This is a genomic window from Marinomonas sp. ATLA20 (genome assembly GCF_057180105.1).
In genome coordinates this window covers 1-115343 of the sequence record NZ_JBXUKU010000005.1, presented here as the reverse complement: position 1 = coordinate 115343, position 115343 = coordinate 1, and the positions used below count along the sequence as shown (strand labels likewise).

The window sequence follows — 115343 nt, the reverse complement described above, 5'->3', positions numbered from 1 at the left end:
CAACTGATAAACCCCTTCACAACCTTGATCAAACATAAGATTTTCCGATGTTTCAACAAAGTCTAAATATCGATGAAAGTCTTTAAACAAGGTCGGAAAAATTAGCAAAGTTGTTTCTGTCTCAGGATGTTCGTCCAACCACTGAATTTCCGCCATTAACTCTTCTAACGCCACATCTATTTTTTTTGATCGCAACACCACGCAGCGCACACTGTCATTTTCCACTTCACGTTTAGCAAAAGGACAAACATTTAACGCCACAATAAACTCTTTTACCCATGTCATTGTTTGGGTGGTGACTAACTCATCTGATAGCAGCATAACGTGTCTTCTTATAAATATTTGATGGTATTTTAGAGCAAAGCGTACAAAGGGTCTAACTTATCCAATTATCATCTGAGGTTTAGATTTCGAATCCTCAGAAAACAAGGTATCATGACTCATATTACAGTCCATTATAGTGGTCATACGCCCAAATTCATTATGATTATCATAGTTAATTTATGACATTCATAGTTGGCCGTGCCACTTATCCCGCTACAGAGAGTTTACATGTCATTTGCTGAATTAGATTTGGATTTCACCATAGAACAAGCCATTAGTGATATTGGCTTTGAAACCCCGACAGAAATCCAAGAACAAGCTATACCAATCGCCTTAGAGGGTTCTGACCTACTTGCAACTGCCCCGACTGGTACGGGCAAAACCATCGCTTTTTGTGCGCCAGCTATTCAGCATATACTTGACCGTGATGAACAATCTACTACCGCTCCAAAGGTGCTAATTTTAGCACCTAGTCGCGAGCTAGCACGCCAGATTTTTAATGTTGTAGAGCAATTAACGCAACATACACGCATTCAATCTCATCTTATTATTGGTGGCACGCCTTACGGTATGCAGCAGCAGCAACTAAGTGAGCCTTGCGATATTTTGGTTGCCACACCCGGCCGCCTTGTCGAATTAGACGATAAACAATGGCTAGACCTAACAGATGTCTCTTACTTTGTTATTGACGAAGCTGATCGCATGCTGGATATGGGTTTTGTTAACGCGATTAACCGCATTGCCAAAGAACTGCCAAAAGAACACCAAACATTGATGTTCTCCGCCACGTTAGAAGGCGAGAAAATGGGCCGTTTTGCCAGCGCACTATTAAACAGCGAAACTCAACAGATTCGCCTTGGTGAATCTTCTCGCACAGTGCCAAGCCAAATTCGCCAAATTGCCTACCGCGTCGATAGCGAAGAACACAAAGAAGCCGTACTAAAGCATTTGTTAACACAAGAGCGCGTTCAACAAGCGGTTTTGTTTGTTTCCAATCGAGAGCATGTTGACGTATGGGTTCAACGCATCCGTAAAATGGGCTTAATGTGTGACGGCTTGCACGGCGAAATGAAGCAAGGTGATCGTAGTGAGCATATGAAACAGATGAAACGCGGCCGCCTACAAGTGTTAGTCGCAACCGATGTGGCCTCTCGCGGTATCGACCTTCCTGAAATCAACACCGTCATTAACCTTCGCTTGCCTCGCAAAGCCGATTCCTATATTCACCGAGCGGGACGCGCTTCACGAGAAGGCGCACCGGGCGACTGCATTTCATTAATCGACATCAACGACTTGCCGATGATTGAAAAAATTCAACGTTTCATGCAAGCCAACATTAAATTCGGCCGAATTGAAGGGCTAGAAGCGAAAACAAAAGCTCGCTCGCCAAGTAATAAGAAAAAAAGCAAAAAGAAAGCGACACCCAGTAAAAAATAAAGCCGTTTTACAGAATCATTAAAACATCAAAAGCGCCGCCATTTAAGCGGCGCTTTTTTATATTAACAACCAACTACAGAAGTCGCGCGGACGACAAACTGTTTAGCAGGGCAAGCGACTGAACTTGGTACTTGTGTAGTGTCACCAAAACAGCTTCCCGCATTCATATTGACATGATTCCTAAGCACACCACGGTGTGCCACAGGCGCAGAAGATGAACATTGCACGGTGAAATTTACATTCACACAAGACACCAACTCAGGCCTTATGATTGGCAATTTCCCGAACACATGCTTCTCTCCAAAACAATTCAAACCTCCCATACTCGCTCCGGACTGAAGCTTGCTTAAATATAGCTGCTTGTTTCTGGCTTCCTCCTCTTTGGCTCTTTGCTGCGCCAATACACGAGCCTCTCTTTCCTGTCGACGCTTTTCTTCTGCTAAACGATGTGCTTCATCTCGCTCACGACGCGCTTCTTCTGCTTGTCGTCTCTGCTCCGCTTGATGCCGTGCCTGCTCTTGTTGTTGCTGTAAATTTACCATAGCTTGTTGCTGCTGTTGTTGCACGCGACGTTGTTGAGCCTGCTGCTCGCGCTTTTGCTGCTCTTTTGCTTCACGTTGCGCCTGGATCGCCTGCATTTGGCGATTAAAATCCGCCTGTTGACGTGCCAGATCCGCTTGCAATTGATTATTCAACTGGGTCAATGCGGAACTCAATGCCGCCATGGTGCCGCCTGAACCAGACGAACCACCTGAGTGATAGCTTGGCCCCTCGTCACGGCAGTCCCAAGCATCCAAACCCCCTGCAACACACTGAGAATACTCTCGAGCAACGGGGCAACGGTTAGCGCAACGCGTTTCCAATTTACGTTGAGCAACAAGGCGCTGCTTTTCTTTGTAATATTTTTCTTGATCCTTCCGATATGCAATTAACTCATTAAGACGCTGTTTTGCGTCTTGATCAAACACTAAGGGACGCGCTTTCTTGATCTCTTTATCTACACAAGCAAAGTTTTCATCGTCCGCACAGCGATAGCCTGCATCAATGGCCTGATCGAACTCCATTTGATCCAACCGATCCAATTGATCTAACTGATCAAGCATTTTCACCATATCCTGTTGCGAGGTTTCTGCCAACGCTGTCGTGGTTGCTGAGCTTAGCATAAAACAGATCATGCCAACGGTTAATATGAGCTTCTTCATTAGAACAACGCCTCCAGGGTCTCAATATTATCGAGCGTTTGCACCAACTCTTGCTCTAGTACCTTTAGCTCTTTCATCTGCTGATGATCGTCTGGTACAGACGAAGCCATCATATTGAATATTTTCCGCTGCGCTTGTGGCGAGCCACATTGCCAATCTTTATCGGACTGAAAAACCTCTAACTCCCCAATATTAGGGATGCCATCAAAACGCGGCACCAACATGTGCATTTGCATTAACGGCTGCACATAACAATGCTGTAAAAGCTGCTTATCCAAACTGTCCGAAACAGCCTGAAGTTTCTCCTCCATAACATCTAGTAGCTGTAACTCAATTACAATGTCGATCAACTTTCGGAACAGATCAAATCGCAAATACACCAATTGCCTCTCTTCAAGTAGCAACTGCGCATCCAACAAATAATCGTTATTAGCCAAGGTCGAATACACAGAATCGGACACCAGTAAGTCATACATTCGCTGAACAGCACGAGTTTGATCGTATTGTTTCAAGCTCGCATATGGGTACGAATCGATCACATCCACCAATGTAAATAACGCTTGTTGATAATAGATGCGATTGCGAGAAAAAAAGTAACCTTGCGATTCTGCCTCTTCCAAAGAAGCCAACACCTCACCGCGGGCGAATGGACTATTTTTCAATTTTTTGAAAAGTCTATCAGGGCGAAGGAAGCTCAATTCTTCATCCGAGTGGCCTTCCAACTGCAACGCTTTATTCAATAAATCCTGCAACAGTGTGGCGCAATTGGCCGTAATAAAACGATAATTGCCTCGATAGCTCCAATGAATTTCTGACAAATCTCTCACAACTTGCTCAACCTGCTGAGCGGATAAATTTAATGGTAAAGAATACAAATCACGGTTGGCTAATAGGGTATTAGCACGAAAGACTTCACGGAAAGTCGAACCAAATAAATGCGCATCATAACCACCGAAAAAACCCTTCAGCAAATTCATGGTAAAGCCATCAATTCGAGCGACATAGCCCAAAAACACATGATTAAATAGATTTCGACGACAGGCTTCAAGACTCGAAGAAGCCTCAGGACAAACCAATAAACGCACAGAAACATGCCCAAAAGAAGACGCGACACCCTCACCTTCTGACGCAAACACCAGATGAACTTCTCGCACCTGTTTTGGATCAATTGATACCAATTGTCCCCCTTGGTTGGAATCAAACAAATAAAAGGGTACGGGTTCATTGCAGTCTTCATAACTCACGTTTGTTTCATAACGAAGAGCGAAATATGAGGCATAAATCGGATGACGGCAGGCAAAGTCATTCTCTATTAGATATTCGCGTAGAATCAACGTATAAACGGCTTCATGTGACTGATACCGATCTTTAATAAGTTCGCGAGCATTCTGAAAACGCTCATCGGCTTGTAAGTGAGGAGAAGACTGTTCAAACGAACGCTGATCAGGAGAAAATGATTCAGATTTAGCTTGTGCATTTTGTACATGGATTAATTGAGACAGCTGGGCACATAACAAGGCGTCTTGCTGTGCAGCCCTCAATAAAGCGGGGGCTTTATCAGATAGCAGCAAAATCATCGCCTCATCACATTGATTGCCTAATTTACTTGCCGTAGGTGTTACCGTGCACCCTTGTAATAATAAAAGAATGCTAAACAGTGTACTTATTAATATCCGGCTCATCATTATTCTACCGAGAAGCTTTCGCCACCATAGAATCCGGTTTCGCCCAACGCACCGCATGCCCTTCAATGGTATCAAGTCGCTCTTCTATTTCTTTTCGAGTAAAATAAACGGATGGTGACGAGGTTAAATCCGCGATGGTATAAAAAGGCAGACCTGTAATTAGAGTTGAACTTTCAGAACCATTCGAGTTTTGTATTGCTCTGGGAAACAACCCCAACCAATAAAAGTATGGGTTGTTATCTAACTCACTCTCTAGCTGAGCAATCTTTTTGTGACGCTCCTTTTCCGCTTTCAACGTAGCGTACTTCTGACGCCAGTAATCCACTTTAAGCGGGCTCTTCTCCAAGCCTTCACCATTTTCATAACGCGTAATAACACTCTGTATGGCTTCCAAGTCGCCTCCTTCCGCTTGTGCCAAATCCGTCTGTACCGCTTCCTTCGCAAGACGCTCTTTCTCAAGAGCCAATTTTTGCGCGGCTTCGGCTTCTCTTTGTTCTTTCATCGCCAAACCATAGGCCGTTAAACTAGTTTCTTGTGGCATGGAGACGCGAACCCGCTGGGGGCGGTCAGAAGTCGCATCCACTTGCTGGAAAAACACTTTCTCTTGCTCTTTATTAATCTGTTGCACCGCTTTTATTTGATAAGAACCTTCTTGTAACACCATGGCCTCACGGGCAAAACCCGAACATTCAAATTTCAATTCGTCATTAACATACACTTTGGCACCATTAGTGTTTTCCTGACAATAAATTCCGATTAATGCATTGTCAGCCATCGCGACTGATGACACTACAGCAAGTAAAATAAGAGATGTTTTTTTCATAGCTGACTCCATTACCGCGTAAATTTGTGACAGTAATTTTTCAATCTACCTAGTTTTTCTGTCAGGTATCAGTCAAGACTACTCAAAAAAATACACAGAGTCCAAATTATAAAGACACAAAAAAGCCCCTTTCGGGGCTTCGGCAACAAAATTTAACATTTTCACCAAGACGTATTAATCAAATTTCAAAGTGTGTAACTTGCGCTTCGCTTTGGTTTCAAGATAGGAACGGTTATGTTGATTCACATGCACCTTAGTCGGAACCAATTCGGCAACATCAATACCGTGTTCTATAAGCTGTTGGGCTTTATCTGGGTTGTTTGTTAACAAGCGCACCTTAGAGACCCCAAGAGCTTGCAACATCTCCGCAGCAATACCAAAATCTCGACCATCATCAGGCAAATGCAACATTTCATTGGCTTGATAAGTATCATAACCTTGATCCTGCAAAGCGTAGGCTTCTAATTTTGCATACAAACCAATGCCACGACCTTCTTGACGCAAATAAAGAATATAACCACCTTCTTCATTTATACGATCTATCGCTTCATCAAGCTGCTCGCCGCAATCACAACGACCAGAACCAAATACATCGCCAGTTAAACACTCTGAATGCAGGCGAACCAATGGAATGCTGTCGTCGCCCTTTTCCTGTGTACCCTCGAAAAATATCCCTATATGTTCTTTGCCCGAGTCATCGCCATTAAAGGAAATGAATTCAGCCATTACGTCGCCCGCCCTGACGGGAATCATCACTCGACGTTTAATTGTCAAATCACTCATACTACTTCTCTACTAGGGATTTTCTTAACTTTACGTATTTATGTAAGTATAACGCGCATTAATTTGGTCAAAAGCAAAAATATCAATGCTAAATAAGGAAATAACGCTTTAAATCAAATGATCTAGGGGTAAAGAAGTACTCTCTTTCACACTGCGCAACAAAAAGCTTGATTGCACACCAGTCACACCAGGTATACGCGTTAACTTACCTAATAAGAAATCATGGTATTTTTCCATGTCTTCTACCACGACTTCTAGTAAGTAATCACAGTTTTGTCCGGTCACTAAATTACAATTTCTTACTTCAGGGAAATCGTCTATCTCATCTTCAAACACACTAAAACGATCTGGCGTGTGTCGGTCCATACTGATCTGCAAAAATGCCGTTAATTTTAACCCCAAACTCGACTTTTTCAGAATAGTGACTTTACGATCTATCACTCCGATTTCTTCAAGCGCTTTCACTCGACGCAAACAAGGTGATGCAGAAAGGCCAACCCGATCCGCCAACTCCTGGTTGGTTAAGCTAGAATCTTGCTGTAACTCACGCAAAATATTCAAGTCGATTTTATCAAACCCCATATCACCAGCTCCAAATCACTAATTTAATCAGCCATCACGCAATATAATGCCACACAAATTGAATTTTACATAAAAAACGCAATCTTTTACTCATATTTTTTGGTTACACTATAAAAACTGAAGAAACAAAGAAACATTTAAAAACTAAGCGTCTACTCGAAACGCTCTAATAACAACGGGGTTTACCGACCCCTTATTAATAAGGACAAAATCATGTCGTCTTTTGACCATACGAAATACTCGCCATTCAAACCCGTCGCCATTACAAATCGTACCTGGCCTGACAACGCAATCACTAAAGCCCCTATCTGGTCTAGTGTCGACCTGCGTGATGGCAACCAAGCATTGGTAGAGCCAATGACTGTGGAACAAAAGAAACAATTTTTTGCTCTACTTGTTGATGTTGGTTTTAAAGAAATAGAAGTTGGCTTTCCTGCGGCCTCGCAATTGGATTTTGACTTTGTTCGCTGGTTGATCGAAGAAGACCAAGTGCCAGACGATGTATACATCCAAGTATTAACTCAAGCACGCCCAGAATTGATTGAGCGCACTTATGAGTCACTAAAAGGTGCAAAGAAAGCCATTGTCCACGTTTACAACTCAACATCTACAACACAGCGTGAGCAAGTGTTCCGTATGGACATGGAAGGCATTAAGCAAATCGCAGTTAATGGCGCAAAATGCGTAAAAGAACACGCAGCTAAACACCCAGAAACAGAATGGGTATTTCAGTACTCTCCTGAAAGCTTCACTGGCACAGAAATCGACTACGCTGTAGAAGTCGTAGATGCCGTTGCTGAGGTTTGGCAGCCAACACCAGACAACAAAATTATTATTAACTTGCCTGCTACGGTAGAAGTATCCACTCCTAACCGCTACGCAGACCAAATTGAGTATTTCTGCCGTAATGTTAAACAGCGCGACAGCATGATTGTCAGCTTGCACACACACAACGATCGTGGTTGTGGTGTTGCTGCAGCAGAATTAGGCGTAATGGCTGGCGCAGACCGTATTGAAGGCACATTGCTAGGTAACGGTGAGCGCACAGGCAACATGGACATCGTTACTATGGCGATGAACATTTACAGCCAAGGCATTGATCCAGAGTTGGCGTTAGGCGATATGGACCGCATCATAAGTGTGGTTCAAGCTTGCACCTTGCTACAAGTTCATCCGCGTCACCCATACGCAGGCGAATTGGTGTTCACCGCTTTCTCTGGCTCTCATCAAGATGCGATTAAGAAATGTTTGGCCAATCAAACAGATGACAAACCTTGGGACGTGGCTTACTTGCCAATCGATCCTCGCGATGTAGGTCGTAGCTACCAAGAAGTTATTCGTGTGAACAGCCAATCAGGTAAAGGCGGTGTTGCTTATACTCTTGAACAAGAATACGGTTTGGCTTTGCCTCGCTGGTTGCAAGTAGAATTCAGCCCAATTGTTCAGCAGTTTGCTGAAAAAGACGGCGGTGTTGTCAACGCAGAATCCATGAAAGAGCTATTTGAAAGCCACTTCATGACAGGATCAACGCCTTATAAATTGGGTAAATATGATCTAGCAAAAGACGATGTAGATACCGTTCACGCCGAACTTATTGGCAACAACACCAGCGTTAAAATCACTGGTGATGGCAACGGAGCCTTATCTGCTTTCAGCGAAGCTCTAGGCAAACACTTCAATATGCGTGTGGACATTATCCAATACCAAGAGCATGCATTGACTGTGGGCAGTAACTCTCAAGCCATTGCTTATGTTCAAGCCAATATTGATGGCGATCGCTTTAATGGTGTTGCTATAGATAACGATATTGTATCCGCATCTATTCAAGCTCTGTTGGCAACTATAAACCAGAAAGTCGCTCAGACAGAAGATTCTGCGGTTGCTTAATTTAGTCGTTAGTTAAAAAAGGCCGAAAAATCTAATGATTTTTCGGCCTTTTTTATGAAGACATTTAGCTGGCGACAAACAAGCCACTAGGAATGAATAACCACTTTGTTTCGCCCCGCCTCTTTCGCCTCGTATAGAGATTCGTCTGCGCGCTTTAATAAAGCAGCCTTCCCCTCCAGTTTACCAGTGTACATAACTACACCAACACTCATCGTGATGGGGATTTCAATGCCTTCATAGCTTACTGGCTGTTCTGCAATGATCTTCCTATAACGATCAAATACTTTAAAAACATCATCTTCTTTAACATTATGCAGAATAATACCGAACTCTTCTCCACCCAATCGACCGATGATATCACTGTCTCTTAGGGCTATTTTAATTCGCTTTGACACTTCAACTAAAACAGCATCACCAGCCTCATGTCCATGGGTATCATTAACGTCTTTAAATTTATCAAGGTCAAACATCGCCAATGCCATGTGCACACCATAACGGCGAGTGAAAGAGATTTCTCGATCTAGAACAAGCTCAAAAGCACGACGATTGGAAACACCTGTTAAGTGATCTGTTGATGCTAAATGCTCAAGGGCGAGATTAGTTTCAACAAGTCGACGCCTCATATCGGCAATACGCTGCATTGCTAACATTTTTGCCGACAACACTTTTTGGCTAATAGGCTTCATTAGGTAATCATCGCCACCAGCTAAAATAGCCCCTTCTATATCATCGTCTTCGGCGCTGGCGCTTAAAAAAATGACTGGCAACCACTCTTGCTTCTGCTGTTCTTGTATTTTACGAATCGACCTAACCGCATCAAAGCCATTCATGTGAGGCATTTGGACATCCATTAGGATCAAATCCAAATCGTCAGAATTTGCCACAAACTGATCAATAGCTTCTTGACCATTACTGGCTTCTATTGTTCCATAGCCTAGCTTTGACATGTGAAGCTTCAGCAACAATCGATCCGTGTTGGTATCATCAACAATTAACACTTTCATTGGCATTAAAGCATAGCCTGTAGTTTATTTTTCACATTCTGATACATTGCTAGAATCTCTCGCAGTTTAACATCTAGCTCCGGAACATCACTCTGACGACCTTCCTGCTCAAGTTGAGCCGCCATTGAAGACATCGTCATAGCACCAACATTTTGACTCACTGATTTTAAGCTATGAGCTAATCGCGCAATGGAACTGCAATCTGCCTCACCTTCATGATTCAAGATTTCATCAAAAGAATTAGTAATGCTATCTGCGTCTTCGTAAAAAGCATCAATTAATAATACAAAATCTTCTCCAAGCAATGTCTTTAATTCGTTAAGTACCGATTCATCAATAATGTCATCTGATGGCTGAATAGCGAAAACAGAGCCGTTCGACAACTCGTTATTATCGGAAGAACTCTCTTGTGATTCATTATTGTTCGGCATCCATTCATTCAACATATCTATAATCTCCTTCTGCTTAAAAGGCTTCGGAACTAAGCCATCACCACCAGCACGTAACACTTCCGACAAGGTTTCCGGCATAACATCCGCGGATAATGCTATGATAGGGACCCGATTGTTATGGCTATTTTTTTCAGCTTGCCTAATACGGCGCATAGCTGACAGTCCGTCCATAATAGGCATATGTAAATCCATAAAGATTAGATCGGGCTTATGTAATTCATACATTTCTATGCCAATAGCGCCATTTTCGGCACCAATGACATCATACCCCATTCTATTAAGAATACCTTGCGCAACAGCCATATTAGCCTTCATATCCTCAACAACTAAGATAAGACCTTTTTTATTATCAACAAGATGTCGAGTTTCGTCATCATGGCTCTCTGAATAAGCAACCTGGCGCCCTAACATATTTTCTGACAACGCTGCCACCATGCATTGCTTCAAGGCCAAAGCATCCACGGGTTTAGCAATGCATATATTGATACCTGCAACAGACAACTCGTGCTGTGTTAGCGAACCAGCTGATGACATCATAAGAATGATAGGCTGGTATAAAGAACCGCTCATTTCCCGAATCGCTTTCGAAAGCATCAAGCCATCTATTTCTGGCATCATGTAATCGATAATAACCAATTGATAAGGCTCACCTTGATCAATCGATTGCTTAATCAGTCCTAAGCCTTCAATAGGACTGAGTTCAGTGTCCGCATAAATATCACAAGATTTCAGCTGATTTTTGAGTATAGCTAAGTTGGTCGAATTGTCATCGATAACTAGGGTTTTCTTTCCAAGTAATAAGCGCTCATCAACTATAGTCTCAATATGCGACATGGCATGACTTTCGGGTAATGAAAGCGCTACTTCAAAAACAGACCCTACGCCCAACTCGCTTGACAAAGAAATACTACCATTCATCAATCCAATTAATTGTTTCGTAATAGCAAGCCCTAACCCAGTGCCACCAAACTTACGCGTTGTTGAACTATCTGCTTGAACAAACGCACTAAACAACTGTGGTTGAATATGCTTTGCAATGCCAACACCAGTATCCGCTACACCAATAGTAATGCTAGCCACACCCTGCTGATCAACCTCACCTTTAACGGATACCAATACATGGCCAGAACCAGTAAACTTGATCGCGTTACTAATCAAATTAATCAAAATCTGCTTAACTCGATACGCATCCCCCACAAGAAAACGTGGGCACGATTCATCGTACTCTACCAATAAATCAATACTTTTCTCTTCCGCCTTAGGCAGCAGTAAACGCACCACGCTATAAATAACTTTTTCTAAATCGAAATCAACCCGCTCAATAGAAAGGTGACCTGCCTCTATTTTAGAAAAATCCAGCAAATCATTAATTAGGCCCATAAGCCCTTCGCCAGACTCTTTGAGTATGCCTAACTGCGTTTTTTGCTCCGAATTCAAGCTGCTACCAGAAAGCAGCTCAGCCATACCTAGCACACCATTCAAAGGTGTTCTAATTTCATGACTCATAGTCGCAAAGAAATCACTTTTTGCTTTACTCGCGGCAACAGCTTGATCACTTGCCTTTCGTAGAACCACTTCTGTTTCTTTTCGAGAAGTAATGTCCATATTCACACCCACAAGATGTGATGCATGGCCTTTTTTATCGAATACTATGGCTCCATTGGACTTTAAATAACGCACTTGACCATCATTGCGCATGATTTTGAAATCAAAGTCTAACTCCTCAGAAATATGCGATGCATTTTCTTTGCTCGTAAAATACGCACCACTGTCTTCTAATCCAGCAAACACACTTCTTAATCTGGCTTTATCTTCTGAGTAAACGCAATCGTCCCAAACCTGCTGCGGCGGCTCTCGCGAACCAGCTACAAAGCCATAAAGTCGATACATCCAGTCATCCCAATGCAGGGTATTTTCTCGCAAATTAAATTCCCAGACCCCAATGCCAGCCGCATCGGCCGCGATAGACAAACGTAAGTTGGTGTCTATCATTTTTTGCTCAACTTCCAAACGCTCTGTTACATCACGAATATGTGCAATATACCCACCTAGACTGCCGTCAGGGTTACGAATCATGCTGCCAATCGTTTCGGTATGAAAAATTTTACCCTGTTTGCTTTTGTAGCTAACGCGATAGCGGTTCAAAACATCTTCGACATTATCCTTGTAGGCTCTAGCTTGCAGAATAAAATCACTTTCATCAGCGTACAGAACTTGAGTCGACTTCCCTTTTAGATCATCAAGGCTATAGCCAAAAAGATCAGTGAATGCAGGGTTAAGCATTTTGATATCGCGATCTCGACCAACTAGGACGATTGCTTCTGGCGCATGTTCAAAAAGGGACTCAAAGAATATTTTTTGCTCACGCAGCTCACTCTCATATTGAACTTGTACATTTCTATCGTAGGAAAGCGTCATCTCATTACCAACCCATTGGGCAAGCAACTTCATTACCTCATAATCGTCTTCGCCAAAAGGCTGACTTTTAGGTTCTGGACTCGAAAAATTTAGTGTCCCCCAACGCTCTCCATTAACATAAAGCACAACACCAATATAAGCCTCTAATCCAAACCCCTTATAACAAGGGTGTTCTTTAATATCGCTAAGCGCCGTATGAAAATAGGAAGTTGGTAAATCACTGTTAAGAGTATGTACACAATAGGTGTTACCTAACTCAAACACGGCGCCAGGCAACACCTCTCCGTTTGGAGTATGGCTGTACTCAACTTGATAAACATCGCCCTTAATCGAACTAATAAGCCCTATAGGTAAAGCAAAGTGTTCGACACCAACTTGCAGAATTCTTTGTAGCTTATCATCCAAGGACAAATCAGAATTAGCCGTCACGTCATGCAAATGCTTCAACGTCTGCAACATTCGTTTTTGTGCGATCGCTTCATAACCCATTGACATAGATTTGCTTTTAGAAAGTAACGAAGAGGATAACTGGTCTTCAGACGAAATCACTAACGTTGAAAATAAATCGACTAGAGTAGTCACATGTTCTTCACGCAAACGTTCTTCCATTACACAAGGAGCGTCACTTAACAAACACAATCGAACCTCATCAGTAGACACTGTCTCTATGATGCAGCTAGACAGGCATGGAAAATCAGAGAATAACAAAGATAACGAAGGCGTTTTTTTTATATCAAGATATCGAGAGGAAGGTAATTCACTAAAGCGAGAAATACCATCAATCAGGTCATCATGAGAAAGTGTACCAAGCTCGCCAGATAACACCACTCTCCCATCACTAAAAAGCAATCCTGCACAAGGCATCCCCAAAAGAGACCTGGCTACTTTTAAGGCCGCCTCAAATTGACTCATTCATTTCCCCTTGGTTCGCCATATTATAAAAGCCATAGGCAACACTGATAAATGTATTACCCTGTCTTATAAAACATAACAGAAAATGAAAAATCTACTAGACAAAATTTTTCTGTGAATTATGGAAGTAATTTGTCAATCAAAACACAGTCTTTGGTGTCATTACGACTTGCTTTTACTTTGTCTAAAATCTTTTGCGCGACCTCTTTTTGACGATCTGAAATGTATTTGGAATCGACTGTTTTTTGAACATTACCTAAATAAGCATTTAACTTAGGTGTGCAATAATCATCAAATGCCAAGGCGCTAGTAGAAGCAAAAAGTGCCACTGTGCTAACTAAAGCAAGGGGAAGTGAGGTCTTGAACAACATATAACTTTCCTGAACAGGCTATTTAATTAAAAAATTAGACCATAGACTGAATCAAAGTGAAACCTAAAGCAGTCTTCTAACTAAGCATTTACATGTTTAAATCATGAAGCCGCAGTATGAAAACACCCTGTTACGAACATTGAACGGAAAGCACCGTATTATATAGCGATCAGTTCAATGCAGTAACAAGGTATATAGACTGTTAAATACGAATCACCTGATGACAGGTTTTCTGCACCAATGCCGCATCATGGCTAACCAATAACACCGCACAATTTGCCTCACTGGCCAATTCCACCAATAAAGCAGTCACCTCTTTTGCTGTAATCGGATCAAGGCGAGACGTTGGCTCATCAGCAAACAAAAACACAGGATCCAATAACAAGGCTCGCAGAATCGCAAAACGCTGTAGTTCACCACCAGACACCGCCAGACAATTACGCACTAGAATGCCTTCCGGTAAATTCAACCGCTGCATTAACGGGGCAATCCGTGCTTTATCAATACCATGTAAATTCACCACATCATCAAGCAGCTGACCCAGTGTAACGCTAGCTGAAAACGCCGAGGGCGGATCTTGATAGAGTTTCAGCCACTGATGTGGCTTAGCGGTTTTATTAGAACGAGTCAGCTTGCCCGAAGAAATAGGCAGCAAGTTAAGCAAGGCGTCACCAAGAGACGATTTACCACAACCACTATCACCAACAATACCAACTACTTCGCCCTGCTTGATAGAGAAAGACAAGCCATCAAATAAAGTCCTACCACCTCGCTCTAATCGCAAGCTGTCAGCCACTAACATATCGTCAGCGTCACTCTTACGAATCGTTGGCGCCATATCTGACCAAGCACTGGGCTCGGCAGCGATCAACTCTCGTGTGTAATCGTCTTTTGGATAATCAAGCACTTGAGTGGCTTCGCCTTGCTCGACTAAACGACCCTCTTTCATTACCAGTAGCAAACCACCCAACTGACGGGCTACCGACACATCGTGAGTAATAGTCAGCAAACTGCCTAGATTCGAACGAGCCTGCAGCAGCTGCACAATGCCATCACGACGAGATATATCCAGCCCTTTGGTTGGCTCATCAGCCAAAATCACATGCGCACCACCCGCAGTAGCCGCTGTAATAGCAAGACGTTGCGCCATACCGCCAGACAATTCATCAGCGCGTTTATGGCCATTATCCGCCAAACCAACATGGCGTAAATCCTCTTCGGCCATCGCTAGCGCTTCCTGCGGGTCTTTCTCACGCACGAATTGATATACCTCTTTGACTTGATCAATGCCCTTCATTAACGGATCAAGAGAATGCCAAGGCTCTTGCGGTAACATGACCATTTCACGTCCCCACAAAGCTTGACGCTCTTCAATCGTCATCGCCTTACCAAATACCTCTATGCCTCCAGAGACACTCAAATCAGTAGGCAATAGTCCCATGATAGCTTGCGCTAACAAGCTTTTACCTGACCCCGTTTGACCCAGTATCGTTAACGGTTGACCTTGCTTTAACTCCAAAGAAATTGGCTCTAACAAACAAGAGTCGCCCACATAAACCGCTACATTGGTTAATTTCAGCAATACACTCATGTTCGCTTCCCTGCCAATAAATGAAATGAAAACACCATCAAAGCGACAACAACCAAAGGCTGCGCTAATAACCAGGGCGCTTCGCTGTAATACGGAAACAATTCAACTGTCATTAGTCCCAATTCAGCCAACGGTGGCTGAATGCCTACGTAGACAAAACCAAGCGACGCCATAGTTAAAATCGCATTCGCGCCACCAAAGGCCGCCAAAGTGAACACAGAAGGTGAGATAGCAGGCCAAATATGGCGTTTAAATTGATACCATCGGCCAAAGCCCATCATCTGGGAAGACTGTCTTGCAGGACTTTGAATGACGCCCTGAGTCACAGCTCGAACCACGCGGAAATATTCGACCCATTGCACTAAAGAAATCGCCAAATACAAGACCAAAAAAGACCCCGGCGCAATAGCAGCAAACAACAAAACAACCACCAAGCCTGGCAAGGCGAGCAAAATATTAACGACCACACCCATGGCATGATCGATCTTTTTGCCACCCCAAACAGCCCACACACCAAACGCAGTACCGACCAAAGAAGACGTCAGTACACACAACACACTCAAGGCAAAAGATAAACCAATCGCATGCGCCATACGTGTCATCATACTGCGACCAAAATGATCTGTACCGAGCCAATGTGCCGCAGAAGGCGGCTCCATAATGGCATTTAAATCTTGCTGAGAGATGCTATAAGGCGAAAATACCATGCCCAACAACGAGAACGCCAATAAGGCCAATAAAATAAACAGGCCAACCCATTGGGATTTATTCATTTTCATAATGTTTTCGCCCCTCTTGGATCAATCCATAAACAGATAACATCCACCAAGGTATTTAACAAAACGAACAGAACCCCCATCACCAAAGCCGCGCCTTGTATAACTGGAATATCACGGGCAAAAATCGCATGAGCCAAACCATGCCCAATTCCTGGCCATGAAAACAATGACTCAATCATCACAATCCCTTCAATCATGCTCACTAACTGGATGCCAAAAAACGCCACCACTGGCACCGCAATATTGCGCACACCATGCTGTCTAAATGTCTGCCAAGCAGACAATCCTTTCACTTTCGAGAATTGATAAAACGCCGCAGCAAAGGTTCGTTTGGCAGAATCTCGAACCACACGATTGGACACCGCAGCCAAGCTCAACGCCAAGGTAAAAGCGGGCAAAACCAAATGCGCTGGCGTACCAAATCCAGCCACAGGAAACCAATTCCAATTAAGAGCAAACAACAAAATGAACAATACGCCTAAAACAAACACCGGCATGGCTCGAATCACACTGGATAAACTCATTAGAATCGAATCAAAAGGGTTTCCTCGCCATGCACTCAGCAATCCCAACGGCACAGCTATCAAAACCGACACCATCAAACCAGCAAACGCCAACATCAAAGAGTGCCCTAACATATGCTGAACCGTGTCCATCACGGGCAAACCACTGACTAATGAATCGCCTAATTTAAATTGCAGAAGATCCGCTAACCAATGCCAATAAGCCGTCAAAGCACCTTGATCCAAATTCAACTCTGCGCGCACCAAAGCCGCCGCGTTAGAATCGACATTGTCTTGTCCATAGCGACTGGCGGCAATTCGATATGCCATGTCACCGGGTAGAGAGCGCATCAAAATAAAGGTTAGGGTTCCCACACCCCAAACCACAGTGATCAATTGAAGCGCCCTTTTTAAAAGCATGGCTTTCATTATTTTACAAACTCCATTTCATTTAAATAAAAGCTGCGCTCAAAAGGATCAAAGCGAAAACCTTTAACACGCTTATTCACCGATGTTTGCTGAACATAAGATGACACCGGAATCATTGGACGCTCATCAAAAATAATCTGTGCACTACGCTGTGCAATGTTTTTGTAGGTCGCAGGATCAGACGTTTCTTCTAGCGCCATCAAATCCGCACTTAACGCCTTGTTATTCCAGTTCATCGCGCCCCAATCACCGCCGCCATTAGAGCCAAAATCCGACAACATCACACCAAGCGGGTCGGCGATAAAGCCATAGTTACGCGCGATCAAGGCAACTTCTAACGAACCATCTTGATGACCCATTGGAATGGCGCTGGAATTGGTCACCTCAACCTTTGTATCGATACCAATCGCTTGCCACTGAGCCTGAATCGCCGTCGCAACCATGGTCAGTTCTGGTCGATCTGCATAGGTAATAATGGTCAGTTGGAATGCTTCACCGTCTCTTTCAAGCATACCGTTTGAATTCTTCTCCCACCCCAAAGACGCCAATAAAGGCTCGGGCGTGCCTGCTTCAGCTTCCGTTTTGCTGGTGACATGACTTAAGTGCCAGTTAGACATAGATGCCGGCAACAGTTGCTCTGTTTCTGAACCTGGAATTCGTAAAATACCGTTTGCGATACCTTGGCGATTGATCGCTAAGCTCAACGCTTTACGTGCTTTAACATCTTTCATAAAACGATGACCACTGTTTAGCTTCAATACAATGGTTCTTGGGATCGGGTTAGAGTGAACTTCCAAGCTAGGCAAACGCTTTAATGAAGGTAAACTGGCAGGATCCAGGCCAAAAACGATATCTGCTTGACCACTTTTCGCCTGCAGGACACGGCTTTCAGCGCGATGACCAGTTAGATAGCTAGCAAAAGGGATGCTGGCTTTCTTTCCCCAGTAATCCTCAAACTTCTCTACCACCAACTTATGCGGAGGCGAAAATTGATACAACTGATAAGGACCAGTCGCCGACAACGCCAACACATCACCGTCTTTGCCATAAGCATCAGGAGACAAAATACCATTCGCATAATTCGCCAACACAGCTCCCAGTAAGGTATAGGGGCTAGACAAGGTAATTTTCACCTTATTACTACCCTCTGCACGAATACTATCAATTGGCGCCTTCTTTAAAGCGCCATGTTTAGATTGTGCAATCGTCAAACTGTTCACCACCGCATCGGCATCCATTAAGCTGCCGTCGTGAAAATGTACGTTACCACGTAGCTCAAATGTCCAAGTTTTAGCATCATCACTCACCTGCCAATTTTTCGCCAAGGCTGGAAGCAATAAACCGTTTTCATCTACATCGACCAAGGTTTCTAAAATCTGCATACGGCTATAAACAAAACCATTTTTAGATGGGTCTAAACTCGTGAACTCAAATGCAGCACTGACTGATAAGGTGTTGGTTTGTGTTGGTTGTGCAACCGCCACATTAGTAGAAACGACTGCTGACAGAAGCAATAACTGCGTCACTCTACGTAGAGGTTGGAAAAAGGTTTTCATAAAACTCGATCCTTAATTTTTAAACAATGAGGACGTTCACGGCAAGGTGACGTCCACAAGACAAGAAACACTACTCGAAATAATATTGTTATGATATAACATAATTAGTTTTGTAGGCAAGCCTCAACTCTTCTATAAACAACAACTTACGTGGGTTTTCCTATCGCGAGTAAAGCCAAAACATGAGATTTAAAAACATGGGACTTAAAAAAAGCGCATTAAGCCAATCGGCCTTACATAGACTTGTATTAACCAGTTTTTTAGTTTTCGCCCTTTGGATGCTTATTATCTGGGCGGTAGCTTTACCATGAGCACATTAATTCTGGATGACGTGTGTATTTCCTATGGCAGAGTACATGCCGTTTGCCATTTAACGGGGCAATTTGAAACTGGCAGCCTAACCGCTATTGCAGGCGCCAATGGAGCTGGAAAATCCACCTTAGTGAAAGCCATCATGGGAGAGCTACCCTTAACCAATGGCAGCATCAATAGAGGAGAGTTTGCACCACAAGATATTGCCTACCTGCCGCAAACCGCCGAGATAGACCGCCACTTCCCCTTAAACCTTGAAGACTTAGTGAGCTTAGGTTCATGGCGAAAAAATGGTGCATTTCGAGGTTTATCAAACGCTTGTTTAGAAGAAGCAAAAGACGCCTTACGACAAGTAGGCTTGGCTGGTATGGAAAAGCGTCAAATAGGCTCTCTTTCCTCAGGACAATTCCAGCGCGCCTTATTCGCAAGACTGCTTTTACAAGATGCCCGAGTGGTCATTTTAGATGAACCTTTCAATGCGGTAGACGAGCAAACAACTAGCGATCTACTCACTTTAATTCTCCAGTGGAACAAAGAAGGTCGTACCGTTCTCGCCATTCTTCATGACTTAGAACAAATTGAACAACACTTTCCAAATACCTTATTACTGGCACGCGAAGCCGTTTATTGGGGAGACACTCAACAAGCCCTATCAGCACAAAACAAACAACGGGCAAAAAGCTTAATTCACTATTGGGACAACCCACACCGCCAAATTCCATCTCAACTTAAGGAGTCAGCATGACCCTTTACGAACTCGCCATTGCCCCTTTTAACGATTATGGCTTTATGCGCCGCGCTTTGATTGCATCCGTGGCACTGGGTTTAAGCTCTGGACCGATTGGCGTCTTGCTCATGTTACGACGCATGAGCCTGATTGGTGACGCGATGAGTCATGCAGTACTGCCCGGTGCCGCCATTGGATTTATGATCGCAGGAACGCTTTCTTTACCCATTATGGGCTTAGGCGCCTTGGTTGCAGGACTCACAGTGGCGATATTGTCTGGCATCGTCAGTCGCAACACCAACCTAAAAGAAGACGCTTCATTTGCCAGCTTCTACCTTGCTTCCTTAGCATTAGGCGTTTTACTGATTTCCATTAAAGGCTCCAACATTGATCTATTGCATGTACTGTTTGGCTCTATTTTGGCCATCGACGCCGAGGCGCTGTACCTCATCGGTGGCATCGCCAGCTTCTCATTAATTCTGCTGACCTTAATCTATCGCCCCTTAGTGGTCGAATGCTTTGATCCAAGATTTTTACGTTCCGTTGGCGGTAAAGGCGTCCTCTACCATGGGATTTTCTTACTGATGGTTGTGCTCAACTTAGTCGCGGGATTTCAAACCCTTGGCACCTTAATGGCCGTCGGCATGATGATGCTGCCTGCGGTTATCTCCCAACTATGGGCAAAAACCCTACCGAAAATGATCGTCATTGCCACCTTATCTGCAGCGACATCAGGCTATTTGGGTTTGATCATTTCCTTTCATCTTAATTTTGCTTCTGGACCAGCCATCATACTAACAGCAACAAGCCTTTACGTCTTGTCCTTGCTGTTCGCCCCTGCTGGTATTTTCTACAAGCATTTACGTCTAAAAACTCACTCAACTCCTATGGAGAATCAGCAATGAAAAAAATACCTTTCACGATAACATTACTGTCTGCTTTGACATTAGGGACGACACTGGCACATGCATCAGTTGAAAAGCCTGTTCCCGTTGTGGCTAGCTTTAGCATTCTTGCCGATGTGGTAAAACAAGTTGGCGGTAATCTTGTCGATGTCACTAGCCTAATACCTGCAAATGGCGACCCACATGAGTTCTCACCCTCTCCAAAAGATGCAAAAGCCATCAAAAACGCTTCTGCAACTTTTATTAGCGGCGAAGGCTTAGAATCTTGGTTTACTAAAATGGTCAAAGCGTCAGGTTCTAACAAGCCAGCGACGGTTGTATCGGAAGGAATCAACACGCATACCTTCGTAGAAGACGGGGAAGAAGTGACCGATCCGCACGTATGGAACAGCATTCCAAACGTTATTGTATGGGTAAACAATATCGAGAAAACACTAGAAAACATTGACCCAGAATATGCGACAACTTACCAAGCCAATGCTGAAAAATACACTCAGCAACTCACTCAATTAAATAAGAAAATCCACGCTGAAATTGACACCATTCCGGTTAGTAAACGCCAAGTATTAACCAGCCACGATGCCTTTGGTTATTATGCAAAAGAATACAAGGTTAAATTCCTAGCGCCGCTTGGCTTGTCGACTGAAACAGAAGCAACCGCCGCGGATGTCGCCAGCCTTATCGACCAGATCAAACAAGAACAGATCAAAACCTACTTCATTGAAAATTCAAATGATGCACGCCTAGTCAAACAAATTGCTAACGCAACAGGCGCAAAACCGGGTGGCGAGTTATATCCTGAATCACTTTCCGATGCCAATGGCCCTGCCACAAGCTACCTGCAACTGATGAATTACAATACTCAAAAAATTGTCTCTGCACTGAAACAATAATCTAAATTTCTAAACACTAAACGAGCAATAAAAAAGCCAGTTCAACTTATGCTGAACTGGCTGTTCTTTGCGTTAAAGATAGTTTTTACGCCTTTAAAAAATGATCAAATGCTTACTTAAAAACGCGTTTTCTAACGCCTTCCAATCGTTTCAAAATTGCATCAAGACGCTCAGGTTTTACCATGAACTCTTGGAACCCCTTCATGCCTTCCTGCGCCATACTTGGATCGGTATCACGGTCATAGAATTGAGCTGTTCCAGAAGCATTGTTTAACATTTTAACCCCTTTATTTAGGAAGAAGTCATCTGGAGCATGTGCTTTCTTATGTGGTGGAATTTGCAATAGAGCCGCATTAACCAAAGTTTGGTTATCAGGACGAGCCATGAACTCTAGAAATCTGCGCGCATCTTTCTTATTCGCTGCTTTTGCTGGAATATGAATAGTATCCATCGGCGCATCTTCTGCCATTCCCACTTTGCTATTTATTTGCGGGAACTGGAAGAAGCCCATTTTACGATCAAGCTCTTTAGGGAAGTTTGGCACAATAAAGTTACCAATTAGGTACATCGCTGCTTTACCGTTGTACATAAATGGCTGAGCTTCTTGCCACGAATAAGACGCATGATTCTCTAAGAAGTAGCCTTTATCAACCAATTCTTTCCAATGTTCAAAGGTTTTACGAACGCGAGGATCAGTATAAGGAATTTTGCCATCCATCAAATCAATGTGGAAATCCAAACCGTTAGTTCGCATATTCAAGTAATCAAACCAGCCAGCTGCAGTCCAAAGGTATTTGGTACCAATGGCGATCGGAGCAATATCATTGGCTTTTAGCTTTGCGTTTATCGCTAAAAATTCATCCCAAGTTTTAGGCTCTGAAAGCCCTAACTTATCAAAAATATCTTTGCGGTAATAAATACCCCATTGATAATAAGTATAAGGCACGCCCCATTGTTTGCCTTTAATCGTCATCGCTGGTGCAGCGGATGGCATATTGGCTTTAAGGTCTTGTTTCTTCCAAATGTCGCTCACGTCTTCAAATAAGCCGCGATCAACAAAGGCTTTCATTCTGTTACCCGCGTACCAGAAAACAATGTCAGGGGGTGATGTAGACAGCCAATTACGAATGGCGGTTTTATAACCTTCTTTGTCATACAAATTGTACTTTACTGTCACGTCAGGGTTTTCACTCTCAAACTTCTGCACGATTTCAGTAAACGCTTTCTTTGGAGCTGGGTCGGCCTGATCGGAATTGATCACCAAGGTGCCGGCGTTAGCAATAGAGACGGCACCCAGCGCCATTGCCCCTACCAATAAGGATTGAATTTTTTTCATTTAACTAAGCCCTCTTTTTCTTTTTATTAATTGGAACCGAGTTTCAGTATTGATCAATAAAGGTAAAAAATCAACAAACGAAACCAAGTTCCACTTTATTATTTGCTGATTTTATTTACTTTTTCTTCCAGATCGCCACATCAGCGGCTTCTAAAGTTTTATTGCCCAAAATCAACTCCGCATTTTCAGGCTCAAACACCACCGAGTGTGAAGCATAATTAAAGACAAATACCACATTACCACGCTCACGAACTCGTACACCTTCTGGCAAATAACAAGTCGATAAAGACGCAATATCAGCTAGCTTCGCCAAGCTTGTTTTTAACAAGTTATTATCTACGCAAGACCCCAGATAAAAGTGTCGACCAGCCCCCATCAACACAGGGTTACCACCATTGTCTTTTAACAAACAAGGCAGTGCCGTTTTAATTTGTTCATGCCAATGCTTCAAGTTGCCGGCCCCCCAGCGCCCAGAAACGGCTGGCTGAGTATGTTCAGGCAAAGCATCGACACGTTCTACGGTTAGTGGCAATAAACTCGCCAACGGGCCCGGTGCAAGATTTTCAGGTATTTGATAACTGTCTGTTTTGCTGCCGGTTCTAGGACCTGCTAATAACACACCCTGATAAGCATTGAGCCTCTCTTGCAACGACGCCGTGATATGCGCTTGCGCTGGAAGCACTAGAAGCTGGTAAGCATCCAATGGTGCATCACTTGGAATAATATCAACTGAAAGACCTATTTCACGCAGAGCTTCATAAACACGATAGCACCAAAATAAATAACGATAAGCTCGGGATTGAGGCTGAATATCCAATGACCAACAGGCGTCGTAATCAAACATCAAAGCGACTTTTCCTGCACTAGGTAAAGACATTAATTCTTCTGCATCCAAGCCAAGAGATTGAGCTAATTCTTTAACTTCAGCCGCGACTAAGGTTGCCTCTTTTGCCGCTTCGGCTTCTTGTGCATCCGGACGTAGCAAGCCCGCGTGCATTTGCTCTTGACCGAATGGTGCTTGACGCCAGCGGAAGTACGACACCAATTCTGCGCCATGAGAAAACGCCTCCCATGTCCATAAGCGCACAGCGCCATAGGCAGGCGTTGGGTTATGTGGTGCCCAGTTCACCGGACCTGGCTGTTGCTCCATGATCCATAAACGGCCCTTGCCGCAACCACGGTATAAATCATGGTGAAAAGCACCAAAATCAGGATGACCAACACGTAGATACTTGTGTTTTTCTTCTTGGGTATAAATGGCCTCTTGATCCAAAAAGCCTAATGGATAGGTATCCCAACTTGCCACATCAAGGTCTTGACCGACCTTATGATGATCAAACGCCGTAAAAAAGCCCATGTAGTTATGCACTAAATCACGACCCGCGGAATACTCGCGCAAAATATCAACTTGTAGCTTATTGAAGGCAACCACTTGATCTGAGCAGCAACGCTGAAAATCCAAACGATGAGATGGATTGGCTTCGGTTACTGTAAGATTTGGCAATTCAATTTCATCGAAAGAGCGATAATCCATGCTCCAAAATACGTTACCCCATGCTTTATTTAACACGTCAATCGTGCCGTATTTTTCTGCTAACCAAATACGAAAAGCCGCAAGATCGGCTTCGGCATAACTTAGAATCGTGTCATGACAGCCGAACTCGTTATCAGTTTGCCAAGAAGCCACCGCTGGATGCTGACCATAACGTTCCGCCATCATAGTAACCATGCGTCGGCATTCTTCACGATATTCAAGACTGGCAAAAGTGTAATGACGGCGCGAACCAAAATGACGTACTCGTCCTTGCTCATCTTTAGCCAACATAGAAGGATAACGATCCACCAACCACTTTGGCGGCGTTGCAGTTGGCGTTCCTAAAATCACTTTCAACCCATGAGAATGCAGAATATATAAGGATTCATCCAACCATTCCCAATGCAATTCGCCCGGAGTGGGTTCAATTGTACTCCAGCTAAATTCTCCAATTCGCACGTATTCAATACCAATACGCTGCATATGCTGAGCATCTTCAATCCAACGGCTTTTTGGCCAATGCTCAGGATAATAACAAACACCTAATTTCATATTCTACGCTCCAGCAAATGACTGACTTGGCTTACCAGTAACATCTAGATCCATTGTATTTTTCAAATCAATGGCGATGACATGACCTGAAAGCGGCTGTGTGGCCAACTGTTCATCAGTTGTTGCCACGCTTGCTGATGTAATAAACAAGGTATTGCCATTAGGACCACCGAACACACAGCTTGTTGGCTTGGAGAAAGGTAATTCTATCGTCTGCAGTACTTCGCCATCTGGGTTGTAACGCACAACACGGCCACCGTCCCAATTGGCATTCCAAATACAGCCTTCTGAATCAATACAAGAGCCATCCGCCCCAATGCCTTCTTTCACTTCAAAAAAGGGTTTTTGGCTGCGCAGGTCATAAAACTCTGGATAAGGAAAAGCGTGAACTTTACGAGTCATAGAGTCGCCAAAATAAAAACGTCCGCGGGACTCATCCCATGCCAAGGTATTGGCAATACCAACCCCCTCAAGCATCAGCGTCTTTTTGCCTTCTGCGGTGATTTTCCACAAACGACCCGATGCGTTTTCTTCAGCATCGTCCATGGTACCAAGCCACAGCACACCATTTGGATCACATTTAGCATCGTTACTGCGATTGCCAGCAATATCGGTATCCAAATCACACAAATACTCTAATTCACCGGTCGCTTTATCCAAATAGGCAACAGAATCCGCCAGAGCAACCAACAATCGATCACTTTGTGTCGTAAAAACGGCGGATACTTTTTTCGGCAAAGTCCAATGTTGGTATTCATTAGACTCTTGATGCCAGCGCCATACTTGGCAGGCGGGAATATCAACCCAATACAAAGCCTGTTCTGACTGACTCCAAAATGGTCCTTCAGCTAATTGATGACGCTGCGTACTAATTTGCTTCATTGTTTTTATTCTCCAACTTGTCTTGTCTGCTTTAAAGAAAGCTATTGCTGATAGGTCTTCCAAGCCGTCATAAAGGCTTCTGCATTGTCTTTTGTGATCTCGACCGATTGACCTTTTTTATACAAAGCCGAACCTAGACCAAAACCACGAGCACCAACATTCAAATAGTCAGCAACATTCGTCGGTGTGACACCGCCCACCGGACACAACCAAGTCTCGGCAGGAATCACCGCGCCCAAGGCTTTCACTACATTGATTGTAGGCAAGGCTTCCGCAGGGAAAAGCTTCACCGCATCAGCGCCAGCATGCAGTGCCGCAAAAGCCTCACTTGCTGTAAAAAAGCCTGGCATAGCGTATAAACCGGCGACTTTCGCGGATTTAATCAATTCAACATCGGTATGCGGACAAACCATTAATTTTGCCCCCGTATCGACCAGCTCAGTCAATTGTGACATGGTCAAAACTGTTCCCGCACCAATCAACACCTGATCACCAAATTTTTCTTGCAATGTATGAATACTGGTAAAAGCATCAGGGGAATTGAGCGGCACTTCGATCAGGCGAAAACCAGCGTCAATCAAAACTTGAGCATGTTCAACCACTTCGTCTGGCGTTATGCCACGAAGAATCGCGACCATGGGGAACTCGTGCATCAATGCATCAAAAGAATGTTTCATATCATTACGCTCCTGTTGTCGGATTATGTTCCGACCTAGCCTGACGATTCGCCAAGCGTTTTAAACCTCGAATACTGGCTTCATTAGCCGCTAAAAATTCAGAGGTGAGATTTATCAGGGACAAAGCCAAGGCATAACGTGCGCTTAGCCCATGACTGCCAATAATCAACACAGGGCTCGTTGGCATAGTCAATGCCGATAAAATATCGTTCACATCATGACCAACCACCACACCAGACAAATAATCTCGCACTTCGTCAGCGGCTAACTCGCCACAGACAAAACGACTACGTGCACTAAACAAATGATGCAAAATACCGCCTGTTTGTTGGCTCGCCAAGACGCCTTTTTTAAAGGCCTCTTCATTTAGCTGATCGGATTTAGGTAAGCCTTTTACCAAACTGGATTCATCGTTCAAACGCGCAAACAGCTCCCCCGTAATAGACGTAGAAAAATGCGTTACTTTACCTTCGGTGATTTGTGCCCACTTACAATGCGTACCCGGCAAGCAAAACACGGGAGATTCATCGGTACGCCCTTGCTCTTCTAGCCAATCAAGCGCACCCAGTAATTGTGTTTCTTCTCCGCGCATTACATCAGTAAGCCCAGAAACACCTTCACCACGTAAACCTGGCACAATGGCTACTTTGTTTGGCAAAGATGTCGTCAACCAAAAAAGATGTTCAGATAAATCGTCTAACTTGATAGGACAGTGTTGATAAGGTACTTCTTGCCAACCACCGCGACTTCCCACCATGCCTGCCATATAAATCGGCAAATCAGGCGTTAGCCAATCCCCCAGCAAATCAGATAAGACGCTTTCAAATTCAGCTGCACCAAGCTTTAACATGCCTCGATCACTGTCGCGTTGAGCTTGAATATGACCGTCCTGATTCATCAAAAAGGCGCGTAAATTGGTAGTTCCCCAATCAATAGCAATAAAGCTCGCTTGGCCACCAGCAGGTTGTGAAACAGGATTTAATGAGGTCATTACAAGCGCCCTCCGTCCACAACCAAGCTTTGCCCAGAAATCATACGACTGTCATCAGCGCTTAAAAACAGCACCAAATCCGCCACATCTTCTGGCTCAATTTTTTCTTTCAGGGCTTGCTGAGTCATTAATTCAGCTTCTGCTTCTGGCGTTAACCACAAACGTTTTTGTTTTTCCGTCATCACCCAACCGGGTAATACAGTATTAACACGAATTTTTTGTCCACCAAGCTCACGTGCCAAGCCTTTTGTTAAGCCTGAAATTCCCGCTTTTGCCGTTACATAACCCGGATAACCGGCAAGCCCCAACATCCATGAGTTGGAACTCATATTAATAATGCTTCCGCCACCCGCTGCGGCCATCGCGGGTGCGACGGTTTGAGCGGCAAAGAAATGATGTTTTAAATTGACCGACATGCATTGATCAAACGCCTCTGACGTCATATCTTGTAACGTATGGCGATGATCGTTGGCCGCGTTATTCACCAGAATACGAATCGCGCCCCATTCGGCCATGCGCTCAGTAATAACTTTTTGAAGCATGTCTATTTCGGTTAAATCAACTAAATTAAAGTGCGCTTTCAAGCCTTGCTCGTTTAACGCCTTTGCAAGTGCATCTCCGGCCGCTTGATCGATATCGAAAAAACTAACCAAACAACCTTGCTGAGCCAAGGCTCGTACCAAGGCTTCACCAATTCCAGATGCACCACCACTCACCAGAGCATGACGTCCATTTAAACTAGAAAAGACAGTTTTATTTTTATTATTTGTCATTAATGAGACTCCCTACTCACTTTTGATCCACTGTTACCAACAAGGAAATCCAAGTCAGCCCCTTGATCTGCTTGCATTACATGATCAATATATAACTTGGCATAACCACGATGATAATCACTTTCTTCTGGCTGCCATGCGGCTTTACGAGTTGCCATTTCTTCATCAGAAATATGCAAATGCAAACCACGCCCTTCTACATCAAGGGTGATTTCATCACCATTTTGCACTAAGGCTAACGGCCCTCCGACTGTCGATTCTGGCGCCACATGCAATACAACCGTACCAAATGCCGTACCGCTCATGCGTGCATCACTAATGCGAACCATGTCGGTAATGCCTTGCTCTAATAACTTACTTGGCAACGCCATGTTGCCGACTTCTGGCATGCCTGGATAACCTTTTGGACCGCAGCCTTTCAGTACCAAAATAGAGTCTTTGTCTACTTCAAGTTCCGGCGTATCAATACGAGCTTTGTAGTCTTCAATGTTTTCAAACACCACAGCTTTACCTGTGTGTTGCAGCAACGCCGGTGTGGCCGCGCTTGGTTTAATAATCGCACCTAGTGGCGACAAATTACCGCGTAACACAGCAATGCCCGCTTTCGCACGCAAAGGTTTATCAATAGGACGTATAACCTCTTCATTGAAACACTCAGCGCCTTCGGTAATCTCACCCAAGCTTGCACCACAAACCGTATTGGCAGTCATATCAAAGAGATGACTCAAACGCTGAATTAACGCTGGGAAACCGCCCGCGTAATGGAAGTCTTCCATCAAGAATCGACCGGAAGGCATCAAGTCGACAAGACAAGGAATTTCCGCACCAATGCGGTCCCAATCCTCTAGGGTTAAATCCACACCCACTCGACCCGCAATTGCCAATAAATGCACGACCGCATTGGTTGATCCACCAATGGCGGCATTGGCACGAATGGCATTTTCAAAAGCTGTCTTGGTCAAAATATCAGACGGTTTTAGATCTTCTTTCACCATCTCAACAATACGAGCGCCCGTCATATGAGCCAACGCCTGACGTCGAGCATCGACCGCTGGCAAGGTGCCGTTTTCTGGTAAAGACATACCCAAAGCTTCCACCAAACAAGACATGGTCGATGCTGTGCCCATGGTCATACAAGTTCCACGGGAACGAGACATACCAGACTCTGCACGCATAAAAGCATCAAGGCTCATTTTACCGCCGCGTACCGCTTCACTAAATTTCCAAACGTCTGTACCTGAACCTATATCTTTACCGCGATATTTACCGTTTAGCATTGGACCAGATGACACAACAATCGTCGGTAAATCCACCGAACACGCGCCCATCAATTGGGCTGGCGTGGTTTTGTCACAACCGCCCAATAACACAACACCGTCCATTCCGTAAGCACGCATGGATTCTTCTACATCCATGCTCATCAAATTACGAAATAACATGGCCGTCGGCTTCATTTGGGTTTCACCCAACGACATCACTGGAAACTCTAGTGGCACACCACCCGCTTCCCAAACGCCGCGTTTTACGTATTCGGCTAATTCACGAAGATGCGAATTACAAGGAGTTAATTCGCTCCATGAGTTACAAATACCAATAATTGGTCGGCCATCAAAGCTGTGATCTGGCAAACCTTGGTTTTTCATCCAGCTACGGTGAATAAAGCCGTCTTTGTCTAATTTGCCGTACCATTGCTGACTGCGTAATGGTTTTTTATCTTTGTTATTTTTGTCACTCATTCAATAATTCTCCGTTTCAGGTACGGCTTTAATTGCTATCAACACTAGAGATTCAGGGTCAAAAATAGGCAATGTCAGCCCAATTTGACTCAAGCTCGCACCGTTTAATATAAGGTCTTTTTTCCACCACACAGGTAAGGCTTTCATAAGATGTCCAGGCAGTGGGCTGTGTTCCAGAACGTTTATTTGATAGAGCTGATCTGGCAATAAGTTTGGTAAACGAATCGGCAAGGTTTGAGCTTGCTTGGGCATTGCTAATTGACTGTAAATCGCCAACCCTTGCATTTGGTCTTGGCTCAATGCCCATTGGGTTTGCGCTCGTTCATCGGCACTTGGCAAGCGCCAGTTATTACCTTCATGCAAAACGCTTCGATACTGTTTGTAATGAGAAAGCCAATTAGCAATGGTGGCTTTCTGCTCTGCATTGGCGTCCAACAAGTTCCATTCAATACCTAAATGCCCAAGCATGGCGGTTCCCGCGCGGAACGCCACATCATGAATACGGCTCGTGGTATGGCTTTTATCTGGGCCAATGTGAGAACCCATCACTTCAGGCGGCAAGAAATAGCTAAAACCACGCTGAATAGCTTGTCGCTCTAAAGCATCGTTACAATCAGATGCCCAAAAACGCTTAGTAAAATTCAAGATACCGAAGTCCACGCGCGCACCGCCAGAAGAACAGCTTTCGATCTCCATAGCTGGAAATACTTGATTGAGCTCGCTCAATAATCGGTACAAAGCGTCTACTTGGGCGTGGGCTTGTGGCGCAATATCACCACTTGGCTGAGTGTAATCTCGGTTCATATCCCATTTCACATAATCAATAGGATATTCGGTAAACAGAGCAAACAAACGCTCGCGGATGTATTGGTAAGCTTCTGGCTTAGCCAAGTTCAACACTAACTGATTGCGCGCCAAAGCAGGCTCGTACTGGGGTAATTGCAATGCCCAATCAGGGTGAGCGCGAAATAAATCAGAATCTGGGTTGACCATTTCAGGCTCAAACCACAAACCAAACTCCATGCCTAAATCGTCTTTCACATAACGGATTAATGGCATTAAACCATCAGGGTATTTGCTTTCATCAACGAACCAGTCACCCAGCGCGGCTTTATCATTATCACGACCCCGGAACCAACCATCATCGAGGATATAACGTTCAACGCCCACATCGGCGGCGGCTTTCGCCAGCGCCTTGAGTTTGGTCATATCATGATCAAAATAAAACGCCTCCCATGTATTGAGATGCACAGGACGCGGCTTGGTTAATCTCAAGCGGTGACGCGCTTCTTGGTGAAATTGTTGGCTCATGGCGTTCAAACCAGAAACACTGTGTGCAGCTAAAAATTCTGGTGTTGTGATGGATTCATTAGCAGCCAAGATGATTTCACCCGGCAAATACAAGACTTCAGCTTGTAAATAACGGTGACCTTCCGCTGTGTAATCGGCTTTTAATCTGTGATTACCGCTCCACGCCAAATGCGCACCGACCAGCTCACCTTGCTGCTCACCAAAACCCTGTTCGCCAACAATCACTGCAGGAAAGTTCGCCTGAGAATTGCGACCATTGCGATTTTCTTGCAACCAAGTGGCTTGCCAATCACTGCGCTCTTGCTGAAACTCTTGACACCAGCGACCATAAAATCCCATTCGTTCAGTAAACTGTGTAACAACGGGCAAGGTGCAAGCCAAACGCTGTACGGTCACATTCGATTCACCTTGATTAGTCAATGTTAACTGCTGGCGTAATACACCAGACGACAACAAACCAATTTCCAGCGTAACCGATAATTGTGCAACCTTGTCTTCCAAACGAATCACACAGTCATTTTGTCGCTCGTCCACTGCAACCAAAGTCCAACATGTCGCCCATGCGGGACGATCTTCAGCACTGGCCTCCACCGCTGGCGTTTGTAACCACCCGCGACCCGCTTCCGGTATGAGCGACATTGGCGTTGGCTTATCCATCATGCCTTGCGGTATCGCCGCTTGCTGGGACAAATACACACTGACTAAATCTGTCGCTTCGGGCAAAGCATCGCCAAAATACAACAATTCTGGAGCACCTTGCGCTGGGCAAGCCATCACCAAGGTTTTACCTTGCTGTTGATTTCCTGATACGTCTTGGCGATAAAAGGACACTTTCTTCATTTCTGACATAATCCATTACCCTTTTGTAGCGCCCAAAGTTAAGCCTGCAATAAAGTGCTTCTGCATAGCGAAAAACAAAATGACAGGAGGTAATGCGGCAATGACGGAACCTGCAGCAATTAACTGCCAAGATGCCATCCACTGACCTTTCAATGCACTAATACCAGCCGTAATCGGACGCACTTCATCACTTTGTACCAATACCAAAGCCCAGAAATAGTCATTCCAAATGAAGGTAAAAACCAGCACGGACAAAGCAGCCAATGCAGGACGCACCAAAGGCAACACCACATGCCAGAAGATTTGCCATTCGCTCACCCCTTCAACACGCGCCGCTTCAATTAATTCATCGGGTAAACCGACGATAAAGTTACGCATAAACAAAGTACAAAAGCCGGTCTGAAAAGCGATATGGAAAAGGATCAACCCCGATGCTGTATCATACAATCCCATGCTAATAGTTAAATCGCGCACTGGAATCATGAGGATTTGAAACGGTACGAAGTTACCTGCAATAAACGCCGCAAAAAGCGCCACATTGCCACGAAACTTGTATTTTGCTAAGGCATAACCCGCCAGCGTAGACAGGGCAACAGCACCAAATACCGCAGGTAAAGTAATAATCAGTGAATTAATTAAATACCGCAGCATGGGCGTTTGAGTAAACACCATGGTGTAGTTTTCAAAAAGCATCCACTCACTTGGAATGCCCCAATAGTTACCGCTATTAATATCTGCCATGGAGCGAGCCGATGTCATCATAACGGCGATTAGAGGCAACAGCCAAAGCAACAAAGCAATCCAAACCGCAACGCGATAGCTTAAATTAAAAGGTAACGATCTTTTTTCTATAGGAGTTGGAAACATTAGGCTTTCTCACTCTTCAGCATACGCCACAAGAAGTAGGCGATATAAATATCCATAATCAAGAACAACACAGTTGCAATCGCCGCACCGTAACCAGCACGGTAGTTAAAGATAGATTGCTCGTACATGAAGTAAGCCAGTACGCTCGATGAACCAAATGGGCCACCACTGGTCATGGTTGCAATAAGATCGAAACTACGTAATGCACCAATCACAGTCACCACTACAGCGATAAAAGTAGCGGGACGTAATTGCGGCAAGATTACGTGACGCAACATTTTCCAGCCGTGAGCACCATCTAAACGCGCCGCCTCTATTTGATCTGGATTAAGATTATTTAAGCCTGTGAGATACAAGATCATGCAGTAAGCAATTTGCGGCCAAAGTCCAGCAACGATAATACCGAAAGTCACCCAGTTCTCATCAGATAAGATAGCAACGGGCTCTAAGCCAAATAAGCCAATCGCCTTGTTAAACAGACCGAATGAAGGGTCGTAAAACCAAGAGAAGACTAAACCGACAACCACCTGAGAAATAACAAAAGGAAAGAAAAACATAGACTTAACTAAACGTATGCCCATGATTTTTTGATTAAGAAATAACGCAATCCCCAAACCGATTGGCGGGGCTAGCATGAAGAAAACCATCCAATATAGGTTGTTTTTTAACGCCACCCAGAACTGATAATCATCAAACAGTTCTAAATAATTACTAAAGCCTACGAAGGTCTTTTCACCAATTCCATCCCATTCATAAAAACTCAACCAGATACTCTGCAGAATAGGAAAGATAACGTAGACCACAAACAAAATGACTGCTGGCGCTAAGAATAAAACCGGCATCCATTGCTGTTGCTTGCTATGCAACTTTTGCATGGCGCACATACCTCTTATTTTTATTAGTTTATAAATTGTCCCACTTGCTACCCGTTTTCAATCAACGAATAACTTGCCTAACAAAATAATGGAATAAAGTTCCATTTTTTGCAATACTGAATTTAGAACATTTTTTCATGTCTCTTTTTTGAGACCAAATTGACCTTAAAAAATTATAAAAACAGAGATTAAGGAAACCTAACCATGTCGGAGCAAGACACTAAGAGCGGAGGCTCATCGTTAGATAAAGCGCTTAGCTTACTGCAGGAAGTCTGTATGACACCTGTACCACTTCGCTTTGCCGAACTGGTTGAAAAAACGGATTTACCAAAAGCCACCGCGCATCGCACCTTAACGTCATTAACTGACAAAGGCTTAATTCGCTTTGACGACGTAACCCAGCTTTATCATCCTGGTTATGGATTACTAGAATTAGCACACCAAGCGTGGTCAAAAATTGATGTGCGCGATATCGCTGCAGACCAGATGAAACACATTTGGGATGAAACGGGCGAGACCATTCACCTTGCGGTTTTAGACCGTGGCGACGTCATTTATATAGACAAACTGGAAAGCCAGAAAAGTTTGCGTTTATTTTCAGCCGTCGGCAAAAAAGGCCCAGCCTATTGCACCGGTGTAGGTAAAGCCATGATGGCCTTTCTCAGTGAAGATCAATTGGCTGCCGCCATCAAAGAACAAAGCTTTATTAAGCACACAGATTCCACGTTAATTAACGAAGACATGTTAAGAGAAGATCTTCGCAAGATTCGTGAAAGCAAAATTTCCTTGGATTTAGAAGAGCATGAAGAAGGCATTCAATGTGCCGCTTCGGTGATTTTAAACCATAGAAACGAACCCATTGCCGCGCTCAGTATTACCGCACCCAAATTTCGTGTAGACGATGCGCGTTTCCAACACTTTCAAACATTGGTCAAAGACGCCTGTAAGAAAGTATCCACCCGAATGGGGGCTATGGCCTCTAACTAGCATAGGAAAGTCCATTATGGCGACGATAAAACTAACAAACGTCATCAAACGGTTTCACGACATTGAAACTATTCATGGCGTCAATTTAGATCTAGAAGACGGTGAATTTGTGGTCTTTGTAGGTCCATCTGGTTGTGGTAAGTCCACACTATTGCGCTTAATCGCGGGACTAGAAGACATTACCGATGGCAAACTAGAGATCAACGGCACCAATATGAATAACGTGGCGCCAGCCGACCGCGGTGTTGCCATGGTATTCCAATCCTATGCCTTATATCCGCACATGACAGTAGAAGAAAACATGAGCTTTGGCTTACGTATGAATGGCGTAGCACCCGAAAAAATCAAAGCGCAAGTCAGTAATGCCGCCAACATTCTTCAACTCAACGAACTACTGGATCGCAAACCTAAACAACTTTCCGGTGGTCAACGCCAGCGTGTGGCTATTGGTCGTGCCATTGTTCGTCAACCAGAAGTATTCCTATTTGATGAGCCACTTTCTAATCTAGACGCAGAACTACGTGTCGACATGCGCATTCAGATTGCCCAATTACACAATCGTCTTCAAGCGACCATGATTTATGTAACACACGATCAGGTCGAAGCCATGACATTGGCGGATAAAATCGTCGTGTTGCGCGCAGGCAACGTAGAGCAAGTTGGCTCACCGCTTGAACTTTACCACAACCCTGCCAATGAATTTGTCGCCGGTTTTATCGGTTCGCCAAGAATGAACTTCCTCGAAGGCAAAGTGGTGAGCATTGACAATAAAGATGTCGCAGTCATTGATCTAGCAGGTCAGAAAATAGAGCTTGAAGTCGATGGCACCAAGATTTCTGTCAACGAAACCGTCAAGCTTGGCATCCGCCCAGAACATGTCAAAGAAAACACCCAAGACGCCGATATTACTATTAGTCTAGACATTGATGTGGCAGAACATCTTGGCGGCTTAACCTATCTTTACGGCCAATTTGAAGGCAGCAAACTTACCATTGAAGTGAGCGGCTCTAACCTTACCCGCAATGGCGAGAAAGTCACCGTAGGTATCAAAAAAGAAGACTGTTATTTATTTAACCGTGATGGTGACGCACTGGTTGATCGCCCTGTACCAGCTAGATAGCGTCTGTATTACAGACAAAAAAATAGCCCATGCAAGGGCTATTTTTTTGTCCAAATTAAAAGCAAAGAAAAAAGGCTCAGCAATAAAAATCAATGAAAACGACTGACTTTTACGACCTCTGAAAAGTAGTGCATCAAGCTGTCTAAAAATACTCTAACCGCAGGTGTCATGCTCTTTCTGCTGGAATACACGGCCTGAACAATACTTACCTTTGTCGTCCAGTCAGGTAGAACGCGCACTAAATCCCCCGATTCTAAATCCTCACTCGCCACGATCTCCGGAACCAAGCCAACCCCAACGCCCTGTAAAGCAGCACTAAGTAACAAGCCTCGATTCAGACACACCAGTCTTGGGTGATGCTGAACCAAACAGATAGAGCTATCTGGGCCAAGTAACTCCCACTGATGTAAAGACTCCTGCTTACCAAAAGTCTCTGTCAATGTCGGCATTTTAGACAGCTGACTTGGATGATTAGGCATGCCAAATTCATTAATAAACTGAGGGCTGGCCACCAAAATCATCTTACTTGTGGCCAGTTTTTTAGCGACAACACCGGCTTCGTTTACAATTGCACCGCGTGTTCGTAAGGCAATATCAATCCGCTCCTCTAGTACCTGAACATCCCTATCTGTTGCATCCAGATAAACAGATACCTTGGGATACTTTTTCATGAATTCAGGCAGGAAAACAGAAAAGTGATGCTGTGCCAATAGCACAGGGCAACTCACTCGAACCACACCCGAAGGCACTGACTGTAATAATGCAACAGACTCGTAAGCAGATTGCCCTTCCGCCACCATATTGGCAGCGCCTTCGTACAACTGCAGCCCTGCATCGGTTAAGGTGAATTTTCGGCTATTACGCTGAATCAATTGGATTCCCAGCTTGTCTTCTAGCTGAGCAACTCGGCGACTCAATAAAGACTTTGTGATCCCTGACACACGCTCGGCAGCGGTGAAACCACCATTTTCGGCGGTCAGGTAAAAATAGTAGATATCGTTAAAATCCATCAATCGCTTTATTACCCTGCAAAAAAGACCAAAAAATGACATTATAAAACGCTAGTTTAGGCGTTTTTGACAACCCATAACAATCACACCAATAATCCCGACCGCAAACAACAAAGAGAAATAATCAATTCCCGCCAATATAACGGCATTACGATGCACTTGATCCGCAATCCACGCAAAACCTGCCTTATTTGCCATATCGGAACTCATGTGAGTGCCATACACACTGGTAATCTGACTCAGCACTTTTACAAATATAGGATCGTTCGTTGCAACATGCTGATTTAGCACCCCATAATGCACTGTCGTACGCCACTGCAGCCCAATGCTAGCTAAAGATATCCCTAACGCCACACTCATTTGTGACACCATGTTTTTCACTTGCTGGGCGTGAGAAAAGACCGTTTCATCATGCTGCAGTTCGGTAAACGCTTTCGCAGCCACCGTACCTTGTACGCACACCGTAAAAAACACAAAAAGAAATAACGCTGGCACTATATAGGTTTGTAAATTTGTCGTAGGCGTTAATCTCATCATAAAGAAACCGTATGCCATCAAGCACAAAAAACCCGTCACATAGAATTTTTTTCCGTGTGGCTTTTTCGGCATAATAAGCATACTAACGAACAGGCCAACCACACCCCCTACTTGTCCAAAAGCATACCAGTTACCAATCGTGCTCCAGCCATAACCAAGGCCTTTCTGCAAAATCTGCGGTATCAAATAACTGTTTGATCCCATGATCAAATAACAGACAAAAAATACAGTCACGCCATTACGATACAACTTGCTGCTAAACAGAGACCTCATCGAGAGTAAAGGCCGGTTTTCATGGTGACGAACCATGCTACGTAAAAAATAGTAAAGACTACTTAGACCTAATAATAAGAATACGCAAACCAAAACCGTGTTACTGAAAAAAGCATAGTTACCATACTGAAAACCATACAAGATTAAAAAAGAACCCGCCGCCAAAGCCATTAATATATAGGGATGACTTTGGCTACGCACTTCCTCTTTAGCAGGTATACCCGGCAAACAAAATGAAGCCGTAATCGCACTCAACAAACTCACAACCATTAATATAACAAACAGATAGTGCCAAGAAGCGGTCATGAACAAATGTGCCGCTAAAAAAGGCGCAAGCGCCGATCCTATTGTCAGCCCATAAGCGTACGATTTGATGCCCGTTAAACGAATCAGTCCTGGGGGAAATAAGTTAATAATGACGCGGGCACCTGTCATAAATGCGGCTCCGCCAAACCCCATGATGACATAGCCGGTCAAAAAACCATCAAAACTGCGGCAATTAAACCCAACAACACAGCCGATAAAGAAGATAAATAAAGACGCAAGTATGTAGTACTTCCAGCCCATTCGTTCAACCAACCAACGCTGTTTAGAAATAGTCACCACAGCAACACAAGCATACGCAGCCGTTGCCAAACTGTACTCTTGTGGAGAAACACCAAGCTCCCCCATCAAAGGCGCGGCTGCAAATACAATCATGCCGGTCTGCAAAAAGTTCAGCAACATGAGAAAAAAAATGGTCGCCAGCATCAACCATTCATGGGAAGGCGCGGGAACATATTTGTGACGACTAATTCGACTTATCATCACTTACATACTTTCTTTAATGATCTTTTGGATAATCACATTGACACCATCGTCATTATGATCAAAAACATTCGTCCTCCAAGGGGTTTGGCTTTCTGCAAGAGAGGTCAATACTGGCGCACCAGCATTAGAGGTGTCGACACTAACGCTCATAGACAAACCTGGACGCAAAGGATGTTCTTCCAACTCTGTTGGGTTCAACAAAATACGTACTGGCACCCGTTGAACCGTTTTAATCCAGTTGCCTGTGGCATTGGAAGCAGGTAGTAAAGAAAACGCACTGCCCGTTCCAGGCTCAATACCTTTGACCTTGCCATGATAAGTAACACTCGAACCATAGACGTCTGAAATCAAGCTCACTTGCTGCCCAGCTCGAATATCGCCAAGCTGTGTTTCTTTAAAGTTGGCCGTCACCCAAACACCTTTTAATGGAATAACAGACATCAAAGTGCTACCTGCTGAGACATGCTGCCCAACTTGAACGCTACGCTGGGCGATATAACCACTTGCAGGAGAAAGAATCGTGGTGCGATTTAGTGTCAGCCAGGCCGCCTTCAAAGCAGACTGCGCTTTCAATACATCCGGATGAGTCAAGACCGTGGTGTTGTCCACCTTGGTTTTATTGGTATCGTACGATTTTAGTGCCAGATTATAAGAGGCTTGAGCGCTGGTTAATGTGCTTTCATAGTGACTTAGGTCTTCATTTGAAATAAGGTTATTTTTCTTCAAATTCACTCGACGCTTATAGTCTGCCTCTGCTTTATCTAATGAAACTTTAGCCAAATCCACATTGGCTTTTTGCTCTTCCAGTGACGCAAAACTGTTGCGCACGGATCGAATAGTGCTCGCAAAACTCGCCTCCGCTTCCTGCAAAGCTAACTGAGCATCCACAGGGTTTATTTTTACCAAGATATCCGATTCACCAACCAAGCTAGTATTGTCGAACATAATATCTGTCACAGTTCCAGACACCTGAGACATCACATTAACAATGTTACCGGATACATAAGCGTCTTCTGTTGTTTCGTTGAATTGTCCTATTTTTAACCACCAAATGTAAAAACAGACAAAAACAACAATGACGCCTAGTGCCAACAGAATAATGGTTTTTTTCTTCTTCAGGGAATGCTTATCTATCTCTGTCATCACTTACCTATACTCTCAAAAAACAATCTGATTGGGATTTTAATCGGGCAAGAATAAGACGATAGAATAACAAGAACAATATCAAAAAATGGGACTTATCATCCTATATACAGGACAAAGAATGAGATATGAATTTTCCTTATTATTTACCTAGAAATTGTGCAAACATCGACATATTGACGAATACATCCTATTGCAAATTAGAAAAAACACACAGTTTCTAAAGATATTTATTGCTGTACTGATCAATTTAAAACGCTAAAAAAAATAAGGGGGCTATATCACGAATAGTATTTCTGGCGGGCGAACGATGACGATGACTCCATCACAATAAGATAGTACAAAGAATGAACGGAAGCCTATCTACAACCGTTCATTCAAATACTTTTTTTAAATGAATTCTTCTAAGAAATTCGCTAAATAGCCATATGCTCGCTTGGCTACAAGTGGATTGTATTGGCTGTTATGCTCTGGATTATTGGCCGTTGGCAGCATAAAAGAGTGGACAGCATGGCTAAAATCAACAAACTGAAAATCCATCCCTAAACCTGTCCAATAACGCTTAGCATCTTGAGCATCTTCATCAGTTACCATAGTGTCCTGATGACCATTTAACACCAAGATTTTTGTCTTGGTGTTGGCTTTCTCTTCCGATTGAGCACGGAAAAAACTCATCAGGCCATGAAAACTCACAGCACCGGCACTATCAGCAAGATGCAAACCTGCTTCTAAAGCCAAACGACCACCTAAACAAAAACCAACATGAACAATGGTTTTACCGTGAATAACATCACAAGCCGATTGTGTCAGCTCGTTCTGCAAATCATGTAAAGGATCTGATTCAGCAAGCAGAGCGCCCATCTTGGCCATTTTCGCATCTAATTCGACTGGATTTTGGTCAATACCATACAAATCAAGCGCCGTTGCTGAAAAACCCAATGAAGCAATACGGTCTGCAATGCTTTTTTCAAAATCTGTCAATCCAGAAAAAGTTGGCCAAATAACCACCTGAATATGACTTTTTTCCGAGCTCAAACCATCAACTTGGTAATGCATGCGTTTGACCTTGTCTTTAAATATCGACTCAAATGTTTGGCTCACTGATAACCCCTTAACGTTTTCATGAATAAAGTCTATTCAGTGTAACCAGCAAAATAGAATGAAATCAATCTACTGCCCTACAGATTCCTCGTTTCATCTCATTAGAAGACCATTATTCTTAGCTCAGGTTAGAGCATTTCTAATGCCAAGAGGTCTGTTATCCGTTGTTTTCTCCTGATTAGATGAGAATGCCCATCATCCATTAAAATCTCGGGAGCAAGCGGTCGACTGTTATAATTTGAAGACATAGAAGCACCGTATCCACCAGCATCATTAAACACCAATAAATCACCGACCCTTGGGTTATCCAGTGTTTGATGGCAAATCACGCCATTAGCGTCTTGCGTGAACACATCACCGGACTCGCACAAAGGGCCAGCCACAGCATAGTTAAGAGAGGCTGCCATTGACCTTACGGGCTTATAATTGACGTCTTGATGAATCACCTCAATTTTGTGGTAGCTTCCATACATACTGGGTCGCAACAAATCATTAAAGCCTGCATCAACCAAGACAAAATGATGCTGCTGCGTTGATTTCAAACAGTGAATTTCCGATAGCAATACACCCGCGTTTGCGACTAAAAAGCGCCCTGGTTCTACTTCAAGTTTAATGGTATGCCCTAAATGATTTTCAATATCCCTACGTGCCTCATCCCATAAACGAAAGAATACGCTAGTATCTAGCTTTTCATCGTTAATCGAATAAGGCGCAGGCAATCCACCGCCAGTAGAAATAGCTCGAATGTCCACATTGGCGAATTTAACAATCTCAACCATAGCGTTACAGGCTTGCGATAAATGCTCCAAATCTGATCCAGAGCCTATGTGCATGTGAATACCAATTAGATCCAAACCATATTGTTGAATCAAAGTAATGGCCTGCGGCAGATCATCTAAAGTAATGCCATGCTTACTATTGGCTCCACCTGTATTGGTTTTTTCACTATGACCATGACCAAATCCTGGATTCACTCGAATCCAAATTGGATGCCTCGGCGCCTTTTCTGCAATTCGATGCAACATATCTATAGAGCCAATATTGACAGGGATATGATGTTGAACAACCAATTCAACCGTTTCTCGATCAATGATATCGGCGGTAAATACAATACTTTCTGATTGCTCTATATTGCTGTAACCCGCCACCAAACTACGTTCTATTTCTCCTGCAGACACAGCGTCAACCATGACACCTTCCTCACGCATCAATCGTAGAATGTGTGTATTCGAGCAGGCTTTTTGTGCAAAACGAATAACGTCAAAGTCGCGTAGCTGTCTAATCTGATGCCGAATAGTGGCCGCATCATAAACCCATGCAGGCGTACCAAACTGCTGCGCTACCTCTCTTAATGTATTGGAATTAAAAATACACATTTAGCTTTACTCCTATCGATTATTCTCATCATGTGAAAGAAATCATAGCGCTAAGAAAAAAATACAAATAATATCTATTTATTAGAATTCTATTCATTTTTGATATGGCTTATGAAACTGACATTTCGACAGGTAGAAATATTTAATGCCCTAATGACCGCAGAGAGCGTGACCAGCGCCGCGGACATGCTGCACACATCACAGCCGACAATTAGCCGTGAATTGGCAAGACTTGAACAAGTACTAGGGTTTAGCTTATTTGAACGCATACGCGGCCGACTCAAACCCAGCAACGCTGCCTTCACATTGTTTGAAGAAGTAAAACGCTCATACATTGGCTTAGAACGAATTTGGTCAACGGTTGAGGATTTACGTACCGATCAAGTAGGTAGACTATCATTGCTAACATTACCGGCTTTTTCTCAGTCGTTGCTCCCAGGAGCCTGCCTTAAATTTTTAGACTCTCGACAAAACGTTGGTATATCAATTTCTGTACAAGAATCACCATTTTTAGAGCAAAGCTTAACTTACCAACAATATGACCTTGGTCTGATAGAAAACAATAACACGCCATCTGGAACAACACTCAGGCCCTTACTAAGCATTGATGAAGTCTGCATATTGCCAAACGGCCATCCGTTATTAGCAAAAGACACTATTGATATACGCGACTTTGAAGGTCAGCCTTTTGTGAACTTATCACCTACCGATCCCTATCGAATAAAGCTAGACGAAGAACTGTATCGGCTTGGGATTAATCGTAAAAACCACATAGAAACGCCAACTGCTGCGTCAGTCTGCCAGTTGGTTAGCAAGGGCGCAGGTATTGCCATCATCAACCCGTTAACCGCTTTAGACTTTATTGGGCATGGCTTACATATTCGCCCTTTAAGTGTTTCATACCCCTTTACCATCAATATACTTTTGCCTTTACATCGTCCTTTTAACCCTTTTTTAGATGACTTCCTTGCCGCACTAGAGGAGGAAGCGCAAGAAATAAAAACGAAAATTAATCAGTATTCAGCTGCCTCTAAGTAAGCTCGCCTCTTAAGTCAAAAAAGTTGTTTGCCTACGGCAAAAGGGTTAACCTGAAATAACTGTAAATTAACGGATGACGTTGACTAAGATTGAGGAGAAGGACATGTTATTTGGGAGTTGTTTATGCAATGGTGTTCAATACGAAATTAAAGACGACCTTGGAGACATCATGCAGTGTCATTGCCAAAAATGTCGCAAGGCTAACGGCTCGGCGTTTGCCGCTAATGCGGCCATTCCTACAACCGCTTTTTCTCTACTAAAAGGTGAAGAACTACTGGCAGAGTATGAATCAACTCCAGGTGCTTTTCGTGTGTTTTGCAAGCAATGTGCCTCCCCACTTTATAGCAAACGCCCAAGCATGCCAGAACTACTTCGACTTCGTATCGGCACACTCGACACTAAAATTGAAGGAAAGCCGTCTTCACATATATTTGTCGGATCCAAAGCGGAATGGCATGACATCTGTGACGATATTCCACAATATGAAGAACGCCCTACGGTGTAGAAAACCGCTTTAAACATTAAAACCACACAAAGGTGGTTTTAATTTGCGTTAATAAAATCGATTAGTAATCATTTAATCATTGTCGTCATAATGGTCAGACAACCTTAATGTTTTCGAAAAGGCATGTTATGACAGTCTACGATGTGAAAAGCACGGCATTTTTTGGCGACAATCGTTTAATGCCATCTTTGTCATATTAAAAACAATATATCCCGGTTCTTCTTGTAAACTGACTAAACGTTCACCAAATGGCGAATACAGAGCACTGTGCCCGTAAGTTTGTCTTGTTTCGTTGTGCCAACCGCACTGCCCAACACCAAGAACGTAGCATTGATTTTCAATCGCACGGGCGGCTAAAAGAGTATTCCAGTGGGCCTTCCCAGTAACATAAGTAAAAGCAGCGGGAACCAATAAAACCTCTGCGCCCATTTTGGTTAGCTCACGATATAATTCTGGGAAGCGTAAGTCATAACAGATGCTCAGGCCGATTTTAAAGCCATCCACGTCAATGACTTTTAAATCCAACTCTCCAGGCTCAATAACATCAGACTCTTTATAAGACACTGCTTTATCATCAACACTGACGTCAAACAAATGAATTTTGTCGTACCGTTCCACGAAGGCACCATCATGTCCAACAACCCAGCATGTTTGCCTAACACGTCCACTAGAGACTTGCTCACCATCTGTTCTCAACAGTGAAGGGTGTGAGCCAATCACAAGATAAATAGAATATTTCTGCGCTAAATCTGATACCGCTTGAAGCAATATATTTTGATCATCCGATTCAGCTAAATCCCGCATTGCCCTGCCATTGAACAAAAAAACATTTTCGGGAAGTACAACCAATTTAGCGCCGTCCGACACGGCTGACTCGACAAGGTTCTGTACGTGACTTAAGTTTTCACGCCAATCTTTAGTACTCGTCATTTGAATCGCAGCAATGCAAAGTGAGTTCATTAATCTTTTCTCCCTATTGGCTTATAGCGAATAGGTGTCATAGTTGGGTTATTAAATGAACCTTCGACTTTATATTGCACACTTGTTACTTTTGAAAGTTGGTCGCCTATAAGCTTATCTGTAATGTACAAAAGCCCAGCCAATTGCGGAGTTCCCCACAATAAACCAGCTAATGGCAGCGTACCAGTTAAAGGAAATGTTGCTGTCAATTTTTCATTCAAAGTCTCATTCACGATATCCGCCTCCCCAGCAACAACAAGCTCGGCAGAAGGAGCAATGATTGAAATTGGAGATACTGTTTTTAAAATACCGTTATCAAGAGAAAGTGTCCCACTGAAATCGTCGTAGGTTAATCCAGGTTCATACACATCTGAGAAATCTAATAACAAGCGTCGACTAAGAGCGCCAATATTAAAAATCCCTAATGCTTTTAAAAAGGCCGGTAACTCGTCTACCTTACTGAAGTTACCGTCTTCTGCAGAAAAGCTAATACGACCCGAAACAGATTCGCGATCAAAGTAGAATGGATGCCCTTTCCATTTCAAACCAACATCAAATTTGTATTCTTTGGAAGAAACAAATGCCTCACTAGAAAACTTTTTCGTCAACTCCGCTAAGTCAGCACCACTGGCCGCAATGGCAAGCTCAACACTTGAGTCTTCACCTTTGTCTTTCCAAAGTAAACTACCTTTAAGACTGCCCGTTTTTAATTTAGATGAAATAGGATCCACACGAACAACATCACCTTCACGGGAAATAGCTAACTGCCAATCACCATAAGGGCTACCATTGAAATAAAGCTGATCAACAGACAATGTCATATTGGGAATTTGCTTGGATGATACAGGAGATTCATTTTTGCCCGAATCGGCTGCCTCAGAGTCATCTTCTTTCGATGTATTCCAGCTAAGAAAACCAAAACGCAGGTCTGGTGTACCATCTTTATTAAGCAAAGAAAAATTCATTTCATCTGAACTAACAAAAAGAGATTGGTTCGTCGCTGAGTTATAAGTAACCTTAAAATTGTGCCAAGTGTTGCTGGGGTTGACCACAACCTCATCGACAATTAAATCCACTCTACTCAACCATTCAGGAACCTCTGGAACCTGAGTACCTTGAGAAGACGTTGATGCATCACTAGATAAGTCTGCAAAAACAGATTGCCAATCTTGAACATAAAAACGGTCAAAATCACCGGTTAACACTAAGCCTTTAGGGATTTTGGCACTTAAAGTTTGGCTCTCACCACCATTTAAAATAATCTCGCCACCAACAAACTCATTATTTTGTAGCAACAACCTTGCCTTAGTGAGTTCAGAATAATCAGCATCTATGACAATATCTTTTTTGTGCTGCATCACCTTAACGTGCAGAGGTTTACTTTCTACCGCAGGCTTCCCAACAGGTATTGGCAAATTAAGATTCACACCAAGCAAATCACTATCAATTATCAAATCTACTTGGCCATCTTGTGCTTGGTTAACCGATAGCTGTCCAGTATAAGTCGTTTTGCCGACTATTTTTTTAAGGGCTGCATCAGGTAATTTATTCCAACGAGCGACTTGCTGAATGTCTACATCACCAGAAAAATCCCCCAAAACAGCAAGGCCACCATCTTGAGCCGCTGTAGAGGACAAAACAAGGTGGGATAAACCACCAAATGCCTTCAGGTCAAACTCAGAATTGTTAATACCTTTATCGGAGCTGTAGTTTAGATGCCCGCTATCAACTTGAACTGATAGGTCAAGATCATTTATGGCTAATGAGTTATCTTTAAGATCTAAAGCCAATTGAACTTGAGGATCAACACCTTCCTTGAAAGGAATGGCAACATTAAAACGACCTTTAACCTTGCCACCCAACTGCCAATTTTCAAAAGGCTGAAGAACAGTCTCGGCTAAAGGCGTGGCTCGTAAAGTTGATAAAATAAGCGGTGCATTGTCGTTCACTTCACCCGTTAAATTTAACCAATCCGCAGAGCCATTAGAAACAGGAACCGTTAATAACAAATTGTTTATTGGTAAATCGAGCAAATTACCGGATTTTACTTGAACTGAAACGCCACTCTCGTCAAATTCAAAAAAGCCGTTTACTCTCGTTGCCGTTGGCCAATTTTTATCAAATGTCACATCAGCATCACTAACAGCCAGCTGCACACGGACATGTGGCTCAGCACCATCCGCTAACTCGCTTTGCACCAACACATCGACACTGTCTAATTTACCAGCATCAGAAAAAGCCTCTTCAATCCATGTCATTAAATCGCTACTAAGCGCTTTGGGGGGAAGATAGGTTAATCGATCAGTAACCGACATATCACGGCCATGCAAATCCAGCGCAATCCAATCAGGCTGATCATTACGCACCTCTAGACGGAAGCCACCGTTTACCGTGGCGCCATTACGCTTGACCGCCAAATCGCGACCTTCTACCAAGAAGGTATCTTGCTGCTGCTGCCAATTAACATAACCTGATAAAAATTGAGTACGCCACGCTTCATCGTATATTGTATCAAAAGCTATTTTGCTATCTCGTCCACGAAAATCGATATACCCGCTGTCATTAGATAAGCTGAACACAGCGTTAATGTTACTCGCTTGGGGGATGCCGTTATAACCTTCAATGGAAGCAGATTGTAAATTGCTTAAAAGCTGAAATGACAAGTCATCTTTTTCACGCCAAAAGCTCACAGATCCATTTTTAGCCATACCAGTCGGATTTAACCCGCCTAGAATTTTAGAAGCATTCGTCTCTTCAGGTAAAAAGTGCGCAACGATTTTATGGACTAACCCTAAATCCGCTCTAGCAAAACTCACATTAGAACGATTCGTTACGGATGACCAATCAAATGTTAAGTCAGTTTCTGGATAACTTAAGCCATCTTGATCTTTGATTGCCATATCATGCACATCTATCCGCACGCTTGGATGTTTTTGAGAATAGCGCAACTTGACAGACGACGTTGCGTCGTATTGTTGACCATCATCAAATGCAACCTTAAGGTTTGTCGCTTCAGTCCTTACCTCAAGCTCCTTGCCAATCGTTGCGTCTAGCCAAATATCTCCCCCTATTTGAACATCAGACAGTGAGTAAGCATTCTCTTTCAACATAGTGTTTAAAGGGATAGCGAACATGGGGGCCTTAACGGAGGCTTTAACGCGATACCCCCCAAGCAAGCTACGGGCTTGATCAATACGAGCGTCTATTTGAAAAGGTGTTTTATAGTCATCTAAATAAAGTTTTGAAGTGAGCAACGACTCAAACGATTTTTGAAATATGTAAATATGAGGAATTTGCATGACATGCTTACCAAATTGCTCACTATTAACATCTAATTTGGCATCGTAGATTGAAAAGTTTTGCTGTGCAGATAAATAGTCTAAAACACGCTCTATACCCACCTCATCACCAACATTGCGTGATGGTGTCGCGCCGTTCAATCGCCATTGACCATCACTTTCTTGCAATACAACGGTAGGCCGTACAAAACGAATATAGGTAAACTGAGGGCTAAGCGTAAGCAATGACTTGACCGTATCTAGACGGACGCGCATTTCACTGACATTAATAGCCGACTGACCGTTAGCAACGAGGTGAAAGCCGCTAACAGAAACGGTGGGATCGACACCTTCAAGACGACCATCGATGCCATCTAGCGTAACGGGGTAGCCCGTAATTTGCCGAAGGTTATGCTCTATTTGAGGGCGATAATGATCCAAGTATGGAAGCAGCTGACCAACACTCAAAGCAAAAACAGCAAGCAATGCCGAGATAGCAATTGCACCCCAAAAAGTGACTAGGATCAACTTACGTAATAACCAAGCCATTTTAAGTCCTTTTTACGCTATCGCAAAACAACATCATATTGATCTTGCGTGTATACGGAATCCACTTGGAAACGAATTGTTTTACCTATAAAAGCCTCTAGTTCCGCAACCGCCGCACTTTCTTCATCCAAGAAACGCTCCACCACCGCACTTGCAGCTAAAACTGTATATGTTTGCGAATTATAAGCTCTATCCGCTCTTAAAATCTCTCGAAACACTTCATAACAAACTGTTTCAGGGGTTTTCACCAAGCCACTACCGCGACAAGATTTACAAGGCTCGCATAAGGTCTGACCAAGGCTCTCACGTGTTCTTTTGCGAGTCATTTCCACAAGACCAAGCTCAGAAACACCAGTAATTTTGGTTTTTGCGTGATCCGTGTCTAATATTTTTTCAAGCATCCGAAGCACTTGTCGCTTATGCTCCTCATCTTCCATATCAATAAAATCGATGATGATGATGCCACCGAGGTTTCGCAACCTCAGCTGTCGGCCTATTGCCGTAGCAGCCTCAAGATTGGTTTTGTAGATAGTTTCCTCTAGATTTCGACTACCGACAAAAGCTCCCGTGTTCACATCGATTGTAGTCATTGACTCAGTTTGCTCAACCAGCAAATATCCACCCGATTTCAACTGAACTTTACGATCTAACGCCTTATGGATTTCATCTTCAACACTATACAAGTCGAAAATCGGACGTTCACCTGGGTAATACTCAATACGATCTCTAAGATCAGGAATAAAATCTTCAGCGAAAGAGCGCAATTTGGCATAATTCTCTTTGGAGTCTATACGAATTTTTTCTGTCGAAAGCCCTACCAAATCACGCATAGTCCGCAAGTGCAATGGAAGGTCTTCATAAATAACAGAAGGCGCTTTGGCATTTTGCATGCGACGCTTAACAGATTGCCAAAGGCGCGTTAGGAATTTAATATCCGCTAGGATCTCTTCTTCACCAGCTCGCTCCGCAGCCGTTCGTAATATATAACCACTATTCTCATCAGCATCCGTTAGCGCTTCCGATACCAATGACTTAAGCCGCTCACGCTCCACCTCATCTTCAATTCTTTGACTAACGCCCACATGAGCCTGATCAGGCATGTAGACTAGATAACGAGAAGGAATAGACAAATGAGTAGTTAAACGCGCGCCCTTAGAGCTAATAGGATCCTTAGTAACCTGAACCACCAATGATTGCCCTTCACGCAAATAATCACCAATTTGATCACTTGGGTTAACCGCATCACGATTAACAACTTCCGATACATGAATAAAAGCAGCTCTTTCAAGACCTATATCAACAAAAGCCGCCTGCATACCCGGAAGGACTCGAACTACCTTACCTTGGTAAATATTGCCAACAATTCCCTTACGGCTCGATCGTTCAATATAAACTTCTTGCAAGACACCGTTTTCAACTAGAGCTACACGAATCTCCATAGGAGTAACATTAATGAGTACATCTTCACTCATGAGACATCTCCTCTAGAGAATGAATTCCAAATTGGGCCAGTAATTGCGCAGTCTCAAAAAGCGGCAAACCAACAACGGCAGAATACGATCCCGAAATAGAACGGACAAATACAGATCCTAAGCCTTGAATGCCATAAGAGCCAGCTTTGTCTTGAGGCTCTTTGGTTTTCCAATACTGGGCTATTTCAACATATGAGATTTCACGAAAAAGCACTTCGCTGATAACACACTGAGTAGCGATATGTTCTTGCTCTAAATTACAAAGACAAAGTGAGGTGATAACTTGATGGGATCGGCCAGAAAGCCGTCTTAGCATTGACCGAGAATCTTCAAGCGAAGTAGGTTTGCCAAGGATATGACCATCAACCACAACACTTGTGTCTGAGGCCAAAAAAACAGCAGAGGAATGGGCGCCAACTTGTTGATGGTATTTAATTGAAGCCGCTTTGGCTTTTTCAACGGCCATACGAACAACATACTCTTCTGCCTTTTCTTGATGATTTGGCGTTTCATCTATGTCGGCAGGCAGTATCTCAAACTCTTTCACCAATAGGCTAAGTAGCTCTTTTCTTCTTGGCGAAGCTGAAGCCAAAATAAGCATAAGTTTTCCCTAAAAGCGGCCTAATGAATAGCATAAATACGCCGCACACTACGTAAAATAATAAATGACCAAGGCCATAACACCCCAGTAATAACTGCCGGCATGAAAATCATTAAGGTCGGCTCTGCATGGCCAAGGTAGTGATCAATCCAGAAGTCGAGCAACTGGTTAACACTTACCAGCATGCAGATAAAAAAACCTTGTTGCCAGCGATGATACATTCGCAATCGTTTATAAAATACAGCACATGTATAGGCAATAATCACATACGTTAACGAGTGTTGACCTATTATGCCACCTTGCAACAAATCTACCATTAACCCTAGAAACCAAGCTAAGCCCACTCCCACACGAAACGGCAGAGCAATCACCCAATACAAAATAACCAACAATGCCCATTCTGGGCGGAACCAAACAAGCTCTTCAGGAAAAGGCACAGCCTCAAGCATTAAAGCAGTCAACAGAGTAATACAAAAAACAAAAATGGATTTCATTATCGCCCTGCCTTCGGCTTTTCAATGAGCATGACATGGCGACTGCGCCCTAATTGAGCCAAAGGAACAACATCCACATCAGCATACGCTTTACCTTGCGTATACTTAACGCTCCTAACAACACCAACAGGATAACCACTAGGAAAGCGCTTATCCAAGCCGGAAGTCGTTAGAATATCCCCTTTTTTGATATCAACAGATCGAGGAACGCTCATTAATTCTAAACGTTTCAAACTTCCTGTCCCTCTCAATATGCCCCTAAACCCAGTTCGAGTAAGCTGCACAGGAACAAAATGACTTGCATCAGCGATCAATAAAACTCGACTGCTGTAGGCAGCCGTTTCCACTACTTGCCCCAGCACGCCTGTCGCATCTAATACTGGCTGCCCCACATAGGCACCAGAAGAAAAGCCTTTATCTATCATTAATTTATGACTATAGGCGTTCTGATCAAAACCAATAACTTCCGCCATAACGATCTTCTCATCAACGCGCTGAGACGCGTCTAGGAGCTCACGTAAACGAACGTTTTCGGCTTGTAGTGAATCAAGGCGCTGTTGACGACTTCGCAGCAACAGTATCTCTGACTGTAAGGATTGATTTTCTCTTACCAATCCCTCCCTACTCGCAAGATGCTCTCCTGCCCAATTAAGCATTTTCTGAGGAGTGTTCACCACAACCTGAATAGGCGTCACGAGCAAGGTCAAATAAGGCCTTACTTGTGAGAAAACAGAATAACGGACATCTGCAATAATCATCGCCATAGACAAAATAACTAACACTACAAAACGAGTGCTAGATATTTTACCAGTAGAATGAAGCGAATTTTTAATGATGCGCTCCTAACTTTTACTCATTATCTGCAGTAAATAGCTCAGATGCGTGCTTATCCATTAACTCTAGGGCCATACCGCCACCACGAGCAACACAGGTTAACGGATCATCAGCAATAATAACGGGCAAACCTGTTTCTTCACTGATCAAGCGGTCGATCTCACGTAACAACGCGCCACCACCAGTTAACACCAAACCTGTCTCACCAATATCCGCCGCTAACTCTGGTGGAGACTGCTCTAGAACACCTTTGATAGCTTGAACAATCTGAGCTAGAGGCTCTTGTAGCGCTTCTAGAATTTCAGTGCTGCTCAAAACAAATGAACGAGGAATACCTTCAGCTAGGTTACGACCACGAACATCAATTTGTAACTCTTCACCAGTATGGTAAGCCATACCTATTTCTGTCTTAATTCGCTCTGCCGTTGCATCACCAATCAAGCTACCGTATTGACGACGAACATAGGTTGTAATGGCTTCGTCAAAGCGGTCGCCACCAACACGAATGGATTCAGATGTCACGATACCATTCAAAGAGATAATAGCGATCTCAGTCGTACCACCACCTATATCAATAACCATAGAACCTGATGCTTCAGCAACAGGTAGACCTGCACCAATTGCCGCAGCCATTGGCTCTTCAATAATGTAAACTTCGCGAGCACCAGCACCTAACGCAGACTCTTTGATAGCACGACGCTCAACCTGAGTTGATTTACATGGCACACAAACTAAAACTCGTGGGCTAGGCTTCAAAAAGCTATTTTCGTGAACTTTAGAGATGAAGTATTGCAGCATTTTTTCTGTAACATGAAAATCAGCGATAACGCCATCTTTCATTGGGCGAATAGCCGTAATATTACCTGGAGTACGGCCTAACATACGCTTCGCATCGGTACCGACTGATGCTACTGTTTTTTGATTCCCATTATGGCGAATGGCAACAACTGACGGTTCATCAAGCACAATTCCGCGGCCACGAACGTAAATAAGGGTATTTGCCGTTCCTAAGTCAATGGACAAATCGCTTGAAAACATTCCCCTGATTTTCTTAAACATGAATTCCTACACCCTGATATAACGATACGAACAGCGTCAAAATGTAACAATCACGAGGCCAATGGGCAAGTTGATTCCGCGTAAAACTGAAAAAAGTTCCTAGGTATTTCGTTGTTTACTAAAATTTTTTTAATAAATAAAAAATAAGCCCTATTTTCCCACCTCTTTGCTTTATAGCATTACAACTAAGAGATACAATGGCGACCATTTACGATAATCAAAATATTAGGTGGAACATGTCCATAGACAAACAAGACGTGCAAAAAATTGCGCACTTGGCACGCCTGGCTCTTACTGAGGCTGATGCCGATCAATATCAACAATCGCTTTCTAGCGTTTTATCCCTAGTTGAACAAATGCAATCCGTTAATACCGATGGTGTTGAACCTCTTTCTAATCCACTTGAGATGACACAACGCCTAAGAGAAGACATAGTCACCGAAGAAAATCGCCGTGACGCATTCTTAGCAAATGCCCCTCAGACCGAAGCTGGCCTTTTCCTAGTACCGAAAGTGATCGATTAAGAGAGACAAGCATGTTCGAACAAAGCATCTCGACATTAGCACAACAATTGCGTAACAAAGACATTTCAAGCGTTGAGTTAACTCGCCTATTTCTAGCGCGTATCGCCAAACTTGACCCACAACTAAATAGCTACATTACCGTTAGCGAACAACGTGCACTAGAACAAGCTGCAGCAGCAGACACACTTCTTCAAAACGGCAACGGCACTAGCTTGACTGGCATCCCTATTGCCCACAAAGATCTATTTTGTACGGAAGGCACGCTAACCACATGCGGCTCTAAAATGCTAAATAACTTTATTCCGCCATACGAATCAACCGTGACCAGCCGCATCCAACAAGCTGGTGCCGTTATGTTAGGCAAAACTAACATGGACGAGTTCGCCATGGGCTCTTCCAACGAAAACAGCTTTTACGGTGCTGTGAAAAACCCATGGAACTTAGACATGGTTCCGGGTGGATCTTCTGGCGGCTCTGCGGCTGCGATTGCCGCTGGACTAGCCGTTGCCGCAACAGGCACAGATACGGGCGGTTCCATTCGCCAACCAGCTTCTTTCTGCGGCATAACTGGCCTTAAACCCACTTATGGTCGAGTGTCTCGTTTCGGTATGATTGCCTACGCATCCAGCCTTGACCAAGGCGGCCCAATGGCGAAAAGTGCAGAAGATTGTGCGCACTTAATGCAAGCCATGGCTGGCTTTGATGAAAAAGATTCTACATCTGCAGATACGCCTTCAGAAGATTATCTAGCCAATTTAAACGCTCCGTTAACAGGTTTAAAAATCGGCTTACCAAAAGAATACTTTGGCGAAGGTCTAGACTCACAAGTCGCTGACATCATTATGGCGGCGGTAAAAGAGTTCGAAAAACTGGGCGCGACAGTCAAAGAGATTTCTCTACCAAACTTACAGCTAAGTATTCCTTCATATTACGTAATTGCTCCATCTGAAGCCTCTTCAAATCTGTCTCGCTTTGATGGCGTTCGTTTCGGCCACCGCTGCGACGATCCAAAAGACCTGTTAGATATGTACATGCGCTCACGTGCTGAAGGTTTCGGCACTGAAGTACAGAAACGTATAATGGTTGGCACTTATGCACTTTCTGAAGGCTACTACGATGCTTACTATCTAAAAGCACAAAAAATTCGTCGCCTCATTAAAGAAGACTTCGTTAAAGCACTTGATGAAGTAGATGTCATCATGGGACCTGTTGCACCAACTACCGCATTCGGTCTTGGCAGCAAAACAAGTGATCCAGTTGCCATGTATCTTGAAGACATTTACACCCTATCCGTTAACCTTGCAGGCATCCCTGCCATGTCTGTTCCAGCAGGCTTTGCCAATGGCATGCCGGTTGGGCTACAAGTAATGGGTAACTATTTTGCCGAAGCCAAGCTTTTAAACGTAGCGCATCAGTATCAACAACACACTGATTGGCACTTACAAACACCAACTATGGCAAAAGGAGCATAAGCATGAACTGGGAAGTTGTTATTGGCCTTGAGATTCATACTCAGCTCTCTACAAAATCAAAGTTGTTTTCAGGCGCCGCTGTTGGCTTTGGCGCAGAACCAAACACACAAACCACACTTGTTGATCTAGGTATGCCTGGCGCATTACCTGTGTTTAACAAGGAAGCGTTACGTATGGCGGTTATGTTTGGCCACGCCATCAACGCTGAAATTGGCATGTCATCCGTTTTTGCTCGTAAAAACTACTTCTACCCGGATCTTCCAAAAGGCTATCAAACCAGCCAAATGGATCATCCTATCGTTGGTAAAGGCTATCTCGATGTGATGCTAGAAGATGGCACCACCTATCGCGTTGGCATTACTCGCGCCCACCTCGAAGAAGATGCAGGCAAATCCTTGCATGAAGATTTCCAGGGCATGACAGGCATAGACCTGAACCGCTCTAGCACGCCTTTGCTTGAGATCGTATCTGAGCCAGATATTCGCTCAGCAAAAGAAGCCGTGGCTTACGTTAAGATGATCCACTCTATCGTAACCTACCTTGGTATTTGCGATGGTAATATGGCAGAAGGCTCTATGCGTTGCGACATCAACTTGTCACTGCGCCCTAAAGGCCAACAAGAATATGGCACCCGTACCGAAATCAAAAACGTCAACTCGTTCCGCTTTATCGAAAAAGCAATCTACACCGAGATCGAGCGCCAAGCCGACATTTTAGAAGATGGCGGTCGCATCATTCAGGAAACTCGCCTGTATGACCCAGAAAAAAATGAAACTCGCAGCATGCGCTCTAAAGAAGACGCCAACGATTACCGCTACTTCCCATGCCCAGACCTACTTCCGATAGTACTGACGCAAGAATACGTTGACGGCATCAAGGCAACACTGCCAGAGCTACCAAGCCAAAAAGCAGCGCGCTTCCAAAGCGAACACGGCCTAAGCGAATATGACGCTAACGTACTTTCATCCTCTCGCGCCATGGCCGACTATTTTGAAACAGCCAACAATGTCGCTAAAGATGCCAAATTAACGGCAAACTGGGTAATGGGCGAGCTAAGCAAACTCCTCAACCAAGAACAGCTAGACATCGAAAGCTCACCAGTTAGCGCCGAAGCATTTGGTGGACTGCTAGTTCGAGTCAAAGACAACACCATCAATGGCAAAACAGCAAAAGACGTGCTGCAAGCCATGTGGAACGGTGAAGGTTCGGCAGACGCGATTATCGAGGCCAAAGGTCTAAAACAAGTCACAGATACTGGCGCTATTGAAGCCATGATTCAGACTATTTTAGATGCTAACGCAGCGCAAGTTGAGCAATATCGCGCCGCCGACGAAGACAAGCAAAAGAAAATGATCGGCTTCTTTGTTGGACAAGTCATGAAGGCATCGCAAGGCAAAGCAAATCCAGGCCTTGTTAACCCAATACTAGCTAAAATGTTGAAAGGCTAACTCATTAGACATTGCCTTTAAACTAGAAAACAAAAAAATCCCGCATTTCAATTGCGGGATTTTTTTCTACTAAATAAACACTTGTTAACTTGTTAACCTACCGAAACTCTGTCACGCCCCAAACGCTTGGCCTCTTGCAAGCTCAAATCCGCCCCTCGAATTAACTCTTCGAGAGAGCCCACCGACCGAACACAAACACCAACACTGCAAGTCAGAGAAATTTTTGCCTCGGTAAACTCTTTCTGACGAAAAAGAACTAAAAATGCGTTTAATCTATCAATTAAATTCTGACTACCTGCAGTGGATATAATGCAAAACTCATCTCCACCAAACCGACACACCAACATATCTGAAAAAGCAGCTTGAATTTCTTGCCCTACCGCCCCCAACAAACTATCACCAGCAAGATGACCATATGTCTCATTAATGCTTTTAAAGGCGTCGAGATTCAATACTGCCGCTACAATTTCAACAGAGCCGTCTCGAAATAGTAACTCCCCCTGGTCAAACAAATAGCGCCTATTCTTAAGCTTAGTAAGCGGATCAATGCTCGCCAAATCACGAATGGTCTCTAGCATTTCTTGTGCCTCAAGGCTATGCACCACACGACAGTGAAACTCTTCATGATAGAAAGGCTTTTTAAGAAAGTCGTTAGCGCCTGCCTTGATAAACTTGGCAGATAAGGCATTATCCCCTTCAGCAGATAACCCTATAATCACCAGATCTTGAAAGCGAGAGTTACACCTCAACATTCTCACCAAATCATAACCGCTTACCAAAGGCATATTATGATCAGCAATAAGCATCCTAATCTCAGAGTCTTCTTCAAGCTTAGCCAAAGCCTCTTGACCATTTACTGCTTCTATAACGTTGAAGCAATACTGCTCAAGTAAAATCCTAATGAATAAACGACTTGTTGACGAATCCTCCGCCACCAAAACCTTGAGCCCTTGATTCTTATTTAGTCGCTCAATCACTTTGATGACATTATCAAATGAATATCGACTGTCTTTTGTGATGTAATCTAAAACACCTTTGTTTAAAAGACTAAGTCGCAACTTATCATCAAAATTAGCAGTCAAAACCACACATGGAATTTTTTTCGACAATACTAGATCTACAATTTCACCACTTTCTGCTTCAGGTAAATCTAGGTCCACAATAGCAGCAAAAAAAGCCTCGTCTGACTTGGCCAGTTCATCTTGCGCTTCTTCATAAGAAGCGCACAACACTGGTGTGAAAATAGAATTTTGGGAAAGCAAATGATGAAGGATCCTCAATACAACAGGACTATCCTCAACCACCAATATTCTTTTCTCTAGTACCATGAGTAAAACTCCACCCTAAAAAGTGACACCTGTACTTTTTTAACTATATTTACAATTATCCCCTATGACCCACGATTACGATACTCTAAAATGACGATCAAAATGCTGGTTTGTAAATAAACAGCAAAGTTTACAATATTAACATTACATTCAATCATTTTAAGCAAGGCTACCAATTATGCAATGTCGGTCAGGTTGTGGTGCATGTTGCACAGCACCTTCCATTACCTCCCCCATCCCAGGCATGCCTAATGGAAAGGCGGCCGGGGAGCCTTGCATACAACTACTAGAAGACTACCGTTGCGCTATATTTGGCGACCCTGCGAGACCAATTGTATGCGCAGATTTTACGGCTGAAGAATATATTTGCGGCAATAATAGAGAAGAAGCCATCAATATATTATCCCATCTTGAAGTTGCTACAAGCCCAATAAATACCCGTTCATTAAAAAGGAAATATCAATGACATCTGCGAAAAAACTACTCCCGCTACTTTGTGTCAGCTTGATACTCAGCGCTTGCTCTTCATCTGGCTCAAACAAACAGTTTGTTGTCGTACCGCCAAGCGAATCACAAATAGAAAGTAGTGTAAAAGATCAGGTGTCACTAACTCTAAACGCCTTTACTCCAGTTGCTGGACAAGCTCTCCCCAATCAGAGCGTTCTTGAAGCCTACCAAAATCGTGACTATGACCCTATATGGATAAAAGACAAAAAAATAAACATGTCTATATACAAACTGGTCGACATACTCGAACAGTCTTATACTCACGGACTTAATCCGATTCACTACCACGCAAACATTATCAAAGAATACCTAGCTCTAAAACAGCCAACACCTCAACAGCTTGCCGAAATGGATGTTATAGCAACGATCGCTTTAACCAGTTACGCACATGACTTAAGTAATGGCCGCTACGAACCATTGTTAATTGACCCTAATTGGCAGCTAGATGCCCCAAACAACAATTGGAAAGACCTGTTGTATATTGACTCGGCAACAAACATGGTTAATTCATTACCATTATTAGCTCCTCGAAGCCCTCAATACCAAGTTTTACAAAAGTGGCTAGTGTATTACCAAGATTTAGCTGAAAAAGAAAAAGACATTTTTGTTAGCGCCGGCGTTCCGCTATCCGCAGGCGATGAGGGCCCACGAGTAGCACAACTCAGAGCAAGATTAGTTCAACTCGGGGACATTCGCTTTTCAACTCGAAAAGTAAATGAAGAGCAATTTGATATACGCCTTAAAGATGCCCTAATGCGCTTTCAACAACGCCATCATATTACCGCTGATGGTGCTGCCGGCTCTAAAACGATCGAAATGCTCAATGTTCCACTAAAAACCCGCGCAAAACAAATCGCTTACAACTTAGAAAGATGGCGCTGGCTACCAAGCGAACTGGAAGCAAACCGCATCTGGGTTGATCTCACCAATTATACGGTCAATATGCACTTAAATGGCGAGCTCACCTCTATGAAAGCGGTTATCGGCAAGCCAGATAGAAAAACACCGGTATTCAAAGGCCTGATGACATATATGGTCACCAATCCAACTTGGCGTGTACCGCACCGCATCGCTAGAGAGAACCTACTCCCTAAACTACAGGTAGATCCAAATTATTTGGTTAAACATGGCTACAAGCTTTACTCAAGCTGGAGCATTGGCGCAAAAGAGCTTGATTCTACCAAAATCAACTGGAAAGAAATCCGCGAAGACAAGCTAGCCTATCGCTTCGAGCAAGAACCTGATGAGGGTAACGCACTTGGGCAGTACAAATTTATGTTTCCAAACAAAAACGAAATTTATTTGCATGACACACCGTCAAAACATCTATTTCGAGAGGAAGACAGAGCCTTTAGCTCTGGCTGTGTACGACTAGAAAACCCAGCGGAGTTTGCAAGAGAAATAACTAAAGGCAGCAAACAATTTAATGATATGAACCGCTCACTTAAAACAGGAAGCAATACGGTAATCACCCTACCAACTTATATCCCTGTTTATTTGGTTTACTTCACGGTGGTGCCAAATGCAAATGGCATGCTGGAATTCCGTAACGACATCTACGATCGAGACACTCTTATGGAAGAAGCAATGGGATATTCAGCCTTTAGCTATAGAGATTCAATCTAAGCCAAAATACAATTCCCCCTTAGAATCAGCACATAAAAAAACCCGATAAACTTTGTTTATCGGGTTTTTTAAGCAATAAAGAATAGACCCGTTCGTTATTTAACCATGATACAAACAGTCACTTCTTCTCTGTCATGATATAGATGCTTTACTTGATACTGATAACTCACACCTGCTTTTCTCAATAAATCTTCAATCGACTGCAAGCACAGAGCAACTTCTTGATAGCGCTTTTTCATTGGTAGCTTTAAATTAAAAATAGCCCTTCTTGTCCAGCCACTTGCTAGCCATTTAGCCATCAACTCCGCCACTTTGATTGGACGCTCAACCATATCGCATACCAACCAATCTACAGTATAAGGCGGCTCGTATTTAAAACCATCTGCCTTTTCATGCTCAACCAAACCTGTAGACATCAACTCTTTTTGCATTGGCCCATTATCGATTGCGATAACATGAATACCTTTTTTAACAAATTGATAAGTCCAACCGCCGGGCGCCGCCCCTAAATCAACAGCTGTCATTCCTTCAGTCAAATCTGCTTCAAGTGTACGCTCAGGTACAAACTGTAAAAAAGCCTCCTCAAGCTTAAGTGTTGATCGGCTCGGACCTGCGGCCGGAAAGCGCAGACGACGAATCCCCATAGGAAATTCACTACGGCAGGCAGCATAAGACACACCCAAATAGGCTGCCTCGCCATCCAGCATAAAAACATGATGACGAACTCCCACCGCTTTATTACGCAATACACCCGATCTTTTCCAACCCTCTCGCAAAGGCTTGTCCAGTTTTTTTATCAGCCCAGAAAGAGCCTTAGCTTCATTTGTATCGGCCGTTTCAATCCAAATTTCTTCTGCTAATGGCAATTCCCTAGCCGCCTCGAGCAAAGACTCTACTCGACCGCCTTGCTCCAATTCAATAACATCATTAACAGCAATAATCTGACGAGCAAAAATCAGGCGATTAAAATTCAACTGCTGAATTAATGTTTCACCAGCATCCGATTGATCAAGGTTATACACAATGTAACCTGCATCAGGAACGACCTTAGCGTAACCATAAAAACCTTTACTACTCGCCACTTCTGACAATTCCGCCGCACAATCTTTTTCGAAACCCTGACGACAGTAAACCAAAACATTTTTCATTCAAATTCCTTCTCAACCAGAACAATCGTCTGCTGAGCTATATTAATTACTTTTTAGCAGGCCATTTCAATATCGATTCATCAAATTGAGTTGCCACAAATTCAGACAACTCAGATGAAAAGTGCTGCCCATACGTAGGAAAGCTGAGATACTGCTTCATCTCACCTTGCCAATTAAACTGCAAAGAGTAAGCATGCAAATACCCTCTGTCAGCCTCTTCTCCGCTGTACCTAAGATCTCCTAAAATAGGCGACCCTAAACTCTTCAAAGCGACACGAATTTGGTGTGTTTTGCCTGTTAAAGGCCTAACAAAAAACACTCTAAAACCTTGAAAATAATTAGAAAAAAACTGCGTAACAGCTAAATTCTCTTTGTCTTGGGTAAGTTTCCACTGACCTCTTCTACTAGGTGCCATTCCACCCGCTATTGTACCTTGCTTCTTTTTCGGTTTTTTAGAAGACAATGCCAAGTAACGCTTTTCCATTTCATGGTTTTCGAAAATAACCCCAAACTTAGCCGCTGCAACTGCATTACAAGCAACAACCAATAAACCCGACGTCATTTTATCCAAACGATGAACAGGATAAAAAGTATGATCTGGATAAGAAGCCGCGAGCGACTGCATCACCCCCACCCCCTCAGACTCGGCATGAAAGCTCATACCAGCAGGCTTTTCAACAACCCAGTAATCTACAGAACGAAATAATATCTGGAGCAAACAAACCTCATCACGAAAAATAAAGAAAAAATGGATTAGCCAACAAGTTTATCCACAGAGAAAGTGGACAACTCATATGTCAATACAGAGAAGTAAATATATTTAATTTTGATAGTCAGATTGCACAGAAAGTCGATTTCGGCCATTACGCTTCGCTGCATACAAGCCTCTATCTGCTTGCGCTAAAATTTCCTCATATCGCGAAACAGTAGGCGCAATAGAAGCCAAACCGATACTAATAGTAACGGGAATAACAATGCCGTGTTCTGTTTCTATCAGCAAATCCTCAACAGACTGCCTCATGTGCTCCATAACAACTTCCGCTTCTTTTAAAGTAGTATTGGGCATAATGACTATAAACTCTTCACCACCATAACGACCGATTTCATCCTGAGGGCGAATAACAGACGCCATAGTCGCCGAGACGTTAGACAGTACTAAATCCCCAGCCTCATGACCAAATGTGTCATTAATCTTTTTGAAATGGTCCAAGTCTACGATCGAAAAAACACATGACTCTCTATTAATAACCGAATCCGCAAAAATATTAACCGCATCAGCTAATACTTTTCTTCGGTTCGACAGCCCTGTTAACTCATCTCTTTCTGCTAGTGTTCGTAAATGCGCATTAACTGATTTTAACCGGCTCATCACCAAATTAATGACCATGGCAAAATTAAACGAGAGAGCAAAAAACACAAAAATGATGACCACGCTTTGATCAAAAGTCGTTAAATACAATCCTCTGGTATTTAGAAGCTCACACAATAGGAACAAAGCAATAGAAATACCAACCACCCAGCATTTGATGAAACGCTGATCAGCCCTAAAAACCACAAAGGAATAGGCAATCACATTGACAAAGAACCAATGAAAGCCACTTTCAGTACCAAAGTAAAATAAGCTAAGAATAGATATTTGAGAAATTTTAAGAAAAGGCATTAATAGTTGAGCACGAGAAAAGTGCCCAATATAATTGTAACGTAGGCCAACAATACCTATTAATAGGCCAATCAATGAAAAAATAGCAACCGAAGACATCTGACGAAACGAGAACACCACAAGCATCAACAAACAACTTGCACAGAACATCATATAAGAGAAATTCACTACATGCTTCTGATTGAGATCATTTCCAAACTCATCATCAAAGCCAATATTCAGTAGCTTATTTATGGTTTTTTTCATCATTGAAAACACAATACCCTGCACTTATTGTCTGCACTAAAAATAATCAAGCTTGAATCGCTATATTTCCCATAAAAACAGGGCTTCTAGAATGCGGAGGCTAAACGCAATATACTACAGAATATCAACTTCATTTCCTAGAAATTCAAACAAGGAAATAGCTCACTAAATACCGCTAACAAATAATGTACCCTTAAAAACTATTTTCAGATAAAGACAATCACTCTAAATTTACTTACTCTAGACCACCACGTTATATCAGTTCATTGGCATGAATATTGATAAACAAATCCATTATATCTAGAAGACAATCATTTTTTAACTGATCGGTCAAAAACACCCAAAACACACTGCATTTACGCACAAAAATGAAGCACAACCAAACCCAAAATAGTGCAAAACGGTCGTGTGAGAGTCAAAACTTACAGTACAAAATGACAAAGCAGTGATTCGCTAATCAAACCTACAAAAATAAGGTGCCAGAACATTGAAAAAACACAATTTGGTATCACGCCTCGAACTGGCAAACATCACCAAACAGTATCCAGGCTGTCTTGCCAACGACAACATCAGCCTTACATTGATGCCTGGAGAGATTCACGCGCTACTAGGAGAAAATGGCGCAGGAAAAAGCACCTTAGTTAAAACTATTTATGGTGTTGTCGCCCCAGACAAAGGGGATATTATTTGGAATGGTAAAGAAGTCTCTATCAAGTCACCTTCCATTGCCCGTGACCTAGGTATTGGCATGGTATTCCAACACTTCTCATTATTCGAAACATTAACAGTTAGTCAAAACATTGAATTATGTTTGAGCAAAACACAATTAAATGAAATCGGAGATTTAGCAGAAAGAATTACTCAGCTCTCTGCAGAATACGGTTTAAACGTCCAGCCTAGCCGATACGTTCATTCGCTTTCTATTGGCGAAAGACAACGTGTTGAAATCATGCGCTGCCTTGTTCAATCCGTGAAACTGCTAATTTTAGATGAACCCACCTCCGTTCTAACACCCCAAGAAGTGTCAGGGTTATTTGCCGTTCTACGCACACTTTCGAACGAAGGCTGCAGTATTTTATTCATCAGCCACAAACTTCACGAAGTCACTGAAATTTGCCATAAAGCGACCATTTTACGTGGTGGCAAAGTCGTTGATACCTGCGTACCGAATAACGAGACGCCTGCCTCAATTGCAAAAATGATGGTTGGCGACCTCGCCGAACAAGATGCTGGCTATGTAAAAAGAGAAGGAACACAGCAAATATTCCATGTTCAGAATTTGTCACTTCCAGCTAAACAGCCTTTTGGCACTTCATTAAAGAATATTAATTTTGAATTAAAATCTGGTGAAATACTCGGCATTGCGGGTGTTGCTGGCAATGGTCAAGACGAATTGATGGCTATAATCAGCGGCGAAGATGAACGTAATGTAAAAAACAGTCTATCACTCGACAATTTAAATATTGGTCATTTGCATGCTGGAGAGCGACGTAAACTAGGTATGGCCTACGTACCCGAAGAACGCCTAGGTCGAGGCGCAGTTCCGGACATGAGCCTAACTGAAAATACCCTTTTAACGCACAGTGAAGGCTTTATTAAAAACGGCCTAGTCGATTGGCAGAGCATAAAAGATTACACCAGCGAGCTGATCGCCAAATATAAAGTGAAATGCCACGGTGAATTTTCCGAAGCAAAAAGCTTAAGTGGTGGTAATTTACAAAAATTCATTATGGGGCGCGAAATTGGGCAGAACCCTAAAGTGCTTATCTGCGCTCACCCTACTTGGGGAGTCGACGTTGGAGCAGCTCTTGCCATTCACCAAGCTTTATTGGAACTTCGCGACCAAGGCGCTGCCATTTTACTTATCTCGGAAGACATTGATGAGCTATTTTTATTAGCTGATCGTATGGCGGCCGTTTGCGACGGCTATTTATCCCCAGTTGTTAAAACTGGAACAACTAATATAGATCAAATAGGACAATGGATGGCAGGCACTTTTATAAATAATGCGTCAGCCTCTAACGCACAAGCACAAGAGGCAAAAGCATGATCCGTATCCAAGCCCGTACTGAGCCAAGCTCACTCATGAAAGTCGCCTCGCCATTGCTAGCCATTGCATTAACGTTAATTTTCGGCAGCATTCTCTTTTCTGCTATAGGCAAATCGCCGTCACAGGCATTGCATGTACTGTTAATTGCACCATTAGCAGACAGCTACAACATTGGAGAAATGTTTGTCAAAATGGGGCCTCTACTACTCTGCGCTGTTGGATTATCTTTGTGTTACCGAGCCAATATGTGGAATATTGGTGCAGAAGGACAACTACTAGCAGGCGCCCTAGGTGGGTCAGCAATGGCACTTTACTTTGTTGATTCAGAATCAGCGTTCGCCCTGCCTATCACATTATTAGCCGGCATTGCGTCTGGCATGATTTGGGCAGCCGTTCCTACCTTCTTAAAATTACGATTTAACTCGAACCTCATTTTAACCACCATCATGTTTAACTATATCGCCCTATATCTGCTGATTTGGGCTGTGCATGGACCTTTGCGTGACCCTCAAGGTTTTGGTTTTCCAGAGTCGGCAATGTTTGCAGATTCCACATTATTGCCAACTCTATTTGAAAGCAGCCGAATCCATCTTGGTATTGTATTCGCGATTATCTCGGCTTTTATTGCTTGGTTTATTCTAAGTAAATCCCATCTTGGCTTTCAGGTTCGTGTTTTTGGCGCCGATGAACCAGCAGCAAGGTATGCAGGTTTCAGTAGCAAAAAACTCAGCTGGTTTGTCATGCTGTTTGCGGGGGCACTCGCAGGCTTAGCTGGCGTCAGCGAAACAACAGGACCAATAGGACAGCTTGTACCCAATGTGTCTCCAGGTTATGGCTATTCAGCCATCATTGTGGCGTATTTAGGGCGTTTGCATCCACTTGGAGCAATTATTGCCGCCATGTTTATGGCAGTGCTTTATATGGGCGGAGACCTAGCCCAAATTGAAATGGGCATTCCCGTTGCCGTAGTCAGTATGTTTCAAGGCGTTTTATTGTTCTTTCTTTTGGCTTGCGATTTTTTCATTAACAATCGCCTCGCCTTTTCTAATCAAGCGACAAACTAGGAGCCTATTTTGGACTCAGATCTAATCGTACAAATATTGTTTGCCGCTGTTAAAACCGGCACACCTCTTCTTTTTATTGCCTTAGGCGAAGTCATTTGTGAAAAATCCGGCGTACTCAACCTTGGCCAGGAAGGCATGATGCTAATGGGCGCTGTAGTTGGCTTCCTAGCGGCTTACGGCACTGGAAGCGCTGGTTTAGGCGTACTTTCCGCTATGCTAATGGGTTGCGTAATGAGCTTAATCTTTGCGGTTCTTGTTCTTCATCTTGGTGCAAATCAAGTAGCCACAGGGCTTGCCTTAACCATATTCGGCACAGGGTTGAGCGCCTTTATTGGCTCAGGCGTGGTTGGTCAGACAATTCAAGGATTCCAGCCTATTGCCGTGCCATTACTGTCTGACATTCCCTATCTGGGCAAAATTTTATTTAGTCATGACATCTTGGTATACGCCTCTTTTACGATGACCTTTGTGCTCATGTTTGTGGTGAACAAAACCCGAATTGGACTAACCCTTAAAGCGGTTGGAGAAAACCCACACGCAGCCAATGCCATTGGCATAAAAGTGCTAAGAGTCCGCTATCTAGCCGTTATGTTTGGTGGTGTGATGGCAGGTATTTCTGGCGCTTACATGTCCTTGGTTTATACCCCAATGTGGGTTGAAAATATGACGGCTGGACGGGGCTGGATTGCACTCGCCCTGGTTGTTTTCGCTTCGTGGCGCGTTGGTCGAATTATGCTAGGTGCCTATCTATTTGGCTTGGCAAGCATTATGCATTTGGTACTTCAAGGCTTGGGATGGTCAATTTCGCCGAACCTATTGGCCATGTTGCCATATGTCGCCACCGTCGTGGTCATGGTGATTATAAGCGCAGATAAATTTAAAGAGAAATTACTGGCCCCTAGGTCATTAGGAAAGCCTTTTGATCCAAGACAAATGGCCTGATCTTAAATAATAATTTAAACACTACATAAAACGCCCCTACACGGGCACAAAAGGAGCAAACAATGAAACTGAAAAGTTTATTAGTAAGTCTTGGGCTTTTAGCTGGAGCAAGTTTTGTCCAAGCTGAAGAGCCACTCAAAGTCGGTTTTGTCTATGTTGGCCCAGTGGGCGATTTAGGCTGGAGTTATGAGCATGATAGAGGTCGTAAAGGCATAGAAGAATATTTTGGTGATAAGGTAAAAACCACTTACGTTGAAAACGTGCCTGAAGGCGCGGATGCTGAACGAGTGATCACTCAACTAGCCAAAGCCGGTAACGACCTTATTTTTACTACTTCTTTTGGTTTCATGAACCCAACAGTAAAAGTGGCAAAACGCTTCCCTAACGTGAAGTTTGAGCATGCTACTGGCTACAAACTGTCTAAAAACTTAGGCACTTATGTACTTCGTACCTACGAAGGTCGTTATATCTCAGGCGTCGCTGCAGGCATGATGACCAAAACCAATACCATTGGTTATATTGGTTCATTCCCGATTCCAGAAGTTATCCGAGACATCAATGCTGCTTACATGGGCGCAAAAAGCGTTAACCCAGATGTAAAAATGAAAATTGTTTGGGCGAATACTTGGTATGATCCAGGTAAAGAAACCGATGCAGCAAACGCGCTAATGGACCAAGGTGTTGATGTTATGCTGCAGCATACAGACAGCCCGGCTCCGCTGATTGCGGCTGAAAAACGCGGTTTACGCGCTATTGGTCAGGCGTCAGATCAAAGTAAATTTGCGCCAAATGCGCACATTTTCTCTGTTCGTGATGACTGGGCACCTTACTATATCAAACGAGTACAAGCCGTAATGGATGGCAAATGGGACTCTAAGGACTTCTGGGGCGGCTTCCATGAAGATATGCTGTCTCTAGCGTCTATTAACCCAAACCTCCCTAAAGATGTGCGTACAAAGATTGATGCCACTCTAGCTTCTATTAAGTCTGGCGAATTCAAACCATTCACAGGCCCTATTAAAGATAACAAAGGCAATATCGCTGTCCCAGCCAACCACTCACTAACAGATCAAGAACTTGCTCAAGTTAATTGGTATGTGGAAGGCATTACCGACGAAATTCCTCGTTAAGTCCTACCATGCTTATATACAGCCAGCGCCGCTGGCTGTATATTCTGCCGTTTTTTCTAATCACTATTCTTAAACACAGCCAACCATTCTTTTTCATCCTCGGTTTTATCGCTATATTTAAGAATCAAAGGCAAAGCAACGAAAGGTAACCCCATGGAAACACTAATCGAACTATCAAAGAAAATGCCCAAAACAGAACTTCATCTACATATTGAAGGCACCTTTGAGCCAGAGCAGATGTTTGCCATAGCCCAACGTAATCAGGTTGAATTGAAATACAGTACGGTAGACGCGTTGAAAGCGGCCTATCAATTCAACAATCTACAAGATTTTCTAGACCTTTATTACCAAGGCATGTCTGTACTGCTTCATGAAGCCGACTTTTACGACCTTACCATGGCGTACTTAGAAAAAGTCCACAGCGAGAATGTCGTCCATGTAGAGATTTTTTTTGATCCTCAGGGTCATTTATCTCGTGGCGTAAGTTTTGAAGTGCAAATCAAAGGCATCTATAACGCCCTTCAAGATGCAGAGAAAAAATGGGGCATGACATCCCAGCTCATTATGTCTTTCCTACGACACCTGAGCGAAGAAAGTGCCTTTGAAACGCTTGAGTCAGCAAAATCCTATCTAAAATGGATTGACGGAATTGGGCTAGACAGCTCAGAAGTAGGACACCCACCAGAAAAATTCTTGCGCGTTTTTGAAGCCTGCAAAAACCTCGGCCTAAAAGTAACCGCCCATGCAGGCGAAGAAGGGCCGCCAGAATACGTTTGGCAAGCCATTGAGCAAATCGGTGTTGATCGAATTGATCATGGCAACAGAGCACTAGAAGACGACAAACTTATTGATACGATAAAAGAGCGCAATTTAACTCTAACAGTTTGCCCGCTTTCTAATTTAAAACTTTGCGTCGTTAATGACATGAAAAATCATCCTATCAGAAGCATGTTGAAACTTGGGCTAAACGCTACCGTCAATTCAGATGATCCAGCCTATTTCGGCGGTTACATGAATGATAACTACGCGTCACTTATTAATGACACAGGCATTAGCAAAGAAGAATTATTTCAACTCGCTAAAAATGGCATTATCGGCAGCTGGATGGAAGAACATCACAAAGAACAGCATTTAAAGCAATTAAATAGCCTATTTGCATAAAGCATTTTATCAACCACATTGATGACAATAAGTGTTTGAATTGGTCACTCTTTTTGGTCAATGTGGTAAGATGCCATTTTTTATATTACCTAACTGAGCCGCCCCCATGTCAAACACAATCCTTCTTGATGATACCTTCTACCGCTTACCTAGCAGCGAACGCTATGATCACGTTTTAAACCTCGTAAAGAAAGGCGCATCTGTATGGACGCTGGCTGACTCAGAAGGCTGTTTAATCATTGATCTTGGCAGCGATAAAGTACTACCAATTTGGCCTGCGCAAGCCCTAGCAACCGCTTGGGGCGAGAAAGATTATCAAGGATTTAACAGTTTAGAAATTAACGCTGCCGATTGGGCCGAGAAATGGCTTCCTGGTATGCAAGGTGATGGCTTCTCAGTTGGTGTGGCACCAAATCTTGCTGGCGAATGCATTGTTTCTTCTGCTGAAGAACATGCTGCTGACTTACAAAGCTAATCCAGAATCTTTGACTTAAGTTAAACACGCTTTGCACTTTCAAATAAAGACCCCTACTCAAAATGGTCGTCTATTAAAGAGCAATCCAAATAAACGCACGCAACTTGCTGTGTGCGTTTGCTTGTTTGCTGTTTTTCTTATTTATTTTGGCCCGCTGTTCTCGCAAGTAAGCAATGCACTTTCATCCCAACCAACCACGATGCAAATGTCGATGGAAAGTATGGATATGTCAGGGCACGACCATGCAAAAATGCTTTCCGAGCAAGCAAGCAACACACCGACAAGCTCAGCACACATTAGCCACCATGGTCATCACGGTCACGGTGAAAGCGCCAATCTCTTAGAGGCTTGTGGCTATTGCTCTCTGCTCTTCCACTTAAACTGGATCGATGCCAAAACTTTTGAGTTAATCCCCCTTAATCAAAGCCGTTACCCGAACATAGTAACGGTGACTATTTCGCACAAATACAATGTGCCCTTCACCTCCATTCTCCCCAGAGCACCACCCGTCACTCTCGTTTAAATAGAACAAATAAGTACGACGCGGGCATCTCTGATTCTCCACGGATCAGGTACTTTTGCGTGCGTCATTTATGATGATAGAAAAGTGAGTTTTTTTTACTCAGAGGCGTTGTTTTGCCCTTTTCTATAAGACGAGAAATTACTATGTCAACAAAAACCAACAAGACTTCCGAGTCTTCATCAAATGCATTACTGCTGCTGATTACACGATTACACTTTTACATTGGCCTGTTTATTGGACCTTTCATCTTTGTTGCGGCCCTAACCGGCACCATCTATGTGATCACGCCACAACTTGAAAACGCCATCTACAAAGATGTATTAACAACACAAAGCGTGGGTGAGAATAAACCTCTTTCCCAGCAAATCGCAGCCGCAAAATCACAACTAACAAGCGACTTAACCTTATTCGCGGTTCGCCCTGCGCCAGAGCAAGGCGATACAACGCGTATCATGTTTCTTGACAAAGAAGCGGAACTAACAGGGGCAAGAGCCTTATTTATCGACCCTGTGACATTAGAAGTAAAAGGCAACCTGCCCGTTTATGGTACAAGTGGCGTATTACCACTTCGAACAACCTTAGACTTTATGCATCGCCAGCTACTTTTAGGGGAAGTGGGACGTTACTATAGTGAATTAGCAGCCTCTTGGCTTTGGATCGCAGCCCTTGGCGGACTCTTCTTATGGTACAAAGGTGGCAAGAAGAATAAGGCTGAATTTGCTAGCAGAACCAATCACCTGCGCAAGCGTCGTCGCCATTACCAAGTAGGGCTTTGTCTTTTTGTCGGTTTGATCTTTGTTTCTATCACTGGCTTAACTTGGTCAAAATGGGCTGGCGCTAATATTGGAACACTGCGCTCAAGCATTGGCTGGGTGACCCCATCCGTCGATAGAGAGATTGCTGGCAACAATCATAAAACAATGACATCTGCTGATCATGCCGACCATTTAGATCACGCAAGCCATCACGACATGACAGCGATGAAGCAACCTGCTGAAAAATTTGAAAATATTGACCTTCTATTTGATGGCGTTTTGAAAGCGGCAAGAGACGCTGGAATCGATGCCAACAAACTGGAAATAAAACCGTCCAGCACTAAAGATAAAGCTTGGCTTGTTCGAGAAATAGATCGCTCGTGGCCGACTCAAGTTGACAGTGTCGCTGTTGACGCAAGTACCATGACGGTGACCAGCCGTGCCGATTTTGCGACTTTTCCAATTGTAGCCAAGCTAATTCGCTGGGGAATTGATGCTCATATGGGCGTTCTGTTTGGCATAGCAAACCAAATAATACTAGCCATCTTTGGGCTATCTCTATGCTTTATGATCATCCTAGGCTACAAGATGTGGTGGATTCGTCGCCCACAAGCAGGTTCAACATCCAAACCTCTATTGCAAGCATGGTCGAAACTGTCTGCAGCCCAAAAAGCACTTACGCTCATTATCACCATCGCACTGGGCTTAAGCCTGCCTGTAATGGGCGTGAGTTTATTAGTATTCTTATTCATTGACGCACTTCGCTGGAAGCGCCAATAACAGCTCCACAAAAATCACCGAGCTTTACTTATAAGTTCGGTGATTCCTTCTATCCACCTCAATCTAAAAGCTTTATTCTTTCCGCTTTCTTCTGGCCTCTCGCCTAGTAATCAGTAAAATATGCGTCTCATTTAATTACCCTCAAAATGCTATTTTATGACCCCACAAGCTCTCACTATTTTAACTGATCACGTTTTTAATCAGCTAGCACTGCAACCAAATGGCGCCAAAAGGCTTTTTCATGGTCGAGGACGCCGCTTTCCTGACCTAGAGCAAATCACTGTGGATTGGCTAGAAGGGCAAATTCTCATATCTCTTTTTAAAGAACCCTCTTCCGACGAATTAGATAAATTAAATAATAAAATTATCAATTGGACGATTCAAACAAAATGGAGCGACTTCAATGTACAATCCATCCTACTCCAGCATCGGAGTCGAGAACGCAGCCCGACCGAATGCCTTTGGGGACATTATCAAGAGCAGCAAGTTGTTAACGAAGATGGGCTTCTATTCCAATTAGACCTTGGCAAAAACCAAAACTCTGGCCTTTTTTTAGACATGAGATACGGGCGACGCTGGGTAAAAGAAAACAGCCAAGACAAACGTGTACTCAATCTATTCGCTTACACCTGCGGTTTTTCAGTCGCCGCTTTAACTGGTGGAGCAGACTTTGTCGTGAACCTAGACATGGCCAAAGCCGTACTGAGTCGAGGACGAGAGAACCATCGCCTGAATCAACACGATTTAAACAGCGTTAAATTTTTTGCTCATGATATTTTCAAATCTTGGGGGAAAATTAAAAAATATGGCGAATATGACCTTATCATCATTGATCCACCAACCTTCCAACGGGGCAGCTTTGCTCTAACAAAAGACTATCAAAAAATATTACGACGCCTGCCCGAGTTACTGACAGAAAATGGACAAGTGCTTGCCTGTGTTAATGACCCAAGCATTCCTGCACAATTTTTAATTGATGGCATGCGCGAAGAAGCACCTACACTCGAGTTCCAATATCGACTGGATAATCCACCCGAATTTATGGATATTAATATCGAAAGCGGCCTGAAGGCCCTAATATTTACGAAAACACCTGATAACACAGCAAACGAAGGAAGCCAGCATGTCTAAAACAACCGTTACATTCGAATACGAAAAAGAAACCAAAAACAGCGTACGCTACCAAGAAATACCAGAGGAAGGAAAAGCCCCAATCATGGGAACGCTGTATGTACAAAAATGGTTTGCTGGCAGCAGTAAGACGCTAGAAGTAACGATTGAGAAGAAAGACTAATCTATCATATAGCTAGGTAGTAATAAGCCATTATTACTACCTTCATTGGTTATTTTTCTCACAAAATTGGTCGTTTAATAGGGAGCACATTACCTATTATTGTTCCTAGGCAAATACAGATCAAAGCAACCACCAATCCTGTTGTCACCTGCTCACCAAATAAAGGAATTGCAAGCGTACTAGCCAATAAAGGCACCATTGCCATCAGAGCCCCCATCTTGGTCGCTCCTAAAATATGTACTGCTTTTCCATAACAAACAAACTGAACGGCAATCGCCATTATGGCCTGATAAAAGGCCTGCAAGGCTATCATTTCACGTGGCACACCTTCAAAAGCGTGTGATAGCTGAGTCAGATAATAGGGCACAAACAACACCGTGGTTGCAGTAATAACGCCTAATGTTGCATGCCATGGTGCAAACTTCCACCGCCTTAATAATACGGTAAAGATTCCCCAAAAAAGACAGGCGAACACAAAACTAATATCACCTATCCAATAAGATGCACTTGATAACAAGGTTTCAAATAGCAATATGATAATACCTAAACTGCTAACACCAATACCCGCCCAAGCAAATCCTGAATGCCTCTCACCAGCTAAAAAATAGGCAAGTATGGCAATCATAATGGGCATCAACCCTGGCAATAACAGTGCGGCATGTGTCGCTGGAGCTGATTGAAAACCATTAAAAACAGAAAGTGAATAAGCCAAGCCACCTATTACACCTAACAGCATCATCCTCCACTGAAAAATAGTCTTACGCTGCATCCAGATAAAGGGGAAAAACACACAAAATGCCGTGCCGAAACGAACAATCATCATATCGGCTAAAGATAAGGAGGCCAGAGCACCAGCTCTTGAAATCAAAATAAAACCAGTCCAAACCAGAATAGAAATAGAAGCAAAAATGTACCCTTTCACCATAGATACTCGACTTAATGATGATTGATATTGCATGCTTATGAAGCCTTATAGTGAAAAAAAACAGTATATCGATGAACGCCACACAGAAATAGCCAAATGAAATGGCTTATAGAAAAATTAACTAAACCTGTTATAACCCTCCAAAACAGCTTTAACAAATAGATCTCATTTCTTTTTCATGCTAAATTTGCCCCACTACGGTGCACTTTTTATGCGCAATCTACCTTTCTTCAAAGAAATATTCCGCAAAGTAACGGTGATCTTCCCCACAATCGCTGCACTCTAGTAAAAACCATAACAACTAATAATGCTCTTAGAGCGAATCATATCGAGGTCTAATTATGCAAGAATTCATTGATTTCTTGAACGGAATCATTTGGAGCCCTGCCCTAATTTATTTGTGTTTAGGTGCTGGCTTGTTCTATTCAATACTGACGCGTTTTGCTCAGGTTCGTCATTTTAAAGAAATGTGCTCTCTGTTGTTCAACTCTAACGAATCAGACAAAGGCATTTCTTCTTTCCAAGCGCTAGCTGTTTCTCTTTCTGGTCGTGTTGGTACAGGTAACATTGCAGGCGTTGCCGCTGCCATTGGCTTTGGTGGACCAGGTGCCATTTTCTGGATGTGGGTTGTCGCTTTCTTAGGTGCTAGTACCGCTTATGCAGAGTCTACCTTAGGTCAGCTTTATAAAGTAAGCGAAGGTGGCCAATACCGCGGCGGTCCAGCGTATTACTTCGAGCGCTGTCTTGGCTGGCGTTGGCTGGGTGTTTTGTTTGCTTTGTCATCTATTCTTGCCTGTGGCGTTTTCTTACCAGGTATTCAAGCAAACTCCGTTGGTAATGCCGTAACGCAAATTTTTGGTGAAGGCGTTATTGTATCCAGTTCTTTTGGTGACGTTGGTTCAACTAAACTAGTTGCGCTAGCGGTTATCCTAGTCGTTTTGGCGTTCATCATCTTTGGTGGCATCAAGCGTATTGCAAACTTCACGCAAATCATCGTGCCATTCATGGCGCTTGGTTATATTGTGATGGCGTTGATCGTTGTTTTCCTAAACCTAGACAAAGTGCCTGGCATTTTCCACCTAATCTTCACTGATGCATTTACTGCACAAGCAGGATTTGGCGCAGCAATCGGTTGGGGCGTAAAACGTGGTGTTTACTCTAATGAGGCGGGTCAAGGTACAGGACCTCATGCAGCAGCTGCAGCAGAAGTTCAACACCCTGCACAACAAGGTCTTGTTCAAGCCTTCTCTGTATACGTAGATACTCTATTCATTTGTACAGCGACTGCGCTGATGATCTTGATCACGCAACAGTACAACGTACAGGGTTCTTTGGCTGATGGTCAATTCATTGTGCAAAACGTAGACCCTTCTACTATTATCGCATCCCCTGCCTTCACACAAATGGCATTGGCAAGCGTTTTTGGTCACACTGGTCCAATCTTTGTTGGTATCGCACTGTTCTTCTTCGCATTCACCACCATTTTGGCGTATTACTACATTGCAGAAACCAACGTTGCTTACCTACGTCGAGCATTAAACATTAACGTGTCATTAACCTTCGTGAAGCTGCTTATCATGTTCATGGTAGCTTACGGTACGGTTAACACCGCAGGTTACATCTGGAACCTAGGTGACGTTGGTGTAGGTTTAATGGCTTGGCTAAACATTGTAGGTATTATCACAATCTTCTTCATGGCAAAACCAACCATGAAAGCATTACGTGATTATGAAGACCAAAAAGCCGCTGGCGTAAAGGATTATACTTTTAACCCGAAAGCCCTTGGTATCAAAGGCGCTGAGTTCTGGGAAAAACGTTACGACAAGCAACAAGCTGAAAAAGCAGCGGATAAATAACCAAAGCTTCACTCAGTAGAATACGCTGATATAAAAAGGGTTAGTCGAAACGACTAACCCTTTTTTCTTTTGCCAAATCACTACCTTTTTTATCCAAAAATACTCCCTACTTTCTAAAACACCTGACAATTCAATGTAAAATGCAAAACTCAGTGCTGGTAAATTTGAGTTGAAAGCTCTATCGTTTAATAATCTATACAAATCATTGTGATAGAGAATAAAGCACTCAAACGATGTCTCACTATTCTCTGCCCACTAAACGAAATACACAGAGAGCCGCGATATGATACAAAAGGACTTTCGAAAGTTAGGCTGCGCAGAATGTTCAACTGGGTGTGACTTAGGCTTTGATTTCACAATGGCGTTTCAGCCGATTATTAATAGCCGGACAAAAACGGTCTTTGCACAAGAAGCTCTGGTACGCGGCTTGAATCAAGAGAGTGCATTTCAGGTTTTTCAGAACGTTAATGAAACGAACCGCTATCGCTTTGATCAAAGTTGTCGAGTGAAAGCCATCAAGCTTGCAGCAGAACTAGAAGTTCACAAACACAGCTTTCTTAGTATTAACTTCTTACCTAACGCGGTTTACAAACCAGAACTTTGCATACGAACCACGCTAAACGCCGCAGAAGAGTATCAATTTCCAAAAGAAAAGATCATTTTTGAATTCACTGAAAACGAACAAATTACGGACAGCAAACACTTAGAATCCATCATCCAGCATTATCAGCAACAAGGTTTTTTAACCGCTACTGATGACTTTGGCTCTGGATTTAATGGTCTAAACCAACTTGCCGACCTTAAAACAGACATCACCAAAATCGATATGGCGCTCGTAAAGAACATCGACCAAGACAAAAAGCGCCAAATCATCGTACGAAACTTGGTAAACCTGTTTAATGAACTGAATATGATAATCATCGCAGAAGGCGTTGAAACACAAGCTGAATACCTCACATTACAAGATATGGGCATTCATCTTTTCCAAGGCTACTATTTTGCTCGACCAAGCTTTGAATCACTGGCAGAAATTAACTGGGACTAGCTAGCAATATTTATTGATAAACAACCTTAAAGCGCTCTAACACCAACGGCATATCTTCCGTTGGCTCAATGCCTAACTCTTCGCACTCCGCAGAGAAAAAAGCCCAGTGCGCTTCACGCCACCAACCTAACGTTTTATCGCCCTCACCTTCCGCGGCGGCAAACTCAGCGTTTACTTCACAGTATAGACACTCGCTAACTGAAGTAATTTCGATGATACACATAGGTTTGCCGTCCCAATTTGTCACGACTTGTAAATGACCAACCTGAGGCATGGCTTCACCTTCGTGGCTGTACCAATGTTTCATACTACAAGAAGCTTGTTTTTCACCTTGCACAATTAAATCAGCACACAGATTGGCATTAAACTCATCAGCACAATAATAGTCGGCACTAAAAGACGTGTATTTTTCGGCGACCTCTAGCGGTAAGGAATGAAGAAAACTCTCCAAATACACTTTGCTTCTTTCTTCCATGATACATTCAACCTCTTTTGTCATTTAATAAATATTAATGATTATTTCAATCTGGTAAGGCCCACCAAAATACAAATAATCCCCCCTACCATCCCGACCCAAGCTTCTACAGGTGTCTCACCAATTATTGCCCGTGTCACTTGCGAACTAGCCGCATCGTAAATGTTATATCCCCATACCGCCAAAGCAGCACCAGCGATCACTAAAATAATACCGATAACTTTATTGTTCATCCTGACTCCAAAAGGCTCTAAATTCAGTTAAGTAAAATTGATAATGGCACATATCACAGCACAAATTGAAATCATTTAACTCTACCCCTTAAATGATTTGCACTTTGTCGTTAGAATGACGCTCATTGACCCCCTAAATTGATTTAAGCTTTAAGAACAAGTGAGCGTTTACATGAAAATACTGATCAACTTCATCCGTAATCTACTAGGCTACGTTATCATCGCCGTTGACCTTGTAACCCGTGGAGCTAAGAAAAAGCGCGCGCCAGAAAAGCAACAAGAGATCAACCAAGAGCTGAAAAACTTCACTCTGTACCAATTCGCTGCCTGCCCATTTTGTACTAAAACACGAAGAGCTATGTATAAATTAAATCTACCAATTGAAAAGCGTAATGCGCCAGAAGGTTCAAAACATCGCGCTGAATTGCTAGAAGGTGGCGGTAAAGTAAAAGTACCTTGCTTACGCATTGAGCAAGACGGCAAAGTCGAGTGGATGTATGAATCTTCAGACATCATTAGCTATCTTGAAAAGCGCTTTGCTTAAAGCGAATAGAGAGATTTCTGATGACAAAACAAAACGGCTTCTGCAATAGAAGCCGTTTTTATTGGCTGAAAAGCCAACATCACTCACTAGGTACTTGAACATAATCTCGCCAATTATGGCGCTCAATAAAGCCTAGTACTTCGCGAATTTTACGATTCGAAAACAAGGCCTCATGCTCGCCCATTTCTCTGGTAAATGGCACACTTGGAAAAAAACGCTCAGCTAATTCTTTAGTCGGAATAATTGTGCCATTGTGATCGTTTCCGGCATTAAATATTTGAAAACCTAAGCCGTCCTTTTGCAAACACAAATCAACGATTTGCCCAAGATCACGTGCATCAATATAACAAAATGCATTTCGGCGACGTACTTCAGGGTGTTTAAAGTAATTCGGGAACAACTCAGCGTATTCATGGGGTTCAACCACATTGCCAATGCGCAACGCGTAAATATCAATTCCTGAACGACGTTGAAAGCTACGTGCTGTTTTCTCATTCACCACTTTAGATAATCCGTAGCTGTCCATCGGATCGACATCATAATCTTCTTCTAATGGCAGTGAGTGAGGATTAGTTTGCCCATCAGAAAAACAAATACCGTAAGTCGTCTCGGACGAGGCAATAATAACTTTCTTAATACCAAGTTTTACTGCCGCTTCGATGACGTTATAAGTCCCTACGGTATTAACTCGAAAGGTTTCATTATCTGGATTAATTAAGATTCTTGGCACCGCAGCAAAATGAACGACTGCATCAAACGTTGGCACTCCCGTTCCAGGCTCTAACTCATCAAATCCGGCATATGACGTCATCGCGTTAAACATCTGACCGGAATCAGTAATATCTGCGATTAAGTTATCGACTTGAGGATGATCGAGTGGCGTCAAATCTACATTAAGTACTCGATAGCCCTGCTCCAGTAGATACGCAACTGCATGCTTACCAGCTTTTCCCGATCCACCTGTAAATAATATGCGTTTTGCCGTCATAAACTAACCTCCATGAATTTTAATTATTATTGAAAGAATCTACTTCACTTTTGGACAAATAGCGCCATTGTCCGGCGTCGAGATCTAAGCAAACCTCGCCTATTTGCTCACGATGCAAACCAACCACACGATTACCAACCGCTGCGAACATGCGCTTTACTTGATGAAACTTGCCTTCAGTGATGGTTAAGCGCACTTCATTCGAGGCAATAATATCTAGCTCTGCAGGACGAGTAAAACTCGCTTCGCCTTGCAGTTTCAGCCCCTTTTTGAACTGAGCAATAAGGTCTTGGCTACAATTTTTTGAAATCGCTTGAGACAATAGAACTCGATAGACTTTGCGGCAATCATTGCTAGGTTGAGTAATATTAAATGACCAACGGCCATCATCGGTAATCAGCACCAACCCCGTTGTATCAGCATCCAAGCGCCCTGCAATATGCAACTCAGAGACTTTATCAACCTCTAGATGATTGAACAAAGACGGATAAACTTCATCAATATTCGAGCACACCGTAGCTGCTGGCTTATTCATCATAATGTAGCGAAAATCACGCGTTTTCAGTCTAACACCATGCAAGAGTACGGCATTATTTTCATGGACCTGTGCCGCTTCATTCGTAACAACCACACCATTAACAAAAACCTCACCCGAATGAATACATTGAATCGCATCCGTTCTGGTCAGCTCAGTACTTTTACAAACAAACTTATCAAGACGCATAACCAGCAATTTTAGACAGAGGAAGAACCAGACATTATCCTTGACCACCCAGAATTATCAATGGCGAACGTTTTGTGATTAACAACCCCTAGTACCTTCGGTTTACGTTATACTGCCCCCCATCTTATTATTACGACAATCTGTCAGAGCACTTTATGCCATTTGCAAAACTAGGATTATCCAGTCCTCTTGTCCAAGCTATTACTGAACTGGGTTACAAAACCCCTACGCCAGTCCAAAAACAAGCGATTCCCGTCATTCTTTCAGGTAAAGACCTAATCGCTACCGCGCAAACAGGCACAGGCAAAACTGCCGCGTTTGTTCTACCGCTATTAGAGCGTTTTACTAAAGCAGGAACCCTACGCGGCAAACGCATTCGAGTACTAATTCTTGTGCCAACTCGAGAGTTAGCGGTTCAGGTTGAAGCAAGTGTTGCTCAATACGCTAAACACACTAAGCTAACGTCTATGGCCATTTATGGCGGTGTGGATACTGAAGCGCAAAAAGAGCGTTTAATAGAAGGCGTAGATATTCTCGTCGCCACTCCAGGCAGGTTGCTCGACTTGGCTCATCAGCGTGCGCTGCACTTTGATGAACTGAAAGTCATGGTGTTGGACGAAGCCGACAGAATGGTCGACATGGGATTTGTTGGCGATATCAACAAGATCATGGAGCGCTTACCTGAAAACCGTCAGAACTTATTGTTCTCAGCAACAATGACAGACGATGTTCGCGCCCTTGCCTATGATTTTTCAGACAGCAAGATGACTGGCCTAGCGGCTGAAATCTCCATTTCTCCAAACGTACGCGCGGCAAAAAATATCAAACAATGGCTAATCACTGTCGATAAAGACACCAAGTCAGCCCTATTAAGTCATTTGATTAACGAGCAAAAATGGGATCAGGCACTTATCTTTATCGAGAAAAAACACGGCGCCGCCAAGCTTGTCGATCAGCTCGCCAAACGTGGCATAGTCGCTGATTGTATTCACGGTGATAGAAGCCAAGCCATGCGTGAAAAAATATTGGCTCAATTCAAATCTGGCGAACTAAAATATCTAGTCGCAACCGGCGTCGCTGCGCGGGGATTGGATATCGGAGAATTAAGCCGTGTGGTCAATTACGACTTGCCGTTCAAACCAGAAGAATACATTCACCGCATTGGTCGAACAGGTCGTGCTGGTGCTTCTGGCGAAGCCATTTCTTTCGTTGCCATGGGTGACTTTAAAAACCTTTGCGCCATCGAAAGTCGACTAAAACACATCATCGATCGCAAAGAAATTGCAGGCTTTCCGGTCAGAAAAGTCGTGCCAGTTTCTATTTTAAATTACGTCCGCAAAGCAAATCGTTAACATCGCGTCTTTCTATGTTTTGTTATAGAAGATCCGCTTTAGGTAGAGTTTTATACCTAAAGCGCCTCCCTTTACATAAACCTGAAATATTTATGCATAAAAACAGCACGACTGCATACAAAAGTTTACAAAGCTAGCTGCTTTGCTGTATATCTAAGTAATGAATTATGATGTTGGTAAAAAAGTAAAACGATGAAAGACAATATAACGGTATCCATTTCTTCAGTTGATGGAACAAAGCATTTTAGTTTCGGAAAACGATCACGTCATACATTCAAGTTTATCAGCTATATTATTTTTCTTGGGCTCTTAGTGACTGGTGGCATTATCTACTACTTAGTTACTGATGCTGAGTCTTCAAAACTCAAACTGCTCGAACTAGAAAATAAATCCTCTTCTTTGACCAAAGAAATCACCTCGCTTACTGCACTAAAGATAAGCTTGGAACAGGACTTAACGGATCGAGAAGAGCGAATGCAATTAGTGTCTGATCGATTAAACGATTTAGAAAAAGTTCTCGGTATGGATGACCAAGACAGTGTCGAGCTTGAATCACGTTTAGATACAGCAGCGATGAACTCATCCTTACGAGTAGCCATGCTGACTCAGATACCAAGTGGACCGCCAGTAAAGAATGCAAGAACCTCTTCTGGTTATGGTAAAAGGCAGCACCCTGTTCTAGGCATAACAAAGTTTCATCGCGGCCAAGATTTTGCTGTTAATACAGGAACGCCAATTTATGCGCCAGCAGATGGCACAGTAGAAGTCACTAGACCCAGTAAAAAAGGTTCAGGTAACTTCCTACGCTTATTACATGGGTATGGATTTTCTAGCTCTTACTCTCACATGAGTAAGTTCGCAGTTAATAAAGGTGACTTTATTAAAAAAGGCGACTTGATAGGTTATTCAGGTAACAGCGGATTAACCTCAGGACCGCACTTACATTATGAAATACGGTTCATTGGACGAGCACTAGACCCCAAACCATTTATCGCTTGGGATGTAGATAATTTTGACACAATTTTTGAAAGTGTAAGAGGTATACGATGGGAATCTTTGGTGGACAAAATAGAGTTAAGAGTCAGTCAGCAACTACAACTCTCATCGCAGAAGGCTGCACAATTAACGGACACATAAAAGTTGCGAATCATCTACAAATTGATGGCACTGTCGAAGGCCAGATTGAAGCAAAAAATCAAATCAAAATTAGCACCTCAGGTACTGTGCAAGGCGAAATCACCACAGAACGCTTGATTATAAATGGCAATTTTGAAGGTATTTGCCATGCTACTTACATTGAAATCTTAAGCTGCGGTCGCGTCAGTGGCACGGTGTACAGTGATAACTTAAGCATTGAACCCGGCGGCAAGTTTATGGGCATTACCAACCCTTCTGACCAAATCGTAGAAGAGCAGGAACACCATGAAAGCTTGAGCAGCCTTGATGAGCTAGACCATCAAAAGGAAAAAGTGGTTTTGATTAATAACGATAAAAACGTTTAGTCTAAAATCAATTTTTAGGTTGAACGCCAATAACCAGAATATTGTTCTGGGTTGGTTGAGTATTTCTAATGATACTCAACCATAGGACAAGTCAGTCGCTTGATAATTTAATGAACAACAACCCTATTTCGGCCACTTTCCTTCGCCTCATAAAGCGCATTATCCGCTCTCTTAATCACCGTCTCTATCGTATCGCCTTGCATGGAAAAGGTTAAACCGAAACTCGCAGTTTTGTGCTCAATACCTTGAAAATCATATTGCGAAATTTCAAGCCTAACTTTTTCTATTATTAACCTAACATCGTCAATGCTTGATTCAGGAAAAATAATAATAAACTCTTCCCCACCATAACGACCAACATAATCCGTCGCTCTCAAACTGCTTTTTAAAACATCAGAAAACTCGACGAGAACACTATCACCACGCTGATGGCCATATTTATCGTTAACTTCTTTAAAATGATCAATATCCAGTATCGAAAGACAAAAACCCTGCTTCGAATGGCTAGCTTTATCAATTTCAGCCTGTATAAGATTTTCTAATTTTCTCCGATTAAACAGTGCCGTCAGGTTATCGGTCAACGCCAACCTGTTTAATTCTTTATTTTTTTCTTCAATATCCTTTTGGGCCTGTTTTAATAGCCTGTTAGCTTGAGCTATTTTCCTATTCCAATACATTATAAAAGAAAGGAAAATCAAAATGCCCAGCACTATTTGCCATACAATCTTATAATTAACATCTTGTTCGTATTTTATAGGAATCCATTTTGTAAAGATGGTCCTATGGCGCTCATTCGTGATGTTATTAACCACTTTTTGTAAAACGCCTAACAGAATAGAGTCATCTTTTCTTACGGCAATAGATAACTGTAAACTTTCAGATATTTTCCCTGCTATTTTCAACTCACCGAAATATTTACTTTGAAACTCATAGCCAATACTGGCTAGCGTATCAACAAAAGCAAAAAGACTGCCGTTTTTCACCTGATCTAAACCATCATAAATATCATCTACTTCAATTATTTTTAAAGAAGGATATTTTTCACGTAAAATCTTAACAAAAGCATCCCCTTTTATAACCCCAATATTTTCACCTTCCAAGTCTAAAATCTGGTTTATAAATGGAACATCAACTTTAGTGGCGACAACTAAAGGAACATCTAAATAGTGACTTGTGAAATTTAAATATTCTTTCCTTTCCGGCGTCTCCATGCCTAAGGCAAGCATGTCACATTTTTTCTGTTTTATATATTCTACAGATTCATTCCACGTATTGGTTTTGACTAGTTCAAACTTGGCAGAAAGCATTTGCTCAAAAAGCCGATAGTAGTCTGAACTCATTCCAATGTGCTCGCCATCTTCACTTAGAGCCTCAAAAGGTAAACCACTTGGGTTAATGCAATATTTAATAGTATGAGTATTAAGATAATTTTTTTCTGAATCACTAAGGTCAATGTGCCCACCCGGATACTCTTTGATAGATCCTATCCACTTATCGCTCAAAGCTTCCATTTCTCGATTCGATATAGAAGCAAGAGTTTTTTGCATAATGGATACCAGTAAACTGTTTTCGGGCTGCAACCCGAAGCGCAAGTCTTCTCTTTTTGTATTTGGTAAAATAAGCTCACTTGCTAAAGTGATATTGTCATAAAGATTCTTTTTTATAAGATAGTTTATATTAGGTAAATTTTGCATTAGGGCATCAATTTCCCCAAACACTAACCCTTTTGCTAGCTCAGCATAACTATCATAAAAGACCAAGTTCATCGTCCCTAAATCTTCCAGTTCTTTAACGTAAAAAACCTCTTTCAGAACGCCAACTCTTTTACCAGTCAAACTTTTTAGACCATCATACTGACCAAAATTATCTCTAACAAAAACCATAATGGGTATATTGTAATAAGCACTCGTAAATACAGTAAATGGCTCACGATATTTTTTATAAGAAATACTGCCTATCATATCGATTTCTTTATTTTTGAACGCATTATAAATAGTCATCCACTTATCAATATGCCTTTCAAATTTCAACCCGGTTTTCTTAGAAATAAGATCTAATAAATCATGCTCAAACCCAATTGGCTTACCTTCTATATAATACGAAAACGGAGTGAAATCTGGCATTAGACCAACTGTCACAACTGGATTTTCTTTAATGTAGTTTTTTTCTTCTTGCGTTAGTTCCAAAGGTTTTGCAATAGACGTGACTGAATACAGAAATAAGAAAATCAGTGATATAAGTAGTTTTGTCATTTCTGCCTCAGTAAAACGTTAAAAAGAAGGTTTAAATCAACCCTGAAATCTATAAAAAATCATCAAAAAAATACCAATCTTTTTAAAAAGCCTTATGTTTTCATCATTCAGTAGGTGAAAAAGCCTTTAATAAATCCACATTGGTTGGGTATTCTTGCAACAAATCAACCAATTTTTGAGCACCATCAGCGGGCTTAAGGTTTGTTAGTGAACGACGCAAAGCACGCACTTTCTCAAGATCTTTTCCATCAATAAGCAATTCCTCACGACGCGTGCTGCTTTTCGCAATATCAATAGCGGGGAAAATGCGATGACTCGCCGCTTCTCGTGATAATACAATTTCCATATTGCCCGTGCCCTTGAACTCTTCAAAGATCACCTGATCCATCTTGCTGCCTGTGTCCACCAGGATAGTCGCCAGAATCGTTAGCGATCCGCCGTTTTCTATTTTTCTCGCGGCACCAAACAGCTTACGAGGAATTTCTAAGGCTCTGGTATCAAGGCCACCAGACATGGTTCGGCCACTACCTCGTTGTTCCGCATTATGATCTCGTGAAAGCCTTGTCAGGGAGTCAATTACAATCATCACGTCTTGACCTTCACCAGCTTGCTTACGCGCAGTTGCAAGCAGCGCATCGGCCACACGAACATGTTGCGTATAACTTTCATCAGAAGACGATGCATGCACTTCAGCCGATACGCTGCGTTTAAAGTCTGTCACTTCTTCAGGCCGTTCATCTATTAATAAAGCATAGAGCTTGATGTCTGGATAAGCCTCAGCTACCGACTGACAAATATGTTTAAGCATAGTGGTTTTGCCCGACCCTGGCGGTGCGACAATCAAGCCTCGCTGCCCCATGCCAATTGGTGTGATCAAGTCCATCGCGCGAACTGTCCGCTCTGAAGAGCCAGATGCCAATTGAATACAAGGGGAAGGATGAATGGCAACGCCGTTTAAAAAACGTTTTTCAGGATCATTCGGATATAAGTCCTCGGCCACCTCATCGACAGGATTCACGTTAGAAGCTCGCTTACCTTTCAAACTTAATATTTTTCTCGTCATAATGTGGTCTTATGGTCTTGGGGGATTTAAAAAATCAGTATCTTAATTTGAACACAATGATGTTACAGATCACTATTTTTTCTTTTTAAAGCTCGGCCTCTCGGCTCATCGCCTTCGTACAGCACACTATCAGAATGCAAGAACTCGGCCGCCTCGGCTGAACCTTCAACTTTAACCGCACTGCGTTCTAACATTTCGGCTTCAAATTCGGTTAATACACTTGCTCGAATACCCGCTTCGCGCCATTGGGATTTTGACCAGCAGCCTTTTGAAATTTCGCGAGCCAAAGCCAACGCATCTAACAAAGCCTGATTCGCACCCTGCCCTTTAAATGGGCTCATTGGGTGAGCGGCATCACCCAGCAAGGTTACTTTATCGCCTTTTTCCAAACGTTCTGCTGTGAGCAATTCTCGATCATACACCGGATAGCCAGACACATGAGTAGCCTGTGTCGCTGCTAAAATTTGCGGAACAGGGTCATGCCATTGTGTTCTGCGACATGCCTCTCCTTTTAAAGCCTGAGTGCCTTGGGCGCTCAATGCCTTAGCATCCTCTTCTGCCATAGGAAAACTAAGCTGCCACATCACAGAATCTGCATCATAAGGCATGATATAAATGCGTTCATTACCATTGGCAGTTTGAAATACTGTCGCTGAATCTAACAATTCGCTTTCCATGCCGTTCAGATCTGATAAAGAGCAAATCCCTAAAATGACAATACAACCAAGATAGCGTAATGGCGTCGTGTCCTCACCAATCAACAAACGGCGTACTGCGCTGCGAATACCATCCGCACCAACAACTAAATCTGCCTTTGCGTGCTTTAACTGCCCATCAACCAAAAAGCTAAGGTCGACATCATCACCCTCTTTAAAGTCGACTAACTGATGTCCCCATTGTACGGCATCGCGTCCACCCAATTGCTCAAGCAAGGCTAAACGCAATGCTTGGCGAGCAATATGAATGTTGGTTCGCTTGGGTGATGTTGTTGCGTCAGACTGCATCCATTTACGCATTCCCCATTCACCTACGACTTTTCCTTCTGTGGTATGAACCACATGTCGTGTTGAAACAACACCTTTTTCTAACGAAAAGATACCAAATCCTTCAATTGCCTTGCTCGCTTGCTGCAAGGTCAATCCATACCCTTGTGAGCGAGCATCAAAACCATGATCACGTTCATACAAGGTAAAAGGAATACCACGATGTAGGCAAGCAACAGCCAAAGCAACACCACCAATGCCGCCACCAATAATGGCAACATGAGGATACTTTTCAGCATCAGGTTCTGCAAAACAGGCAGATTTAATCAACCCAGAACCAAGACAATGCAAACAAGACTCAAGATGACCTTTAGGGCGAACCGGAGCTTTCCCTTCGCCCTTTACTCTTTCAAATTCGCTCAATTCTTTTAAATAAAGCAAACGCACTTTCTTACGTAGCCTGCGGCTTCTTTTACCTCGACCTTGGCACTCAGGACAAACCACCCAACACGCGTTTTCATTTTCCAATTTATTTACTTCTTTTTCATGTGACCTGATTGTCATTTTCTCTTTCTGTTGGGGGATATTGTAACCAATTTAAGCAATACTGCGGCGCATAGTACCCTTGTAGCGATGCTTTTTACTATTACCCCAGAAATTTAATGCGAAAAAATTAAGGTTCTTTTCTATCGACATGCCCATTTTGTGCTTTAACACGACCGAGCATTGGTACCGCGTGTTCGTCTAAGTAATAAAGGGCTGCTACACTATTTTCACATTGATCTATGTTTTAAACACATCGCGACAGAGGATTTTCAAGACATTCATTTAAAGGACTCTAATAATCAAAGGGGAAAAAAATGAACAATAGTTTCGATACCCAACAACAGATTACTGTTAATGGCGAGCCATTTCAGATTCACTCCTTAAAAGGCTTTGGCGATAAAGCCAAACGTCTGCCATTTTCGTTAAAAATATTACTCGAAAACCTACTCCGTAATGAAGATGGCGTTAATATCAAAGAGCAAGATATTCAAGCATTATTAGATTGGGACCCAAAAGCCAAGCCCACATCCGAAGTTGCTTTCACTCCTGCTCGTGTTGTCATGCAAGACTTTACCGGTGTACCTGCCATTGTCGATTTAGCTGCCATGCGAGATGCGATGGGAAAACTAGGCGGCGACCCTGCAAAAATAAACCCACTCTCACCTGCCGAACTGGTCATTGATCACTCAGTACAAGTCGATGGTTACGGCAATGCTGGAGCCTTTGATTTAAATGCAAAACTGGAATATGAACGAAATAAAGAACGCTACGAGTTTTTACGCTGGGGCCAAACCGCTTTTAATAACCTAAAAGTCGTGCCACCAGCCACCGGTATTGTTCACCAAGTCAATTTAGAATATTTAGCCCGCGTTGTATTTAACGAAGACCATAACGGTCAAAAATTTGCTTATCCAGACACGCTAGTGGGAACCGATTCACATACCACCATGATCAACGGCTTGGGTGTACTGGGCTGGGGTGTCGGCGGTATTGAAGCCGAAGCCGCTATGCTCGGCCAACCCATTAGTTTGCTTATCCCTCAAGTTGTCGGTATGAAGTTAAGAGGCCGACTACCAGAAGGCACCACTGCAACCGACCTAGTGTTAACCGTTACTGAAATGCTACGTAATCATGGCGTCGTTGGTAAATTCGTTGAGTTTTACGGCGATGGCTTGGCAGACTTGCCGCTAGCCGATAGAGCCACTATTGCGAATATGGCACCTGAATACGGCGCAACCTGCGGCATTTTCCCCATTGATGAGGAAACGATTAATTATCTGCGTTTAACAAACCGCGATGAAACACAACTTAACCTTATTGAAGACTACGCAAAACACCAAGGCCTATGGCGCAATGATGGCGACGAAGCCATTTATACAGATACCCTTGAACTGAATCTGAATGATGTTGTGCCTAGCCTTGCTGGCCCTAAACGCCCACAAGACAGAATTGCCCTCGATAAAGCGGGTGATGTGATTCGTCATCATTTAAAAGGCTTTCAAGACGAACGAATTGCTCTTACTATTAAAAGTACAGAGGATCAGACTCGTATTGAAAGTGAAGGCCCCGTCGTACACCCCGATGAATCCGTTGATGAAGCGCCCATTAAAGGCGCCGCCATCGTTAATTTTAAAGATCAAGAATTTGAATTGAACGACGGCGCCTGTGTTATTGCCGCCATTACCAGCTGCACCAACACCTCGAACCCAAGTGTGATTTTAGCCGCAGGTTTAGTCGCTAAAAAAGCAAAAAAACTGGGAATCAATGTCAAACCTTGGGTAAAAACCTCATTAGCACCCGGCTCTAAAGTTGTCACAGACTACTTGGAAAAAGCAGAATTAATGGATGATTTAGAAGGTCTTGGCTTTAATCTCGTCGGCTATGGTTGCACCACCTGCATTGGTAACTCAGGTCCATTAGCGACGGAAATATCCGATGCTATCCAAAGAAACAAACTCATTGTTAGCTCTATTTTATCGGGTAACCGAAACTTCGAAGGACGTATTCACCAAGACGTCAAAATGAACTTTTTGGCTTCGCCACCTCTCGTCGTCGCCTATGCCATCGCGGGACGAACCGATATCGATGTCTACAAAGAACCTCTTACGCAAGACGCCAACGGCAAAGATATTTACCTAAAAGATATCTGGCCAAGTGTTAAAGAAGTCAGCGATCTAGTAAAAGAAATTGTCACTAAAGACATGTTCGCCAAAAGCTACGCCAACGTATATCAAGGCGACAAACATTGGCAACAAATTCAAATCCCAGATGGTAAACTATACGACTGGAACGACGCCTCAACCTATATTAAAAAAGCGACCTTTTTTGATGGCATGAGTATCGAGCCTCCGGGCATTCCAACGATTAAAGCCGCGCGCTGTTTAGCCAAACTAGGAGACTCCGTCACTACCGACCATATTTCTCCTGCTGGTTCTATTAAGGCCGATTCACCCGCCGGCTTATACCTGCAAGAACATGGTGTAGAAAAAGCCCAGTTCAATTCTTATGGCTCTCGTCGAGGCAACCATGAAGTCATGGTGCGCGGTACTTTTGCCAACGTTAGACTAAAAAATCTACTGGCTCCAGGCACCGAAGGCGGAGTTACTCGTACTCAACCTGACGATAACCTAGCCAGTATTTACGATGCCGCAATGGCCTATCAAGAAAACAACACGCCGTTAGTCATTCTTGCAGGCAAAGAATACGGTACAGGGTCATCACGTGACTGGGCGGCTAAAGGTTCGTTGCTGCTTGGGGTAAAAGCCGTAATAGCACAAAGTTATGAGCGAATTCACCGCTCTAATTTAATTGGTATGGGCGTTTTGCCCTTGCAGTTTAAAGACGGTGACAGCCATGAATCGCTTGGCTTAACAGGGCAAGAACAATTTGACATCAATGATCTACACGACAAAACCGATGAAGTCACCCTTGTGGCAACCAATAGCGAAGGTCAAGAAGTACGCTTCAGCGCAGATGTACGAATCGATACGCCCAAAGAGTGGGATTACTACAAGCACGGTGGTATTTTACAGTACGTATTACGCGGCATGCTCGACTAACTAACCTAAGTTGCAGCTCTAACTTTGCTGTTTTTAATTTAGTAACAGAACCCATCAGCCTAGCTTAGAAATGAGCTAGGCTGATTTACTTATCTGGTTTGCTTATAAAGCAGATAACCCCTTCTCCCCTTTAAAATCTATAATTGCGCCTTCACCTTCAGGCCTTTCTTTCATTACCAAAATGCGTGTCCTCTCTGAGTCCAGTTTGCTTTTATACTTCTTAATCAAAAGTGGATTCGTTATAATCTGCGTTTCCCCCTATAAAAAAACATATAATTTTAAAAGAGACTAGCCGCTGGCATGGTAAAGGAGAACTGGTTAAAAGTAGCGGGCGTCGCTATGATGCTAGGTGTCGGTTTGTATTTAATTCCACTGGCAATGATCGCTAACTCATCATTAATCCAGTTAGGGACAAGTCCACTACTTGCTATTGCTAGCACCTGTATAATCGCTCTCGCGCTGTATTGCATTTCAATGGCCTTAATTGCGCCTTTCAAGATTATAAAACGCGCACTGTATTTGTCCGTTGGCCTAGTATTAATTTTCGCGCTTCCTATCTAAAACAAAGGGCTCCTAGCGTATACGATCGCTAGGAGCCCTTATCAAATAGAAAGTAATACACTGATGATTATTGCTGCAAAGTGGCTTTATGAAGAATCCCCACATGCACCAGACTGATTAGCTTAATGAGGGGTTTAATAATAAGTTGAGCACTGCCAACCACGAATAGCCAAGTCCCGCTTTCGACCAATGAATCATTGAGAAAAAAGAAGCTGCCAATCAAAAACCACACGGCAATCATAAGATCGTTAAAAGCACCAAGTGCTTCATAGCGCCGCTGCACGACAATATGTCGACTACCAATGTCTATGTCTAATTCTCTTCCGTTCACTTTTATCACTGTTATTCCCACTATTGCTTAAAATATCGTGATAAAAACCCTAACCAATCGTTTTATGTTTAACAACCTTCAGACAAGACTAAAAACCTAAATGCGCTTTTAAACCTCATTAAATGGTCCAAATACACAAAATATCTTCCCATCAATCACATCTCAGTTGGGTCAATTTTCTTCACCATGTTAATGCTCACTGTTTCATAACCCATTTCAGCGTACAGTTGTTTTGCGGCGTCGTTATGAGAAAACACATGCAAGCCAATATTGACGATATTATGGGTAGCCGCGAAGTCTTCGATTTCTTTTAAAGCAAGCTTGGCATAGCCTTTTCGTCGATGCTCTGGCTTGATTTCTAAATCGTAAATAAACACGGTGCTTGTAGTGCTACTGCTCTCTAACGTCAGCCATACCATTCCCACAGTCTCATTGACATCAGGCACTTTCAGTTCAAAAAAGTGATTGTTGTCTGTGTCTAATCCGCGCGGTAAAAGCCTTTCTATATCACGACGAGATCGAGTTAATGAGCCTGCTTTTTGCCAACGGCCAGACTCCACATTCTCTCGTGCGTATTGAAAAACCAACTCTTCAATATAAGGTGCAAAAAACGGTTTAGACATAGGAACCAAGAAAGACATTAAAACTCCATTTAATTGAGGCAGAAGACAGTCTTCTATGAAGACCTAAATATTAACCAGCACAATAGTCGGTACGGAATTTCTTTTCAATAAAAGGCGTATTTTTTAACCCTTAATCACTTAATTTGAAGTCAGCTGTTATAAAATGGTGGCAATCAATATTTACCGCATTTTAGGATACTCTAATCATGTTCAAAGAAATCGACAGCCAAGCCTCTCCTTTAGGTGAAATATCCCTGCGCAGACGACGTATTCCTGCCTTTGGTGACAGAGACATCTACGAAGTAAAGCTAGGTGAGGAATTTCTGATGTCGAGCATGTTTGTCGATGCAGAAGAAGCCTTGTCGACTCTTGGCTTAGCGCAGGTACAAGGCGAAGATTTAAGTGTCGTTGTCGGTGGATTGGGCCTAGGTTACACCGCCGTAGCAGCACTAAAAGACGAACGAATTGCAGAATTACTTGTGGTCGATGCGTTAGAAACCGTCATCAGCTGGCACCAGAAAGAACTTGTTCCATTGGGGAAAATACTCAACGCAGACAAACGTAATCGTTATGTTCTTGGTAGTTTCTTTGACCTAGCCACAGACCCAAGTACGGGATTTGACCCAAACCATGCCGGTAAAAAGTTCGATGCCATCTTACTAGACATCGACCATTCCCCAACCGAATTCCTTAATCCAAGTAACGCAGGTTTCTACACCACAGAAAACCTAACACGCATGGCGGAACAACTGAAACCAAACGGTGTATTCGCTATGTGGTCCCAGAATCCACCGGAAGACAACTTTATCGAATTGCTTAAAACTGTTTTTGCAAGCGTCGACTCCCACCTAGTGACCTTTGATAACCCGTTTCAAGGCGGACAATCGACCAACTCGGTTTATGTTTGTGTGAAGGGGTAAAACACTTCTGACGAATGGCATGACGGCTAAACTCTGCCAATTGCCGTAGCTCTCTATGCTAAAAAGCTTGGATATTGGCGGGGTCGTATTATTCTCTAGCGCTGCCAATATCAGAGATCCGAAGCTCCAGTTCACCTTGCATCCACCCTCCCCAACAAATTCAATAACCCTCTCAGAAAATTTCGTAATTGAAGCTATCGCCTAAAAAATCAATGATTCAGGAAGTCAAAAATAACAACAATCAGGAGTTCATGATGAGTGAGATTTTCCAAAATATCCCTTTTGTAAAATACGAAGGCGCAAGTTCAAACAACCCTTTTGCTTTCAAACATTACGATGCGAACAAGATGCTGATGGGTAAAACCATGGAGGAGCATTTACGCATGGCGGCGTGTTATTGGCATAATTTCTGTTGGCAAGGTAGCGATGTATTTGGTGCCAATACTTTTGATCGCCCTTGGTTCAAGCCAAGCAATGAGATGGAAGCGGCGAAAATGAAGGCAGATGCAGCCTTTGAATTTTTCACTAAAATGGGCATTTCTTACTACAGCTTTCACGATGTGGATATCTGCCCAGAAGGCCGCTCGATCAAGGAATATATTAATAACTTTGCGCAAATGGTCGAGGTTCTACAAGCAAAACAAGAAGCCACTGGCATGAAGTTATTATGGGGCACAGCCAATGCCTTTTCCAACCCAAGATACATGTCTGGCGCAGCGTCCAACCCGAATCCTGAGATCTTCACTTACGCGGCGACTCAGGTGTTTCATGCGATGAATGCCACCAAAGCACTTAAAGGCGAGAATTACGTTCTATGGGGCGGCCGTGAAGGCTATGAAACCCTATTGAATACCGATCTAAAGCGCGAACGTGCGCAGCTTGGTCGATTCATGCAAATGGTGGTTGAGCACAAATACAAAATCGGTTTCGAAGGCACTTTGTTGATCGAGCCAAAACCCGCAGAACCGACTAAGCATCAATACGATTACGATACGGCGACGGTTTATGGCTTTTTAAAAGAGTTCGGTCTTGAGCAAGAGATAAAGGTCAATATTGAAGCCAACCACGCCACCTTGGCGGGTCACAGCTTCCATCATGAAATCGCCACGGCGTGCTCGTTAGGTATTCTTGGTTCCGTCGACGCCAACCAAGGCGACGCGCAACTTGGCTGGGACACGGACCAATTCCCTACCAGTGTCGAAGAATACACACTCGTTACTTATGAAATTCTCAAATCAGGCGGTTTCAAAACTGGCGGCTACATGTTCGACACCAAGCTTCGTCGCCAATCGATGGATCTGGAAGATTTATTCCACGGTCACATTGGCGCGATGGACACTTTAGCCCTATCGTTAGAACGCGCAGTTAAGATGATCGAAGACGAGAAATTGGCGAACCTTGTTGATCAGCGTTATGCAAAATGGAACGATACTTTAGGTACTGATATTTTGGCGGGCAAACACTCATTGCAAGACCTTGCGGAATACGCTGAGAAAAACAACATCGACCCTAAACCCGTTTCAGGTCGCCAAGAAATGCTAGAAAACATGGTGAATGGCTACATCTTTAAATAAGAGTTCACATAAGCCGTTAGATAAAAATCAAGTAGCTTAAAAGCAAAAAACACAGGCCAACGAAAGCTGACCTGTGTTTTTTAGTGTTGCATTCTACTAATTGATATTAAGAAAAGATCACACCTTTCTTCAATAAAAAACAGCCGTAACCTCTTGCTTCACCCGTCACAACAACCGCGAAGGCTTGTTTCGCTGTTTCATAAAACGCAAAACGCTCTAACGATCCCATTTCAGCATTTTCCCTATCAGCGGCTTTCAACGCTGCCGCGAATTCTTGCTGAACTTCTGGCATCACTAATTCGTCTTCACCCACCACTTGCATACGCGTCACTGGCTGATCAACAAAGGTATCCAGTGGCAACACTGATAAAATCGCTGTGGCCGCTTGAATAACATTCACACCATCTAAACGAATCACTGGTTTTCCAGCCGCAACAGATGCCGCAGGAAAGTTACGATCAACCAGTACAATGTCATCACCGTGGCCCATTGTGCGTAGCACGTTCAGTAATTCACCACTTAGCAAAGGATCTATATTTTTTAGCATGTTTTTTCCCTAATCACAGATAGGCTGAAAGCAAATATTGATAATCTATTTTTGCTGCACGATGGCGGCTTTATGCTGCAAGCGGCTTTGTTTTTGGTCGATGATGACAGCAAGAATAATCACTACACCTTTAATCACCATTTGCCAAAATTCACTCACGCCCATCATCACCAAACCATCGGCCAAAATACCAATTACGAAAGCACCAATCAGCGTGCCCATAATGGTGCCGCGTCCACCAGCCAAAGAGGTTCCGCCCAATACCACGGCGGCAATGGCGTTCATTTCAAACGCTACACCCGTTGCTGGATGACTAGCAACCAGCTGTGAAGACACAACGATACCTGCAATGGCCGCACAAAGACCTGATATGGTGTAAACCCATACTTTGACGCTACGCACTTTCACGCCAGACAACTCGGCAGAATGTTCGTTGTCACCAATGGCAAACACATGACGGCCAAATTGCGTTCTTTTCGCGATGTAGGCAATCACACCAGCAAGGATAAACATCATCCAAATTGCGTAAGGTAGACCTAATAATTTCGCAGAACCAATCAATTCAAAGCCCGTATTGCCAAGCTGCTCATTACCAGACAAACCCGTAAAGGTTTCACCGCCAGACAACAACATAGCCGCACCACGAACGATATACATGGTGCCCAAAGTACAAATGAAAGGTGCGACGTTATAGCGCGTTATCAAGATGCCATTTATCGCGCCAATCAAACCACCGATAACCAATACAATAGGCACAATCAGCCAAACGCTTGGAAAAATAGCGATACCAAACATAGGTAACACGATCCCTTTGGTAATCAACCAACCCGCGACCATGCCACAAAAGCCCAGAATCGCGCCGATTGAAAGGTCGATACCTGCGGTGATGATGACGAAGGTAATGCCAAGTGCCAAAAAGGCGTTGATGGCAATGTGCTTAACCATGATGACAACGCTGCTGGCCGCCAAAAAGCCCGGCACCATAAAGGTGAAGAACGCCAGAATTAAAAACAACGCAATGAATGTGCGCATTTTTAACGCCAGTAACAACAAGCTTTCGCCGGAAAAAACAGACGATTGTTGAGATGCAGTATTTTGAGAAGTTTTCATATTAAAGTCCTTGCGCGCTTGCTGACACAAGTGCAGATTCTGTTGCTTCAGAGCGAGCGATATTGGCGGTTAATTTGCCTCCGGACATCACCAGAATGCGATCAGAAACAGCCATGATTTCTTTGAGGTCGGAGGTCGAAAACAACACACCAATCCCCTGCTCAGAAAGCTTTACCATCATGTTAAATACGTCGCCTTTGGCACCAATATCAATGCCGCGAGTTGGCTCATCCAATAACAAAACTTTCGGACTGGTTAACAAGGTTCGGCCAATCACCACTTTTTGTTGGTTGCCACCGCTTAATGCGCGTATTTCAATATCAGGAGAAGACACCTTGATAGACAAATCACCAATGGCGGACGTTACCGCTTCAGCTTCGGCTTTTTCATCAATCGAAAAACGATGCTTGAGTCGACGCCATAAGCTAGAAATCGTCATGTTATTGCTCACTGACGAAATGGGGAAAATGCCATTCTTTTTGCGATCTTCAGGAACAAGGCAAATCCCATAACGAATGCGATCACTGGTATCCATTTTGGCGGGCACTTTATGTCCTGCTATCTCGACCTCGCCAGAGTATTCTTGTAAGCCAAGTAGACATTCCATTAGTTCGGTTCGACCTGCGCCCATGAGTCCATAAACGCCAACGATCTCACCGGATTTCACATCCATTGATACATCATCAACCAAAGTAAGACCCATTTCGTTGATCAGCTTGATGTTTTTTACGTCTAGTACTGGCTTGCCAAATTCACGACCCGGTTTCAAGAAATTAGACACAGGGTCGCTACCCAACATCTCTCTGACAATCCACGGCACATCGATGTCTTTGACTTCCGCTTCAGACTGGAAGTTGCCATCACGTAAAATCGTAATATGATCACCGATCGCCATCAGTTCTTCTAAACGATGGGAAATATAAATAATAGAAACGCCCTGAGCGGTTAAGTCTCGAATAACTTTAAACAGCAACTCCACTTCGGTTTTACTTAATGCCGAAGTAGGTTCATCCAGAATCAACACATCCGCTTCATCGGCCAAGGCTTTGGCGATTTCAATCAACTGCTGTTGACCCACTTTCAAGTTAGACAGCAATTCAGATGGCTTAATGTCTTGGTCAAGACGGGCCATTAGTTCAGCGGTGATTCGGTGTTGTTCCGCGGTATCTAACGGCATCAGACCATGCTGTTTTTCGCGACCCAAGAAGATATTTTCCGCCACCGTTAAGTTGCCAAACAGATTAAGCTCTTGGTGAACCATGCCAATACCTTTGGCAGCGGCATCACGAGTATGCTGAAAAGAGACAGCTTCATCGTTGAGATAAATAGTGCCTTTACTGGGCTGTTGAACACCCGCGAGAATCTTCATCAAGGTGGATTTACCCGCGCCATTTTCACCAATGATGACATTCACTTTGCCGCGGTAAACTCGGTAATCTACTTCGTTTAATGCGATAGTGCCTGGGTAAATCATGGAAATTTTTTCGGCGCGAATGACGACGTCAGCGTTAACTTGGCTCATCATTTGCCTCCAAGAGTAATCTGCATTGGTACAGCATCACTGATGGTGTTTTGATCAATGGTAATCGCAGCAATAACCGTGGCTTTTTTGCCTACCCAACTAGAATCTGGTTCGCCAACAGACGCCATAGCGCGATTATTAAACTCTCGTGAGATTTGAGCAAAACGAATCTGGTTCTTGAAATCATCAAATACAACGTATTTGGACGCATCACGAATTGCATTGCCTTTGATAATACGTCCCACTTGAAGATTAATATTGGTATCGCCAACTTTAATCGTTATAGCACCTCTCATTTTGCCTAAATTAACACTGTCGATGGTGCCATCTAAACGGACAAAGAAGCTTTGCTTAGTGTTAATTTTCTGTGCATCCAGCTGGGATTTAATGCTTTCCCATGGAGTGAACGCTTGCGTTGCTTCTGGGAAGACTTTTGGCTCCCAAAGCTGATCGGCCACTTCAGACAAGGTGAAGTCTGCGAAGCTAACGACGGCATTAGGATCTTTAGGAATAATAGGATTGCCATCAGCATCTAAGTCCGTAACGGTACAGGCTGTCAGCAAATTAAGGCACGCAATGAGCCCGATAAATTGAAAGAGTTTTTTATAAGACATAATGATACCCAAGGAGCCGAAGCTCTCGAAAATGAGAGCTTCGAATCAGGTTGTTATTTTTTTAGAGCGAAGTTGCTTAGATTTTTCGCATTAGAACTATCAATCAATACACAATCCATGAGTTGTTTTTCTGGCAATCCTGTTGAGCCAGTACGAATGTATAGATCTGCCTGTTCAGCAACGCGCTGTGCTTGAGCATAAGCTGGCTGCATTACAGTTGCCTTGATGTTAGAACCTTTGATAATAGAATCTCTAACGTAATCTAGACCGTCAAAACCCACGATGAAAACGTCTTTACGACCGGCGGCTTGCAATGCTGCTTCTGCACCCAACGCCATAGAATCATTCCCCGTGATCACGCCTTTGATATTTGGATTCGCTTGTAGAATCGACTCCATACGGCTAAACGCTTCAGTTTGGCTCCAGTTAGCTGACTGACGAGCCACCATTTTGAATTCTGGGAAGTTATCCAGAATGTCGTGGAAGCCTTCACTGCGCACTTGCGCATTGGTGTCTGACTCTGGTCCTAACAACTCAACGTACTCACCACCGTCACCCATCAACTCGGCAAATTTTTCACCTGCTAACTGAGCACCTTGAAAGTTATTCGATACGATTTGAGTCACAGCAATGCCAGTTTTATTGATTTCACGATCATATAGAAAAGCGGGGATACCGGCTTTTTTCAAACGCTCTAATGAACCAATACTTGCGTCCGCGTCAGCATTATCCAAAATAACCGCTTTGGCTTGACGAGCAATCGCCGTTTCAATCAGTTGGTTTTGTTTGTTCACATCACCGTCATGAGAAGCGACCAAGGTGTCATAGCCCAATTCTTTTGCTTTCGCATCCGCGCCTTCGGCACCGGCTTTAAAAAATGGATTATCGTGGGATGGCGTGATGATGGCAATCAAACCGTTACTAGCCATAACACTGGTGCTCGCTAAGGTAAGTAGCGTTGCTGCAAAGCAAGATTTCAGGAAGGTATTTTTTTTCATTGTATGTCTCCAGTGTACTTATTTTTATTAAAATATTTGAAATAGCAAACGATTGCGTAATCGTTTGCTATTTTTATATTAAGCACATGGAAGTTGTCAATGAATTCTTGACCATTCATAAAAAAACCATATTTATCAGTCAGTTACAAAGAAACACGGCAGATAACTGGTGTAATTTAACAACAAAACACCAAGCATCTGAATTATAAGAACTTTTTCCAAGAAAAAGCCTTACACCCAACCTTAAAAACGAGTTCTTCACCTCGTTTCTAAGAGAATCATCAAAAAGCTGAAAGTAAAATACACAGAAAATAACAAGAAATAGAGTTAGTCTGCAGACACAAAGGCGACTGATGAACGAACCACCAAATTAGGCTCTAACATGATCATCTTGCCCTCTTGGCGTGGGTTCTCAATACGTTCAATCATGGTGCTGATCGCCAATTCCGCTAATCGCTCTTTAGGCTGGTTGATGGTGGTTAAAGGTGGGCTAAAATAGGCAGAATACATGCAGTTGTCATAGCCGATGATAGACAATTGCTGCGGGATTTTGATACCAGACAATTGCGCTTCACTCATAGCCCCCATCGCCATGGCATCATTACCAACAAACACGGCACTAGGCAAATTCTGACAGGATAATAATTGGCGCATTCCCAGCTTTCCACCTTCAAACTCGAAGTCAGATTCAATGATCCAATCCCCCTCGATGGCTAAACCTGCTTGATCCATGGCTTCAATAAACCCTTCTAAACGCTGCTTCGCTGGCAATTTTTCTAACGGCCCGCCGATATAAGCAATACGTTTATGGCCTTGCTCAATAAGGTGTTGTATCGCCAAATGTGCGCCTTTGACTGAATTATCTTGAATACGATCGACATAATCGTCAGACGGGCCCCAATCCATCACCACCATTGGCAAATTACGCTGACCGATTAACGAACTAAACAACGAGTCGTCATAAGCGGTACACATCACCAAAATGCCATCGACCCGCTTTTGCGTCAGCATTCTTAAATACGAATTGGTTTTTTCAAGTTCGCCATCGGTATTACAAAGCACAAGGTTGTAACCTTCTCGGTAACAGCACTTCTCGACTTCATTGACCAATTCGGCAAAAAAAGGATTCAAAGTAGTGGTGACTAACATGCCAAGGCTTTTGGTATTCTTTACCTTTAAACTGCGTGCTACGGCGCTAGGAGCATAGTTCAGCTCTTCGGCGGCTTGCAAAACTCGTTCTTGCGTCGTTTTTGCTACAAAACGCGTTTTATTCAAAACATGAGATACGGTTGTTGTTGAAACTCCAGCCCGTAACGCTACGTCTTTGATTGTCGCAGACAAACTTGCACTCCCCTTTCATGAATTGTGTTAACTGACTTTCTTCGCAGCCAATTTATACAAACAAAGACAAATAGATCAATCGCTTACGACTTGCCTTTGTTTGCAAAAAAACGGCGTAGAATTCAATACTATTGCAGGAAGTATACTTAACGACATTATAAAAATGCATCAAGAGTTTTTTATAATGTTTGATTTACCTATCTTACTGGGCACTATTTTTTGAAAAATAGCTCTTATGAGTCTTTACTCATCCGCGATGAAACTCGATATTCCCCCGGCGTCATACCCAAGTTCTTTCGCGAAACCGTGTACATGTATTGCACTGAGGGATAGCCACAGGTTCGGGCGATTTCATCGAACGGTAAATCTGTTGAAGTGATCAATTCACAGGCTCGATAAAACTTGGTCATGTGCAGTTGTTCGTGCATTGAGCAGCCAATTTCGTCGATAAAGCGAGTTTCTAGGTTGGTTCTTGATATACCAATGTAATCGACAACTTGCGCCACTTTCACACCTCGACAGGCATTATGACGAATAAAATGCATGGCTTGAATCACATAAGGATCATGCAAGGCGCGATAATCAGACGATTGTCTTTCTGCTACACCTGTAGGGTCGACCACCACCAGCGAGTTCTCTGCAGAATAACCTTGCAACATACGATGCAACATTTTTGCCGCTTCATAACCCATTTGCTTGCTGCCCTGCTCAACAGAAGACAAAGCGGTGCGGTTTAAGTACCTTGCCATATTCTCATTATCAATGCCTACAATGGCGACTTGCTCTGGCACCAAGATATTCAAATGATCACAGACTTGTAATAAATGGCGTGCTCTGGAGTCGGTGACGGCAACAATACCAATCGGCTTAGGAAGTTCATTAAGCCAAGTCTCTAGCTCATGTTGAGCGGTTTCCCACACATCTGCAGAGGTACAGAAACCTTGATGAACATGAGGTTCAAATCCATCAGAGCGAACTTGCTCAACAAAAGCATGCTCTCGCTCACTGGCCCAACGACTGTAAATCGTACTTGGCATCCCATAAAACGCAAACTCAGGTAAACCTTTGCGCTTCAAGTGTTGATAGGCACAACGCACTAGTGCAGCATTGTCTGTTGCCACATAAGGTAAACGTGGATAATCTTTTTTGTGAAGATATGAACCACCAACCGCTACGGTAGGAATCTTGCTGTCTTTTAAGATTTCTTCGACTTCAGGATTATCAAAATCAGCAATGATGCCATCGCCTTTCCAGTGTTTCAGGTCATCAAGGCGAAAGCGAAAATCGTCTTCAAAATACACATCCCAGTCACACTGAGCCGCTTGTAAATATTCACCAATCCCTTCAATCACTTGACGATCGTAAACCTTATTCGCATTGAAGACTAAATTAAGTCGATAACGTTTTTCAAACATACAACAGCATCTCTAATTTTTATTATTACTTGATCATACTCTTGTTGATATTGCAGGTTCTAGGTAATGATAAAAATCAGAAGGGAAATAACAGAAATCGTAATGAAAGAAAGTTGGCAATAAGAGCGGCGTATTGCTGCACCGCTCTTGCTTATTACAAGCCTTTTACTCTTTGGTATAACTCCTGAAAGCGCCTGCGTTTCTCTGTATACCAAGCGCTATTTTCTTGATTAGGCAAATAACGTTTAATGAGCGCTGGCTTGGTACAAATTTCGTTTAGCGCGCCTTGGCCTTGATCGCCAATAGCGGCTAATCGAGCCGCCCCCAAAGCAGGCCCAACTTCACCACCTGCACGGTAATCCATTGGCACATTAAAGACATCAGCTAACATTTGTAAACAATACGTACTTTTGGCTCCGCCACCAATCACGTCTATTCCTTCGCTGATACTTTGTGCCGAGCGCACCGCATCCAATCCATCCAGCAAGGCAAAGCTCACTCCTTCAAGCACAGCATGAACCAAATCCGCTGGCGTCGTTTCGTGGGTCATCCCCCAAAAAACACCTTTTGCATTGGCATCGTTATGCGGTGTTCTTTCTCCGCTTAGATAAGGCAAAAAAGTAAGCTTACTATCGTGATCCATACGATTCTCGGCCGCCAATAAAGCCAGCTCCACACTGCTAAATTGTGCCAATTTCGTGACCCAATCAATGCAACTCGCGGCACTCAACATCACCGACATAGTGTGCCAAGTATTCGGAACCGCATGACCAAAACTGTGCAAGGCAGCAGAAGGGTTCGCTGTAAAGCCATCACTTACCGCAAAAATCACCCCTGAGGTGCCAAGTGATAGCATAGTTTGTGTAGATGAAATAATGCCCATGCCGACTGCGCCAGCGGCGTTATCACCACCGCCCGCGACCACTGGTATAACTGGCAAAGACCAACGTTTTGCCAACACCTCGTCGATCGTGCCGGTGATTTCTGAGCCTTCATATACCTTTGGCATTTGCTGTTCGTTTAAGCCTGTTGCTTGCAACATGGTCTCGCTCCAAGCGCGTTGCTCCATGTTCAACCAAAGCGTTCCTGAGGCGTCTGACACATCGGTTGCGAAATCCCCTGTCATGCGAAAGCGCAGGTAGTCTTTTGGTAACAGCACCTTGTCGATTTGTGCAAATACCTCTGGCTCATGTTGCTTCACCCAAAGTAACTTAGGCGCGGTAAAACCTGGCATAACTAGGTTCCCCGTAATAGCTTGTACTTCTGGACAGCGTCGTTGCAATGACAAGCATTCTTCGTGGGAGCGGCCATCATTCCAAAGGATAGCCGGACGCAATGCTTCACCCTGCTTACCAAGCAAGGTCGCACCATGCATTTGCCCAGATAAACCTATGGCTTTCACGCCTTGCAGATTATGCTCTGAAGCAAGCTGCAACATTGCTAAGTCAGTTGCTTGCCACCAGTCTTCTGGGTTTTGCTCCGACCAAAGGTCAAAAGGACGCGACACCGAAAGAGGCGACGAACAGCTTGCCGCAACGCGTCCGTTTTCATCCATGAGAATTACTTTAACGCCAGACGTTCCGAGATCTATACCGATATACATACAATACCTATAAATAAATTCGACTTGATGAAATGCTGTTTACTGCGATTTTTTGGTTTTCACGTCCAGCCAAACGGCAAGCAACAAAATCATGCCTTTAACGATTAGTTGCCAAAACGTAGGCACATCCAACATGCTCATGCCATTGTCCAAGCTCGCCATAATAAGTGCGCCCATAATGGCACCGAATACCGCACCAACACCGCCAGCCAAACTGGCGCCACCAATAACACAGGCTGCGATAGCATCCAGTTCTGCCATGTTTCCAGCCGCAGGAGAGCCGGCACCCAGTCGAGAGGTCAGTATTAAAGCGGCCACCGCGACCATCATGCCATTGAAGCCAAACACCAACATTTTAGTGCGTTCAACGTTAACTCCTGACATACGAGTCGCTTCGATGTTGCCACCGATAGCATAAATTCGACGACCAAACGATGTTCGTTTTGCTACATAGGTGGCGATTAGAATCAGCCCGCCCATGATCAAGATTGGCGTTGGAATACCGCGATAACTTTCCAAGATAAACAACAAGCCCATCAACACGACAACAGCAATCGTCGCTTTGGCGTATTCAAATTTAGCCGACTGATTTTCCACTCCGTGCTTTTGTCTTGCTTTACGTCGAGCATAAACTTTTGCCACAAAACCAAGGCACAACAAGGACACAACGCTAATCCCCCAGCCAGACGGAATGTAACTTTGCCCAACAATCGCCAGAGAACTAGACGTAGGCGCAACCGTTGCGCCGTCGGTTAACCCAACTAAGATGCCACGAAACGCCAACATGCCTGCCAAGGTGACAATAAAAGACGGCACTTTTTGATAGGCAACCCACCAGCCGTTAAACAAGCCCAACACCAAACCCGCAGCGACCGTGATTAAAACGGTGAGCATAATAGGAAAGTGAAACCAAACATCCAGAATCGCCGCAATCCCGCCCAACAAGCCCATCATAGAACCAACCGACAAATCGATTTCGGCGCTGATGATGACAAACACCATGCCAATAGCAAGCACGCCCACAATGGCTGTTTGACGAATCAAGTTCGAAATATTCCGTGGCGAAATAAACGCTCCATCGGTCGCGATAGAAAAGAAGACGACAATCAGCAGCATCGCCGCTAACATCGCAAACAGTTGTAATTGACTGGTTTTAATTGTTTTAAACATTTGCTACACCTTCTTTGATCGCGCAATTCATAATCATTTCTTGGGTCAAACCTTGATGGTCAAATTGCCCTTTCAAGCGTCCTTCGTGCATCACCAAGACTCGGTCACTGATACCAATCACTTCGGATAATTCAGACGACACCATGATGATCGACATTCCCTGCTTGACGAGCGCGAACATCAGCTTATAAATTTCGTATTTCGCGCCCACATCAATGCCACGAGTCGGTTCGTCTAGTATCAAGATCTTTGGATGCGTTAATAAACATTTGGCGATGATGGCTTTTTGTTGATTACCACCACTCAGATTTTTAATAGACAATTCAGAAGACGCGGTTTTTACTTTCAGCTGGGCAATATAACGGTCAATATCTTGGCTTTCTTTATCTTCATTCACTGCGCCAAACCAAGAAGAGTATTGCTTCAAAACCGACAAGGTAATGTTCCGTCCAACACTCATAATAGGCACAATACCGTGGCGTTTTCGGTCTTCCGGCACCATAGCAATGCCCGCTTCCAGCGCTGTGCGCTGAGAACGAATTGTTAAAGATTTATCATGCAATTCAATGTTCGCTTCGTAATGTCCGTCGTAAGACCCGTACAAACATTGCATCAGCTCCGTTCGACCTGACCCAATCAAACCGGCGATACCTAGAATTTCGCCCTGACGCAATTCGAAACTAACATCGTCTACCTGTGCTCGCGAGGCACCGGCTTGCTTCGCTGTCGCATGATTTACCTTCAATACGACGTCACCAATATCGTGCTCTTCACGTGGGAAAAGCTCATCCAGTTCGCGCCCAACCATCATGCTGATAATGTCGTTTTGCGTTAGATTATCGACAGGTCGGGTGTCTATATGGTCACCATCACGAATAACCGTGACCCAATTGGATAAAGCCAATACTTCTTCCAATTTATGGGAAATGTAAATGCAAGCAATGCCCTGCTGTTTCAGCTCGCTCACAATATTCAATAGGATTTCGATTTCTGTGGTGGTCAGAGAAGACGTCGGTTCGTCTAATATCAATAGCTTCACGTTTTTGTTTAACGCTTTGGCGATTTCGACCAATTGCTGCTGGCCCACACCAAGCTCTCGGATTGGCGTATCCGGTAAAATATCCAATTTGACTCGCGCCAACAATTCCGACGTACGACGGTGCATTTCTTCGTCATTCAGCCTCGCAAACGAACCAAGCTCATTACCCAGAAAGATATTTTCTAAGACAGTCATTTCTTTAACAAGCGCCAATTCTTGGTGAATAATGACGATCCCTAGCGCTTCGGTATCTCGAATGCTGGATGCTTTAACAAGACTCCCTTCAAAGTAAATTTCACCTTCGTAAGAACCAAATGGCCAAACGCCGCTCAGCACCTTCATCAAGGTTGATTTGCCTGAGCCATTCTCGCCACAAATGGATAAGGCTTCACCAGGTTCAAGCTGAATGCTGACTCCATTTAATGCACGGACACCGGAGAAACTTTTTACAATCCCACGCATGTCCAATAAGGGTTGCTTCATGTTTACGCCTCTTTCTACATCTTTTTTTAAACCAGAAAAGCAAACAGCACCCTTTTTCAGGTGCTGTTTATAGGAATGAACTAAGGGTTGTAAACAGAGTTACGTGAGTGATAACCATCGGCAATAACGGTGGAGTCTAGGTTATCTTTATTGACCGAAATAGGCGTTAACAACACGGCATCGACATCTTTTTTGCCGTTGTTAACAGAGCCATTCACCTTGATACTTTCACCACGGGCCAATTTTACGGCCATTTCCGCACTGGTTGTCGCCAGTTTAGAAATCGGTTTGTACACCGTCATGGTTTGGGTGCCCGCGACAATACGACGCATTGCGGCAAGGTCTGCATCTTGACCAGAAATAACCACTTTACCACTCAAGCCTTGAGCCGCTAGCGCTTGTACTGCGCCACCCGCCGTCGAGTCATTGGAAGCAACCACCGCATCGATTTTATTGGCGTTCGCCGTTAGGCCGTTTTCCATGATGTTCAATGCCGCTTCTGCAGACCAGCCCATAGCCCATTGGTCACCCACCACTTTAATTTTTTTAGAATCAATGGCTGGTTGAAGAACGTTCATTTGCCCCTGACGGAACATCTTCGCATTGTTATCGGTAGGCGATCCGCCCATTAGGAAATAATTGCCTGTTGGTTTACGCTTAAGCAGGGCCTCGGCTTGCATTTCACCAACACGAATGTTGTCAAAAGATACATACAAATCGATGTCTGCAAATTTGATTAATCGGTCATAAGCCAAGACTTTGATGCCTTCCGCTTTGGCTTCGGCCAACACATTGCCTAACACTTCACCGTTTTCAGGCACGATAACCAGCACATCAACACCTCGAGAAATCATGTTTTCGATTTGGGATATTTGAGTGGTGACATCACCGTTTGCAGATTGGGTATAGACTTTTGCCCCCATGGCTTCCGCCGCTGAGGTAAATAAGTCTCGGTCTTTCTGCCAGCGCTCTAGGCGTAAGTCAGACATTAGCAAACCAATCTTTTCACCGTCTGCTAAAGCAGGAAGAGACGTTGCTGCACAGAGGGTTGCCAACAAACTCATAGAAACGATTTTTTTCATCTTTTCATTCCTTGTTATTTTTATGAAGTGAACGATCTCCTAATGGAGTTAGACGAATGTAAATCGATGGTTTATCGAACGGTATTATCTTTTTTTGTTTCGGTTTAGCGTTTTTACAAAAAAAGCCCTTTGAACATCCATCCAAAGGGCTTCGATAAAACATATAAGCATTTTATTTATAAGTTAAGCGTTTATGCAGACTATTCTTCAACTTGATTAATAAAAATAAGCACTAAAAATAACACAACAATAAAGCGAAATGCTGAAGCTTGCCCGTTCCAAATTTGTGACTGCCACATTAAGAACCATTCAGCACCAATGGTCATAAACCCAGTGAACCAAAGCAGCACGCCAAGAGCCAAACCAAAATTCGCCAATGCTTTTGCGGCATTAAATTGCTTTTTATCCAGCTTTCTCTTTTGCCACATATTCCATGCACCCAAGGCACACAAAATTCCAACTAAAGCTTCGACCAAGATAATTAACCAATAGAATCCGTGATGCAAAGCAGGTTCATTGACAGCTCGATATTTAAGTTCATTCCATTCAAACGTCGTATCCATCGTCAATACATGCTGAACAAACGCAAAGTTAGACCCGTAATCCACCACATTATTAAAAGCCACTAAACCTGCAAACAGAGCAACACAACCGACTAACGTAATTTTGATTGTTCTTAAATGATTCATCTAATCCTATCCTTTTGATTTGATTAATATAGTGAGTAAGAACTAAAAAAGCTCAGGTGTATAAGCAAAAACCATATTCCGCCCTGCTTGTTTAGCTCGATATAGACTGATATCTGAAAGCTTAATGGCCTCATTGAAATCAATATTACCTGAGGTTTCACACAACCCAATACTCAAGGTAATAGAAAGACTAATTTTGCTATGTTCAAACGGTGTTTTTTCTACACATTCGCGTATAGAGTCCAGCAATATTAGCGCTTCTTGCTCTCTCGTCTCGGGAAGTAATAATAGGAATTCTTCTCCTCCCCAACGCCCTATTGAATCTTGCACTCGGATACATTCGCTCAGCACTTTACTTGTATGTTTTAAAACCAGATCCCCTACTTCATGACCAAATTCATCATTAATAACTTTAAATTTATCAATGTCCAAAATCGCTATGGTTGAAACACGGCTGTTCATCTTACCTTGCTGAAACTCATTGATAAGGATGTTCTGAATACCGCGACGGTTTGGTAACAATGTCAGGTAGTCGAATTGAGCCTGATGCTCATACTTATCTTTCATAGTTTTTAGTTGGCTAAATGAATATTGACGTGCCATTTCATAAAAGCCGGAAAGAGCAACAATCGTTAAAAAGACATACACTAAACGTGTTTTAAACTCATAAGAATAAGTCGTCAGCAACAGCAGGTCGTTCGGAGAAAAAAGCATCAATGACGCAATCACTCCAAAAGTAGCATTGGCGATAACGCCTTGCTTCAAACCTAAGAAGGCAAAGGTTACCGAAGGAATGATATATATCCATAAAGGACCACTATTGTTTATTCCTCCGGCACATATCAAATAAAGACCTAAGAAATACAGGGCAACAATAGCTAGATAGCGGGAAAGGTTATGGTAATGGCTATAAACAGGAGATTTTAAAATATAAAACGTTAAAAACAGTAAACTACTTACTAAAAATAGACTAATTGCTAAACTATAAAGCTGGGTAAAAAGACTATTTATTGCTGTAAAAAACGCGATAATAGAGCCTATCAAGCCAAAAAAACCAGCCAAGTAGCTCTGTTGGCCGCCTTCGCCTTCGTTCATTTTTTTGGCATAACTATACTTGTAATAGCGAACCCATTTTTTAAAAAATAGCCTCATGCATCATCCTTCCTTGATGCTATTAATACGGGCAAAACCGTAGCGTAGCAACATGACATTTTATAATTTAATCATTGCTTAAAATATAATGGCTCAATTAATGTAAAATATAGATACTCTAAATACCCCGTATAATCAAACATTTAGTATAAAAAACGTTCTAATAATGCTAAAGATCAAACAAGCCTAGCTTTTGTCTTTGTTTGTAGTTAGCTGCATACCTTCTTGCTGATGACTTATAAATACATCACTATTTAATACACAGCTGAACCCCCCTTCAGACCTCTTATATTTAGCCAGAAGAACAACGCAGTTCAAGGACAACATACACTCAATGAATTTTCTCAAAAAATACACAGGTTGGTTTGTACTTGGGACTTTGGTCTTTTATCTTTTTTCTGTTGCTCATTTAGCCCCTGTGTTAATGCCTACTCTATTGGCGTGGGGAGCCAATATCGCTATGTGGCAAACCTTAGCACCAAGCGCGAAGCGGCAAGTCACTTGGCTTATGGGGATAGGAGTAGCGGCTCTAGTCTTTGCAGGTACGAAAGGTACGTGGATGACTTGGCAGCAAATTTTTGCGGTAAATTTGCCTATGCTGGCAATGTTTGTGGCTGTTTCATTTTTAGATTTAACTGGCTCTAAAGATGAAAAACGCCCTTTACCAAAAGGATTAAGCGCTATATTTAATACTGCGCTTGGCGTGCAAGCATTAGGTGCAGTGATTAACCTGTCTGTGATTCTAGTCTTCGCAGATCGTATAAAAGGCGCAATAAAATTAACGCCGGAACAGCAGTTTATACTGACTCGTAACTTTTCCGCAGCCGCTTGGTGGTCACCTTTCTTTGTGGCAACGGGCGTCGCAATTATTTATGCACCAGGAATGCAGTGGCAAAAAACCGTTATACCAGGTCTTGTCATGGGACTAGTCGCCATCATTTTTTCCACTGTAGAAGCCTTTCGACGCACAAAAGGCGATTTTAACGGCTACCCAATTCGTAAAGAGAGCCTCTTCATCCCTATGATTCTGGCTTCTAGCGTTATATTTTTTCACTTCATTTGGCCTGATATCAGCATATTGGTGCTGATCTGTCTATTAGCACCAAGCGCAACCATATTGCTGATGCGAACGCCATCCAGAAGGAAAAGCTTAACGCATTTTGTGAACCACAAACTGGCTCAAATCGGCAGTCAGTTTGCCTTATTTCTTGCGGCCGGTATCTTTTCCAATGGCATTAGCGCGATTATTTTGAGTTATCCGCAATTCTTTAATTTGGACAGCTTTACATTTAGCCCGCTGCTCTTTTCATTGACTCTCGCCATCATGATTATTGCTGGCGTAATTGGAATACATCCCGTTGTAAGTATCGCCATAGCGAGTCCAATGCTGTTGCCATTGAATTCAGATCCAACTCAATTAGGCTTTTTGTTTCTAAGTGCCTGGGCTATTTCCGCAGGCAGTAGTGGATTAACAGGGCTTGGACTATTAATGACCAGCCGCTATCACATCCCGACTAGAACCATAGTGTCCAACAGCTTGCCTTACGCCATTTTCATGTGGCTGCTTTGCAGCTTGGTCAATGGAATATTTTTGTAAAACTTTATAAACCTATTCGATAGTGAAAGTGGTATTTTGCATTTTAAGCGTTCCCCCTTTAGTGTGGTAATTAAAACCAAGTTCGATTTTTAATTAAACGAAAAAGGAAGCAGAACAATGAAAACGAACACCACTCATAAAAATAACCAAAGCATCGCTAACTTTGCCGCGATTAAAACCGCCATCGCCAATAATGAAGAAGCATTACTCAAAGAATTGCTAGCAAACCAAGCCATACCAGAACTCGAAAAAAGCTATCTCATTGACCTAGTCGGACTTAGTAACGATCCTGCGATCTTGAAAATAATCAAAGACATTCCAATAGAAAAATAGGTCACAAAAAGTCGATTAAGCCTATTCTGTCATCAGTCGTGGGCCAGTGCCTTTTTCGCCCAGTTCATCGTATGGGTTGAGAAGCCGGCACCTTTCAAGGGACAAACAACCACAGCCAATACAATCGGCCATCATGTTTTTCAATTCCGTTAATTGAGTAATCTTCCTATCCAGCTCGCTTTGCCATCGGGAACCCAACGCTTCCCAATCTTCTAGGGTGACGCGAGTTCGGTTTGGTAACCCTTCAAGCTCCAATAAAATATCCTCCAAAGAAAAGCCTGTTCGCTGAGCAACCTGAATAATAGAAACAACCCGAATGACATGCTTTGGATACTGCCTATGGTTAGATGTATTTCTTTGGCTCTTGATTAGCCCTTTTCTTTCATAGAAATGCAAAGCTGACACAGATACGCCCGTCCTTTCACTTAACACGCCCACCGAAATCCACTCAGGCATTATTATTTTTCGCATTTTATGCTTGACCTCAACTTAAGTTTAGGTAGCAGAATAGACTCAAATTCAAATCAGTTCAAGTTCAGCACTTAATAAAGCCGCTGAGAGAGCTGTGAAAAAATACTATTTATACCTAAAAAGAGAGCCTTAATGAAAACCAATCTATTAGAATCCAGAGCACTTTGCCTGCTGCTGATTTCCACACTGACCGTCATGTCCAATGCCACTATTGCTCCGGCGTTACCTGGTTTAGCGAATGAATTCTCAGGAACACCCTCAGCCGATTTTTGGGTAAAAATGCTATTACCCATCCCAGCTTTGTTTGTGGTGATTTTTGCGCCGATCTTAGGCTGGACAGCGGATAAGTTCGGTCGCCGAAATCAAATAATCATTGCGACTACCGTCTTTGCCATCGCCGGTGCTGCTGGCGCACAGCTGCAAGACTTAGAAGCCATTATTATCAGCCGAGCTATTCTGGGTATATGTGTCGCTGGACTTATGACCGCCGTAACGGCGTTAATAACCGATTATTATTCTGGTCCGAAAAGAAGCCAATTTATGGGGCTGCAACAAGCTTTCTCTAATATTGGCGGCATTCTTTTCATCATCACAGCGGGCTATTTAGCAGGCATCAGCGCTCGACTGCCTTTTTATATCTACGCCAGTGCTATTCTGTTGCTTCCGCTCATATTCCTTTCTATTCGTGACAGCAAGCAAACCAATCAGCCCAGCGATAACCAACGAGACGATACTAATACCAGCTGGACACTACCGCTCATTGGCTGCTCTATTCTCGTTTTCTGCCACTTAGTCGTGTTTTATATCCTACCAACACAAATTCCATTTTTTATGGCCGATATTGGTATCACTGATCCAAGTAAATCAGGCTTGGCAATCGGAATGGGGACATTAATCGCCGCGATAACCGGCGTATTTTTTGGCAAGCTGGTTGCCAAAATCCAAAGCTATGGCGTCGCACTCATCGGCTTTATTACCATGAGCATTGGCATGCTCGTGCTATCACAAGCCACATCGTTCAGCTTGGTGATTCTCGGTTGCGGCCTCATGGGCGCTTGCATGGGATTAGTAATGCCAAATTTCATGGTAAAAGGCATGGAACTTGTGCCAAGCCACAAACGCGGACTCGCATCTGGCGTACTGACCAGCAGCATCTTCATTGGGCAATTTGTTTCACCTTTTGTCACCTCAGCTCTTATCGCCAAATTGGGGTACAGCGATTTTTACTTATTAGCAGGGGCTTTTACTTTAGTTCTAGCCATTGCAGGCGCAGCCACTCTGAAAAAACAATCTACTCTCACGACAAACGTCAACAAAGGAAACTAAAATGAAAGTACTGGCCTTCGGCACAAGCAACAGCAAAAACTCTATCAACAAGAAACTGGCTTTTTATGCTGCCCAGCAAATCAACAACGCAGACGTGTCACTAATCGACATTAACGACTTTGAAATGCCAATCTATAGCGAAGACCGAGAAAAAGAGTCAGGCATTCCGCAGCTCGCGCATGATTTTTATAAGGCAATAGGCTCGGCCGATAGCATCGTGATGTCATTCGCCGAATACAACGGTTCTTATACCTCGGCTTATAAAAACTTGTTCGATTGGACATCTCGAATAGACATGAAAGTCTTCCAAAATAAACCTGTAATAATGCTGTCTACTTCACCCGGCCCAAGCGGAGCACAAAGTGTTTTAGCCGCTGCACAAGCCTCAGCGCCCTACTTTGCAGCGAACGTAATCAATGCAATATCACTACCGAGCTTCTTCGATAACTTTGATGTAAATAAAGGTGTCGTAACTGATGAGACATTTAACCAGAACTTACTTACAGCAATCAGCAAACTCTAAGCTTTAAGAAAATGTATTGCGCCACGCATACTTAGATCATTAAGGGTATGCGTGGTGCTTATTATTAAAAAGCAAAAGAGTTGTCATTTTCACCTAAACATTTTTAATTACTTTTATTCCGACTTGGTTCGTGAGCAACATAACGAGGTAAATTGGCATCAAGATCATCCCAATTAGCACTTGATGACACAAAGTTATGCGATTGCGGTCTTTCATCAATATCAGAATCTAAAATACCAAGACGTAAACGCAATTGATTCGGTGATTGTTCGTTGCTACTAAAAATTGGGGAAGCACACACCCTACAAAAGTGACGTTTTTTCCCAGGCGAAGTCTCATAAAATGCAACCAGCTCCTGTCCTGTTTTTATCACTAACTCTTTTGTAGCGACAAACCCATTCGTGGCATATGCAGTGCCGCAGCTTTTTCTGCACTTAGAGCAATGGCAGTGAATAATGGAATCAATACCACCATGAATTTCTAATGTTACCGCCCCGCATAAACAGCTCCCGTGATACATAGAATTCCTTTTAAGCAATTATTGTGGTTTTAATTTATAGCAAAAAACTTAGAAAAATTGATCAAATGATAAAAATTCTTCGTTTGTTATGCATAAAAACACCTTAGATATCACTTTCAACTGTCACTAACGATAAACAGGCTGGTTATTTTTCACAGATATATCAAATGGTGGTGGTAAGACAATCATATAACTGATCCTTAAGTTTCGTTGACGAGTTAGGATGTACACAGCAGCATCCATAAGTTAGCTTCATTAAACAAGGAACTAACGACCTTCGAACGACTATACTTAAGAGATTAAAAGTGGCATCAGATGAACGACTATCACGAAAAAAAATAAACTATAAATATAGTATTACTTTTAGCGAAACTTTTGAATTTGAAATATGGCTGAGGGAGTCAGTATTCTTGATAAGAAAGGGAATAAACGAACTTTTGAAATGGTTGCGGGAGCACTTGTTTGAACTTAAAAGTAAACCTACGAATTTTGAAATGGTTGCGGGAGCACTTGTTTGAACTTAAAAGTGAACCTACGAATTTTGAAATGGTTGCGGGAGCAGGATTCGAACCTACGACCTTCGGGTTATGAGCCCGACGAGCTACCAGACTGCTCCATCCCGCGACAAGTTAAACTTTTGATATAGCTTACTTTTTAGTAATGTATTTCTGAATATTTGTATGACCAAATCTGATATTTGGTTGCGGGAGCAGGATTCGAACCTACGACCTTCGGGTTATGAGCCCGACGAGCTACCAGACTGCTCCATCCCGCGACAGATTAAACTATTGATTAACATAGTTTATATACAGAAATTAAAGATAAAAATATGTCAAGATAACTAAATTCACTTGGTTACTGGAGCCCTTTTATTAACTAAAAAGTGAACCAACGACCTACTGTAAGATGGTTGCGTGAGCCCTTTTCTTAACAAAAAGTGAACCAACGACCTACTGTAAGATGGTTGCGTGAGCCCTTTTCTTAACAAAAAGTGAACCAACGACCTACTGTAAGATGGTTGCG

103 protein-coding genes and 2 tRNA genes (1 of these 105 running past the window's edge) are annotated in these 115343 nt (G+C 43.2%); 39 read left to right on the top strand and 66 right to left on the bottom strand.

All coding sequences use genetic code 11. The annotated features are described in order from the left end of the window. Window positions 1-321 carry the 5' portion of a DUF1415 domain-containing protein gene (locus AC2A4J_RS10160; protein WP_484175921.1) on the bottom strand. Its footprint begins 240 nt before the window's first position, so 321 of the gene's 561 nt are visible here — the first part of the coding sequence; it begins with the start codon at window positions 319-321; its stop codon lies off the left edge, out of view. Window positions 322-552: 231 nt separating this feature from the next. Here AC2A4J_RS10160 and AC2A4J_RS10155 point away from each other — a divergent pair, with 231 nt between their 5' ends. Then, entirely contained in the window at window positions 553-1761 is a 1209-nt protein-coding gene (locus tag AC2A4J_RS10155; protein ID WP_484175920.1) for a DEAD/DEAH box helicase, read from the top strand. Window positions 1762-1823: 62 nt separating this feature from the next. Here AC2A4J_RS10155 and AC2A4J_RS10150 read toward each other — a convergent pair whose 3' ends face one another. From AC2A4J_RS10150 to AC2A4J_RS10130, 5 genes are all read right to left on the bottom strand, one after another. Beyond that, window positions 1824-2963, bottom strand: a complete 1140-nt coding sequence (locus tag AC2A4J_RS10150; protein WP_484175919.1) for a hypothetical protein — start codon at window positions 2961-2963, stop codon at window positions 1824-1826. After that, window positions 2963-4534 carry a lipoprotein N-acyltransferase Lnb domain-containing protein gene (locus AC2A4J_RS10145; RefSeq protein ID WP_484175918.1) on the bottom strand — a complete coding sequence of 524 codons (1572 nt, stop codon included), beginning with the start codon at window positions 4532-4534 and terminating at the stop codon, window positions 2963-2965. Before AC2A4J_RS10145 ends, AC2A4J_RS10150 begins: the two co-directional genes overlap by 1 nt. A gap of 118 nt (window positions 4535-4652) precedes the next feature. After that, window positions 4653-5471, bottom strand: a complete 819-nt coding sequence (locus AC2A4J_RS10140; RefSeq protein WP_484175917.1) for a hypothetical protein — start codon at window positions 5469-5471, stop codon at window positions 4653-4655. Between the two features lie 174 nt (window positions 5472-5645). Then, a complete protein-coding gene (ribA, locus tag AC2A4J_RS10135) occupies window positions 5646-6254 on the bottom strand; it encodes a GTP cyclohydrolase II (RefSeq protein WP_484175916.1) in 609 nt (202 codons plus the stop codon). Window positions 6255-6362: 108 nt separating this feature from the next. After that, the gene (locus AC2A4J_RS10130; RefSeq protein WP_255824893.1) at window positions 6363-6836 is read right to left on the bottom strand and encodes an Lrp/AsnC family transcriptional regulator; all 474 of its coding nucleotides are present in this window, start codon (window positions 6834-6836) and stop codon (window positions 6363-6365) included. 213 nt (window positions 6837-7049) lie between these two features. On the opposite strand from AC2A4J_RS10130, the gene leuA reads away from it, so the two are divergent. Continuing rightward, window positions 7050-8723, top strand: coding sequence for a 2-isopropylmalate synthase (leuA, locus tag AC2A4J_RS10125; RefSeq protein WP_484175915.1), 1674 nt, complete (start codon window positions 7050-7052; stop codon window positions 8721-8723). 86 nt (window positions 8724-8809) lie between these two features. On the opposite strand, the gene AC2A4J_RS10120 is transcribed toward leuA, so the two are convergent. The 7 genes from AC2A4J_RS10120 to AC2A4J_RS10090 form a co-directional block, all read right to left on the bottom strand. Beyond that, window positions 8810-9733: a GGDEF domain-containing response regulator gene (locus AC2A4J_RS10120; protein ID WP_484175914.1), complete on the bottom strand. Its 924-nt coding sequence runs from the start codon at window positions 9731-9733 to the stop codon at window positions 8810-8812. Further along, the gene (locus AC2A4J_RS10115; protein ID WP_484175913.1) at window positions 9733-13509 is read right to left on the bottom strand and encodes a response regulator; all 3777 of its coding nucleotides are present in this window, start codon (window positions 13507-13509) and stop codon (window positions 9733-9735) included. Before AC2A4J_RS10115 ends, AC2A4J_RS10120 begins: the two co-directional genes overlap by 1 nt. A gap of 119 nt (window positions 13510-13628) precedes the next feature. Then, window positions 13629-13880 (bottom strand): hypothetical protein, encoded by a 252-nt coding sequence (locus AC2A4J_RS10110; RefSeq protein ID WP_255824898.1) that lies wholly within the window; start codon window positions 13878-13880, stop codon window positions 13629-13631. Window positions 13881-14082: 202 nt separating this feature from the next. After that, window positions 14083-15471, bottom strand: a complete 1389-nt coding sequence (locus AC2A4J_RS10105) for an ABC transporter ATP-binding protein (protein WP_484175912.1) — start codon at window positions 15469-15471, stop codon at window positions 14083-14085. Next, the gene (locus tag AC2A4J_RS10100; RefSeq protein ID WP_484175911.1) at window positions 15468-16250 is read right to left on the bottom strand and encodes an ABC transporter permease; all 783 of its coding nucleotides are present in this window, start codon (window positions 16248-16250) and stop codon (window positions 15468-15470) included. The genes AC2A4J_RS10105 and AC2A4J_RS10100 overlap by 4 nt, the downstream gene beginning before the upstream one ends. Beyond that, window positions 16247-17182, bottom strand: coding sequence for an ABC transporter permease (locus tag AC2A4J_RS10095; RefSeq protein ID WP_484175910.1), 936 nt, complete (start codon window positions 17180-17182; stop codon window positions 16247-16249). Before AC2A4J_RS10095 ends, AC2A4J_RS10100 begins: the two co-directional genes overlap by 4 nt. Beyond that, window positions 17182-18738, bottom strand: coding sequence for an ABC transporter substrate-binding protein (locus AC2A4J_RS10090; RefSeq protein ID WP_484175909.1), 1557 nt, complete (start codon window positions 18736-18738; stop codon window positions 17182-17184). Before AC2A4J_RS10090 ends, AC2A4J_RS10095 begins: the two co-directional genes overlap by 1 nt. Before the next feature lie 307 nt (window positions 18739-19045). Here AC2A4J_RS10090 and AC2A4J_RS10085 point away from each other — a divergent pair, with 307 nt between their 5' ends. The 3 genes from AC2A4J_RS10085 to AC2A4J_RS10075 are packed head-to-tail and all read left to right on the top strand — an operon-like array spanning window position 19046 to window position 21575. Then, window positions 19046-19795: a metal ABC transporter ATP-binding protein gene (locus AC2A4J_RS10085; protein WP_484175908.1), complete on the top strand. Its 750-nt coding sequence runs from the start codon at window positions 19046-19048 to the stop codon at window positions 19793-19795. Then, window positions 19792-20682 carry a metal ABC transporter permease gene (locus AC2A4J_RS10080; protein ID WP_484175907.1) on the top strand — a complete coding sequence of 297 codons (891 nt, stop codon included), beginning with the start codon at window positions 19792-19794 and terminating at the stop codon, window positions 20680-20682. Before AC2A4J_RS10085 ends, AC2A4J_RS10080 begins: the two co-directional genes overlap by 4 nt. After that, window positions 20679-21575 (top strand): metal ABC transporter solute-binding protein, Zn/Mn family, encoded by an 897-nt coding sequence (locus AC2A4J_RS10075; protein ID WP_484175906.1) that lies wholly within the window; start codon window positions 20679-20681, stop codon window positions 21573-21575. The genes AC2A4J_RS10080 and AC2A4J_RS10075 overlap by 4 nt, the downstream gene beginning before the upstream one ends. Before the next feature lie 112 nt (window positions 21576-21687). Here the strand turns inward: AC2A4J_RS10075 and AC2A4J_RS10070 are convergent, their stop codons facing one another. The 10 genes from AC2A4J_RS10070 to AC2A4J_RS10025 form a co-directional block, all read right to left on the bottom strand. Then, entirely contained in the window at window positions 21688-22911 is a 1224-nt protein-coding gene (locus AC2A4J_RS10070) for an ABC transporter substrate-binding protein (RefSeq protein WP_484175905.1), read from the bottom strand. A 115-nt stretch (window positions 22912-23026) separates the two neighbouring features. Beyond that, a complete protein-coding gene (locus AC2A4J_RS10065) occupies window positions 23027-24997 on the bottom strand; it encodes a beta-galactosidase (RefSeq protein ID WP_484175904.1) in 1971 nt (656 codons plus the stop codon). A gap of 3 nt (window positions 24998-25000) precedes the next feature. Continuing rightward, a complete protein-coding gene (locus AC2A4J_RS10060) occupies window positions 25001-25879 on the bottom strand; it encodes an SMP-30/gluconolactonase/LRE family protein (protein WP_484175903.1) in 879 nt (292 codons plus the stop codon). Window positions 25880-25920: 41 nt separating this feature from the next. Continuing rightward, window positions 25921-26556, bottom strand: coding sequence for a 2-dehydro-3-deoxy-6-phosphogalactonate aldolase (locus tag AC2A4J_RS10055; protein WP_484175902.1), 636 nt, complete (start codon window positions 26554-26556; stop codon window positions 25921-25923). A gap of 4 nt (window positions 26557-26560) precedes the next feature. Continuing rightward, entirely contained in the window at window positions 26561-27547 is a 987-nt protein-coding gene (locus AC2A4J_RS10050; RefSeq protein WP_484175901.1) for a 2-dehydro-3-deoxygalactonokinase, read from the bottom strand. Then, window positions 27547-28320, bottom strand: a complete 774-nt coding sequence (locus AC2A4J_RS10045; protein ID WP_255824911.1) for an SDR family NAD(P)-dependent oxidoreductase — start codon at window positions 28318-28320, stop codon at window positions 27547-27549. Before AC2A4J_RS10045 ends, AC2A4J_RS10050 begins: the two co-directional genes overlap by 1 nt. Next, window positions 28320-30056, bottom strand: coding sequence for an IlvD/Edd family dehydratase (locus AC2A4J_RS10040; protein WP_484175900.1), 1737 nt, complete (start codon window positions 30054-30056; stop codon window positions 28320-28322). The genes AC2A4J_RS10045 and AC2A4J_RS10040 overlap by 1 nt, the downstream gene beginning before the upstream one ends. Continuing rightward, on the bottom strand, window positions 30057-32216 hold the full coding sequence (locus tag AC2A4J_RS10035; RefSeq protein ID WP_484175899.1) for an alpha-galactosidase: 2160 nt from the start codon (window positions 32214-32216) through the stop codon (window positions 30057-30059). A gap of 6 nt (window positions 32217-32222) precedes the next feature. Next, window positions 32223-33074: a carbohydrate ABC transporter permease gene (locus tag AC2A4J_RS10030; RefSeq protein ID WP_484175898.1), complete on the bottom strand. Its 852-nt coding sequence runs from the start codon at window positions 33072-33074 to the stop codon at window positions 32223-32225. After that, entirely contained in the window at window positions 33074-33949 is an 876-nt protein-coding gene (locus AC2A4J_RS10025; RefSeq protein ID WP_484175897.1) for a carbohydrate ABC transporter permease, read from the bottom strand. Before AC2A4J_RS10025 ends, AC2A4J_RS10030 begins: the two co-directional genes overlap by 1 nt. Before the next feature lie 204 nt (window positions 33950-34153). Here AC2A4J_RS10025 and AC2A4J_RS10020 point away from each other — a divergent pair, with 204 nt between their 5' ends. After that, on the top strand, window positions 34154-34936 hold the full coding sequence (locus AC2A4J_RS10020; RefSeq protein WP_484175896.1) for an IclR family transcriptional regulator: 783 nt from the start codon (window positions 34154-34156) through the stop codon (window positions 34934-34936). A gap of 16 nt (window positions 34937-34952) precedes the next feature. Then, window positions 34953-36056, top strand: a complete 1104-nt coding sequence (locus AC2A4J_RS10015; protein ID WP_255824917.1) for an ABC transporter ATP-binding protein — start codon at window positions 34953-34955, stop codon at window positions 36054-36056. A gap of 89 nt (window positions 36057-36145) precedes the next feature. On the opposite strand, the gene AC2A4J_RS10010 is transcribed toward AC2A4J_RS10015, so the two are convergent. The 5 genes from AC2A4J_RS10010 to lysA form a co-directional block, all read right to left on the bottom strand. Then, the gene (locus AC2A4J_RS10010; protein WP_484175895.1) at window positions 36146-37066 is read right to left on the bottom strand and encodes a LysR family transcriptional regulator; all 921 of its coding nucleotides are present in this window, start codon (window positions 37064-37066) and stop codon (window positions 36146-36148) included. Between the two features lie 51 nt (window positions 37067-37117). Next, window positions 37118-38683: an MFS transporter gene (locus AC2A4J_RS10005; protein ID WP_255829280.1), complete on the bottom strand. Its 1566-nt coding sequence runs from the start codon at window positions 38681-38683 to the stop codon at window positions 37118-37120. Window positions 38684-38686: 3 nt separating this feature from the next. Next, complete coding sequence (locus tag AC2A4J_RS10000) at window positions 38687-39829, bottom strand: efflux RND transporter periplasmic adaptor subunit (protein WP_484175894.1); 1143 nt, start codon at window positions 39827-39829, stop codon at window positions 38687-38689. 390 nt (window positions 39830-40219) lie between these two features. After that, window positions 40220-40930 carry a dienelactone hydrolase family protein gene (locus AC2A4J_RS09995; protein ID WP_484175893.1) on the bottom strand — a complete coding sequence of 237 codons (711 nt, stop codon included), beginning with the start codon at window positions 40928-40930 and terminating at the stop codon, window positions 40220-40222. A 128-nt stretch (window positions 40931-41058) separates the two neighbouring features. Then, window positions 41059-42306, bottom strand: coding sequence for a diaminopimelate decarboxylase (gene lysA, locus AC2A4J_RS09990; protein ID WP_484175892.1), 1248 nt, complete (start codon window positions 42304-42306; stop codon window positions 41059-41061). A 111-nt stretch (window positions 42307-42417) separates the two neighbouring features. Between lysA and AC2A4J_RS09985 the strand changes: the two genes are divergently transcribed. Together AC2A4J_RS09985 and AC2A4J_RS09980 are read left to right on the top strand one after the other, a co-directional pair. Then, a complete protein-coding gene (locus AC2A4J_RS09985) occupies window positions 42418-43344 on the top strand; it encodes a LysR family transcriptional regulator (protein WP_484175891.1) in 927 nt (308 codons plus the stop codon). A 103-nt stretch (window positions 43345-43447) separates the two neighbouring features. Beyond that, the gene (locus AC2A4J_RS09980; RefSeq protein ID WP_484175890.1) at window positions 43448-43849 is read left to right on the top strand and encodes a GFA family protein; all 402 of its coding nucleotides are present in this window, start codon (window positions 43448-43450) and stop codon (window positions 43847-43849) included. Window positions 43850-43975: 126 nt separating this feature from the next. Here AC2A4J_RS09980 and AC2A4J_RS09975 read toward each other — a convergent pair whose 3' ends face one another. From AC2A4J_RS09975 to AC2A4J_RS09945, 7 genes are all read right to left on the bottom strand, one after another. Further along, on the bottom strand, window positions 43976-44809 hold the full coding sequence (locus tag AC2A4J_RS09975; RefSeq protein ID WP_484175889.1) for a carbon-nitrogen hydrolase family protein: 834 nt from the start codon (window positions 44807-44809) through the stop codon (window positions 43976-43978). Continuing rightward, the gene (locus tag AC2A4J_RS09970) at window positions 44809-48636 is read right to left on the bottom strand and encodes a YhdP family protein (protein WP_484175888.1); all 3828 of its coding nucleotides are present in this window, start codon (window positions 48634-48636) and stop codon (window positions 44809-44811) included. The genes AC2A4J_RS09975 and AC2A4J_RS09970 overlap by 1 nt, the downstream gene beginning before the upstream one ends. 17 nt (window positions 48637-48653) lie before the next feature. After that, the gene (gene rng, locus AC2A4J_RS09965; protein ID WP_255829000.1) at window positions 48654-50108 is read right to left on the bottom strand and encodes a ribonuclease G; all 1455 of its coding nucleotides are present in this window, start codon (window positions 50106-50108) and stop codon (window positions 48654-48656) included. Further along, the gene (locus tag AC2A4J_RS09960) at window positions 50101-50709 is read right to left on the bottom strand and encodes a Maf family protein (protein ID WP_484175887.1); all 609 of its coding nucleotides are present in this window, start codon (window positions 50707-50709) and stop codon (window positions 50101-50103) included. The genes rng and AC2A4J_RS09960 overlap by 8 nt, the downstream gene beginning before the upstream one ends. A 20-nt stretch (window positions 50710-50729) precedes the next feature. After that, window positions 50730-51203 (bottom strand): rod shape-determining protein MreD, encoded by a 474-nt coding sequence (gene mreD, locus AC2A4J_RS09955; protein WP_484175886.1) that lies wholly within the window; start codon window positions 51201-51203, stop codon window positions 50730-50732. Continuing rightward, window positions 51203-51985 carry a rod shape-determining protein MreC gene (gene mreC / locus AC2A4J_RS09950; protein ID WP_484175885.1) on the bottom strand — a complete coding sequence of 261 codons (783 nt, stop codon included), beginning with the start codon at window positions 51983-51985 and terminating at the stop codon, window positions 51203-51205. Before mreC ends, mreD begins: the two co-directional genes overlap by 1 nt. Window positions 51986-52052: 67 nt before the next feature. Beyond that, on the bottom strand, window positions 52053-53096 hold the full coding sequence (locus AC2A4J_RS09945; protein ID WP_012069640.1) for a rod shape-determining protein: 1044 nt from the start codon (window positions 53094-53096) through the stop codon (window positions 52053-52055). Between the two features lie 236 nt (window positions 53097-53332). On the opposite strand from AC2A4J_RS09945, the gene gatC reads away from it, so the two are divergent. The 3 genes from gatC to gatB are packed head-to-tail and all read left to right on the top strand — an operon-like array spanning window position 53333 to window position 56540. After that, window positions 53333-53620, top strand: coding sequence for an Asp-tRNA(Asn)/Glu-tRNA(Gln) amidotransferase subunit GatC (gene gatC, locus AC2A4J_RS09940; RefSeq protein WP_072840935.1), 288 nt, complete (start codon window positions 53333-53335; stop codon window positions 53618-53620). A gap of 11 nt (window positions 53621-53631) precedes the next feature. Beyond that, window positions 53632-55092: an Asp-tRNA(Asn)/Glu-tRNA(Gln) amidotransferase subunit GatA gene (gene gatA, locus AC2A4J_RS09935; protein WP_484175884.1), complete on the top strand. Its 1461-nt coding sequence runs from the start codon at window positions 53632-53634 to the stop codon at window positions 55090-55092. A 2-nt stretch (window positions 55093-55094) separates the two neighbouring features. Then, window positions 55095-56540: an Asp-tRNA(Asn)/Glu-tRNA(Gln) amidotransferase subunit GatB gene (gene gatB / locus AC2A4J_RS09930; protein ID WP_484175883.1), complete on the top strand. Its 1446-nt coding sequence runs from the start codon at window positions 55095-55097 to the stop codon at window positions 56538-56540. A gap of 92 nt (window positions 56541-56632) precedes the next feature. On the opposite strand, the gene AC2A4J_RS09925 is transcribed toward gatB, so the two are convergent. Further along, window positions 56633-57868 (bottom strand): GGDEF domain-containing response regulator, encoded by a 1236-nt coding sequence (locus AC2A4J_RS09925; RefSeq protein ID WP_484175882.1) that lies wholly within the window; start codon window positions 57866-57868, stop codon window positions 56633-56635. Window positions 57869-58091: 223 nt separating this feature from the next. On the opposite strand from AC2A4J_RS09925, the gene AC2A4J_RS09920 reads away from it, so the two are divergent. Then, window positions 58092-58334, top strand: coding sequence for a YkgJ family cysteine cluster protein (locus tag AC2A4J_RS09920; RefSeq protein ID WP_484176081.1), 243 nt, complete (start codon window positions 58092-58094; stop codon window positions 58332-58334). Then, window positions 58331-60001 (top strand): L,D-transpeptidase family protein, encoded by a 1671-nt coding sequence (locus AC2A4J_RS09915; protein WP_255828863.1) that lies wholly within the window; start codon window positions 58331-58333, stop codon window positions 59999-60001. Before AC2A4J_RS09920 ends, AC2A4J_RS09915 begins: the two co-directional genes overlap by 4 nt. Window positions 60002-60096: 95 nt before the next feature. On the opposite strand, the gene rlmM is transcribed toward AC2A4J_RS09915, so the two are convergent. From rlmM to AC2A4J_RS09900, 3 genes are all read right to left on the bottom strand, one after another. Next, on the bottom strand, window positions 60097-61149 hold the full coding sequence (gene rlmM, locus AC2A4J_RS09910; protein ID WP_484175881.1) for a 23S rRNA (cytidine(2498)-2'-O)-methyltransferase RlmM: 1053 nt from the start codon (window positions 61147-61149) through the stop codon (window positions 60097-60099). A 46-nt stretch (window positions 61150-61195) separates the two neighbouring features. Further along, complete coding sequence (locus tag AC2A4J_RS09905) at window positions 61196-61867, bottom strand: TIGR01621 family pseudouridine synthase (RefSeq protein ID WP_484175880.1); 672 nt, start codon at window positions 61865-61867, stop codon at window positions 61196-61198. 102 nt (window positions 61868-61969) lie between these two features. Further along, window positions 61970-63058, bottom strand: coding sequence for a GGDEF domain-containing protein (locus tag AC2A4J_RS09900; RefSeq protein ID WP_484175879.1), 1089 nt, complete (start codon window positions 63056-63058; stop codon window positions 61970-61972). Between the two features lie 484 nt (window positions 63059-63542). On the opposite strand from AC2A4J_RS09900, the gene AC2A4J_RS09895 reads away from it, so the two are divergent. The 10 genes from AC2A4J_RS09895 (at window position 63543) to AC2A4J_RS09850 (ending at window position 73229) form a co-directional block, all read left to right on the top strand. Beyond that, window positions 63543-65105, top strand: coding sequence for an ABC transporter ATP-binding protein (locus tag AC2A4J_RS09895; protein WP_484175878.1), 1563 nt, complete (start codon window positions 63543-63545; stop codon window positions 65103-65105). Next, window positions 65102-66169, top strand: a complete 1068-nt coding sequence (locus AC2A4J_RS09890; RefSeq protein WP_484175877.1) for an ABC transporter permease — start codon at window positions 65102-65104, stop codon at window positions 66167-66169. The genes AC2A4J_RS09895 and AC2A4J_RS09890 overlap by 4 nt, the downstream gene beginning before the upstream one ends. Before the next feature lie 9 nt (window positions 66170-66178). Continuing rightward, complete coding sequence (locus AC2A4J_RS09885) at window positions 66179-67111, top strand: ABC transporter permease (RefSeq protein ID WP_255828857.1); 933 nt, start codon at window positions 66179-66181, stop codon at window positions 67109-67111. Window positions 67112-67173: 62 nt separating this feature from the next. Next, window positions 67174-68241 carry a BMP family ABC transporter substrate-binding protein gene (locus tag AC2A4J_RS09880; protein WP_255828856.1) on the top strand — a complete coding sequence of 356 codons (1068 nt, stop codon included), beginning with the start codon at window positions 67174-67176 and terminating at the stop codon, window positions 68239-68241. 153 nt (window positions 68242-68394) lie between these two features. Next, window positions 68395-69402: an adenosine deaminase gene (locus AC2A4J_RS09875; RefSeq protein WP_484175876.1), complete on the top strand. Its 1008-nt coding sequence runs from the start codon at window positions 68395-68397 to the stop codon at window positions 69400-69402. 106 nt (window positions 69403-69508) lie between these two features. Next, window positions 69509-69877, top strand: coding sequence for a DUF2750 domain-containing protein (locus AC2A4J_RS09870; RefSeq protein WP_255828854.1), 369 nt, complete (start codon window positions 69509-69511; stop codon window positions 69875-69877). Between the two features lie 109 nt (window positions 69878-69986). Then, window positions 69987-70400: a DUF2946 domain-containing protein gene (locus AC2A4J_RS09865; protein WP_484176080.1), complete on the top strand. Its 414-nt coding sequence runs from the start codon at window positions 69987-69989 to the stop codon at window positions 70398-70400. Window positions 70401-70543: 143 nt separating this feature from the next. Next, window positions 70544-71935 carry a PepSY-associated TM helix domain-containing protein gene (locus AC2A4J_RS09860; protein ID WP_484175875.1) on the top strand — a complete coding sequence of 464 codons (1392 nt, stop codon included), beginning with the start codon at window positions 70544-70546 and terminating at the stop codon, window positions 71933-71935. Between the two features lie 156 nt (window positions 71936-72091). Continuing rightward, a complete protein-coding gene (locus tag AC2A4J_RS09855) occupies window positions 72092-73066 on the top strand; it encodes a class I SAM-dependent methyltransferase (RefSeq protein WP_255828852.1) in 975 nt (324 codons plus the stop codon). Next, window positions 73059-73229 carry a hypothetical protein gene (locus AC2A4J_RS09850; protein WP_255828851.1) on the top strand — a complete coding sequence of 57 codons (171 nt, stop codon included), beginning with the start codon at window positions 73059-73061 and terminating at the stop codon, window positions 73227-73229. Before AC2A4J_RS09855 ends, AC2A4J_RS09850 begins: the two co-directional genes overlap by 8 nt. Before the next feature lie 58 nt (window positions 73230-73287). On the opposite strand, the gene AC2A4J_RS09845 is transcribed toward AC2A4J_RS09850, so the two are convergent. Continuing rightward, entirely contained in the window at window positions 73288-74187 is a 900-nt protein-coding gene (locus AC2A4J_RS09845) for a DMT family transporter (RefSeq protein WP_484175874.1), read from the bottom strand. A gap of 308 nt (window positions 74188-74495) precedes the next feature. Here AC2A4J_RS09845 and AC2A4J_RS09840 point away from each other — a divergent pair, with 308 nt between their 5' ends. Then, window positions 74496-76010 (top strand): alanine/glycine:cation symporter family protein, encoded by a 1515-nt coding sequence (locus AC2A4J_RS09840; protein ID WP_255828848.1) that lies wholly within the window; start codon window positions 74496-74498, stop codon window positions 76008-76010. Window positions 76011-76293: 283 nt separating this feature from the next. Further along, on the top strand, window positions 76294-77055 hold the full coding sequence (locus tag AC2A4J_RS09835) for an EAL domain-containing protein (RefSeq protein ID WP_255828847.1): 762 nt from the start codon (window positions 76294-76296) through the stop codon (window positions 77053-77055). 10 nt (window positions 77056-77065) lie between these two features. Here AC2A4J_RS09835 and AC2A4J_RS09830 read toward each other — a convergent pair whose 3' ends face one another. Next, entirely contained in the window at window positions 77066-77530 is a 465-nt protein-coding gene (locus AC2A4J_RS09830; protein ID WP_484175873.1) for an ASCH domain-containing protein, read from the bottom strand. Window positions 77531-77571: 41 nt separating this feature from the next. After that, window positions 77572-77763, bottom strand: a complete 192-nt coding sequence (locus AC2A4J_RS09825) for a DUF3185 family protein (protein ID WP_255828845.1) — start codon at window positions 77761-77763, stop codon at window positions 77572-77574. A 172-nt stretch (window positions 77764-77935) separates the two neighbouring features. Here AC2A4J_RS09825 and AC2A4J_RS09820 point away from each other — a divergent pair, with 172 nt between their 5' ends. Then, on the top strand, window positions 77936-78307 hold the full coding sequence (locus AC2A4J_RS09820) for a glutathione S-transferase N-terminal domain-containing protein (RefSeq protein WP_484175872.1): 372 nt from the start codon (window positions 77936-77938) through the stop codon (window positions 78305-78307). A 79-nt stretch (window positions 78308-78386) separates the two neighbouring features. Here the strand turns inward: AC2A4J_RS09820 and AC2A4J_RS09815 are convergent, their stop codons facing one another. After that, window positions 78387-79295 carry an NAD-dependent epimerase/dehydratase family protein gene (locus tag AC2A4J_RS09815; protein ID WP_484175871.1) on the bottom strand — a complete coding sequence of 303 codons (909 nt, stop codon included), beginning with the start codon at window positions 79293-79295 and terminating at the stop codon, window positions 78387-78389. 19 nt (window positions 79296-79314) lie between these two features. Next, window positions 79315-80019, bottom strand: coding sequence for a pseudouridine synthase (locus tag AC2A4J_RS09810; RefSeq protein ID WP_484175870.1), 705 nt, complete (start codon window positions 80017-80019; stop codon window positions 79315-79317). Between the two features lie 155 nt (window positions 80020-80174). Between AC2A4J_RS09810 and AC2A4J_RS09805 the strand changes: the two genes are divergently transcribed. From AC2A4J_RS09805 to AC2A4J_RS09795, 3 genes are all read left to right on the top strand, one after another. Next, on the top strand, window positions 80175-81371 hold the full coding sequence (locus tag AC2A4J_RS09805) for a DEAD/DEAH box helicase (RefSeq protein ID WP_484175869.1): 1197 nt from the start codon (window positions 80175-80177) through the stop codon (window positions 81369-81371). Window positions 81372-81563: 192 nt separating this feature from the next. After that, window positions 81564-82508 (top strand): M23 family metallopeptidase, encoded by a 945-nt coding sequence (locus tag AC2A4J_RS09800; RefSeq protein WP_255828840.1) that lies wholly within the window; start codon window positions 81564-81566, stop codon window positions 82506-82508. After that, window positions 82418-82873 (top strand): bactofilin family protein, encoded by a 456-nt coding sequence (locus tag AC2A4J_RS09795; protein ID WP_255828839.1) that lies wholly within the window; start codon window positions 82418-82420, stop codon window positions 82871-82873. Before AC2A4J_RS09800 ends, AC2A4J_RS09795 begins: the two co-directional genes overlap by 91 nt. A gap of 107 nt (window positions 82874-82980) precedes the next feature. On the opposite strand, the gene AC2A4J_RS09790 is transcribed toward AC2A4J_RS09795, so the two are convergent. The 3 genes from AC2A4J_RS09790 to AC2A4J_RS09780 form a co-directional block, all read right to left on the bottom strand. Next, window positions 82981-85125, bottom strand: a complete 2145-nt coding sequence (locus AC2A4J_RS09790) for a transporter substrate-binding domain-containing diguanylate cyclase (protein ID WP_484175868.1) — start codon at window positions 85123-85125, stop codon at window positions 82981-82983. A 103-nt stretch (window positions 85126-85228) separates the two neighbouring features. Then, window positions 85229-86188 (bottom strand): transcription termination factor Rho, encoded by a 960-nt coding sequence (rho, locus tag AC2A4J_RS09785; RefSeq protein WP_484175867.1) that lies wholly within the window; start codon window positions 86186-86188, stop codon window positions 85229-85231. Between the two features lie 62 nt (window positions 86189-86250). Continuing rightward, window positions 86251-87735, bottom strand: coding sequence for an FAD-dependent oxidoreductase (locus AC2A4J_RS09780; RefSeq protein ID WP_484175866.1), 1485 nt, complete (start codon window positions 87733-87735; stop codon window positions 86251-86253). Window positions 87736-88031: 296 nt separating this feature from the next. Here AC2A4J_RS09780 and acnA point away from each other — a divergent pair, with 296 nt between their 5' ends. Beyond that, window positions 88032-90776: an aconitate hydratase AcnA gene (acnA, locus tag AC2A4J_RS09775; protein ID WP_484175865.1), complete on the top strand. Its 2745-nt coding sequence runs from the start codon at window positions 88032-88034 to the stop codon at window positions 90774-90776. 300 nt (window positions 90777-91076) lie between these two features. Then, a complete protein-coding gene (locus AC2A4J_RS09770; RefSeq protein ID WP_484175864.1) occupies window positions 91077-91337 on the top strand; it encodes a hypothetical protein in 261 nt (86 codons plus the stop codon). Between the two features lie 67 nt (window positions 91338-91404). Here AC2A4J_RS09770 and AC2A4J_RS09765 read toward each other — a convergent pair whose 3' ends face one another. Both AC2A4J_RS09765 and AC2A4J_RS09760 read right to left on the bottom strand, forming a co-directional pair. Then, window positions 91405-91677: a YrhK family protein gene (locus AC2A4J_RS09765; RefSeq protein ID WP_255828831.1), complete on the bottom strand. Its 273-nt coding sequence runs from the start codon at window positions 91675-91677 to the stop codon at window positions 91405-91407. A gap of 146 nt (window positions 91678-91823) precedes the next feature. Beyond that, complete coding sequence (locus AC2A4J_RS09760; protein ID WP_484175863.1) at window positions 91824-92309, bottom strand: GNAT family N-acetyltransferase; 486 nt, start codon at window positions 92307-92309, stop codon at window positions 91824-91826. Between the two features lie 188 nt (window positions 92310-92497). On the opposite strand from AC2A4J_RS09760, the gene AC2A4J_RS09755 reads away from it, so the two are divergent. Continuing rightward, window positions 92498-93211, top strand: coding sequence for a polyamine aminopropyltransferase (locus tag AC2A4J_RS09755; protein ID WP_484175862.1), 714 nt, complete (start codon window positions 92498-92500; stop codon window positions 93209-93211). Window positions 93212-93465: 254 nt separating this feature from the next. Then, window positions 93466-94785 (top strand): xylose isomerase, encoded by a 1320-nt coding sequence (xylA, locus tag AC2A4J_RS09750; RefSeq protein ID WP_484175861.1) that lies wholly within the window; start codon window positions 93466-93468, stop codon window positions 94783-94785. 106 nt (window positions 94786-94891) lie between these two features. On the opposite strand, the gene AC2A4J_RS09745 is transcribed toward xylA, so the two are convergent. The 13 genes from AC2A4J_RS09745 to AC2A4J_RS09685 all read right to left on the bottom strand — a co-directional run bounded on the left by AC2A4J_RS09745 (window position 94892) and on the right by AC2A4J_RS09685 (window position 109550). Next, window positions 94892-95332: an RbsD/FucU family protein gene (locus AC2A4J_RS09745; RefSeq protein ID WP_484175860.1), complete on the bottom strand. Its 441-nt coding sequence runs from the start codon at window positions 95330-95332 to the stop codon at window positions 94892-94894. Between the two features lie 45 nt (window positions 95333-95377). Next, window positions 95378-96442, bottom strand: coding sequence for an ABC transporter permease (locus AC2A4J_RS09740; RefSeq protein ID WP_484175859.1), 1065 nt, complete (start codon window positions 96440-96442; stop codon window positions 95378-95380). 1 nt (window position 96443) lies between these two features. Then, window positions 96444-97964, bottom strand: coding sequence for a sugar ABC transporter ATP-binding protein (locus AC2A4J_RS09735; RefSeq protein ID WP_484175858.1), 1521 nt, complete (start codon window positions 97962-97964; stop codon window positions 96444-96446). After that, on the bottom strand, window positions 97964-98578 hold the full coding sequence (locus AC2A4J_RS09730) for a DUF2291 family protein (RefSeq protein ID WP_484175857.1): 615 nt from the start codon (window positions 98576-98578) through the stop codon (window positions 97964-97966). Before AC2A4J_RS09730 ends, AC2A4J_RS09735 begins: the two co-directional genes overlap by 1 nt. Window positions 98579-98631: 53 nt before the next feature. Then, window positions 98632-99576 carry a D-ribose ABC transporter substrate-binding protein gene (locus AC2A4J_RS09725; protein WP_255828822.1) on the bottom strand — a complete coding sequence of 315 codons (945 nt, stop codon included), beginning with the start codon at window positions 99574-99576 and terminating at the stop codon, window positions 98632-98634. 327 nt (window positions 99577-99903) lie between these two features. Further along, window positions 99904-100917, bottom strand: coding sequence for a substrate-binding domain-containing protein (locus tag AC2A4J_RS09720; protein WP_484175856.1), 1014 nt, complete (start codon window positions 100915-100917; stop codon window positions 99904-99906). Window positions 100918-101150: 233 nt separating this feature from the next. Beyond that, the gene (locus AC2A4J_RS09715; RefSeq protein ID WP_255828820.1) at window positions 101151-102332 is read right to left on the bottom strand and encodes a XylR family transcriptional regulator; all 1182 of its coding nucleotides are present in this window, start codon (window positions 102330-102332) and stop codon (window positions 101151-101153) included. Window positions 102333-102486: 154 nt separating this feature from the next. Further along, window positions 102487-103935: a xylulokinase gene (gene xylB / locus AC2A4J_RS09710; protein ID WP_484175855.1), complete on the bottom strand. Its 1449-nt coding sequence runs from the start codon at window positions 103933-103935 to the stop codon at window positions 102487-102489. A 39-nt stretch (window positions 103936-103974) separates the two neighbouring features. Then, window positions 103975-105105 carry a sugar ABC transporter permease gene (locus tag AC2A4J_RS09705; RefSeq protein WP_484175854.1) on the bottom strand — a complete coding sequence of 377 codons (1131 nt, stop codon included), beginning with the start codon at window positions 105103-105105 and terminating at the stop codon, window positions 103975-103977. Further along, on the bottom strand, window positions 105098-106627 hold the full coding sequence (locus tag AC2A4J_RS09700) for a xylose ABC transporter ATP-binding protein (RefSeq protein ID WP_255828817.1): 1530 nt from the start codon (window positions 106625-106627) through the stop codon (window positions 105098-105100). Before AC2A4J_RS09700 ends, AC2A4J_RS09705 begins: the two co-directional genes overlap by 8 nt. Before the next feature lie 80 nt (window positions 106628-106707). Further along, window positions 106708-107709: a D-xylose ABC transporter substrate-binding protein gene (gene xylF / locus AC2A4J_RS09695; protein WP_484175853.1), complete on the bottom strand. Its 1002-nt coding sequence runs from the start codon at window positions 107707-107709 to the stop codon at window positions 106708-106710. Between the two features lie 200 nt (window positions 107710-107909). Beyond that, complete coding sequence (locus AC2A4J_RS09690) at window positions 107910-108398, bottom strand: DUF2165 family protein (protein WP_484175852.1); 489 nt, start codon at window positions 108396-108398, stop codon at window positions 107910-107912. 42 nt (window positions 108399-108440) lie between these two features. Beyond that, window positions 108441-109550, bottom strand: a complete 1110-nt coding sequence (locus tag AC2A4J_RS09685) for a GGDEF domain-containing protein (RefSeq protein WP_484175851.1) — start codon at window positions 109548-109550, stop codon at window positions 108441-108443. Window positions 109551-109884: 334 nt separating this feature from the next. On the opposite strand from AC2A4J_RS09685, the gene AC2A4J_RS09680 reads away from it, so the two are divergent. Together AC2A4J_RS09680 and AC2A4J_RS09675 are read left to right on the top strand one after the other, a co-directional pair. Continuing rightward, window positions 109885-111147, top strand: coding sequence for a hypothetical protein (locus tag AC2A4J_RS09680; RefSeq protein WP_484175850.1), 1263 nt, complete (start codon window positions 109885-109887; stop codon window positions 111145-111147). A 117-nt stretch (window positions 111148-111264) separates the two neighbouring features. Continuing rightward, complete coding sequence (locus AC2A4J_RS09675; RefSeq protein WP_484175849.1) at window positions 111265-111480, top strand: hypothetical protein; 216 nt, start codon at window positions 111265-111267, stop codon at window positions 111478-111480. Window positions 111481-111501: 21 nt separating this feature from the next. Here AC2A4J_RS09675 and soxR read toward each other — a convergent pair whose 3' ends face one another. Further along, window positions 111502-111951, bottom strand: a complete 450-nt coding sequence (gene soxR / locus AC2A4J_RS09670) for a redox-sensitive transcriptional activator SoxR (RefSeq protein WP_484175848.1) — start codon at window positions 111949-111951, stop codon at window positions 111502-111504. A gap of 132 nt (window positions 111952-112083) precedes the next feature. Between soxR and AC2A4J_RS09665 the strand changes: the two genes are divergently transcribed. Together AC2A4J_RS09665 and AC2A4J_RS09660 are read left to right on the top strand one after the other, a co-directional pair. Then, window positions 112084-113277, top strand: a complete 1194-nt coding sequence (locus AC2A4J_RS09665; protein WP_484175847.1) for an MFS transporter — start codon at window positions 112084-112086, stop codon at window positions 113275-113277. A gap of 1 nt (window position 113278) precedes the next feature. Continuing rightward, window positions 113279-113800, top strand: coding sequence for an NADPH-dependent FMN reductase (locus tag AC2A4J_RS09660; RefSeq protein WP_484175846.1), 522 nt, complete (start codon window positions 113279-113281; stop codon window positions 113798-113800). Between the two features lie 103 nt (window positions 113801-113903). On the opposite strand, the gene AC2A4J_RS09655 is transcribed toward AC2A4J_RS09660, so the two are convergent. Then, window positions 113904-114320 carry a GFA family protein gene (locus AC2A4J_RS09655; protein WP_484175845.1) on the bottom strand — a complete coding sequence of 139 codons (417 nt, stop codon included), beginning with the start codon at window positions 114318-114320 and terminating at the stop codon, window positions 113904-113906. A 305-nt stretch (window positions 114321-114625) separates the two neighbouring features. On the opposite strand from AC2A4J_RS09655, the gene AC2A4J_RS09650 reads away from it, so the two are divergent. Beyond that, on the top strand, window positions 114626-114838 hold the full coding sequence (locus AC2A4J_RS09650) for a hypothetical protein (protein WP_484175844.1): 213 nt from the start codon (window positions 114626-114628) through the stop codon (window positions 114836-114838). A 29-nt stretch (window positions 114839-114867) separates the two neighbouring features. On the opposite strand, the gene AC2A4J_RS09645 is transcribed toward AC2A4J_RS09650, so the two are convergent. Both AC2A4J_RS09645 and AC2A4J_RS09640 read right to left on the bottom strand, forming a co-directional pair. Beyond that, a tRNA-Met gene (locus AC2A4J_RS09645) sits at window positions 114868-114944 on the bottom strand. Window positions 114945-115018: 74 nt separating this feature from the next. Next, window positions 115019-115095: transfer RNA gene (locus AC2A4J_RS09640), tRNA-Met, on the bottom strand. Window positions 115096-115343 lie beyond the last annotated feature (248 nt).

Coding starts and splice junctions, on each gene's coding strand:
- AC2A4J_RS10155 (WP_484175920.1), top strand. CDS start 553: ATGTCATTTGCTGAATTAGATTTGGATTTCACCATAGAACAAGCCATT.
- AC2A4J_RS10150 (WP_484175919.1), bottom strand. CDS start 2,963: ATGAAGAAGCTCATATTAACCGTTGGCATGATCTGTTTTATGCTAAGC.
- AC2A4J_RS10140 (WP_484175917.1), bottom strand. CDS start 5,471: ATGAAAAAAACATCTCTTATTTTACTTGCTGTAGTGTCATCAGTCGCG.
- ribA (WP_484175916.1), bottom strand. CDS start 6,254: ATGAGTGATTTGACAATTAAACGTCGAGTGATGATTCCCGTCAGGGCG.
- AC2A4J_RS10130 (WP_255824893.1), bottom strand. CDS start 6,836: ATGGGGTTTGATAAAATCGACTTGAATATTTTGCGTGAGTTACAGCAA.
- leuA (WP_484175915.1), top strand. CDS start 7,050: ATGTCGTCTTTTGACCATACGAAATACTCGCCATTCAAACCCGTCGCC.
- AC2A4J_RS10120 (WP_484175914.1), bottom strand. CDS start 9,733: ATGCCAATGAAAGTGTTAATTGTTGATGATACCAACACGGATCGATTG.
- AC2A4J_RS10115 (WP_484175913.1), bottom strand. CDS start 13,509: ATGAGTCAATTTGAGGCGGCCTTAAAAGTAGCCAGGTCTCTTTTGGGG.
- AC2A4J_RS10110 (WP_255824898.1), bottom strand. CDS start 13,880: ATGTTGTTCAAGACCTCACTTCCCCTTGCTTTAGTTAGCACAGTGGCA.
- AC2A4J_RS10105 (WP_484175912.1), bottom strand. CDS start 15,471: ATGAGTGTATTGCTGAAATTAACCAATGTAGCGGTTTATGTGGGCGAC.
- AC2A4J_RS10100 (WP_484175911.1), bottom strand. CDS start 16,250: ATGAAAATGAATAAATCCCAATGGGTTGGCCTGTTTATTTTATTGGCC.
- AC2A4J_RS10095 (WP_484175910.1), bottom strand. CDS start 17,182: ATGAAAGCCATGCTTTTAAAAAGGGCGCTTCAATTGATCACTGTGGTT.
- AC2A4J_RS10090 (WP_484175909.1), bottom strand. CDS start 18,738: ATGAAAACCTTTTTCCAACCTCTACGTAGAGTGACGCAGTTATTGCTT.
- AC2A4J_RS10085 (WP_484175908.1), top strand. CDS start 19,046: ATGAGCACATTAATTCTGGATGACGTGTGTATTTCCTATGGCAGAGTA.
- AC2A4J_RS10080 (WP_484175907.1), top strand. CDS start 19,792: ATGACCCTTTACGAACTCGCCATTGCCCCTTTTAACGATTATGGCTTT.
- AC2A4J_RS10075 (WP_484175906.1), top strand. CDS start 20,679: ATGAAAAAAATACCTTTCACGATAACATTACTGTCTGCTTTGACATTA.
- AC2A4J_RS10070 (WP_484175905.1), bottom strand. CDS start 22,911: ATGAAAAAAATTCAATCCTTATTGGTAGGGGCAATGGCGCTGGGTGCC.
- AC2A4J_RS10065 (WP_484175904.1), bottom strand. CDS start 24,997: ATGAAATTAGGTGTTTGTTATTATCCTGAGCATTGGCCAAAAAGCCGT.
- AC2A4J_RS10060 (WP_484175903.1), bottom strand. CDS start 25,879: ATGAAGCAAATTAGTACGCAGCGTCATCAATTAGCTGAAGGACCATTT.
- AC2A4J_RS10055 (WP_484175902.1), bottom strand. CDS start 26,556: ATGAAACATTCTTTTGATGCATTGATGCACGAGTTCCCCATGGTCGCG.
- AC2A4J_RS10050 (WP_484175901.1), bottom strand. CDS start 27,547: ATGACCTCATTAAATCCTGTTTCACAACCTGCTGGTGGCCAAGCGAGC.
- AC2A4J_RS10045 (WP_255824911.1), bottom strand. CDS start 28,320: ATGACAAATAATAAAAATAAAACTGTCTTTTCTAGTTTAAATGGACGT.
- AC2A4J_RS10040 (WP_484175900.1), bottom strand. CDS start 30,056: ATGAGTGACAAAAATAACAAAGATAAAAAACCATTACGCAGTCAGCAA.
- AC2A4J_RS10035 (WP_484175899.1), bottom strand. CDS start 32,216: ATGTCAGAAATGAAGAAAGTGTCCTTTTATCGCCAAGACGTATCAGGA.
- AC2A4J_RS10030 (WP_484175898.1), bottom strand. CDS start 33,074: ATGTTTCCAACTCCTATAGAAAAAAGATCGTTACCTTTTAATTTAAGC.
- AC2A4J_RS10025 (WP_484175897.1), bottom strand. CDS start 33,949: ATGCAAAAGTTGCATAGCAAGCAACAGCAATGGATGCCGGTTTTATTC.
- AC2A4J_RS10020 (WP_484175896.1), top strand. CDS start 34,154: ATGTCGGAGCAAGACACTAAGAGCGGAGGCTCATCGTTAGATAAAGCG.
- AC2A4J_RS10015 (WP_255824917.1), top strand. CDS start 34,953: ATGGCGACGATAAAACTAACAAACGTCATCAAACGGTTTCACGACATT.
- AC2A4J_RS10010 (WP_484175895.1), bottom strand. CDS start 37,066: ATGGATTTTAACGATATCTACTATTTTTACCTGACCGCCGAAAATGGT.
- AC2A4J_RS10005 (WP_255829280.1), bottom strand. CDS start 38,683: ATGATAAGTCGAATTAGTCGTCACAAATATGTTCCCGCGCCTTCCCAT.
- AC2A4J_RS10000 (WP_484175894.1), bottom strand. CDS start 39,829: ATGACAGAGATAGATAAGCATTCCCTGAAGAAGAAAAAAACCATTATT.
- lysA (WP_484175892.1), bottom strand. CDS start 42,306: ATGTGTATTTTTAATTCCAATACATTAAGAGAGGTAGCGCAGCAGTTT.
- AC2A4J_RS09985 (WP_484175891.1), top strand. CDS start 42,418: ATGAAACTGACATTTCGACAGGTAGAAATATTTAATGCCCTAATGACC.
- AC2A4J_RS09980 (WP_484175890.1), top strand. CDS start 43,448: ATGTTATTTGGGAGTTGTTTATGCAATGGTGTTCAATACGAAATTAAA.
- AC2A4J_RS09975 (WP_484175889.1), bottom strand. CDS start 44,809: ATGAACTCACTTTGCATTGCTGCGATTCAAATGACGAGTACTAAAGAT.
- AC2A4J_RS09970 (WP_484175888.1), bottom strand. CDS start 48,636: ATGGCTTGGTTATTACGTAAGTTGATCCTAGTCACTTTTTGGGGTGCA.
- rng (WP_255829000.1), bottom strand. CDS start 50,108: ATGAGTGAAGATGTACTCATTAATGTTACTCCTATGGAGATTCGTGTA.
- AC2A4J_RS09960 (WP_484175887.1), bottom strand. CDS start 50,709: ATGCTTATTTTGGCTTCAGCTTCGCCAAGAAGAAAAGAGCTACTTAGC.
- mreD (WP_484175886.1), bottom strand. CDS start 51,203: ATGAAATCCATTTTTGTTTTTTGTATTACTCTGTTGACTGCTTTAATG.
- AC2A4J_RS09945 (WP_012069640.1), bottom strand. CDS start 53,096: ATGTTTAAGAAAATCAGGGGAATGTTTTCAAGCGATTTGTCCATTGAC.
- gatC (WP_072840935.1), top strand. CDS start 53,333: ATGTCCATAGACAAACAAGACGTGCAAAAAATTGCGCACTTGGCACGC.
- gatA (WP_484175884.1), top strand. CDS start 53,632: ATGTTCGAACAAAGCATCTCGACATTAGCACAACAATTGCGTAACAAA.
- gatB (WP_484175883.1), top strand. CDS start 55,095: ATGAACTGGGAAGTTGTTATTGGCCTTGAGATTCATACTCAGCTCTCT.
- AC2A4J_RS09925 (WP_484175882.1), bottom strand. CDS start 57,868: ATGGTACTAGAGAAAAGAATATTGGTGGTTGAGGATAGTCCTGTTGTA.
- AC2A4J_RS09915 (WP_255828863.1), top strand. CDS start 58,331: ATGACATCTGCGAAAAAACTACTCCCGCTACTTTGTGTCAGCTTGATA.
- rlmM (WP_484175881.1), bottom strand. CDS start 61,149: ATGAAAAATGTTTTGGTTTACTGTCGTCAGGGTTTCGAAAAAGATTGT.
- AC2A4J_RS09900 (WP_484175879.1), bottom strand. CDS start 63,058: ATGATGAAAAAAACCATAAATAAGCTACTGAATATTGGCTTTGATGAT.
- AC2A4J_RS09890 (WP_484175877.1), top strand. CDS start 65,102: ATGATCCGTATCCAAGCCCGTACTGAGCCAAGCTCACTCATGAAAGTC.
- AC2A4J_RS09880 (WP_255828856.1), top strand. CDS start 67,174: ATGAAACTGAAAAGTTTATTAGTAAGTCTTGGGCTTTTAGCTGGAGCA.
- AC2A4J_RS09875 (WP_484175876.1), top strand. CDS start 68,395: ATGGAAACACTAATCGAACTATCAAAGAAAATGCCCAAAACAGAACTT.
- AC2A4J_RS09870 (WP_255828854.1), top strand. CDS start 69,509: ATGTCAAACACAATCCTTCTTGATGATACCTTCTACCGCTTACCTAGC.
- AC2A4J_RS09860 (WP_484175875.1), top strand. CDS start 70,544: ATGTCAACAAAAACCAACAAGACTTCCGAGTCTTCATCAAATGCATTA.
- AC2A4J_RS09855 (WP_255828852.1), top strand. CDS start 72,092: ATGACCCCACAAGCTCTCACTATTTTAACTGATCACGTTTTTAATCAG.
- AC2A4J_RS09850 (WP_255828851.1), top strand. CDS start 73,059: ATGTCTAAAACAACCGTTACATTCGAATACGAAAAAGAAACCAAAAAC.
- AC2A4J_RS09845 (WP_484175874.1), bottom strand. CDS start 74,187: ATGCAATATCAATCATCATTAAGTCGAGTATCTATGGTGAAAGGGTAC.
- AC2A4J_RS09840 (WP_255828848.1), top strand. CDS start 74,496: ATGCAAGAATTCATTGATTTCTTGAACGGAATCATTTGGAGCCCTGCC.
- AC2A4J_RS09835 (WP_255828847.1), top strand. CDS start 76,294: ATGATACAAAAGGACTTTCGAAAGTTAGGCTGCGCAGAATGTTCAACT.
- AC2A4J_RS09830 (WP_484175873.1), bottom strand. CDS start 77,530: ATGGAAGAAAGAAGCAAAGTGTATTTGGAGAGTTTTCTTCATTCCTTA.
- AC2A4J_RS09825 (WP_255828845.1), bottom strand. CDS start 77,763: ATGAACAATAAAGTTATCGGTATTATTTTAGTGATCGCTGGTGCTGCT.
- AC2A4J_RS09820 (WP_484175872.1), top strand. CDS start 77,936: ATGAAAATACTGATCAACTTCATCCGTAATCTACTAGGCTACGTTATC.
- AC2A4J_RS09815 (WP_484175871.1), bottom strand. CDS start 79,295: ATGACGGCAAAACGCATATTATTTACAGGTGGATCGGGAAAAGCTGGT.
- AC2A4J_RS09810 (WP_484175870.1), bottom strand. CDS start 80,019: ATGCGTCTTGATAAGTTTGTTTGTAAAAGTACTGAGCTGACCAGAACG.
- AC2A4J_RS09805 (WP_484175869.1), top strand. CDS start 80,175: ATGCCATTTGCAAAACTAGGATTATCCAGTCCTCTTGTCCAAGCTATT.
- AC2A4J_RS09800 (WP_255828840.1), top strand. CDS start 81,564: ATGAAAGACAATATAACGGTATCCATTTCTTCAGTTGATGGAACAAAG.
- AC2A4J_RS09795 (WP_255828839.1), top strand. CDS start 82,418: ATGGGAATCTTTGGTGGACAAAATAGAGTTAAGAGTCAGTCAGCAACT.
- AC2A4J_RS09790 (WP_484175868.1), bottom strand. CDS start 85,125: ATGACAAAACTACTTATATCACTGATTTTCTTATTTCTGTATTCAGTC.
- rho (WP_484175867.1), bottom strand. CDS start 86,188: ATGACGAGAAAAATATTAAGTTTGAAAGGTAAGCGAGCTTCTAACGTG.
- AC2A4J_RS09780 (WP_484175866.1), bottom strand. CDS start 87,735: ATGACAATCAGGTCACATGAAAAAGAAGTAAATAAATTGGAAAATGAA.
- acnA (WP_484175865.1), top strand. CDS start 88,032: ATGAACAATAGTTTCGATACCCAACAACAGATTACTGTTAATGGCGAG.
- AC2A4J_RS09770 (WP_484175864.1), top strand. CDS start 91,077: ATGGTAAAGGAGAACTGGTTAAAAGTAGCGGGCGTCGCTATGATGCTA.
- AC2A4J_RS09760 (WP_484175863.1), bottom strand. CDS start 92,309: ATGTCTTTCTTGGTTCCTATGTCTAAACCGTTTTTTGCACCTTATATT.
- AC2A4J_RS09755 (WP_484175862.1), top strand. CDS start 92,498: ATGTTCAAAGAAATCGACAGCCAAGCCTCTCCTTTAGGTGAAATATCC.
- xylA (WP_484175861.1), top strand. CDS start 93,466: ATGAGTGAGATTTTCCAAAATATCCCTTTTGTAAAATACGAAGGCGCA.
- AC2A4J_RS09745 (WP_484175860.1), bottom strand. CDS start 95,332: ATGCTAAAAAATATAGATCCTTTGCTAAGTGGTGAATTACTGAACGTG.
- AC2A4J_RS09740 (WP_484175859.1), bottom strand. CDS start 96,442: ATGAAAACTTCTCAAAATACTGCATCTCAACAATCGTCTGTTTTTTCC.
- AC2A4J_RS09735 (WP_484175858.1), bottom strand. CDS start 97,964: ATGAGCCAAGTTAACGCTGACGTCGTCATTCGCGCCGAAAAAATTTCC.
- AC2A4J_RS09730 (WP_484175857.1), bottom strand. CDS start 98,578: ATGTCTTATAAAAAACTCTTTCAATTTATCGGGCTCATTGCGTGCCTT.
- AC2A4J_RS09725 (WP_255828822.1), bottom strand. CDS start 99,576: ATGAAAAAAAATACCTTCCTGAAATCTTGCTTTGCAGCAACGCTACTT.
- AC2A4J_RS09715 (WP_255828820.1), bottom strand. CDS start 102,332: ATGTTTGAAAAACGTTATCGACTTAATTTAGTCTTCAATGCGAATAAG.
- xylB (WP_484175855.1), bottom strand. CDS start 103,935: ATGTATATCGGTATAGATCTCGGAACGTCTGGCGTTAAAGTAATTCTC.
- AC2A4J_RS09705 (WP_484175854.1), bottom strand. CDS start 105,105: ATGTTTAAAACAATTAAAACCAGTCAATTACAACTGTTTGCGATGTTA.
- AC2A4J_RS09700 (WP_255828817.1), bottom strand. CDS start 106,627: ATGAAGCAACCCTTATTGGACATGCGTGGGATTGTAAAAAGTTTCTCC.
- xylF (WP_484175853.1), bottom strand. CDS start 107,709: ATGAAAAAAATCGTTTCTATGAGTTTGTTGGCAACCCTCTGTGCAGCA.
- AC2A4J_RS09690 (WP_484175852.1), bottom strand. CDS start 108,398: ATGAATCATTTAAGAACAATCAAAATTACGTTAGTCGGTTGTGTTGCT.
- AC2A4J_RS09685 (WP_484175851.1), bottom strand. CDS start 109,550: ATGAGGCTATTTTTTAAAAAATGGGTTCGCTATTACAAGTATAGTTAT.
- AC2A4J_RS09680 (WP_484175850.1), top strand. CDS start 109,885: ATGAATTTTCTCAAAAAATACACAGGTTGGTTTGTACTTGGGACTTTG.
- AC2A4J_RS09675 (WP_484175849.1), top strand. CDS start 111,265: ATGAAAACGAACACCACTCATAAAAATAACCAAAGCATCGCTAACTTT.
- soxR (WP_484175848.1), bottom strand. CDS start 111,951: ATGCGAAAAATAATAATGCCTGAGTGGATTTCGGTGGGCGTGTTAAGT.
- AC2A4J_RS09665 (WP_484175847.1), top strand. CDS start 112,084: ATGAAAACCAATCTATTAGAATCCAGAGCACTTTGCCTGCTGCTGATT.
- AC2A4J_RS09660 (WP_484175846.1), top strand. CDS start 113,279: ATGAAAGTACTGGCCTTCGGCACAAGCAACAGCAAAAACTCTATCAAC.
- AC2A4J_RS09655 (WP_484175845.1), bottom strand. CDS start 114,320: ATGTATCACGGGAGCTGTTTATGCGGGGCGGTAACATTAGAAATTCAT.